The organism is Pseudomonas fluorescens (assembly GCF_002837185.1).
GTDB classification, from domain to species: domain Bacteria; phylum Pseudomonadota; class Gammaproteobacteria; order Pseudomonadales; family Pseudomonadaceae; genus Aquipseudomonas; species Aquipseudomonas fluorescens_AM.
Map to the genome: position 1 here is coordinate 279,225 of NZ_KZ477985.1, position 96,869 is coordinate 376,093.

80 protein-coding genes and 1 pseudogene (1 of these 81 only partly in view) are annotated in these 96,869 nt (G+C 61.0%); 35 read left to right on the forward strand and 46 right to left on the reverse strand.

Features of this window, described 5'->3' with window-relative positions:
* The 4 genes in view from CIB54_RS01395 to CIB54_RS01410 are tightly spaced (at most 31 nt apart) and all read right to left on the reverse strand, a layout consistent with a single transcriptional unit that may run on beyond the window.
* Positions 1-468, reverse strand: partial view of a heavy metal sensor histidine kinase gene (locus CIB54_RS01395; RefSeq protein ID WP_101218261.1) — the start only. The gene continues 897 nt to the left of window position 1, outside the view; 468 of the gene's 1,365 nt are visible here — the first part of the coding sequence; the start codon lies at positions 466-468; its stop codon lies off the left edge, out of view.
* The gene (locus CIB54_RS01400) at positions 458-1,135 is read right to left on the reverse strand and encodes a heavy metal response regulator transcription factor (protein WP_065885833.1); all 678 of its coding nucleotides are present in this window, start codon (positions 1,133-1,135) and stop codon (positions 458-460) included. Before CIB54_RS01400 ends, CIB54_RS01395 begins: the two co-directional genes overlap by 11 nt.
* A gap of 31 nt (positions 1,136-1,166) precedes the next feature.
* Positions 1,167-4,262 (reverse strand): multidrug efflux RND transporter permease subunit, encoded by a 3,096-nt coding sequence (locus CIB54_RS01405; protein WP_101218263.1) that lies wholly within the window; start codon positions 4,260-4,262, stop codon positions 1,167-1,169.
* Positions 4,259-5,425 (reverse strand): efflux RND transporter periplasmic adaptor subunit, encoded by a 1,167-nt coding sequence (locus CIB54_RS01410; RefSeq protein ID WP_101218265.1) that lies wholly within the window; start codon positions 5,423-5,425, stop codon positions 4,259-4,261. The genes CIB54_RS01405 and CIB54_RS01410 overlap by 4 nt, the downstream gene beginning before the upstream one ends.
* Positions 5,426-5,636: 211 nt before the next feature.
* Here CIB54_RS01410 and CIB54_RS01415 point away from each other — a divergent pair, with 211 nt between their 5' ends.
* Positions 5,637-5,852, forward strand: coding sequence for a hypothetical protein (locus CIB54_RS01415; RefSeq protein ID WP_065951665.1), 216 nt, complete (start codon positions 5,637-5,639; stop codon positions 5,850-5,852).
* A 163-nt stretch (positions 5,853-6,015) separates the two neighbouring features.
* Positions 6,016-6,825, forward strand: a complete 810-nt coding sequence (locus CIB54_RS01420; RefSeq protein ID WP_101218267.1) for a transporter substrate-binding domain-containing protein — start codon at positions 6,016-6,018, stop codon at positions 6,823-6,825.
* On the opposite strand, the gene CIB54_RS01425 is transcribed toward CIB54_RS01420, so the two are convergent.
* The 6 genes from CIB54_RS01425 to CIB54_RS01450 form a co-directional block, all read right to left on the reverse strand.
* Positions 6,803-7,546 (reverse strand): YkgJ family cysteine cluster protein, encoded by a 744-nt coding sequence (locus CIB54_RS01425; RefSeq protein WP_101218269.1) that lies wholly within the window; start codon positions 7,544-7,546, stop codon positions 6,803-6,805. The two genes, CIB54_RS01420 and CIB54_RS01425, sit on opposite strands and share 23 nt — an antisense overlap.
* A 108-nt stretch (positions 7,547-7,654) precedes the next feature.
* A complete protein-coding gene (locus tag CIB54_RS01430) occupies positions 7,655-8,137 on the reverse strand; it encodes a GNAT family N-acetyltransferase (protein ID WP_101218271.1) in 483 nt (160 codons plus the stop codon).
* A 3-nt stretch (positions 8,138-8,140) separates the two neighbouring features.
* Positions 8,141-9,043 carry a chemotaxis protein CheV gene (locus CIB54_RS01435; RefSeq protein WP_065951669.1) on the reverse strand — a complete coding sequence of 301 codons (903 nt, stop codon included), beginning with the start codon at positions 9,041-9,043 and terminating at the stop codon, positions 8,141-8,143.
* A 198-nt stretch (positions 9,044-9,241) separates the two neighbouring features.
* Positions 9,242-10,216, reverse strand: a complete 975-nt coding sequence (locus tag CIB54_RS01440; RefSeq protein ID WP_065951670.1) for a 2-hydroxyacid dehydrogenase — start codon at positions 10,214-10,216, stop codon at positions 9,242-9,244.
* Positions 10,217-10,429: 213 nt separating this feature from the next.
* Entirely contained in the window at positions 10,430-11,398 is a 969-nt protein-coding gene (locus CIB54_RS01445) for a LysR family transcriptional regulator (protein WP_065885842.1), read from the reverse strand.
* A 74-nt stretch (positions 11,399-11,472) separates the two neighbouring features.
* The gene (locus CIB54_RS01450) at positions 11,473-13,668 is read right to left on the reverse strand and encodes a hypothetical protein (protein ID WP_101218272.1); all 2,196 of its coding nucleotides are present in this window, start codon (positions 13,666-13,668) and stop codon (positions 11,473-11,475) included.
* Between the two features lie 230 nt (positions 13,669-13,898).
* Between CIB54_RS01450 and CIB54_RS01455 the strand changes: the two genes are divergently transcribed.
* Genes CIB54_RS01455 through CIB54_RS01470 form a run of 4 tightly spaced genes read left to right on the forward strand, consistent with a single transcriptional unit; the run spans position 13,899 to position 18,659 of the window.
* Positions 13,899-15,410, forward strand: coding sequence for an efflux transporter outer membrane subunit (locus tag CIB54_RS01455; protein ID WP_101218274.1), 1,512 nt, complete (start codon positions 13,899-13,901; stop codon positions 15,408-15,410).
* 10 nt (positions 15,411-15,420) lie between these two features.
* Entirely contained in the window at positions 15,421-17,598 is a 2,178-nt protein-coding gene (locus CIB54_RS01460; RefSeq protein ID WP_101218276.1) for an FUSC family protein, read from the forward strand.
* Entirely contained in the window at positions 17,588-17,788 is a 201-nt protein-coding gene (locus tag CIB54_RS01465) for a DUF1656 domain-containing protein (RefSeq protein ID WP_003171907.1), read from the forward strand. The genes CIB54_RS01460 and CIB54_RS01465 overlap by 11 nt, the downstream gene beginning before the upstream one ends.
* A gap of 10 nt (positions 17,789-17,798) precedes the next feature.
* Complete coding sequence (locus tag CIB54_RS01470; protein WP_065951674.1) at positions 17,799-18,659, forward strand: efflux RND transporter periplasmic adaptor subunit; 861 nt, start codon at positions 17,799-17,801, stop codon at positions 18,657-18,659.
* A 150-nt stretch (positions 18,660-18,809) separates the two neighbouring features.
* On the opposite strand, the gene CIB54_RS01475 is transcribed toward CIB54_RS01470, so the two are convergent.
* Both CIB54_RS01475 and CIB54_RS01480 read right to left on the reverse strand, forming a co-directional pair.
* Positions 18,810-19,211, reverse strand: coding sequence for a DUF4440 domain-containing protein (locus CIB54_RS01475; RefSeq protein ID WP_065951675.1), 402 nt, complete (start codon positions 19,209-19,211; stop codon positions 18,810-18,812).
* Positions 19,208-20,392, reverse strand: a complete 1,185-nt coding sequence (locus tag CIB54_RS01480) for an MFS transporter (protein WP_101218278.1) — start codon at positions 20,390-20,392, stop codon at positions 19,208-19,210. The genes CIB54_RS01475 and CIB54_RS01480 overlap by 4 nt, the downstream gene beginning before the upstream one ends.
* A gap of 111 nt (positions 20,393-20,503) precedes the next feature.
* Here CIB54_RS01480 and CIB54_RS01485 point away from each other — a divergent pair, with 111 nt between their 5' ends.
* On the forward strand, positions 20,504-21,361 hold the full coding sequence (locus tag CIB54_RS01485; protein ID WP_101218280.1) for a LysR family transcriptional regulator: 858 nt from the start codon (positions 20,504-20,506) through the stop codon (positions 21,359-21,361).
* A gap of 2 nt (positions 21,362-21,363) precedes the next feature.
* Here the strand turns inward: CIB54_RS01485 and CIB54_RS01490 are convergent, their stop codons facing one another.
* The 17 genes from CIB54_RS01490 to yaaA form a co-directional block, all read right to left on the reverse strand.
* Positions 21,364-21,984 (reverse strand): retron system putative HNH endonuclease, encoded by a 621-nt coding sequence (locus CIB54_RS01490; protein WP_065951678.1) that lies wholly within the window; start codon positions 21,982-21,984, stop codon positions 21,364-21,366.
* Positions 21,977-23,335 (reverse strand): AAA family ATPase, encoded by a 1,359-nt coding sequence (locus CIB54_RS01495; RefSeq protein ID WP_065951679.1) that lies wholly within the window; start codon positions 23,333-23,335, stop codon positions 21,977-21,979. Before CIB54_RS01495 ends, CIB54_RS01490 begins: the two co-directional genes overlap by 8 nt.
* Positions 23,336-23,426: 91 nt before the next feature.
* A complete protein-coding gene (locus CIB54_RS01500; RefSeq protein WP_065951680.1) occupies positions 23,427-24,239 on the reverse strand; it encodes an SDR family oxidoreductase in 813 nt (270 codons plus the stop codon).
* Between the two features lie 14 nt (positions 24,240-24,253).
* The gene (locus tag CIB54_RS01505; protein WP_065951681.1) at positions 24,254-24,718 is read right to left on the reverse strand and encodes a multidrug transporter; all 465 of its coding nucleotides are present in this window, start codon (positions 24,716-24,718) and stop codon (positions 24,254-24,256) included.
* A 263-nt stretch (positions 24,719-24,981) separates the two neighbouring features.
* Positions 24,982-26,433 (reverse strand): mannose-1-phosphate guanylyltransferase/mannose-6-phosphate isomerase, encoded by a 1,452-nt coding sequence (locus tag CIB54_RS01510; protein WP_065951682.1) that lies wholly within the window; start codon positions 26,431-26,433, stop codon positions 24,982-24,984.
* Between the two features lie 99 nt (positions 26,434-26,532).
* Positions 26,533-27,189 carry an alginate O-acetyltransferase AlgF gene (locus CIB54_RS01515; protein ID WP_065951683.1) on the reverse strand — a complete coding sequence of 219 codons (657 nt, stop codon included), beginning with the start codon at positions 27,187-27,189 and terminating at the stop codon, positions 26,533-26,535.
* A gap of 16 nt (positions 27,190-27,205) precedes the next feature.
* Entirely contained in the window at positions 27,206-28,378 is a 1,173-nt protein-coding gene (locus CIB54_RS01520) for an alginate O-acetyltransferase (protein WP_065951684.1), read from the reverse strand.
* 11 nt (positions 28,379-28,389) lie between these two features.
* Positions 28,390-29,922, reverse strand: coding sequence for an MBOAT family O-acyltransferase (locus tag CIB54_RS01525; RefSeq protein ID WP_101218282.1), 1,533 nt, complete (start codon positions 29,920-29,922; stop codon positions 28,390-28,392).
* 220 nt (positions 29,923-30,142) lie between these two features.
* Complete coding sequence (locus CIB54_RS01530) at positions 30,143-31,252, reverse strand: mannuronate-specific alginate lyase (RefSeq protein WP_101218284.1); 1,110 nt, start codon at positions 31,250-31,252, stop codon at positions 30,143-30,145.
* 8 nt (positions 31,253-31,260) lie between these two features.
* Positions 31,261-32,709 carry an alginate O-acetyltransferase gene (locus CIB54_RS01535; RefSeq protein WP_101218395.1) on the reverse strand — a complete coding sequence of 483 codons (1,449 nt, stop codon included), beginning with the start codon at positions 32,707-32,709 and terminating at the stop codon, positions 31,261-31,263.
* Between the two features lie 11 nt (positions 32,710-32,720).
* Positions 32,721-34,289, reverse strand: coding sequence for a mannuronan 5-epimerase AlgG (gene algG / locus CIB54_RS01540; protein WP_101218286.1), 1,569 nt, complete (start codon positions 34,287-34,289; stop codon positions 32,721-32,723).
* Positions 34,289-35,776, reverse strand: coding sequence for an alginate export family protein (locus CIB54_RS01545; RefSeq protein ID WP_101218288.1), 1,488 nt, complete (start codon positions 35,774-35,776; stop codon positions 34,289-34,291). Before CIB54_RS01545 ends, algG begins: the two co-directional genes overlap by 1 nt.
* Positions 35,773-37,224 carry an alginate biosynthesis TPR repeat lipoprotein AlgK gene (algK, locus tag CIB54_RS01550; protein ID WP_232790513.1) on the reverse strand — a complete coding sequence of 484 codons (1,452 nt, stop codon included), beginning with the start codon at positions 37,222-37,224 and terminating at the stop codon, positions 35,773-35,775. The genes CIB54_RS01545 and algK overlap by 4 nt, the downstream gene beginning before the upstream one ends.
* Before the next feature lie 8 nt (positions 37,225-37,232).
* Complete coding sequence (locus CIB54_RS01555; RefSeq protein WP_065951689.1) at positions 37,233-38,399, reverse strand: alginate biosynthesis protein Alg44; 1,167 nt, start codon at positions 38,397-38,399, stop codon at positions 37,233-37,235.
* Between the two features lie 36 nt (positions 38,400-38,435).
* Complete coding sequence (alg8, locus tag CIB54_RS01565) at positions 38,436-39,905, reverse strand: mannuronan synthase (protein ID WP_065951690.1); 1,470 nt, start codon at positions 39,903-39,905, stop codon at positions 38,436-38,438.
* Positions 39,906-40,008: 103 nt separating this feature from the next.
* On the reverse strand, positions 40,009-41,325 hold the full coding sequence (locus CIB54_RS01570; protein ID WP_101218290.1) for a nucleotide sugar dehydrogenase: 1,317 nt from the start codon (positions 41,323-41,325) through the stop codon (positions 40,009-40,011).
* Between the two features lie 888 nt (positions 41,326-42,213).
* Positions 42,214-42,993 (reverse strand): peroxide stress protein YaaA, encoded by a 780-nt coding sequence (gene yaaA, locus CIB54_RS01575; RefSeq protein WP_101218292.1) that lies wholly within the window; start codon positions 42,991-42,993, stop codon positions 42,214-42,216.
* A gap of 121 nt (positions 42,994-43,114) precedes the next feature.
* On the opposite strand from yaaA, the gene CIB54_RS01580 reads away from it, so the two are divergent.
* The 8 genes from CIB54_RS01580 to CIB54_RS01615 all read left to right on the forward strand — a co-directional run bounded on the left by CIB54_RS01580 (position 43,115) and on the right by CIB54_RS01615 (position 58,327).
* Positions 43,115-44,239: a polysaccharide deacetylase family protein gene (locus CIB54_RS01580; RefSeq protein WP_101218294.1), complete on the forward strand. Its 1,125-nt coding sequence runs from the start codon at positions 43,115-43,117 to the stop codon at positions 44,237-44,239.
* Between the two features lie 340 nt (positions 44,240-44,579).
* Positions 44,580-45,974, forward strand: a complete 1,395-nt coding sequence (locus tag CIB54_RS01585) for a PhoH family protein (RefSeq protein ID WP_065885865.1) — start codon at positions 44,580-44,582, stop codon at positions 45,972-45,974.
* 310 nt (positions 45,975-46,284) lie between these two features.
* Positions 46,285-50,013 carry an autotransporter domain-containing protein gene (locus tag CIB54_RS01590; protein ID WP_101218296.1) on the forward strand — a complete coding sequence of 1,243 codons (3,729 nt, stop codon included), beginning with the start codon at positions 46,285-46,287 and terminating at the stop codon, positions 50,011-50,013.
* A gap of 115 nt (positions 50,014-50,128) precedes the next feature.
* On the forward strand, positions 50,129-50,602 hold the full coding sequence (gene moaC / locus CIB54_RS01595; RefSeq protein ID WP_065951695.1) for a cyclic pyranopterin monophosphate synthase MoaC: 474 nt from the start codon (positions 50,129-50,131) through the stop codon (positions 50,600-50,602).
* Positions 50,599-50,841, forward strand: coding sequence for a molybdopterin converting factor subunit 1 (gene moaD / locus CIB54_RS01600; protein WP_038448994.1), 243 nt, complete (start codon positions 50,599-50,601; stop codon positions 50,839-50,841). The genes moaC and moaD overlap by 4 nt, the downstream gene beginning before the upstream one ends.
* Positions 50,842-50,843: 2 nt before the next feature.
* Positions 50,844-51,296 (forward strand): molybdopterin synthase catalytic subunit MoaE, encoded by a 453-nt coding sequence (moaE, locus tag CIB54_RS01605; RefSeq protein WP_101218298.1) that lies wholly within the window; start codon positions 50,844-50,846, stop codon positions 51,294-51,296.
* 186 nt (positions 51,297-51,482) lie between these two features.
* Positions 51,483-53,480: a hypothetical protein gene (locus CIB54_RS01610; RefSeq protein ID WP_157829684.1), complete on the forward strand. Its 1,998-nt coding sequence runs from the start codon at positions 51,483-51,485 to the stop codon at positions 53,478-53,480.
* A gap of 95 nt (positions 53,481-53,575) precedes the next feature.
* On the forward strand, positions 53,576-58,327 hold the full coding sequence (locus CIB54_RS01615) for an RHS repeat domain-containing protein (RefSeq protein ID WP_101218302.1): 4,752 nt from the start codon (positions 53,576-53,578) through the stop codon (positions 58,325-58,327).
* 157 nt (positions 58,328-58,484) lie between these two features.
* Here CIB54_RS01615 and rhlB read toward each other — a convergent pair whose 3' ends face one another.
* Positions 58,485-59,945 (reverse strand): ATP-dependent RNA helicase RhlB, encoded by a 1,461-nt coding sequence (rhlB, locus tag CIB54_RS01620; RefSeq protein ID WP_101218304.1) that lies wholly within the window; start codon positions 59,943-59,945, stop codon positions 58,485-58,487.
* Between the two features lie 95 nt (positions 59,946-60,040).
* Positions 60,041-60,697 (reverse strand): alpha/beta hydrolase, encoded by a 657-nt coding sequence (locus tag CIB54_RS01625; RefSeq protein ID WP_065951700.1) that lies wholly within the window; start codon positions 60,695-60,697, stop codon positions 60,041-60,043.
* Positions 60,698-61,042: 345 nt separating this feature from the next.
* Here CIB54_RS01625 and CIB54_RS01630 point away from each other — a divergent pair, with 345 nt between their 5' ends.
* The 4 genes from CIB54_RS01630 to CIB54_RS01645 all read left to right on the forward strand — a co-directional run bounded on the left by CIB54_RS01630 (position 61,043) and on the right by CIB54_RS01645 (position 65,212).
* Positions 61,043-62,074: an amino acid ABC transporter substrate-binding protein gene (locus CIB54_RS01630; RefSeq protein WP_101218306.1), complete on the forward strand. Its 1,032-nt coding sequence runs from the start codon at positions 61,043-61,045 to the stop codon at positions 62,072-62,074.
* 72 nt (positions 62,075-62,146) lie between these two features.
* Positions 62,147-63,328: an amino acid ABC transporter permease gene (locus CIB54_RS01635; protein ID WP_065951701.1), complete on the forward strand. Its 1,182-nt coding sequence runs from the start codon at positions 62,147-62,149 to the stop codon at positions 63,326-63,328.
* 10 nt (positions 63,329-63,338) lie between these two features.
* On the forward strand, positions 63,339-64,436 hold the full coding sequence (locus tag CIB54_RS01640) for an amino acid ABC transporter permease (RefSeq protein WP_016978216.1): 1,098 nt from the start codon (positions 63,339-63,341) through the stop codon (positions 64,434-64,436).
* An 11-nt stretch (positions 64,437-64,447) separates the two neighbouring features.
* A complete protein-coding gene (locus CIB54_RS01645; RefSeq protein ID WP_003171943.1) occupies positions 64,448-65,212 on the forward strand; it encodes an amino acid ABC transporter ATP-binding protein in 765 nt (254 codons plus the stop codon).
* 56 nt (positions 65,213-65,268) lie between these two features.
* On the opposite strand, the pseudogene CIB54_RS01650 reads toward CIB54_RS01645, so the two are convergent.
* Positions 65,269-65,502, reverse strand: a pseudogene (locus tag CIB54_RS01650) (transcriptional regulator); the annotation flags it as partial.
* A gap of 137 nt (positions 65,503-65,639) precedes the next feature.
* Here CIB54_RS01650 and CIB54_RS01655 point away from each other — a divergent pair.
* Entirely contained in the window at positions 65,640-66,905 is a 1,266-nt protein-coding gene (locus CIB54_RS01655; RefSeq protein ID WP_065951703.1) for a CynX/NimT family MFS transporter, read from the forward strand.
* Here the strand turns inward: CIB54_RS01655 and CIB54_RS01660 are convergent.
* From CIB54_RS01660 to CIB54_RS01695, 8 genes are all read right to left on the reverse strand, one after another.
* Positions 66,902-67,546 (reverse strand): DUF1120 domain-containing protein, encoded by a 645-nt coding sequence (locus CIB54_RS01660; RefSeq protein WP_065951704.1) that lies wholly within the window; start codon positions 67,544-67,546, stop codon positions 66,902-66,904. The two genes, CIB54_RS01655 and CIB54_RS01660, sit on opposite strands and share 4 nt — an antisense overlap.
* 25 nt (positions 67,547-67,571) lie before the next feature.
* Positions 67,572-68,711 (reverse strand): DUF1120 domain-containing protein, encoded by a 1,140-nt coding sequence (locus CIB54_RS01665; protein WP_065951705.1) that lies wholly within the window; start codon positions 68,709-68,711, stop codon positions 67,572-67,574.
* Positions 68,712-68,722: 11 nt separating this feature from the next.
* Positions 68,723-71,158 (reverse strand): fimbria/pilus outer membrane usher protein, encoded by a 2,436-nt coding sequence (locus tag CIB54_RS01670; RefSeq protein ID WP_175413290.1) that lies wholly within the window; start codon positions 71,156-71,158, stop codon positions 68,723-68,725.
* Positions 71,159-71,274: 116 nt separating this feature from the next.
* The gene (locus CIB54_RS01675) at positions 71,275-71,979 is read right to left on the reverse strand and encodes a fimbria/pilus chaperone family protein (RefSeq protein ID WP_101218308.1); all 705 of its coding nucleotides are present in this window, start codon (positions 71,977-71,979) and stop codon (positions 71,275-71,277) included.
* Between the two features lie 34 nt (positions 71,980-72,013).
* Complete coding sequence (locus tag CIB54_RS01680; RefSeq protein ID WP_101218310.1) at positions 72,014-72,697, reverse strand: DUF1120 domain-containing protein; 684 nt, start codon at positions 72,695-72,697, stop codon at positions 72,014-72,016.
* Positions 72,698-72,700: 3 nt separating this feature from the next.
* Entirely contained in the window at positions 72,701-73,318 is a 618-nt protein-coding gene (locus CIB54_RS01685) for a DUF1120 domain-containing protein (RefSeq protein ID WP_101218312.1), read from the reverse strand.
* 12 nt (positions 73,319-73,330) lie between these two features.
* On the reverse strand, positions 73,331-73,951 hold the full coding sequence (locus CIB54_RS01690; protein ID WP_065951710.1) for a DUF1120 domain-containing protein: 621 nt from the start codon (positions 73,949-73,951) through the stop codon (positions 73,331-73,333).
* A 25-nt stretch (positions 73,952-73,976) separates the two neighbouring features.
* Positions 73,977-74,600, reverse strand: a complete 624-nt coding sequence (locus tag CIB54_RS01695) for a DUF1120 domain-containing protein (protein ID WP_101218314.1) — start codon at positions 74,598-74,600, stop codon at positions 73,977-73,979.
* A 406-nt stretch (positions 74,601-75,006) separates the two neighbouring features.
* Here CIB54_RS01695 and CIB54_RS01700 point away from each other — a divergent pair, with 406 nt between their 5' ends.
* The 6 genes from CIB54_RS01700 (at position 75,007) to dacB (ending at position 81,751) form a co-directional block, all read left to right on the forward strand.
* On the forward strand, positions 75,007-75,825 hold the full coding sequence (locus CIB54_RS01700; RefSeq protein ID WP_065951988.1) for a response regulator: 819 nt from the start codon (positions 75,007-75,009) through the stop codon (positions 75,823-75,825).
* 198 nt (positions 75,826-76,023) lie between these two features.
* A complete protein-coding gene (locus CIB54_RS01705; protein ID WP_065951713.1) occupies positions 76,024-76,659 on the forward strand; it encodes a response regulator in 636 nt (211 codons plus the stop codon).
* Between the two features lie 91 nt (positions 76,660-76,750).
* On the forward strand, positions 76,751-77,221 hold the full coding sequence (locus CIB54_RS01710; protein ID WP_101218316.1) for a nuclear transport factor 2 family protein: 471 nt from the start codon (positions 76,751-76,753) through the stop codon (positions 77,219-77,221).
* Positions 77,222-77,257: 36 nt separating this feature from the next.
* Positions 77,258-77,530: a GIY-YIG nuclease family protein gene (locus CIB54_RS01715; RefSeq protein ID WP_065951715.1), complete on the forward strand. Its 273-nt coding sequence runs from the start codon at positions 77,258-77,260 to the stop codon at positions 77,528-77,530.
* 119 nt (positions 77,531-77,649) lie between these two features.
* Positions 77,650-80,064: a TonB-dependent siderophore receptor gene (locus CIB54_RS01720; protein ID WP_101218317.1), complete on the forward strand. Its 2,415-nt coding sequence runs from the start codon at positions 77,650-77,652 to the stop codon at positions 80,062-80,064.
* Between the two features lie 229 nt (positions 80,065-80,293).
* Positions 80,294-81,751, forward strand: a complete 1,458-nt coding sequence (gene dacB, locus CIB54_RS01725) for a D-alanyl-D-alanine carboxypeptidase/D-alanyl-D-alanine endopeptidase (RefSeq protein ID WP_101218319.1) — start codon at positions 80,294-80,296, stop codon at positions 81,749-81,751.
* A 1-nt stretch (position 81,752) separates the two neighbouring features.
* Here the strand turns inward: dacB and CIB54_RS01730 are convergent, their stop codons facing one another.
* Entirely contained in the window at positions 81,753-82,532 is a 780-nt protein-coding gene (locus tag CIB54_RS01730) for an IclR family transcriptional regulator (protein WP_065951718.1), read from the reverse strand.
* A 118-nt stretch (positions 82,533-82,650) separates the two neighbouring features.
* Here CIB54_RS01730 and hmgA point away from each other — a divergent pair, with 118 nt between their 5' ends.
* The 4 genes from hmgA to CIB54_RS01750 all read left to right on the forward strand — a co-directional run bounded on the left by hmgA (position 82,651) and on the right by CIB54_RS01750 (position 87,356).
* Positions 82,651-83,934, forward strand: a complete 1,284-nt coding sequence (gene hmgA, locus CIB54_RS01735; RefSeq protein ID WP_065951719.1) for a homogentisate 1,2-dioxygenase — start codon at positions 82,651-82,653, stop codon at positions 83,932-83,934.
* A 3-nt stretch (positions 83,935-83,937) separates the two neighbouring features.
* Positions 83,938-85,224, forward strand: coding sequence for a fumarylacetoacetase (fahA, locus tag CIB54_RS01740; protein WP_101218321.1), 1,287 nt, complete (start codon positions 83,938-83,940; stop codon positions 85,222-85,224).
* Between the two features lie 12 nt (positions 85,225-85,236).
* A complete protein-coding gene (maiA, locus tag CIB54_RS01745; RefSeq protein ID WP_065951721.1) occupies positions 85,237-85,872 on the forward strand; it encodes a maleylacetoacetate isomerase in 636 nt (211 codons plus the stop codon).
* A 152-nt stretch (positions 85,873-86,024) separates the two neighbouring features.
* Positions 86,025-87,356, forward strand: coding sequence for an MFS transporter (locus CIB54_RS01750; protein ID WP_101218323.1), 1,332 nt, complete (start codon positions 86,025-86,027; stop codon positions 87,354-87,356).
* Here the strand turns inward: CIB54_RS01750 and CIB54_RS01755 are convergent.
* Complete coding sequence (locus CIB54_RS01755; RefSeq protein ID WP_101218325.1) at positions 87,353-88,156, reverse strand: SirB1 family protein; 804 nt, start codon at positions 88,154-88,156, stop codon at positions 87,353-87,355. The two genes, CIB54_RS01750 and CIB54_RS01755, sit on opposite strands and share 4 nt — an antisense overlap.
* Before the next feature lie 187 nt (positions 88,157-88,343).
* Here CIB54_RS01755 and CIB54_RS01760 point away from each other — a divergent pair, with 187 nt between their 5' ends.
* Positions 88,344-89,363, forward strand: a complete 1,020-nt coding sequence (locus CIB54_RS01760) for a Leu/Phe/Val dehydrogenase (protein WP_101218327.1) — start codon at positions 88,344-88,346, stop codon at positions 89,361-89,363.
* A 59-nt stretch (positions 89,364-89,422) separates the two neighbouring features.
* Here CIB54_RS01760 and CIB54_RS01765 read toward each other — a convergent pair whose 3' ends face one another.
* Complete coding sequence (locus CIB54_RS01765) at positions 89,423-89,683, reverse strand: YebG family protein (RefSeq protein WP_065951725.1); 261 nt, start codon at positions 89,681-89,683, stop codon at positions 89,423-89,425.
* Positions 89,684-89,996: 313 nt separating this feature from the next.
* Here CIB54_RS01765 and CIB54_RS01770 point away from each other — a divergent pair, with 313 nt between their 5' ends.
* Positions 89,997-90,485, forward strand: a complete 489-nt coding sequence (locus tag CIB54_RS01770) for a phosphate-starvation-inducible protein PsiE (RefSeq protein WP_057724703.1) — start codon at positions 89,997-89,999, stop codon at positions 90,483-90,485.
* Here the strand turns inward: CIB54_RS01770 and CIB54_RS01775 are convergent.
* Both CIB54_RS01775 and CIB54_RS01780 read right to left on the reverse strand, forming a co-directional pair.
* Entirely contained in the window at positions 90,482-90,799 is a 318-nt protein-coding gene (locus CIB54_RS01775) for a DUF3509 domain-containing protein (protein ID WP_065885908.1), read from the reverse strand. The two genes, CIB54_RS01770 and CIB54_RS01775, sit on opposite strands and share 4 nt — an antisense overlap.
* A 314-nt stretch (positions 90,800-91,113) precedes the next feature.
* A complete protein-coding gene (locus CIB54_RS01780) occupies positions 91,114-92,490 on the reverse strand; it encodes an L-serine ammonia-lyase (protein WP_065951726.1) in 1,377 nt (458 codons plus the stop codon).
* A 137-nt stretch (positions 92,491-92,627) separates the two neighbouring features.
* Here CIB54_RS01780 and CIB54_RS01785 point away from each other — a divergent pair, with 137 nt between their 5' ends.
* Together CIB54_RS01785 and CIB54_RS01790 are read left to right on the forward strand one after the other, a co-directional pair.
* Positions 92,628-93,575, forward strand: a complete 948-nt coding sequence (locus CIB54_RS01785) for a LysR substrate-binding domain-containing protein (protein WP_065951727.1) — start codon at positions 92,628-92,630, stop codon at positions 93,573-93,575.
* Between the two features lie 213 nt (positions 93,576-93,788).
* Entirely contained in the window at positions 93,789-94,199 is a 411-nt protein-coding gene (locus CIB54_RS01790; RefSeq protein ID WP_016978251.1) for an HPF/RaiA family ribosome-associated protein, read from the forward strand.
* Between the two features lie 52 nt (positions 94,200-94,251).
* On the opposite strand, the gene CIB54_RS01795 is transcribed toward CIB54_RS01790, so the two are convergent.
* Entirely contained in the window at positions 94,252-95,763 is a 1,512-nt protein-coding gene (locus CIB54_RS01795; RefSeq protein WP_101218329.1) for an MFS transporter, read from the reverse strand.
* 104 nt (positions 95,764-95,867) lie between these two features.
* On the opposite strand from CIB54_RS01795, the gene CIB54_RS01800 reads away from it, so the two are divergent.
* Complete coding sequence (locus CIB54_RS01800) at positions 95,868-96,740, forward strand: LysR family transcriptional regulator (RefSeq protein WP_101218331.1); 873 nt, start codon at positions 95,868-95,870, stop codon at positions 96,738-96,740.
* Positions 96,741-96,869: the final 129 nt, after the last annotated feature.

Below are 96,869 nucleotides of genomic sequence, written 5' to 3' on the forward strand. Positions count from 1 at the left end.
GTGCTGGGTGGCGCGGAAATTCTCGGTGTCGATGGCGATCATGAAACGCAGCGGCGGGCGTTGCTCCTTGGCGGCAAACTGGCTGACCAGCACCTTGAACGGGTAATCGTGGCCGGGCAGGCGCAGGTCGCGTTTCCCGGTCGGGCCCTGGGCAAACGCACGAATCTGCGCATCGGGCTCGCCGTATTCGTAACCCGGGTCGCTGCTGACCACCCAGAAGCGGATGCGCTTGTCTTCTTCGCCCAGCAGCTTGAGCTTGGCCTTTATCTTGACCCAATGCTCCGGCGTACCGAAGCGGTTCACCGAGGATTCCAGCACGCTGTAGCGCGCATCCAGCTCGGCCCCCGGCAACAGGCCCAGGCCGCGGTCCACTTGCTGGTAGAGCGCGCCGCCGATCAGCACGAAGATCAGCAGCGCCACCAGGGTGAACATGCCGCTCAGGCGCAGGGCGATGGAGTTAGCCGGCACTGCGGTTCTCCAGCACGTAGCCCATGCCGCGGATGGTGTGCAGCAGCTTGTGCTCGAAGGGCCCGTCGAGTTTGGCGCGCAGGCGCTTGATCGCCACTTCGACGACATTGGCGTCGCTGTCGAAATTGATGTCCCAGACCATCTCGGCGATGGCCGTCTTGGACAGGATTTCGCCCTGGCGCCGCGCCAATACGCTGAGCAGCGAGAACTCCTTGGCGGTCAGGTCCAGGCGCACGCCGTTGCGGCTGGCCTTGCGACTGATCAGGTCGATCCACAGGTCGGCCACCGTCACCTGCACCGGCTCATGCCCGCCGCTGCGCCGGGTCAACGCTTGCAGGCGCGCCACCAGTTCCAGGAAGGAAAACGGCTTGCCCAGATAGTCGTCGGCGCCTTCGCGCAGGCCACGAATGCGGTCTTCCACGCGCTCGCGGGCAGTGAGCATGATCACCGGGGTCTGTTTGCGCGCACGCAAGGCGCGCAACACGCCAAAGCCGTCGAGCGCCGGCAGCATCACGTCCAGCACGATCACCGCGTAATCGTTCTCCAGTGCCAGGTGCAAACCCTCGACGCCTTCGCGCGCCACGTCGACGGTGTAGCCTTGCTCCGTCAGGCCGCGGTGCAGGTAGTCCGCGGTTTTTTCTTCATCTTCGATAATCAGGACGCGCATCAGCCTTTTGTTCCAGGGCGGGGCCTTGGCCTCAGTGTGTGGTCGCCAGCGCGAGCGCCGGTTTGGGCCTGTGGAAAAAACGTTCAAGGTACAAGTATATGACTGGCGTGGTGAACAGCGTCAGCGCCTGGCTCACCAGCAAGCCACCGACCACCGCGATGCCCAGCGGTTGGCGCAGCTCCGCGCCGGGGCCGGAACCGAGCATCAACGGCACCGCGCCAAGCAAGGCGGCGAGGGTGGTCATGATGATCGGCCGGAACCGCGTGACACAGGCTTCGTAGATCGCCTCCTCAGGCGGCAGGCCGCGCACGCGCTGGGCCTCCAGGGCGAAGTCGATCATCAGGATGCCGTTTTTCTTGACGATGCCGATCAGCAGCACCAGGCCGATCAAGGCCATGATCGAGAAGTCCTGGCCCAGCAGCCACAGCATGATCAACGCGCCCAGGCCCGCCGAGGGCAGGGTGGAAATGATCGTCAGCGGGTGCACGAAACTCTCGTACAGCACGCCCAGGATAATGTAGACCGCCACCAGTGCCGCGAGGATCAACCACGGCTGGCTGGCCAATGAACTCTGGAACGCCTGGGCCGCGCCCTGGAAATTGCCGATGATCGCAGCGGGCATGCCGATATCGTTCTTGGCCTGGTTAAGCATGATCACCGCATCGCCCAGCGCCACCCCGGGCGCCAGGTTGAACGACAGGTTGGCGGCGGGGAACATGCCGTCATGGCTGATGGACAGCGGCCCCACCGTAGGCGGGTCGACCCTGGCCAGCGCCGACAGCGGCACCATCTCGTTGGTCAACGGTGAGCGCAGGTAAAAGTAGTTCAGGCTCTCGGCCTTGCCGCGCTGTTGGCGGTCCAGCTCCAGCACCACCTGGTACTGGTTGATTTCGGTCTGGTACTCGTTGATCTGGCGCTGGCCGAAGGCATCGTACAGCGCCTGATCGACATCGGTGGCGCTCAGGCCAAAACGCGCGGCGGCCTGGCGGTCGATCGTGATGTGGGTGATGCTGCCGCCCAGTTGCAGGTCGTTGGACAGGTCACGAAACGCCGGGTTGGTGCGCAGTTTTTCGGTGAGTCGCTGGGTCCAGGTGTTCAGTGTCGGACCGTCGTTGCTCTTGAGCACGTACTGGTACTGGGCGCGGCTGGGACCGGAGCTCAAGTTGATGTCCTGGCCGGCGCGCAGGTACAGGACGATGCCCGGCACCTTCGCCAGCTGCGGGCGGATGCGGTCGATGAACTGGCTGGCGGACACGTCGCGGTCGGCGCGGTCTTTCAAGGCAATCCAGAAGCGGCCGTTGGCGATGGTCTGGTTGCTGCCGGTCACGCCCACCGAGTGGGAGAAGGCCTGCACCGCCGGGTCGGCCTTGACGATCTCGGCCAGGGCCTTGTGCTTGGCGACCATGTCCGGGTACGACACATCGGCCGCCGCCTCGCTGGTGCCGAGCACAAAACCGGTGTCCTGCAACGGGAAGAATCCCTTGGGGATAAACACGTAGCCGACCACGGCCAGGGCCAGGGTTACCACGAAGATCATCGCCATGCTGCGTTGGTGGGCCAGGGCGCGGCGCAGGTTGCGCGCATAGCCGGCCAGCAGACGCTCGCTGAACGTGGGTTTGGCATGGGCAGGATGGGTCGGCGCACGCATGAACAGTGCCGCGAGGGTGGGCGCCAGGGTCAGCGAGACCACCACCGAAATCAGGATGGTCGAGGTGGCTGTCAGCGCAAACTCCTTGAACAGCCGCCCGACCACGCCGCCCATGAACAGCAGCGGAATGAATGCCGCCACCAGCGAGAAGCTGATGGACACCACGGTAAAGCCGATTTCGCCCGAGCCTTTGATCGCGGCCTCGCGCTTGTCCAGCCCGGCCTCCAGATGCCGATGGATGTTTTCCACCACCACAATCGCATCGTCCACCACAAAGCCCACGGCAATCACGATGGCGACCAGGGTCAGGTTGTTCAAGCTGAAGCCCATCACATACATCAGCGCGAAACTGGCCACCAGCGAAACACCGAGCACGGCCGACACAATCAACGTCGCCGACAGTTGGCGCAGGAACAGCGCCATCACCGCCACCACCAGCAGGATGGCGATCAGCAGGGTCATTTCCACTTCATGCAGGGAGGCGCGGATGGTCTTGGTGCGGTCGGTCAATACGCTGACCTGCACCGAGGCCGGCAGCATGGCTTCCAGGCGTGGCAGTGCTTGCTGGATGCGGTCGACCGTGTCGACGATATTCGCGCCCGGCTGGCGCGAAATCACCAGGTTGACCCCCGGTGTATCGCCGGACCAGGCTTGCACGTAGGCGTTTTCCGAACCGTTGATGACCCTGGCGATATCACGCAACTGCACCGGCGCGCCATTCTTGTAGGACACAATCAACTGGGCGTATTCGTCAGGGTGAAACAGTTGATCGTTGGTCGACAGGGTCGACACACTGTCGGCGCCGTAGATCGCGCCCTTGGCCAGGTTCAGGCTCGACTGCTGGATGGCCAGGCGAATGTCCGCGAGTGTCAGGCCGACCGCCGCGAGTTTGTCGGGGGAGGCCTGCACGCGAATCGCCGGGCGTTGCTGGCCGGTGATGTTGATCTGGCCGACACCGTCGATCTGGCTGATCTGGCGCGCCAGCAGGGTTTCCACGTAGTCGCTCAGTTCGGTGCCGGGCATGCTGGCGGAGCTGACGCTGAGGATCAGCACCGGGCTGTCGGCCGGGTTGACCTTCTTCCAGGTCGGCAGGCTCGGCATATCGCCGGGCAGCTTGCCGGAAGCGGTATTGATCGCGGCCTGGACTTCCTGGGCGGCGGTGTCGATGCTTTTGTCCAGGGTGAATTGCAGGGTCAACAGGCTTGAGCCCAAGGCGCTGCTGGACGTCATCTGGGTCATGCCGGGGATGGCGCTGAATTGCACCTCAAGCGGCGTCGCCACCGATGAGGCCATGGTGTCCGGGCTGGCGCCGGGTAGCTGGGCGGTGACCTGGATCGTCGGAAACTCCGCTTCCGGCAGTGGCGCAACGGCCAGGCGCGGGAAGGCAATGATGCCCAGCAGCACCAGGGCAAACGTCAGCAGCAGGGTGGCGACCGGATGATCAACGCACCAGGCCGAGGGCGAGCGACTGCCACTCATGGCTGCACCTTGGCATCGGCGGTCTGGATGATTGGCGGCGGCTCCTTGAGCACCTCCACCCGGGCGCCGGCCTTGAGCCGCGACTGGCCGTCGCTGACCAGCACATCCCCGGCCCGCACGCCCTCGATGATATTCACCTCGCTGTTCTGGTAGCGGACCTGCACCGGCACCACTTCGACGTGGTCAGCGTTGAGCCGGTACACGAAATGCGAATCCAGGCCACGCTGCACCACGGTCGGCGGCACCACCAGGGCGTTTCTGTCGAGCGCGGTCTGGATCTTGATGGTCACCAGTTGTCCCGGCCACAGCTTGTGCGCGCTGTTCGCGAACTCGGCCTTGGCGCGCAGGGTGCCGGTGCTGGAACTGATCTGGTTGTCGATCACGCTCAAGTGGCCTTCGCCGAGCAAGTCGCCGGTCTGGCCATCGGTGTCGGCGCCCAGGTAGGCATTCACGCTGGCTCTCTGGGGCGCGGCGATCAGGCCTTGCAGGCTCGGCAGCATCTGCTGTGGCAGGGAAAACTCGACAGCAATCGGGGCGATCTGGGTGACCGAGAACAACCCCTGGGTATCGCTCATGCGCAGGAAGTTTCCTTCATCCACCGTGCGAATGCCCACGCGGCCACTGACGGGGGAGCGAATCTGCGTGTAGGAAAGTTGTACTTGAGCCGCATCAATCGCTGCCTGGTTCCCCTGCGCGCTGGCCTTGAGCTGATTGACCAGTGCTTGTTGCTGGTCGTAGGTCTGCTTCGACACGCCGTCGTCGATACTCAGGGCCTTGTAGCGCTTGAGGTTGACCAGCGCCACTTGCAGCTGCGCCTGGCTCTCCCCCAGTTGTGCCTTGGCCTGGTCGAGGCTGGCGCGGATCGAGCGGTCATCGAGGGTTGCCAGCAAGTCGCCGGCCTTCACCGGCTGGCCTTCCTTGACCAGCAACCGAGTGAGAATGCCGTCGATCTGCGGGCGGATCACCACGCTGTGCAACGACAATACCGAGCCGATGCCGCTGACGAACCGGGGTACATCCTGTTGCGCCACGCTCACCACGCGTACTGGAATCGCACTGGGTGCCGCCAGCCTGGCCTTGGCGGGCCGAGTCATCGTCCAGGCTGTCACTGCCAGAACCAGAAGGGCGCCCACCAGCAGGGCCGTGTTTCGTTTTAGGTGCATAGGATGAACGCCGCAGGTGCAGTTGCAAGATTCAAGCTGCAAGCTGCAAGTTTGTGTCAATGGCTTATAACTCGGTAAACCGGTCAGCACGGTGACTGCAAACTGACAGCCGTGACAGCTGAGCTATTTGGCTTGCGGCTTGAAGCTTACCGCTGACAGCTCCAGCCCCGTATACTCACGCCTTTACACACATTGCTGCGCCGGAGCCCTTATGACTTCCCCGATCCAACCCCCCGTTGAAGCGGTCGACGCCGACGGCGTTGAAAAAGCCGAAATCCCGGCGTTCAAGTTTCCCTTCAAGCCGGGAGAACTGGCCGGGGCCAGGCCGGCCGGCCAGCCTTGGTACAAAGGTGGCGCCAGGAACGGCCATACCAAGACCCCTGGTATGGCGCCGCCGGGCACACGCCGTTCGATGGGTAAACGTTGAGAGTAATACCGGTGCACGCCGTATAGGCATTTGCCTACAACTCGCGTCGATATTTCTGCTTGTAGGTCCGCGACCGTTTCTTGAAAGCTTGCCCAGCATCGCCATGCCCTGATCAGCTGTCGGGATATGGCGATGCCGCCCTCTCTGGAAAAGGACGTTTCCCGTGGCCCTGATACACCTTTGTGTGGCGCTCGCTCTCCTGCTGTCGGTGGAGGCCGTGGTCGCCGTCGAGCCGCCGCGACGCGAAATCCGCTTCGCTGTCGCTGCGCATTTCCCTCCCTTTCAAAGCCGAAACCCGCAAGGGCAATTGGTGGGGCTCAATATCGAATTGGGTAACGCCTTGTGCGTGCAGCTCAACGTGCATTGCACCTGGGTCGACCAGGTCGTCATGGAAAATTTTCCCGCCCTCGACGCCAGGCAATTTGACGCGATCATGGGGATGGCGCCGACCTTGATCCGACAGCAATGGGTCAATTTCAGCGATGACCTTTACCCGATCACCACCCGCCTGGTGGCACGCAAGGATTCAGGCTTGAGACCGGACAGGCAGTCACTCAAGGGCAAGCGCGTCGGGGTTCGGTTAAGAAGCAACCGTGAAGCCTTTGCCCTGTCCCGCTGGGCGCCTTCGGGCGTGTACATCAAGAGTTTCTGGCTCAATGACCAACTGGTGGGCAGCCTCCTCGCGGGCGAGATCGATGCAACCCTGCAAGGCACCGTGGAAATCCGCGAAGCGTTGCTCGACAAGCCCGAAGGTATGGATTTCGCTTTCATGGGCCCCCCGGTGTCGTCCGAGCTGTTGGGCAGCAGTGTCGCGATTGCGTTGCGCAAGACCGATACCGTCTTGCGTACCGAACTCAACCGCGCCCTGGAGCAACTCAAGCAAAACGGCGAATACCAGCGGATTCTCCAGCCCTACCGCCTCGACACAGCGCCCACTGATCCATCAACACTCAGGCCGCCCGCAACGGGATAAACGCGTAATTGGCCGGCACCTCGGTGGCAATCTGCGCCCCGGCGTCCAGCAGTTGTTCGGCAATGTCCATGGCGGACACATGAAACACCCACTGATTGGCCGTCATCGGCTGGGCAGTCGCCGTGTCAATGGCCTGGGCGAACGCCTGCATATCCGGGAGATACGCCGTGAACCCGTCGCCCTTGAGCGCCGTGGTACGAATCCCCAGTAGGGCGCACACGGACTCCTTGGTTTGCACATCATCACGGTCGGCCTGGCGTGAACGGCGGATCAGTTCCGCCAGTTCAGCGTCCATCAACTCACCGCCAACGATCAACGCCGGCCCCTGTTCCCAGGACTCCGGTGGACAATCCTTGGCGCTCGGGTTCAACGGGATATGCGGATTGATCTCCATCGGATAGATCCGGCACACCAGCGGGCGTCGTTCGTAAATGCCGCAGCGATTGTCTTCGTCAAGATTCCGACAGCGCCCGGCGTTGTACGCGGCGAAGGTGATTGCCACAAAGGCCTCGGTATTGCCGCTGGGGACCACCACTGAACGGCGCTCGGCATGTTCACGCTGCTGCTGGGGCAACCCCAGGCCGCTGGCGAGAAAACCTTCGACCAGCACGATCACGTTGCCGCCGTCCGCCGCCCAGTGACGGGCTTCTTCGAGGGTCAGGGGCACGTGGTGATCGGAGCAGCATTTGCCGCAACCTACGCAGGAAAAGTGAGTGTTCATGGCGGATCTGTCACCAGGCAAGGTCAGAAGGCAAGCGAGAGCGGTGACGGGTTTTGACCTCTGTCCACCGCTTGGCCTATCTGGAAGCAAGTTATGCGCCAGTGAGCGTCAGTCCTCGGCCACCACGTCGCGCAGCACGAAGCCCATGCCTGCGCTTTCATACAATTGCCGCGCGCGCAGATTACGCTCCAGCACCTTGAGATCCACATAAGGTTCGCCACGTTGCTTGAACACGTGGAAGGCATGCAGCAACAACGCCCGGCCCAGCCCCTGGCCTTGCGCGCAGGGGTGTACCGAGAGGTTCCTGATAAAGGCACTGGTCCAACAGACCGCCACGCCGAGAATGCCATCAGCATTGCTGGCCACCAGGCACAGACGCGGGTCGAATTCGGCATCGGTAATGAATTGCCGGCGCCACTGTTCAAGGCTTACCACACGGCCACCGCCCTGATCCTGAGTCATGCGCACTACCGCGTGAATGGCCGGGGCCAATTCATCGCGGTAGTGATCCAGTTGCGTACCGGCCGGCCACTGCGGGGCAGGCAGGCTTGCGCTCAGGTCGCGCCGCAGCAGCTGGAAATATTCAGCCAAGGCTTACAATCCTTTTTGCGCCACGGTTTGCGCAGCGACTACCAGGCACTTGGTCAGCTCAGGGGAGGAAAACTTGGTCAGCACCGCATCGGCACCGGCCAGGCGCGCTTTCTCACTGTTCATCGCACTGTCCAGGGAGGTGTGCAGCAATATGTAGAGCTGCTGGAAGTCCGGGGTTTCGCGCAAGGTGCGGGTGAGGGCATACCCGTCCATCTCGGACATTTCGATGTCCGAGACCACCACATTGATCTGCTCGCCGGTGCCTTGCAGCTCCAGCAATACATCGATGGCTTCCTTGGCGCTGCGTGCGGTGTGACAGGTCAGGCCGAGGTTGCGCAAGGTGTGCACCGATTGCTGCAGCGCCACTTGGCTGTCGTCGACCACCAGAATGCGCGCGTTGCCGAGGACTTCGGCTTCCTCCATGGTCAGGTCGGTCGGCGCGGCTTCGATCGGCGCCGGGGCGATGCCATGGATGACTTTTTCGATATCCAGCACTTGCACCAGGCCACCTTCCACCTGGGTCACCCCGGTAATGAACGCGCGATTGCCGCCGGAGCCATAGGGCGGCGGACGGATATCGGTGGTCAGGCAATGCACGATCTTGCTCACCGCCTGCACATGCAAACCCTGCTTGGAACGGCTGACATCGGTGACGATCAGGCAGCCGCCGTTCGGGTCCAGCAACGGCATCTCACCCAGGGCGCGGCTCAGGTCGATCACGGCCAACGAGTTACCGCGCAACGTGGCAATGCCTTTGACGTGGGGGTGCGACTCCGGCAGTTTGGTCAGCGGAGGGCAGGGGATGATTTCGCTGACTTTCAGCAGGTTGATCGCCATCAGCTTGCCGCTGCGCAAGGTAAAGAGCAGAAGCGAGAGTGAGTCTGCGCGGGCTTTGGTGGTGGACATAAAAACCTTCTGTGGATCAGGGAAGACGATCTTCTATGGAAGGTTATCGACTTGGGGGGCCTGGGCTTTAACCTGATTTTGTGTCGAGTCCCAATGTGGGAGGGGGCTTGCCCCCGATGGCGGTGGGTCAGTCACAGATGCGCTGACTGACACTCCCTCATCGGCGGCAAGCCCCCTCCCACCCACCTTGGATCGCTGTCAGCCTTTCCATACTTGCGGGTTCACCAGGTCCTGCGGGCGCTGGCCGAGCAGGGCGCTGCGCAGGTTGTCCAGCGCGCGGTTGGCCATGGCTTCGCGGGTTTCACCGGTCGCCGAACCGATGTGCGGCAGGGTCACCGCATTGCTCAGTTGGAACAGTGGCGACTCGGCCAGCGGTTCCTTCTCATACACATCCAGCCCGGCGCCACGAATACGCTGGGTTTGCAGGGCTTCGATCAGTGCCGGCTCGTCCACCACCGGGCCACGGGAAATGTTGATCAGGATGGCACCGGGCTTCATCAGCGCCAGCTCCCGGCGGCTGATCAGGTGACGGGTCTTGTCGCTCAAGGGCACCACCAGGCAGACGAAATCCGCCTCGGCCAGCAACTGATCGAGGCTGCGAAACTGTGCGCCCAGTTCCTGTTCCAGCGCGCTCTTGCGGCTGTTGCCGCTGTACAGGATCGGCATATTGAAGCCCAGGCGCCCACGCCGGGCCACGGCCGCGCCGATATTGCCCATGCCGACGATGCCCAGGGTCTTGCCGTGCACATCGCAGCCGAACAATGGTGCACCAACGCTGGCTTTCCACTGGCCGGCCTTGGTCCAGGCATCCAGTTCGGCCACGCGGCGCGCGCTGCTCATCAACAGGGCGAAGGCCAGGTCGGCGGTGCTTTCGGTGAGCACGTCAGGGGTATTGGTGAGCATGATCCCGCGCTCATTGAAGTACCCGACATCGTAGTTGTCGTAGCCCACCGACACACTGGACACCACCTCCAGGTGGCGCGCGCCTTCAAGCTGTTCGCGGCCCAGCTTGCGGCCCACACCGATCAACCCATGGGCATGGGGCAGGGCTTCGTTGAATTGCGCGTTGATGTCCCCCAGCTTGGGATTGGGCGCGATCACCTCGAAATCCTGTTGCAGGCGCTCGATCATGTGCGGCGTGACACGGCTGAAGGCGAGGACAGTCTTTTTCATGGCAGGCGGGCTCATCGACGACGAAAGAATGCCAGGCACGCTAACATTCCCGCCGTTAATTGTCAGGACACCGCAGTTCTAAAGTGGGCAGGTTCTTAATGTGGGAGGGGGCTTGCCCCCGATTGCGGTGTGTCAGTCAAAGATGCTCAAACTGACCCACCGCTATCGGGGGCAAGCCCCCTCCCACAGTTGATCCGTGTTGTCAGACAGGAATCAATTCGCCATCCGCACGCCACCCAAACCACCGCTCAATTCATACGCCACCAGCTCCGCCTGGTGCGCGGCGAGGATTTCCGGCAACGAACCGCGCAGGTATTCCACCCAGGTCTTGATCTTCGCATCCAGGTATTGGCGCGACGGGTAGATGGCGTACAGGTTCAACTCCTGGGAGCGGTAGGTCGGCATCACGCGCACCAGTGTGCCGTTGCGCAGCCCTTCGATGGCGGCGTACACCGGCAGCAGGCCGACGCCCATGCCGCTGGTGATGGCGGTTTTCATCGCATCGGCCGAATTCACCAGGAACGGCGAGCTGTTGATCGCCACGCTTTCCTGGCCTTCAGGGCCGTTGAAGGTCCATTTGTCCAACTGGATCACCGGACTGACCAGGCGCAGGCAGGCATGGTTGAGCAAGTCCTGGGGCCGCTGTGCGCAGCCCTTGGCTTTGACGTACTCCGGCGAGGCGCAGGCGATGCTGTAGGTGATGCCCAGGCGTTGCGAGACGAAACCCGAATCCGGCAGTTCGCTGGCCAGTACGATGGACACGTCGTAGCCCTCATCGAGCAAGTCCGGCACGCGGTTGGCCAGGGTCAGGTCGAAGGTCACATCGGGGTGGGTGCGGCGGTAGCGAGCGATGGCGTCGATCACGAAATGCTGGCCGATACCGGTCATGGTGTGCACTTTCAGTTGCCCGGCGGGCCGCGCGTGGGCGTCGCTGGCCTCTGCTTCGGCTTCCTCGACGTAGGCGAGGATCTGCTCACAGCGCAGCAGATAGCGCTTGCCTGCCTCGGTCAGCGCAATGCGGCGGGTGGTGCGGTTGAGCAAGCGGGTTTGCAGGTGGGCCTCAAGGTTTGAGACCGCGCGCGAAACGTTGGCGGTGGTGGTGTCCAGTTGCGCGGCGGCGGCGGTAAAGCTGCCGGCCTCTGCAACGCAACTGAACGCGCGCATGTTTTGCAAGGTGTCCATGGGGTGTTCTCAAGGGAGATGGCAAATTGTGACATGAAGTTGCGCACAGGTGTGTATCCGCTCGGCCTGGCGCGTCAGGACAGGGTCCAGGCTTCACTGACTTTCGCCTCATAGTGCGGCAGGTAGGCCACCAGCACATGATTGAATGCCGCCAGCGCCTGGCTGCGGTTTTCAGCAGTGGGGGCCGCAGTAGCGGTGTGCGCCTGCCGGGTCAGTGTTTCAACCGCCGAAGCGAGCGCCGCAGTGATGCGCTTGAGCGCGTCGAGTTCGCTAGTCAGCACCGTGCCAGGGTGTTGTTCGCCGATCCTGTCGAGCAGTGCTTGAACATCATCGGCATGCTGGTGCAGGTACGCGTCCCAGGCGTGTGATTGTTCGCACGATTGCAGGCAGTTTCGGGCGATTGGCAACAGATGGTCCAGGGACTGGTTGCCCACGTGCTCCGTGCGCAAGGTCTGCCGGGTGCGCAAGGACTGCAGGTCAAGGCCGCTGTGCTGCTTGACCGGAGGCGGCAGCGTCAGGTCACGCGCTTTGCTCACCGTATGACGGGTGAGCAGCACCACCGGCTCCCCGTGCTTGATTTTAACCAGCACCTGAGTGTGCGACGGTTTGGCGGGGTCGAGCAGCGACTCGCTGATCGAGCGGATCAGGTGGTCCCACTCGAAGGTCTGCTCGCCAATCGCCGACAGCGCCTGGCGCAGGCTTTTCTTCAGCGCATCGGCAGATTTGATCGGGGCAATGTCGATCGTCAGGTAATCACCGCTCAGATGCGGGTCATCCCGTTTGCGATGGCTGATCTCAATCGTCACCCCTTTGCCGCTCCCTGCCTGTGACGACGCCGTGATGCCGGACGAGCCGCTCAGCGTCCGGGATGGGGCTGTGAGCGTGTACACCTTCAACGAATCGGGTCGAAGCAATGCGCGATGTTGATCGATCAGGGCGCGTATGGCGCTGTCCTGCTCGGGATCGATACGCGAGTTGGCCTTGAGCCGTACATAGCGTTCCAGCAGCGAGCAGGCGTGTCGGTGGTCTGTGCTCAGGCAGCGGTTCAGTTCGAAAGCCGGCAGGCACGCGCTGGCCCGCAGGGTGAACCGCCGGCTGCTGTCGGCCACGTGGGTTTTCATCGCAGTGAGCAGCGTCACTGCATCGTCGTCCCGGCGTTTGGAATCGGCCATTTGTTGCCGCGCCAGTGTCGGCGCCATGTCGTGAAGACCGAGGATATCCAGCTCTTTGCTCAAGCGGGTGCATTGCAGAGTCAGCGTCAGGGTGGAATTCACGTTCAATAGGCTGAAAAAATCCATCGCGACCTGGCTGTGTACATTCAGCGCGACGCCTTTTTCGCTGATGACCGGCGCACAGGCGTTGTGCAACACGGGTAATTCCACTCCGGCCAGGCCTGCACGGTCCAGTGCCTGTCGAACGTAGGGCTGACTCAGCGCCGAATAGGCCCGGTGTCGATGCAGGTGGCGACGGTCGCTCACCAGCTCGCGCAGTTGCCCGATCGTGCCTGCGATGCTTTCGCTCAGCGACGTGCGTATCGAGCTGCTGCGGCTGTCGGCGTAATGCTCCAGGCTGGCGTACGTGCGGGACATCACATGTCCCAGGCTGAGTTGCTGCTGAGACTGACCTTCACTCAGATCCGTCAGCGTGGACTTGAGCTTGCCTTGCAGGGCGATCACACGAGTGCTTTGCACCCGTTGGTCCGGGCCGGTGTGCAGGTGCGAGTCGATGGCCAGATGCGGCCCTGCACTGAGCTGGCGCGTTGACCCCAACGGGTAGTCAATGCCGAGATGACGATGGTTGCTGCGCTCCCCACCCTCGCGAACGTAGGCCAGTGAAGTCAGTAACCGTTGCGTCAGGCGTTGATGCCGGCCGTCGCTGATCACTGCGCGAAACTGCCATTTCAGGGCGCGGCACAGTGTGTAGTCCGCCTCGACATCCGGGTGTCGGCGGGTGCGATGTTGCTTGAGCAGGTGTTCGGCCTTTTTGAAGAAGGCGTAGAAGTCCGGTAGCTCATCGGCCGACAGTTCCAACCGCTGTTGGCTGTTGCACAGGCGGTGGTGCAGCGCCTCGATGGCGAGCCGTTGGCGTTGATCGCCGCCAAGCGGCTCCAGCTTTTCCAGTATGTAGTCGGCGATCCAGCGCACATCTCTTTGCAGAGGAAGCGTGCCGGGGCTCAAAGGCCAAGGCGTCATGTGCAGCTGCCGTTGCAGCACTGCGGTGGTGTCATACAGGGGCGGATGGGTCGACTCTGGGCTGGAGACGCGAAGCATCGGGTGTTCCTGAGACGGAGAGGGCTCACGATTGTGAAGGCTGGTAAGGCCGGGCGATGTAGGAAGAGTTCCGGGGACTCTGGAAAACTGTCTGAAGCGTGCGCGCCCCGCCTGGATTATCGTCGGAACGGTAATAAAGATTCACAGGAATGCCCGCTTATCGTTCCCGGTCGTGCCCCCTAGAATTGCGCCACTTTCCCCGCGTCAACCACCTCAGGAATTCGCAAGCCGTGCCGCGTCGCATCAGCAGAGAGCTGAAGACTCTCAGTGTTTGGGCCCTTACGCTCGCCATCAGCGGCTGCATCGGCACCGGAAGAATCGGCCCCCAGGGCCAGTCGTTGAACGTCAACCAACTGGCCACCGACGAAGCGATCCAGAGCGCCGCCAGCGATGCCCATTGGCCCAGCGTCCAATGGTGGCAGGCCTACGGCGATCATCAACTGGACCGTTGGGTCGACCTCGCCACCCAAGGCAGCCCCAGTCTGGCCATGGCCGCCGCACGGGTGCGTGAAGCGCGGGCGATGGCCGGGGAGGTCGAGTCGGCAGAGTCCCTGCAGATCAACAGCGACACCACCCTCAAGCGCCACAACTGGCCAAAGGATCAGTTCTATGGCCCCGGCGAGTTGAGCGGTGCGAACACGTGGGACAACAATGCGTCCCTGGGTTTGAGTTACGCCCTCGACCTGTGGGGGCGCGAGCGCAATGCCACCGAGCGTGCCGTCGACCTGGCCCACATGAGCGTCGCCCAGGCGCGCCAGGCCCAGCTCGAGCTGCAGAACAACGTGGTGCGCGCTTATATCCAGCTGTCCTTGCATTACGCCGAGCGCGATATCGCCGCGGCCACCCTGGCCCAGCAAGAGCAGATCCTGGACCTGGCCAACAAGCGCCTGAGCGCCGGGATCGGCACACAGCTGGACGTCAGCCAGGCCCAAACCCCGTTGCCGGAAACCCACCGGCAACTGGACGCGCTGGATGAGCAAATCGCCCTGAGCCGCAACCAACTGGCGGCGTTGGCCGGCAAAGGTCCGGGGGCAGGCGCGCAGTTGCAGCGCCCGAGCCTGTCGCTTGGCGCTGCGTTGAGGTTGCCCTCGACCTTGCCCGCGCAGTTGCTCGGCCAGCGCCCTGATGTCGTCGCCAGCCGCTGGCAGGTGGCGGCCCAGGCGCGGGGTATCGATGTCGCCCACGCGGGCTTCTATCCCAACGTCGACCTGGTCGGCAGCCTCGGTTACATGGCCACCGGTGGCGGCATGCTGGCGTTTCTCGCGGGCCAGAAATTCAACTACAACGTCGGCCCGGCAATCACCCTGCCGATCTTCGACGGCGGGCGTCTGCGTGCCGCGCTGGGTGAAGCCAGCGCCGGTTATGACGTTGCCGTGGCGCACTACAACCAGACCCTGGTGAATGCGCTCAAGGGCATCAGTGACCAGTTGATCCGCCGCGAGTCCATGGACAAGCAGGCGGCATTTGCCGCGCAATCGGTGGCGTCGGCGCAGAAAACCTACGACATCGCCACCATCGCCTACCAACGCGGCCTGACCGACTACCTCAATGTGCTGAACGCCCAGACCCTGCTGTTTCGCCAGCAGCAGGCAGCGCAACAGGTACAGGCCGCGCGCCTGAGCGCCCACGCCGAACTGGTGACCGCCCTGGGCGGCGGCCTTGGTGCCGGCGACGATGTACCGCGCGACAACCAATCCCTCCCCAGCAAGACTCCGGCGGCGCTGGCCGTGTTCGATCACTGAGTAAATGGCGATGACTCCCTTGCCTGCACCCCTGCGCTGGCTGCACTCACTTGAGTGGCGCCGTGGTTTTTTCGACTGGGCACGCAGCGATGGCGTGACCTGGGTGTATATCTTCAAGGTGCTGCTGGCCGCATTCCTCACCTTGTGGCTGGCGATGCGCCTGGAACTGCCGCAGCCGCGCACCGCCATGATCACGGTGTTTATCGTGATGCAACCGCAGAGCGGCCAAGTGTTTGCCAAGAGCTTTTACCGCTTTCTCGGCACGCTGGCCGGATCGGCGGTGATGGTGTTGCTGATCGCATTGTTTGCGCAGAACACCGAACTGTTCCTCGGCGCCCTGGCTATCTGGGTGGGCATCTGCACCGCTGGCGCCACGCGTAATCGCAACTTTCGCGCCTACGGGTTTGTGCTCGCCGGCTACACGGCGGCGATGGTCGGTTTGCCGGCGTTGGCGCACCCGGACGGCGCCTTTATGGCGGCGGTGTGGCGGGTCTTGGAAATCTCCCTGGGGATTCTCTGCTCGACGCTGGTCAGCGCCGCGATCCTGCCGCAGACCTCCAGCGCCGCGATGCGCAATGCGCTCTATCAACGTTTCGGGGTGTTCGCGCTGTTCGTCACCGACGGCCTGCGAGGTCGCAGTCAGCGTGAAGGCTTTGAAAGCGCTAACGTGCGCTTTATCGCCGAGGCTGTCGGCCTGGAGGGCCTGCGCAGCATCACCGTGTTCGAAGACCCGCATATGCGCCGGCGTAACGGTCGGCTCAGTCGCCTCAACAGCGAGTTCATGGGCATCACCACACGCTTCAACGCCTTGCATCAGTTGCTGGCACGACTGCGCGCCGACGCAGCCGATCATGTGGCGGCGGCGATCAAGCCCGGCCTGCAGGACCTGGCCGAGGTGCTCGACGGTTTCTCCGGACGTGCCCTGACCAGCCCCGACGCGGCGCGGCTGGTCAACGTGCTCAGCGCCTACCGGGACAGCTTGCCCGCCAAGGTGCGCCACCTGCGCGCGACCTTCCAGGAAGGCAACCCCACCGAAGCCGAGCAATTGGACTTTCATACCGCCTACGAGCTGCTGTACCGCTTCGTCGACGACCTGCACAACTACGCGCAAACCCACGCGTCCCTGGCCGATCACCGCCACGCCCGGGAAGACTGGAACGAGGTCTATACGCCGAAAACCAACTGGCTGGCCTGCGCTGCCGCCGGCCTGCGCGCCTCGTTCATCCTGATCGTGCTCGGCAGTTACTGGGTAGCCACTGCCTGGCCCAGTGGTGCAACCATGACCTTGATCGCAGCCGCCACCGTCGGCCTGTCCGCCGCCACGCCCAACCCCAAGCGCATGGCCTTCCAGATGGCCTGCGGCACTTTGATCGGTGCGCTGGTGGGCTTTGTCGAAATGTTCTTCGTGTTTCCCTGGATCGACGGCTTCCCATTGCTCTGCACGATGCTCGCGCCGGTGATCATTTTCGGCGCTTTCCTCGCCTCACGTCCGCAATACGCCGGGGTCGGCGTGGGCTTGTTGATCTTCTTCAGCACGGGCTCGGTGCCGGATAACCTGACGGTCTATAACCCCTACACCTTTATCAACGACTACATCGCCATGGTCATCGGCATGCTGGTGTGCGCGGCAGCCGGAGCGATCATCCTGCCGCCCAACAGCCGTTGGCTGTGGCGGCGTCTGGAGCAGGACCTGCGCGAGCAAGTGGTGTACGCAATCAGCGGCAAGCTCAAGGGCCTGGCGTCGAGCTTTGAAAGCCGCACCCGTGACCTGCTGCACCAGGCCTATGGCCTCGCCGCCGGGCAGCCGCAGGTGCAGCGCGACCTGCTGCGCTGGATGTTCGTGGTGCTGGAGGTCGGTCACGCGATCATCGAATTGCGCAAGGAACAGGCGATCCTGCCGGTGCATCCGGCGTATGCCGAATCCCAGCCGTGGCGCCAGGCCATCCGCGTCATGGGGCGCTCGCTGGTGCGGCTGTTCCTGCAACCCAGCGCCAGCAACCTGGAGCGCGGACTGATCGCCGTCGACCATGCGCTCAGCCGCGTGCAGGCCACCGACGAACCCTTCGCCCCGCACTTCGACACCTCGGCCCTGCGCCGGGTGAAAAGCTACCTGCACTTTATCCGCACCTCGTTGCTTGACCCGCAATCGCCGCTGGCGGCGCTCAAAGGATCTGCAAATGCCCCGTGAAATCGCCTTCCACGGCCTTTACATGCCGACCATGACCCTGATGTTCCTGATCGCGGCCGTCCTGGCCTGGGCCCTGGATCGATTCCTGGCCGGGTTCGACCTGTACCGGTTTTTCTGGCACCCGGCGCTGCTGCGCCTGAGCCTGTTCGTTTGCCTGTTCGGCGCCCTGGCGCTGAGCGTCTACCGTTGAGAATGCCCTGATGAAAAAGTTTTTCAGCCTGCTCGCGACCCTGCTGGTGCTGGCGTTGGCGATCTGGATTGGCCGCACCTTGTGGGTGCACTACATGCAGACGCCCTGGACCCGCGACGGCCGCGTGCGTGCCGATATCATCAACGTGGCGGCCGATGTTACGGGCGAAGTGGTGGACGTGCCGGTGCGCGACAACCAGTTGGTGAAAAAAGGCGACCTGCTGATGCAGATCGACCCCGAGCATTACCGCATCGCGGTCAAGCAGGCGCAGTCGCTGGTGGCTTCACGCAAAGCCACCTGGGAAATGCGCAAGCTCAATGCCCATCGCCGCGCCGACCTGGATGCCCTGGTGATCTCCAGGGAAAACCGCGACGACGCCAGCAACATAGCCGATTCGGCCCTGGCCGATTACCAGCATGCGCTGGCGCAACTGGAAGCGGCTGAACTGAACTTGAAACGCACCCACGTCGTGGCAGCTGTCGACGGTTATGTCACCAACCTCAATGTGCATCGCGGCGACTATGCGCGCATCGGCGAGGCGAAAATGGCCGTGGTGGACATGAACTCGTTCTGGGTCTATGGCTTCTTTGAAGAGACCAAGCTGCCCCACGTGAAGGTCGGCGACAAAGCCGATATGCAATTGATGAGCGGCGAGACGCTCAAGGGCCACGTGGAAAGCATCTCCCGTGGCATCTACGACCGCGACAACCCCGAGAGCCGCGAACTGATTGCCGATGTGAACCCGACCTTCAACTGGGTGCGCCTGGCCCAGCGCGTGCCGGTGCGGATTCACATTGATGAAGTGCCGGAGGGGGTGTTGTTGGCGGCGGGTATTACCTGCACGGTGATCGTCAACCCAACGCAAAACTAAAAATGTGCGAGGCTTGCCCTAATGCCGGTCAGTTAGCGCAGATCCCCCGTGGGAGGGGGCTTGCCCCCGATAGCGGTGGTTCAGTTAATCAATCTGGTGAATGACACACCGCTATCGGGAGCAAGCGCCCTCCCACATTTTTTGACCGCGTCAGGCCTTGATAAAGGTCTCATGTAGGTGCCGCCAAAGCAGCGCGCCACTGGCCTGCTTCTCGAACACTACCGTGGCGCGGCGATCTGTCCGGGTGCCGCTGTCGTCCACCTGATGCTCGCGATAAGTCACCGTGGCGCCCCGCGCATGGCGATCAATCCCGGCCATTTCACTCAAGGTGATTTTCAAGCCCGGCCGCATTCCGCCCAGGCGCGTGAACAGTGCATTGACCCCTGCCGCATTGACCCGCGTGCCGGTGGCGGGTGCAACCATGCTGAACTCAGGCGAGAAACGCGCCAGTAAATTCTGCAAGGTGCCCTCAGGGGCGACGCCGGAAAACCATTGCTCGATCTCGACGTGGGTCTGGATTACTTCTTCAAAAAAATCGCTGTAGTCAATCATCGGTCAGGCTCGCTGGAGGGGTGAAGCAGTGCGTGAACCCGGGACGCATCGAGGCGCAGCACTGCGAAAACGGGCAACAGGGTCAGGGCTGCGGCCATCGTGAAGGTTATGGCGAAAGAATCCAAGGCCGACAGCACTGCGCCGAGCACGGCGGCGCCTATGCAGAAGCTCAATTGCCGATTGATATTCCACAACGCACTGGCGTGCCCCATGTGCTCGGCGGGGATGTCGAGAAAGGCCAGGGTCTGCGCGGTGCTGCTGCACAGGCTGCCGCCCAGGCCCATCAACGCATAGGCGGGAATGATCAGCATCGGCTGGTTGAGTAGCAAGATGCCGACGCATTGCAAGGCCATGCCCATGAGCAGCAGAGGCTTGGGCCCACAGCGGTTGAAGAGCTTTTTGCTCAGGTAAATGGCCACTGCCGAGGCCAGTGCCCACGGCAACATGAATGCGCCGGTCCGGGTTGCGTCATAACCGAGTCCGCGCAGGTAAAGGATGGCGATCAGGCTGGTGCCGATAAAGACGCCGGGGATGCACAGGTAGACCAGCATCGCTACGCGCAGCAACGGGCTGGCGAGTTGTTTGACGATGCTGCCCAGGTCCAGGGTCGGACGCGCCGTCACGGGCACGTCAGGTTTTATCCACAGCAATGCCAGCGCCAGGGTGATCAAGGCCAGGGGCAGGTTGGCGTAGAAAATCCAGCGCCAGGACAGGCTGTCGACAATCAGCCCGCCCAACGCTGGGGATAACGCCGGCACCAGCAAGGCCACCGACATCACCCGCGCCGTCAACTGGCTACGCTCGGCGGCAGGAAAGTGCCGGTAAGCCATGGCTTGCCCAACGAGAATCAGCAAGCCGCCACCCAGCCCTTGCAGGGCACGCCAGCCGATCAGCGCATCGATCGAATCGGCCTGGCCGACCATCATCGATGCCCCGGCGAACACCAGCAGGCTGATAACAATCAACGCTCGCTCCCCCATGATCGCCGCCAGCCACACACTCAAGGGGATGATCAGGGTCAGCCCGAGCATGTAGGCGTTGCTGATCCACGCCAACTGCGTGACCGAGGCGTGCAGTTCGTGGGCGATATCCGGGTAGGCGACGGTGGCGACAAACATGTTCACCAGGTCCAGGGCAAAGCCCAGCAAAAAGATCCAGGCGACTTTCGAGCGGTAGGTCATGAAGGCGATCCTGCGAATGAAGCGGGCAGGGTAGGCGGGATAAGTGGCTTGGGCTACGTCGGTTTGCCTGCTAGTTTGTCAAAAATATTTTGACAAAGGAGGGCGCGGCCCATGGTCAGCCTGGACCGTTTTGACACCTTCAAGGCCGTGGTCGAAGCCGGCTCACTGACGGCGGCGGCCGATTTGCTCGGGCAAACACGCGCCGTAGTCAGCTTCAACCTCAAGCGCCTGGAGGCAGAGCTGGGGGTTACCCTGCTCACGCGCAGCACCCGCCAGTTGGCACTGACCGACGCGGGCGAACGCTTCTACCTGCGCTGCACGCGCATGCTTGAAGAGGCGTGTTTGGCGGTGGAAGAAGCCCGCTGCGAACACGCCCAGCTCAAAGGCACATTGCGTATTACCACCACCGTGGAATACGCCCTGGCCGTGGTCGCCCCGGCGGTTGAAGCGTTCCGTCGCCTGCACCCGGACCTCAATGTGCACTTGTCCACATCCTCCACCCATGCCGACCTGATTTCCGAGCGTTTTGACGTGGCGATCCGCTTGGGGCGCCTGCTGGACTCCAATCATCGGGCGTTACAGTTATCCACATTCGAGGTGTTCGCGGTGGCGGCGCCACAGTTTGTCGGGGTGCGCCATCTGGAAGATCTGGAACAGGTGCCCAGGTTGGGGCATGGCCGCCTTACGGAACTGACTGTAACCGATCCGTCGGGCGGCGAGCATTCCTACCGCGCCGGCCCCGCTGCGCTCATGGCAGACAGCGCGGCAGTCCTTCAGGCATTTGCCCTGCGCGGCCACGGCGTGGCGGTGTTGCCGCAATGGCTGGTGCAGGACGATCTGGAGGCCGGACGTTTGGTGCGCTTGCTGGCGGACCATCGCTTCGCCCCGCAAGGGGTCTACGCGGTGTATCCGGATACCCGGCATTTGCCGCTGAAGGTGCGGGCGTTTATGGATTTTATGAAGGGGTAATGTCAGGTGGTTAGTTGGCGGATCACATTTACGAGGACAGGCGCGAAAGGTTTCAGTCGGTTGTTGACGTCTGGAATGCTCAACTCTTCCATCAAGAGATTAAGCAACTCGACATTTTCTACTTCAAGTTCTACGCCGCCCTCATACAGGAGGGCTTCCACCAGCGTTTTCCTGGCATTAACCAGTGCTCGGTTGTTTTCATGGCTGTCGCCCAGGTTGAGCACTCTAATAGCGGCTGTTGCCCTGGCTGTCAGTCCCTCCACCCGTCCGGACATATAAAACTTAAGTTCAGTTTCGCATTCATCCATCAGCGGTGTAAGTGGCAATACCTGATGCCCGTGGGCTTTGTCGCATTGTTTGGACCTGTCGCAGCTGGCAACGATGTTGGAAAAGTCCACTGTACGGTTCGGCGCGAGCTTTTGAGCTTGGACGTGCTCGTTGCGAGCGCTATCTGCGGTGATTTGATGGCAACAGTAAGCGCACAGGCCATGTTGTTCTTCGATACATGCCTGACGAATGGATTGACTGGGTTCTTGTGTCAAGTCCGGGTAGCGACCCTTTGGGTTGGCGCGTTTCCATTGCGTCAGTGCTGCCGGCTCATCTCCTTTCGTGATCTTACGCACTGCGCAACTCCAGCTTGCGAATCAGAAGGGCGGCTTTGATGAGCTCGATATGGCCGGGAGGCAGATCGATTGAGAGCTCTTCGAACAGGGCCTTGGCTTCTTTCAGCTTTTTGTCTTGCAGTAATTCCAGCATGCGATCAAGACGGGCTTGAACCTTGCTATTGCGAACGTCGGTGTCCATAACACTGAGCAGTACTTGATTGGCATCCAGGCCATAGAGGCCGTTTCGCTCTTCCAGTTCACCGTCGTCGAGGACGTAGCACAGAATGTCCTTTGTATCGCTGATCACCAACGGAGAATGCGTTGTGAGTATGAATTGGCAGTTGGGGAAGGTATCGGTGAGTTGGTGTATGAGACGGCGCTGCCATTTTGGATGAAGGTGCAGGTCCACTTCATCAATCAGCACGACACCCGTGCCTTCGAGCGGATTTGCAAGTGCCGGGTTCATCATTGACAGCCGGCGAGCGATATCGCCAACCAGCGCCATCATTGATTTTTCGCCCTGGGAAAGCTGCGAGACGTTTAGCGTGCGTTCACCTTTATCAATGGCCATGTGCAGTCGAGGCTGGCGTTGTACACGAAGATTACTGAAGCCTGGCATAAATGCAGTGATCGCCGATCTTACAGCGGTCAGTTGCGTGTCACGGGACGCGACGTGCATATTTTTCAGTTCGGAAAGCAAAGAGTCGTTGGGCGCGGAAACTATTTTTTGCAGGTGTTCTAAAACAGCTGATGGAATTGTGGTTTCGTTTTCGGTGTCTTCTTTTTCACGAAACCATTCAAAAAAACGACCGAAATCCACACTGCCACTGAGCGCGTTGTCGTACCCATCAATCTGATCAAGAGGCAATTTTGACCTTCTTGTAGCCAGCGGTACATCAATCACCGACCGTTCCACAGCATAAGAGACGATCAGAGGTAGAGATGCGGTTTCATCCACGATATTGAAGTGGATGCGATAGTGATCAGCGAGTTTCGTGGAGCCGCCAAGCTCGCTACTCGCTCTGGAGATACGACCTTTACGCGTACGCGCCAGAGTCCAGGAGTAAGAAGCAGGCTTCGAGCTTCCAGGGTGAGTTGTGTCGACGACGTCTACTTCAATAGACGCTGTTGGGGTCGAATTGGTTATCAGGTCCTCTGGAATTGAGGTGCCACTTCCTCCTTCAGTTCTAATTCTCGCGACGAGCCAACTTAACGACGTTGTGATGGATTTCAAAATCGTTGTCTTCCCCGCCCCGTTATTCCCCACAAACACCGTCACCTTCGACGCATGTTTTTCGGTCGGCGCAAAGGCGACTTCCAAGTCGGTAAAACGACCGACGTTATTCAGTCGAATTTTTCTGATTTCCATCGCATTACCCTTGTGGGGTCAGTCAGTTTCAAGAGGAAGGCGGCGATTATGGCACTCATCCGGGGTTTTGGCAGGTAGGCTTCACGCCTGCTTACAACACACCACCCAACCCAAAGCGCTTCTTCAATACCTTCTCCAGCAATCCCTTGGGCAACAGCGCCGCCATCAACGGCAACGCCCGGCTGCCATTGCCCGAGCGCAGCAGGCGCGGTGGTTGCGCTTGTTGCACGGCCTTCAGCACATCCGCCGCAAACTCACTGGCCGGGGTTGGTTTGTCTTGAGAGGCCTGGCTGCGGGCGCGAATGCCTTCGCGCAACGGCCACCATGGCGAGTGTTCGTTGATCAGCAATTCGGCCTGGGCGCCGGCATTTTTTGCAAAGCTTGTATTGATTGCGCCGGGCTGTACTTCCATGACCCGCACACCAAACGGCGCCAGTTCCATGCGCAACGCATCGCTCAAGGCATGCACGGCGGCTTTGGAGGCGCAGTAGGCGCCCGCAAACGGCGTGACCAGTACACCGGAAACGCTGCCGATATTCACCACCAGGCCCTTGCGCTTACGCAGTGCGGGGAACAGCGCCTGGGTCACGCCGACGATGGAAAACACATTGGTTTGGAACTGACGTTGCATGGCGTCGGTGCCGCCATCGAGCAGCGGGCCCATGGCGCCGTAGCCGGCGTTGTTGACCAGCACATCCAGCTCGCCCAACTGCGCGGCCAGTTGCTGCAAGGCTGCGCTGTCGTTGACGTCCAGTTGCACGGCATTGAAACCGGCGGCGGTAAGGGCGGCGACGTCATCGGGTTGGCGGGCGCTGGCCCACACCTGGAAACCTGCAGCGTTAAAGGCATCGGCCAGGGCGCGGCCAATGCCGCTGGAGCAACCGGTGATCAGTACGTTGGGCATGGATCAATCCTTTGTCAGTCCGAGAAACTGCCTTGCAGGTGCTCGGCACGAAATTCCAGGGTTTGCGGGCGGTAGCCGGGGCGCAGCGGTGGCGTGGGCAGGCAGTCGTCCCAGGTGGCGCCGGCTTGTAGTTCACCAGGGCCACGATAGCGTGGGGCGGCGTAGACGTTGTCGGCCAGGTTGACCGTGTCGCCCGGTGCATAAGCAGCGACGCGCCAGCGCAGTTCGGCAAGGGGGACGTTGTTGCCGTTATTGAGGGTCAGCTTCAGCGGCCGGTCGGCCGGGCATTCCTGCGGGGCGTAGGTGATGCGCAGTTCCAGGCGGGCCAGTTGCGCGGCTTCACGGTTGTCCAGCCAGACTACCCACACGGCGACCAGACCCAGGCCGACGGCGGCGGCCAGCGATACCGGCAGGGCTTTGGCCGGGTAGCGCAGCAGCAGGATCAGCCAGGTGATGATCAGGAGAACGCCGAAGAACATGGAGGCCACCTCGAATAGGGAATGAGCATCCTAACTTAAGCGCAGGTGGGATTGCTTACCTTCAGAGGTGTGTTGGTTGGGCGGACGCCATCGGGGGCAAGCCCCCTCCCACCTTTGAATGTATTCACAACGCTAGTGTGGGAGGGAGCTTGCCCCCGATGAGGCCCTTACAGTCAGCGCAAGGCCCAAACAAAAAGCCCCCACCCAGCCCACTGCGGATAGGGGACGCAATGGGCTGGGTGAGGGCTTCTTGTACGACTGTTTTACTGCGCGATAGTTTTCACCGACACGCCACGTTCAATCGGCGTGGAGCGCCCGTAGATATCTTCGAAGCGCTCGATATCGTCTTCGCCCAGGTAGCTGCCCGATTGCACTTCGATGATCTCCAACGGGATCTTGCCCGGGTTGCGCAGGCGGTGCACCGAGGCGATCGGGATGTAGGTGGACTGGTTCTCGCAGAGCAGGAACACGTTGTCGTCACAGGTGACTTCAGCGGTGCCGCTGACCACGATCCAGTGCTCGGCGCGGTGATGGTGCATCTGCAGCGACAGGCACGCGCCCGGCTTGACCGAGATGTGCTTGACCTGGAACCGCCCGCCCATGTCCACCGAGTCGTAGGAGCCCCACGGACGATAGACTTCGCAGTGGTTCTGGGTCTCGCTGCGCCCCTGTTCATTGAGGGTGTTGACCATCTGCTTGACGCCCTGGACCTTGTCCTTGTGGGCAATCATCATCGCGTCTTTGGTTTCTACCACCACAATGTTGTCCAGACCGATCACCGACACCAGCTTGCCGTTGCCGTGCACCATGCAATTGCGGCTGTCCTGGATCACCACGTCGCCTTTGCTCACGTTGCCGTTGGCGTCTTTGTCATTGACCGCCCACAACGATGCCCAGCAACCCACGTCGCTCCAGCCGGCGCTCAACGGCACCACACAGGCGCGCTGGGTTTTTTCCATCACGGCGTAGTCGATGGAGTTGTCCGGGCAGCAGGCGAAGGTGGCTTCGTCGAAGGTCACGGTGTCGGCGGTCTGCTCGCTGCGTTCCAGGGTCAGCACGCAGGTGTCGTAGATGTCCGGATCGTGCTTTTTCAGCTCTTCCAGGAAACGGCTGGCGCGGAACAGGAACATGCCGCTGTTCCAGAAGTAGCCGCCGCTTTTGACGAACTCGATGGCACGTTTTTCATCGGGTTTTTCCACGAACTGCTGTACGCGGCTCACGCCTTCGGGCAGCAGCGAATCGTTGGTGGACTTGATGTAGCCGTAACCGGTTTCCGGACGGGTTGCCGGCACGCCGAACAGCACCATTTCGCCACGCTCGGCCGCCACTGTGGCCAGGGCCAGGGCGCGTTGCAGGGCTTTCTGGTCGTCGATGACGTGGTCGGCGGGCAGCACCAGCATCAGTTCGTCACGGCCTTCATTGACCAGCATCATCGCGGTCAGGGCGACCGCCGGCGCGGTGTTGCGGCCAAACGGTTCCATCAGGATGCGCTGGCACTCAAGCTTGCGCGCGCTCAGTTGCTCGTTGACGATAAAACGGTGGTCCTTGTTGCAGACCACGATAGGGGAGTCCATGCCTTCGAACACCAGGCGCTCCAGGGTTTGCTGGAACAGCGTGTGCTCGCCGGTCAGGGCCAGGAATTGCTTGGGGAACTGTTTACGCGAAAGCGGCCAAAGACGTGAGCCGCTACCACCGGAAAGGATTACTGGGATCATGGGTGTTTCTCCTAAAGATAGTTGGGAGCTGCAAGCCACAAGCTGCAAGTAACAGCTTTTCACTTGCAGCTTGAAGCTTGTCGCTCATTACTCACGCGATCAGCGGGTCGACACTGGGCGTTTCACCCAGACTGGCGACAGGCTCGAACCGGAACCGGTGACGTACAGCACCGCTGCCTCACCGCGTTCCAGGGCTACCGGCTTCACATCGCCGACCTTCTTGTCGCCGTCATACAGCGCCAGGCTCACCTTCACCGGGTTGATCTCACGCTCGCCGCGGCCCTTGGCGGCGACCGACTTGACCACGTCGGTCTTGCCGTCGGCGGTCTTCAGGGTCAGGGCCTTGTCGCTGAGGTTCTGCACGCGTACCAGGGATTTCTGCTTGTTCTTGAACGGCGGTTCTTCGATCAACTGAGGCTGGCCGCTGCCGCTGTTGACCAGGGTGTAGTAGTGATCGGCGGCGAGCTTGACCGGTACGGTCTGGCTGCCGACCTTGGCGCTGTAGTCGCCGCCCGGCATGAAGCTGAAGTCGCTGCTGGCCAGTGGCGCAACGTCGCTGAGGTTGGTGGCGCCGACTGTGGCGCTGACTTCCTGGTTGCTGGCGTTGTAGATGCGCACGAAGCTCGAACCTTTCGGCGCCGTTGGGCCGTAGAGCGCGGCGTCACCACCGGCGAAGGCGGACATGGATGCGACGCTCAGGCCGGCGGCGATAGCCAGGGTCTTGGCGAGACGACGAGGAGTTGTAGTGAAAGTCATGTGAGTTACCTCTCTTTCAGTTTTGCGCCCGGTCGGGCGTCTCGGATTTGGATGTATTGATTGCCATGTTCTGTTGGCGCGAACCGGCTTGTTTAAGCTGCGCAACCCACGCGGGGTCGGCATCACCGATTTCGTTGTTGACGGGCAGATAGCGTTCGGGAAACTCCCAGATCAGCACCTGGGGCGGGCTGTTCTTGAAGTCGTCACTTTTCAGGTAGCTGAGCATCGGCAGGATCGGGCCATGGCCATCTTCGGCGTAGCTGACCACGTCGCTGCCCAGGGCTTGCTTGAGGGCGCCGACGAAGTTCCAGTTGGGGTTGGCGCTGTAGCTGGTGCCCACCAGGGCCACCGGGGTTTCGCTGTCGCTGAACAGCGCGTCGTCACCTTTCTCTTCGGCCAGGTGGGTGACGCGTTTTTGCAGCGGCTCTTTGGGTGGCATCAGGTTTTCGAACAGCGGGTCCAGGGGCAGGAACAGGCGCAGGTCGCCTTTATGCGGTTCGGTCTTTTCTGCTTCGGTGACGAATCGCTGCGGCTCGCCGCTCAGCGGGGTCTTGTCGGCAATCGCCTTGGCCAACTGCTTGGCGGCGATTTCCGCACCGTCCGGGGTCCAGTGAGTATCGGTGCGCAGGAACACTTGCTTGCCGGCGAGCTTGGCCTGTTGCAGCGGGCCAAGCAGGTCCGGGGCAGGGATGTTGTCTGCCGCGACACGGGCGTGGAAGTCCTGGTACAGGTTGGCGTGGATGCTTGCCGGTTTCACTTCACCCAGGTGTTCCGGGTACAGGCGCACCTTGGCCGGCACAATTGCCATCACCAGCTGGATGCCCTGGGCCTTGAGCTTCTGGCGCACGCCTTCGACCAGTGCGTAGTTGCCTTGCAGGTTCTGGTCTTCGTTGACGGCGGGGTTGAATTCCTCGTCGCTGTACAGCCAGTGATCGCGGCCCAGCACCACGCCAGGGCGGCCTTCGTTGAACAGCTTGTAGTCCAGCGCCGCCCACAGGTTGGTGCCCAGGCGTTTGATCGGGAACTCGTCGTCGTAGTGAGTCTCGACGGCTTTGGTCCAGCGCCCGTTGAGCACGGTTGCATCGGCATTGGTGCTAAAGCCCAGGAAGCTGCGCAGTGACCAGGCGCCCAGTGCCAGCAACAGCACCAGGAACAGGCTTATGTAGAGGACGCGTAATGAACGGGTCATGGTCGGCTCCCTCAGAATTGGAAGTAAAGGAACGGCGAGAAACTCTGCGCCGACAGTTTCAGGATCGACGCCACGAACAGCAGCAGCACGGCCGCGCGCATGGCGTAGCGTGGCCAGTCAGCGGTCCAGTAGGCCGGTTGCACGGCGGCGTCACGGCCCACGCTGAAACCGGGCTCGTGGATGCTGCCGGGGTTGTCGCCTGGTACGGCCTTGATCAGGCTCGGATCACTCTGCTTGGATTTCTCGGCAGGGCGGTTGCGATAGAAATCGCGCAGGCCGAAGAACGCCAGCGTTGCGTAGGCCACCACCAGGGTCGCCACTTGCAGGCCGGTGAGGCTGGCGCGGTTGAGTTCCGACAGCGACCACTCGCCAAAGCTGAACATCGCACCGTACATACGCCCGGCGACGTGCAGGTTCTCGGCGCGGAAGATCACCCAACCCATCACCACCAGCAGGAAGGTGAAGGCCCAGCGCAGCACGTTGAAGCTGCGCGGCGCGGTGTTCAGGCCGATGGCTTTTTCAATCGCCAGCCACATGCCGTGCCAGGCGCCCCACACGATGTAGGTGATGTTCGCACCGTGCCACAGGCCACCGAGCAGCATGGTCAGGAACAGGTTGCGGTAGGTGGTCAGCGTGCCTTTGCGGTTGCCGCCCAGGGTGATGTACAGGTAGTCACGCAGCCAGGTCGACAGGCTGATGTGCCAGCGCCGCCAGAACTCGGTGATCGACTGGCTGATGTACGGCTGCTTGAAGTTTTCCATGAAGCGGAAACCCATCATCAAGCCCAGGCCGATGGCCATGTCGCTGTAGCCGGAGAAGTCGAAGTACAGTTGCGCGGTGTAGGCCAGCGCGCCGAGCCAGGCGTCACCCGTGGTGGGGTTTTGCAGGGCGAAGCAGTGGTCCGCCACTACGGCCAGGGTATCGGCGATGAAGACTTTCTTGATGAAACCCTGCATGAACCGCGTGCAGCCCTCGGAGAATTTGTCCAGGGTGTGGGTGCGGTTGTTGAACTGGTCGGCCAGGTCGCGAAAGCGCAATACGGGGCCGGCGATCAGGTGCGGGAAGATCGCCACGAACGCCGCAAAGTCGATGAGATTGCGGGTCGCCGGGGTATCACCCCGATACACGTCGATGATGTAGCTGATGGACTCGAAGATGTAGAACGAGATCCCGATCGGCAACAGTACGTGGGTGAGGATAAACGGCTCCAGGCCCGCCGACTTCATCATCAGGTTGATGCTGTCGACGCCGAAGTTGGCGTACTTGAAGTAGCCCAGGATGCACAGGTCGACGGCCACGCCGAGCAGCAGCCAGCGCTGCGCCGGCTGGGTGCGCACGCCGGCGGCACCGACCTTGAGGCCGATCCAGTAGTTCCACAGCGTCACGGCCGCGAACAGCGCCAGGAAGTCCACTCGCCACCAGGCGTAGAACACGTAGCTGGCAATCAGCAGCAGCAGATTGCGATAGCGTTGCCCGCTCAAATAGTACAAGCCGAGAAAGATCGGCAAGAACAGAAACAGGAACACATTGGACGAGAAAACCATCCCGATCTCTCCATGTTTAAACCAACAGTCAAGGGCCGGAGCCCCCCCAAACCCCCCACGAGATTCGGGGAGGGCGGTACAACAATTCCATCTGGCAAAACGCGGTTTAAATGTGGGAGGGGGCTTGCCCCCGATAGCGGTGTGTCATTCAACACAGATGGCGACTGTTACTCCGCCATCGGGGGCAAGCCCCCTCCCACATTTTTTTTACCGCGTCTGGTCAGGAACCTTTTTTGCCTTTTTCATGCGTCGGGTCGTAGACCTTGGTCAGGTCGCCGCCCAGGCGGAAGGTCTTGAACGGTTGCATGCCATGCTTGCGCTCGATCACATCCGGGGCACAGGTGTAGAGGGTGCAGAAAGGTTCAAGCCAGGCGAATTTCATGTCCTGCTTCAAGTCCTTCATGTCCTGCTCCTTGCCATTCTTCTGTTCGAAGATGTCCGGGTCCTTGACCCCGGCCAGCACCTTGTCGCCCAGGCGCTTGAGCGCGCTGTTGTTTTCCTGGCGCAGGTCCACGCCGTTGACCAGCGCGAAACTGGCGATCATCGACAGCGGCGGCAGGGCGTAGTTGTGGTACGACAGGGCGCGTTGCTGGCGCTTCAATTCGTTCGGCAGGAAGCCCTGGTCGTCGACCTGGTTCACGCCGACCTTGTATTCCTTGACGGCCCAATCAAACAGGTCGCGGCGGTTGGTGGCGATGGAGGTCGCCATCACCGACCAGGCGGCCCAGTAGGAGTGGTTGTTGGTTTTTTCCAGCGGCAGGTTGTCCCAGTCGCTCACTACCTGATCGGCCAGTTTGTTGAACCAGGCTTCGATCAGTTGCGATTCCTGCTGGTGATTGGCCAGCGGGTGCGACTCGGAGAACTTCAGGCGCACATAAGCCGAGGCCATGCTGCCCAGTGCCCATTTGCGCATGGACTTGCCGGTGTGGTTGAAGTCCTTGGACATCAAGGCATCGGCCTTGGCCCACGACACCAGCCAGTTCAGCGTGCATTCGAGCTGCTGTGGGCGGCCGTCGCGCATGAACTGCATCACGCGTTTGCTGGTGTCTTTTTCCAGCTTGGTGATGTCGGCGGTGCTGTCGCGAAAGGCTTGTTCCGACTGCACATTCAGTGTCGAGCGAGCCTTGTCCGAGCCTTCGTACTTGCTGCGAAATTGCAGAGGCCCGGTGTAGGGCGTCGGCATGGTGTCGCAGTTTTCCTTGAAGTCGCCGGTCTTGAACGCTTCGATCGGTGCGAAATAGCCTTGAGGCGGACGCAGTGGTGCGGCCGCATTCACGGAGCCGGCAAACATGGCCAGGCCCAGCAGGGTAGGGAGCAATAGCTTTTGCATAAGTAACCTCACTTCCCGAGTTGGGCGGTCTGCTGACCACCGCTTGGGAATACGTTGCGTGTGCAAATTTTCGCTTCGACTTTCTGCGCGGCAGCACCCTTTTCCGGGCCCTGCACTTCCACGGCCAGCAAGTTCTGCGGGGCCCAGTCTTCATCGGTGCGCAGTTCAAAGGCGAAACGCCCGTCTGTATCGGATGTCTCGGGTTTCTCGATCTTGATGTCCTCGTGGCGCCCGTTCATGTACCAGAGGGTGGCTTGCAAGGTTTTCACCGACGGATCGGCGAAGCGGATATCGACCTGATGGTTGGCGTTGCGCAGGTCTTTGTTCGCACTGTTGACCATCAGTTCGTTTTTGCCCGGTTTGAGCGTGGTGCTGGCCGACATCTGCGCGGTCTTGCCTTCGCAGCCGTTGTCGAGCAGCGCCATCATCTGGCGGTAGATGGTTTCCTGGTCGAGACGGTACAGCGGCGAGAATTCCCAGATCAGGATCTTTGGCGGGGTCTTCTGGAATTCGTCACTGCCCAGGTACTGGATCATCGAGCCTTCCAGGCCGCCGCCGGGGAAGGCGACGTTGAGAATGTCGGCACCGATCTCTTCTTCAAGGAAACCGGCGAAGTTGTAGTTCTTGCCGCTGTGGCTGGTGCCCACCAGGGTGATCTGCGGGTTGCCCGAATCGCTGAACAGGTCACCGTCACCGGCTTCGCCCTTGGGCTCGGTGGTGAACTGGTCCATGTACTGGATCGCGTAGCTGGTGCCGCACAGTTGCCCGGCCATGTTGTGCAGGGTGCCGGTCTTGCCCATGCGACCCGAGCGCTTGGTCTCGAATTCGCGCTTGGGAATTTCGGCGTACTCAGGCATCTGCTTGACCTTGGCGGCGACGATTTTTGCGGTGCGCTGGGCGCCGTACGGGGTCCAGTGCTGGTCGCCACGGAAGTAGAAATCGTGGGCCGGCAATTCATCGGGCAGTTGCTCATTGGTCAATGGCGACAGGTCCGGCACCACATAGCCCATCTTGGCGAAGCGGCCAAGCATGGTCTTGTAGTTGCCCAGGGCTTTGTCGAAATCGAACGAAGCCTTCTCTGCGGGATTGAGCTTGTTGCGGTTCACCAGGCCACGGGTCGGCTGGTAGACCACCACCAGTTCCACGCCCTTGGCCTTGAACGCATCGTGCAACTGCTGCATGCGCTTGTAGCCTGCCGGCGTGGTGTCGAATTCGGTGCGCAGGTCTTCCTGGGTACGGAACAGCCAGTCGCCCTGGGCTTGCACCAGGGTGGTGAAGTTCTGCTGGTAGCGCGTGGTGTAGTTTTTCGCGTCATGGGCGGCGGGGCACAGGCTGCAGCACGGTTCGGCAGTGAAGGTCGGCGCCTTCACCTCGTCGGCGCGCACGCCCTGGCTGGCCGCGAGCAGGCCGAGGGTCAGACCCGAGAGGCTCAGCAGTTTGATCATGTGTGGGTGCATAAGGGTCATCCTCAGTCCTGCAGTTCGGTCTGGCGTTCGACGGGGTCGATCAGCACGGCTTTCTGCTGGCGCACCAGCAGGTCGAGAATCTCTTCCTGGCGCTCGCCCAGAATGCCGGAGAAGCTGATGCCGCTGGATTTGGTCGGCGCCAGCATCGACACGCGGTACAGCTCGATACTCAACGGCGAATCGATGGACAGCGGCCCGCTGCCGTTACCCGCCAGTTCGCCGCCGACCACGATCAGCGAGACCTTGGCGTCGAACGGGTCGAGGGCGATGTCACGGTCGGTGTCGGTCAAGTCCTTGATGTGGCCGTACACGCCGGTCAGGCCGTTGGCCATGGCGGTGTTTTCGTAGAGCTTGATGTTCACGCTGTTACGCACGCGGATACCGTGGCGACGGTTGCTGATCACCTTGTTGCCCCACAGCAGGTTGTCACCGCTCTCATAGAGGGTGATGCCGTCGGTGTGGTTGCGGTAGATCTCGTTGTCGGCGATCAGGTTGTTCACGCTGTTACGGTCGATCACCAGGCCCGACAGCTTGTTGTCGTAGCTGCGGTTGTTGAAGATGAAGCTGTCGTTCACTTCCCGGGAAATGATGATGCCGTGCTTCTTCTTGGTGCCGTACACGGTGTTGTCGGCGATGATCAGGCCATGGGAACGGTCGTGGGGGTCAATGCCGTAGACGATGTTGTCTTTGTAGGTATTGCCCTTGATCACAAAGCCCGTGGTCTCGTAGCAGTAGAAGCCGTACCACATGTCCGAGAACTCGGAATCGATGATCCAGCCGGTCGGCTCGGGCCGCTTGAGCACCTTGGCCATGTTCGGCGTGTACTGGGAAATACTCACCCCGTAGGACTTACTGTTGGCATAGCCGAAGCTGGCCATTTTGGTCTTGGAGATATAGGTCTCGGTGCCGCCCCAGGCCAGCAGGAACGGGCGGAATTCCTTGGGCGACTTGAACAGCGCCGGGCCGTTGGTTTTTTCATCCCAGCCGGTGACCTTGGTGTCACGCACGAACAGTTGGCCGTCGTTGATCAAAAACGAACCGGCTTGCTGGGACAGGCGCAATTCCTGGGTCTGCTTGTCGATATCGAGGATGCCTTTACGGCCGACCACGATCGGCAGTTTGGCCAGGAACACGCCGGGTGATGTCTCGCTGAAGTACTGCTTGGGCACCTTGCCCAGCAGGTCCTTGAGGTTCATGTAGCCGTCGTCGACAAAGATCGCCTGGGGAATGCCGTGCTGGCGCACCACCCATTCGGCCATCTTGTTATCGCCGCCGATAAAGTCCTTGAGCGCGTCTTCCTGCATCATGCGGCGGATGCTGATTTTGCCCGGCTTGCTTGTGACGATTTTCTTTTCCATGGCCGCGGCGGTGTAGCCCGACAGGTCGGGCAGCGCCGGCTTGGCCATTTCCAGCGGCGCGGTGGGCGGGCTGGAAATGGTGTAGGTCTTGGCCTGTTGCAGTTCCTTGGCGATGGTCGGCGCCTTGGCCGCCGTGTCGGCAAACGCTGGGGCACTGGCCACCAGCATTGCCGCGACGAGTAGGCTTTGAGCATTCATTGCGCAGGCTCCCATCAGAATTTCCAGACCACGTCGACAAAGGCGCGGTGCATATAGGAGTCGACCTGGTTGCCATAGGCGTCACCCGGCTTGAACACGCCGGCGCGCAAACGCACCAGGGCCGATGGCTCGTCGATCGACTGGCTCAGCGCGGCGGGCAGCAGGCCTTTCTTGAAGTACTTGGTGACGACCAGGTCCATCTCCTGGCCGAGGTCCTTCTTGCCGTCTTCAAGGGGCAGCGAGGTGCTGGAGAGGATCGCGCCGGTGACGTCGTCGGCGTTGTTCTGCACCGCGTCGATGCCGTTGCTGCCCACCGGCTTGTTGCCGTCGACGCGCCAGAACTTGTGGTACACCAGGCTGGCGTCGTAGTCCTCGCGCAACTGCCAGGAACCGAACAGGCTCATGGACTGCATGTTGTTCATCTCACCGCGAAACGCTTCACCGAAGCGGTGCACGCGGGACTGGGTGCCGGTCCAGTTCGAGCGGTTGCTTTGCAGGCCGTTCTGCTCGTACTCGGCGCTCGCGCGGGAGTAGGCCGCGCCCACTTGCCACTGCGGGTCCAGGCGCAGGCGCACGCCGATATCGGTGGCCCAGCCGCTGACGTCATCATTGCGCTTGGCGTTGGTCGGACGGGTTCCATCGGCGTTCAAGGCGTTGACCGTGTCGCGGTCGCCCTTCATGCCGGTGATGCTGGCCCAGTAGTTGACCGTGTTGGTGTTGCGCCAGTTGTAGGCGTCGCTGTTGGCTTCGATGCCGAGCCAGGTCAGGTCGCCGTTCTCGCGCTTGTCCAACGGGTCGCTGGCCACGCCCGGTTCGGCGTAGTCGAGCTTGCCGTCGTCATGGGTATGGTGGCCGCGCAGGCCGATCCACTGGCCCGGCGTCCACTGGTAGGCGGCGTCGGCGTAGAAGTGCTGGCGGTCCTTGTCGACCGGCGACAGTTCCTTGAGGTCGGTGCGGTATTCGCTGAAGCGTTCGGCGGCGCCGATGTTGGCCTTGAGCAGGGTGGTGTCGAAGGTCCAGTTCAGTGCTTCGATGTTGGTGTCGCGCCATTGGCCGTCGTCATTGCGCAGACGCTGGCGACCGAACTTGAGGATCTCGCCGGGGTAGGGCGTGAAGCCGCTGTAGCCGACCCAGAACTCGCGCAGGGCCAGGTAGTTTTTCTTGGCCTTGCGGTCGTCGTTGCTCGATTGTTCGGTCGTGTCATCGGCCGACGGTTGCAGGGTGTCGGTCTCGATGATGTCGCTGGACACCACCGCCTGGCCCATGGCGTAGGCGCTCCACGCGCCGCTTTCGCCGTAGATCCACGGGCGCAGGTCGAGGCCGATACCGTTGACGTCACCGCCTTTCTGGGTGCCCAGGTCGCGGTCGTCTTCGGACTGCGCGGTGGCTTTGACTTCCAGGCCGAAGTTCTTGGCTTCGGTCAGCGCGGCCAGGGTCGGGCACGACCACAGCAGGGCGAAGGACAGGCCGATGCCGGCCTTGACGAATGGGTTGAGCTTCATAGGGATTCCTCGCCGTCTTCTTCTTGCAGGGCGTGCAGTTGCAGCGTGCTCTGGGCCAGGGTGCCGCGGGCGGCCAGCTCCTGTTGCACCAGGCGTTGGCCGTCGGCGCGTTGCTCAGGCGTCAGCGGGGCTTCGAGCTGGGTGGCCAGCTCAACGGCTTCCGGTGTGTCCTGGGCCTTGGCCAGTTGGCTGAAGACATAGGCGTTGAGCGGGTCTGGCTTGGTGCCCTTGCCTTGGGAAAACAGTTGGGCGATGGCAAAGTCGGCGCTGTTCTGGCCATTGCGCGCTGCGGTCAGCAGGTGGTCCAGGGCTTTTTGCGGATAGACCTTGCCCAGGTAGCCACGGCGGTAGATCTGGCCGAGGTAGTAATCGGCGGCCACTTCACGGCCCACCGCTTTCTCGAAATGCGCCTCGGCAGCCTTGGCGTCGGCCGGCACCCACTTGCCTTCGTAGTAGAGCTTGCCCAGCAATAGCTCGGCGCGCGGCTGGTCGGCGGCGCGGCCGTTTTCGAGGTACTTCATCATCTGCTCGACATCGCCCAGCTCGGGAAAGTCGTATAGCAGTTGCGCCAGGCTGACCCAGGACGCCGGGTAACCCGGGGCGATTTTTTCAAGCAAAGCCTGGGCGGTTTTCTCGTCCGGCGTGCCCAGGGTGGCATCGCCGAGTACGCGGGCGACGCTGTCGACGCGCTGGGCGGTAACGGTGCCACGGCTGTAGCCTGCTTCCATCTGCTTGAGCAGCTCGGCCTGTTGTTCCGGCTGGGCTTTTTTCTGATAGACCGTAGCCAGTTCGACGTAGCAGATATCCGTGGTGTTCAGCGCCGCTTTGCAGATGCGCTCCACATCATCCAGATGCTGGTCGTAGGTGTTCTGGGTGCGATACAGCAGCACCTGGGCCAGGCCGGCTTCCGGGTAACCGGCGGCCTGCCATTGGCTGATCTGCTGCTGGGCGTTCACCTCTGGGAAGCTGTGCGGGTATTGCAGGTACAGCATTGCCAACGGGATCAGGGTATTGCCTTCACCATTGGCAAAGGCTTTTTTCAGCAGGCTTTGGGCTTCATGGTGTTCGGCTTCGGTGGCGCCGGGCTTGGCCACCAGCAGGCGACCCAGGCGCGCCTGGGCGCGGGGCGAAGTGTCTGCCGCTGCGCGGTAGGTGGCTTCGGCCTGTTTGATTTGCGCCGGATCGCGGGTGCCGACCTGGATATCGGCCAGGCCCACCTGGGCCTCGCTGTAGCCCAGGTCCGCCAGTTGCTGGTAATTCTGCTGGGCGGTGACGGTGTCGCCGCGCTTGAGCGCTTCGTTGGCCAGACGCTGGTCGGGCAAGCCGGCACAACCGGCCAGGCTCACCGCAACCGCCAGCAACGCCACCGAACCCCTGCGGGAGAGGTTTTTGTGGCAAGCCCGCTCCCACAGGGATTGTGTTGTTCTTGAAATAGGGTTCACAGGCATGTCCTCGCTTACAGACCGTGAGCCATGGCTTTATCGATCAGCCAGTTCAGCGAAGGGCCGCGGTCGCTGATGACTTCCACCGGGCGTCCGGCGTAGGTGCTGTCCAGCGGGGCGTCCGGCTTGATCTGCACGCGGATGTCCGAAGACAGGTCGGCGCTGTTGAGGCTGGTGCTGCTGACGATGGTGCCGGTGCGCACCTGTTCTTCGTCGGCGACCTGGAAGCTCACCGGCGTACCTGGGCGCACGTCGCCGAACTGGCGATAGGTGAAGCGGGCTTCCACATTGGCCTGGCTGCCGCGTGGCACCAGTTGGAAGATCACATCGCCCTTGCTGGCGTATTGGCCGTCAGCGACCAGTTGCTGGGCGACCACGCAATCGCACGGCGAGGTCAGGGTGCCGGTCATTTGCTTGCCGAACAGCTCTTCGACCTTGGCCGGTTGCAACTGGTCTTCGTCCAGGTGGCCCTTGAGCACATCGAGCATGCTGGTGCTGAAGGTCGCCAGTGGCGCGCCTTTGGCCGCTACCGCGTCACCCTTGAGCAGGCTTTGCACGGTGCCGTCGCGCGGCATGGTCACGTTCATCCCCGGCACGCTCACCAGGCCCGCCTGGGCGTGGCTGACGAAGTACATGCCGTACACCGACTTGAAGACAAAACCGAACGCGGCGAGGCCGACGATGAAAATGCCTGCGCTGAACACCACGGCGCGCAGGCGACCGAATGCGGTCATGCCGCTGCCGCCGTCCTTGACCTTGCGCGCCTTGGTGAAGTTGTCGCGTTGCAGGGTGGCCAACACGTCGCCCATGGTCACGATGTCGCCGGACAAGTGCGAAGTGATCAAGTGGCGCAGGGTGGAAATATCCTGGGCATCGAGGTTCTGGAACTGGCAACCGGTGCGGCCGGTCTGGCGGTCGTAGGAGCGGATCTGCAGCTCTACGTCCATCGCCAGGCCAAGGTTGTCGATCACAAATTGCAGGCGACCCTTGTGCACTTCGCCGACGGTGAGCGGCTGGGTCGCGGTGAACGCCAGGCCGCCGGCGGACAGGTCGATCACCCGTGCTTCGGTCTGCGTGCGGTCGGTGTTGAAAAAGCGCAGCTTGGCCGGGATTTTGACCCGGGCGTGCTGGCGCTGGGCTTCGGATTCGTGGACTACGTTGGCGTTTACTTGGCTGTTCATCAGGGCATTCCTTGAGTTAATTCAGGCTTGGCAGGGTCAGACCATCATCAGCAACACGGCAACGAAGATGCTGCCGGCGGAGAAGGTCATGGTCCGAGACGACCAGGTGTTGAACCAACGTTGAAAGCTGGCCAAATCGCGGGTCAGTTTGGTGTCCTGGCGGGTCCAGGACTGTTGATCAAGGCGGAAGAACACGTAGATCTTCACCAGCGCGCCCATGATCTGGTTGTAATAGAGAATCAGCGGATAGGCCGGGCCGATCTTGTGGCCGGAGCACGACAGCAGCAGCGTGAGGATCAGACGGGTGATGCCGATCCACAGCAGGTACGCGAGGATGAAGGCGCCGCCGTATTTGAAGGTGGCGATGATTGCCACGGTCAGGCCGAGCAGGGAGGTCCACATCGATACGCGCTGGTCGAACAGCACCACGCTGGTGAACAGACCGAGGCGGCGCATACCCAGGCCCAGGGCGCGGGAGTTCTGGCGCAGGTTGTTGCCGTACCAGCGGAACATCAGTTTGCGGCTGGCCTTGATAAAGCTCTTTTCCGGCGGGTGTTCCACGGTGTTGATCGCGGCATCCGGCACGTAGAAAGTGTCGTAGCCCAGGCGCATCAGGCTGAACCAGCTGGACTTGTCATCACCGGTGAGGAACTTGAAGCGGCCCAGGCGCCAGTGTTGCAGCGAGTCGCTTTCCACGTCGGCGATAAAGCCCGGGTCAGTCACCACGCTGGCGCGGAACACCGACATGCGCCCGGTCATGGTCAGCACGCGCTTGGACAGGGCCATGGAGCACATGTTGATGTGGCGCTGGGCGAAACGCAGCTTGTGCCATTCGCTCATGATGTAGCCGCCGCGCACTTCGCAGAATTCGTTGGTGGTCAGGCCACCGACATTGCCGAACAGCTGGAACCACGGCACGGTCTTGCGCACCACGCCTTCGGCCAGCACGGTGTCGCCATCGATCACGGCCACCACGGCGCGGTCATCCGGCAGGTGGCGCGAGATGGCACGGAAACCGAAGGCCAGGCCGTCGCGCTTGCCGGTACCGGCGATGCGCACGAAGTCGAGCTTGACGTGAGCCGGCGGGTTCATTTTTTCCCAGAGGCTCTTGACCAGCAGCTCATCGGACATTTCCACCAGCGAGCAGACCACGGTGGTGGGGAAGCCGCATTCGATGGCTTCACGAATCACCGAGCTGTAGACCTGCGCGGTGGTCAGCGCATCGATCCTGAAGCTTGTGACCATCAGGAACACATGGGATGGGTCGGCGGCCTTGCCCAGCTTGCGCACTTTGCGGCGCAGGTGCGGGTAGACCACGTAGAGGAACAGCATGCCGCGAAAGAAATGCGTTGCACCCATCGAGTAGCGCCAGATACCGACGGCGCCAATCAGGAAAATAAAATTCTTCGATTGCGAATCGAAGGTGCTGGCTGGCAGAGCCAGCGCTAGAAGCGCTAAAAGCCCCAGAAATAGTAGCCAGCCAGTCGCTTGGTTTAACCGTTGCATATTCGCGTCCGTCACAGAGAAGTCGGGCGGCAAGCTACAAGCTACAAGCCGAAAACCAGCGCTTCTAACGTGCAGCTTGCCGCTTGAAACTAGCCGCTGCTCCTTACCAGCAAATACCTTCAGTACGGCCGCTGACGCTGGTGGCCTTGGACATGAAGCCCACCAGGTCGACCACTTGCTTGCCGTGCGGCGCGTTGTGCGCCAGGGCACGGAATTTCTCGTCGCGGTTACCCAGGATGATGACGTCGGAGTTGTTGATCACTTCGTCGAAGTCCGAGTTGAGCAGGGACGACACGTGCGGGATCTTGCCTTCGATGTAGTCCTTGTTCGCACCGTGCACGCGGGCGTACTCGACGTTGCTGTCGTAGATGCTCAGGTCGTAGCCCTTGCCGATCAGCATTTCCGCCAGTTCCACCAGCGGGCTTTCGCGCAGGTCATCGGTACCGGCCTTGAAGCTCAGGCCCAGCAGGGCGACTTTGCGTTTGTCGTGGCTGGAGACGATGTCGAAGGCGTTCTGCACCTGGGACTCGTTGCTGCGCATCAGCGAGTTGAGCAGCGGCGCTTCCACGTCCAGGGAGCCTGCGCGGTAGGTCAGGGCGCGCACGTCTTTGGGCAGGCACGAGCCGCCGAAGGCGAAACCCGGGCGCATGTAGTACTGGGACAGGTTGAGCGTCTTGTCCTGGCAGACCACTTCCATCACTTCACGACCATCGACGCCGACGGCCTTGGCGATGTTGCCGATCTCGTTGGCGAAGGTGACTTTGGTGGCGTGCCATACGTTGCAGGTGTACTTGATCATCTCGGCAACGGCGATGTCCTTGCGGATAATCGGCGCGTCGAGTTCTTCGTAGAGCGACTGCAGGACATCGCCGGAGGCGGTGTCGAACTCGCCGATAACGGTCATCGGTGGCAGGTCGTAGTCGGCGATGGCGGTGGATTCGCGCAGGAATTCCGGGTTGACCGCAACGCCGAAGTCGACGCCGGCTTTCTTGCCGGAGCAGTCTTCGAGGATCGGGATCACCACGTTGGCGACGGTGCCCGGCAGTACGGTGCTGCGCACCACGATGGTGTGGCGGGTGGTCTTGTCACGCAGGACAAAACCGATCTCGCGGCATACCGATTCGATGTAGTTGAGTTCCAGGTCGCCGTTCTTCTTGCTCGGCGTGCCCACGCAAATCATCGACAGGTCGGTATCGCGGATGGCTTCGGCGAAGTTGGTGGTGCCACGCAGTCGGCCGGTCTGGATACCCTGGCTCAACAGCTCGCCCAGACCCGGTTCAACGATCGGCGATTTACCCGCATTGATCAGGTCGATCTTTTCCTTGGAGATGTCTACGCCGACCACTTCATGGCCACGGGCAGACAGGCAACCGGCACATACTGCGCCAACGTAACCCAAACCGAATATGCTGATGCGCATCGCAATTACCTCTGTATTTAAATCATGCCATTAGATGGCCGGAGTTCATGTTTGCAAGCGTCACTGATGCCGCGAAAGTTAGGCGAATAGACGCCGACTTACCGCGTACAGGCATGTTGAATAACGAGTGACTAACTATTGCACTCAAGTTGTGCGCAATCAGGCCTTATTATTGGGGCTTGCCCTGAAATGCAGTCGGGCTTCCTTGGAGGAAGGCTCCGACGCCGGTGCTGCAAGGTCTTGATGCAGGCAAAATGCCTTTTTTATCAATGCCTTGGGTCATTGCACGGGCTCATTTAGGTCAGCGCTGCCTTGGCCTGTAGGGGATAGCAATGCGTATTTATCGCCACCCTTAACTCGATCAGTTGATGTTGTGACCATAGAGTCAAAGTGTTTTATGACAACTCGACTACTTCCATTGGTCGTTATGTAAGTCATCTCTTACAGAAGCAGAGAATTTCGTTACCGGTGGTATGAGCGGTGCTTCAGGACGAAGTTCCTGGCCGCTCATCCTGTTTCCGGAAATTTCTTGAAATATTAGCGAAGATGGCACTGGTATTATATTGATAGCACTTGCTATTTAGACCCGTAGTTATGGGGAGTTGGTACGCGGGGATAGTTTTGTGCCACTACTGAATAAAAAAACTGGTGCCACTACGAAAAAAAACGATGAATGTCGAGTGAATAAATCGTTAGGGTTGTGTCTGGGTTTTTTTATGGCGCCAAATAAATGACGATTCTATGATTTGAAATACAAAACTAATGTGGGAGGGGGATTGCCCCCGATAGCGGTGGATCAGTCAATACTTCACTGACTGACACTCCGTCATCGGGGGCAAGCCCCCTCCCACATTTGGAACTCATTGCCTGGATGAGTCGGGCAAGGCCTTATTCCGGTGCGTGATCGCGCAAAAACACCAGGTTGTCCGGCGTGGACTGCTCCGCATTGAAGCGATAGCCCTGCACATCGAACTGCTTGAGCTTCGCCGGATCGTTGATGCGTTCTTCAATCACAAAGCGGCTCATCATGCCCCGGGCTTTTTTCGCATAGAAGCTGATGATCTTGTACTGGCCGTTCTTCAGGTCCTTGAACTCGGTGTTGATGATCCGCGCCTTCAGGGCCGTGCGCTTGACTGCCGAGAAGTACTCGTTGGAAGCCAGATTGAGCAGCACATCGTCGCCTTGTGCAGCCAATGCTTCGTTCAACCACTCGCTGATGCGCGTGCCCCAGAACGCGTAAAGGTCCTTGCCACGGGTGTTGGCCAGCTTGGTGCCCATCTCCAGGCGGTACGGCATCATCAAATCCAGCGGGCGCAACAGGCCGTAGAGTCCCGAGAGCATGCGCAAGTGGTCCTGGGCGTAGCTGAAATCGGCATCGTTGAAAGTCTCGGCATTCAAGCCGGTATACACGTCGCCCTTGAACGCCAGCAACGCCTGCTTGGCGTTGGCCGGGGTGAAGGCCGGCGTCCAACTGCCGAAGCGGGCGGCATTGAGGCCGCCGATCTTGTCGGATACGTGCATCAGCTCGCTGATCTGCGCCGGGCTCAGTTCGCGCAGTTGCTCGATCAGTTCCTGGGAATGGTCCAGGTATTGCGGCTGGGTGAAGCGCGCAGTCACCGGCTTTGACTCGAAGTCGAGGGTTTTGGCGGGGGAAATCACCATCAGCATTTGAGTTGGCTCCTGTAATCGTGGGCGAGATTCTAGGGGTTGGGGCGTTTTGACTCCACCTATGATGGCGATAGATGCGATCCGCTATGATGGGCGGTAACTCTGGAGAGGGAGACCCCGTGTGCGATTAGCGCTTTTATTGTCGGCTTGCCTGCTGTGCCTGAATGTCCAGGCCGCGCCGGTTGACGTCGCCAGCCTCGACCGCGCCACCTGGCCGGAAAAACTCGCCAGCCCGGCGCTGTTCGACGTGGCCTCGCGGGCGGAAATCCTGATGTTTGCCCATGGTTTGATCACCAGCGAAGCCCTGGACGAAACCGCGCTCAAGCAGCGCCTGGGATTGAAGATCATCAACCTGGCCGCCATCGACGACCTGCGCCGTCAACTCTGGCAACGGCTGTTGGAGAACTACACGTTCGCCCAGCAAAGCTGCGCAGAAGACGCTTCGTTCTGTTATCTGGTGGAAAACATGGACGACCTGCGCGAGCAGGCCGGCAAGTTCGACGTCAGTGACGACTCGTTCTATATAGGCTGGGCCGCCCCCAGCCGGCACTTCCATGAACGCTATCTCGATGAACTGCTGCGCAAGGCCGCGCTGCTGCCGCAGATCAGCAGCGAAGTGGCGCGCTTTGGCGACCACGAACGCAATGGCGACGAACTCAACGATCGCATGTTCCTGCTGACGTTCGACGGCGGCCCGGCAACGGTCGGCGGCAATACCGACTGGCTCGCCGATTACCTGCGCAAGCAAAAGATCGACGCTACGTTCTTTGCCCTCGGCAGCAGCTTGCAAACCCGCGTGGAGCGCAGTTCCGCAGCGGATGTGCAGGCGCTGTACCAGGGGCAGTGCGTGGGTATCCAGGGGTGGCAGTATCGCTCTCACAGCCATTGGGTCGACTGGCAGGATTCCATCACCCGCAGTGCATCACTGGTGCAAAACCTGCTGCCGGAAAACTATGTGCCGCTGTTCCGGCCGCCTTACGGGCAACGGCGCGCGGACAGCCAGGGATTCTTCCAGGCCCAGGGCCTGCAAGTGGCGTTATGGGACATCGATTCCCAGGACGAGCCGGGCAAGCTCAAGGCCGAGGAGTCGGCGCAACGGGTGCTGACGCTGATGCTGCTGTGGCGCAAAGGGGTGATTGTGTTTCACGACACCCAGGACAAGGCGCGGGTGGCACTGCCAATGGTGTTGCAGTCGACGGCGCAGAGTGGCTTGGGTTGGCAGGACTGTCGTGAAGCATTTCGATGAAATGCCCGGCCCTGTTGGTTGAGGGGGATTTTTGGGGTGATTTGCCGCGACATTTCGATGCAGGCGGACTTCCGACTTTAACGGGGTGCATGGCACTCGGCTAGTGCTATTCGTCATCCTGAAAAATAAACTTCAAAAAAGCGTCAAAGTGCTTTTTCCTGTCATGGGTTTTGCGGTATTACGAAGTCAGACCGCCGAAACCTGCAGCACAGGTGGCGTCTTCCAAGACTCCTCATGTGGGCACTGCACTTGACGTCACACAAGGTGCAGTCGGTGGTCGAATCGAGGCGCAGCACCGCCCAGGTATTGCGTCGACTGGCTCCCACAAAGGTGACCGAGTATGGATGATCATGGACGCACCCCTTCTTCCGACCAGCCAATCCTTTATGTGCTTGATACCAACGTATTGATTCACGATCCAAACGCACTGCTTAACTTTGAAGAGCACCACGTCGCCATCCCCATGATCGTGCTGGAGGAGCTGGACAAACTCAAAAGCGGCCACCACAGCGTCGCTGCCGAATGCCGCCAGGCCATCCGCCTGATCGACAAGACCCTGGGCGAAGCTTCGCCCGAGGACGTTGAAGTCGGTGTGCCGATCCAGCGTGGCAAGAGCGGGCCCAAGGGCTTGCTGTCGATCCTGATGAACAAACGCAGCGAGCCCAGCAGCCTGCTGCCGGAAAACCTCAACGACAACAAAATCATCAACCAATTGATCGACCTGCACGCGCGCGACAAGGACCTGCGCCTGGTGCTGGTGACCAAAGACATCAATATGCGCCTCAAGGCACGAGCGTGTGGGATCGCTGCCGAGGACTACAGTACCGACCAATTGGTCGACGACGTGTCGATGTTGTCGCGTGGTTATCACATGATGACCGGCTCGTTCTGGGACCGTGTCAGCAAGGTCGAAACCCGCCAGGACCACGGCCGCACCTGGCATCAGGTGCAACTGACCGACAACCTGCCGGCGGTGCATATCAATGAATTCATTGTCGACGAGCAGGGCTTTGTAGGCTGGATCAAAGAGATTCAGGTCGACAAGCTGCTGATCCTCGACCTGCATCAGGAGCCTCTGTTGCACCAGGAAGCCTGGGGCCTGAAACCGCGTGACATCTACCAGAGCCTGGCATTGTATGCGCTGCTCGATCCGGACATTCACCTGGTCAACCTGACCGGCGCCGCAGGCTCGGGGAAAACCATCCTCGCCCTGGCCGCCGCCATCGAACAGACCATGGTGACCAAGCGCTATCGCCGCATCATCGCCACCCGCAGTGTGCAGGGCCTGGACCAGGAAATCGGTTTTCTGCCGGGTACCGAGGCGGAAAAAATGGAGCCGTGGCTGGGGGCAATCACCGACAACCTCGAAGCCTTGCACATGGATGACGAAAACACCCATGGCAGCGTCGACTACATCCTCAGCAAAGTGCCGTTGCAGTTCAAATCCCTCAACTACATCCGAGGCCGCAGCTTCCAGCAGAGCCTGATCCTGATCGACGAATGCCAGAACCTCACCCCGCACCAGATGAAAACCATCATCACCCGTGCCGGCGCCGGTTCCAAAGTGGTGTGCCTGGGCAACCTGGCACAGATCGACACCCCTTACCTGTCCGCGACCAGCTCCGGGCTGACCTACCTGACGGAGCGCTTCAAGGACTTCCCCAACGGTGTACATATTGCGCTGCAAGGGGTGCCTCGTTCGATCCTGGCTGAATACGCCGAGTCGCACCTCTAACTACTGGTAATCCAACAAGTGGCTAAATGCCACGAAACCCCCCGGATTTTTCACGAAATCCGGGGTTTTTGTTGTGTGCGACATTTGCCTGCGATAACGCGCCCTGGGTGCTTGTGGTATTTGTAATTATTTTGTTACATTTTTCCGCGGTCAACATCATAAGAACACTGCGTGACCCCGTCGGAACACCACCTCCTTGATTCGACGAATATTCAGAACACCTGCCTTAAGGTTTTCTCCGTGACCCTGCCTATTACAAAAGCCCGAAACATCGCTCATTGACGACGCACATATCCAAAGGGAAAGGAAAATGGACGTAGCAGGTAATGGCTTCACTTTGTCACAACGCACCCGCGCCACTCGTTTCAAGCAGATCCCCCTGACACCTATCGCACTCGGCCTGGCCCTATGGCTGGGGCAGGGCTCCATGGCCTGGGCCGATGACAACCCTTACACGTCACACGTATTGGAATCGGCGTTCAGGAAAGCCGTGGCGTCATTCGGGCCCAACACCGACGTTTACAAGAACCTGCGGTTTGCCTACGCGGATATCGTCGACCTGGCGGCCAAGGATTTCGCCGCCCAGTCCGGCAAGTTCGATTCGGCCCTCAAGCAAAACTACGAGCTGCAACCGGAGAACCTCACCATCGGCGCCATGCTCGGCGATACCACACGGCCGTTGGACTACGCCTCGCGCCTGGATTACTACCGCAGCCGGCTGTTCAGCAACAACGGTCGCTACACCACCAATATTCTTGATTTCTCCAAGGCCATCATCGCCAACCTGCCGGCTGCCAAGCCTTACACCTACGTAGAACCGGGCGTGAGCAGCAATCTCAATGGGCAACTGAACGCCGGCCAGTCGTGGGCGGGCGCGACCCGTGACTGGAGCGCCAACGCGCAAACCTGGAAGACCCCGGAAGCCCAGGTCAACTCCGGCCTGGACCGCACCAACGCGTACTACGCCTATGCTCTGGGCATCACCGGCAAAGGCGTGAATGTCGGTGTACTGGACTCGGGCATTCTCACCAGACACTTCGAGTTCCAGGGCAAGAATGCCCAGGGCCAGGACCGTGTGCAGGCGGTGACCTCCACCGGCGAGTATTACGCCACCCATCCACGCTACCGTCTTGAAGTGCCCAGCGGCGAGTTCAAGCAGGGTGAACATTTCAGTATCTCCGGTGAATATGACCCGGCGTTCAACGATGGCCACGGTACGGAAATGTCCGGTGTGCTCGGGGCAAGCCGCAACGGCACCGGTATGCACGGAATCGCCTTCGATACGAATATTTTTGTCGCCAACACAGGCGGCAGCGACAACGATCGGTACCAGGGCTCCAACGACCTCGACTACAACGCGTTCATGGCCAGCTATAACGCCCTGGCGGCGAAGAACGTGTCGATCGTCAACCAGAGCTGGGGGCAAAGTTCACGCGATGATGTGGAGAACCACTTCGGCAATGTCGGCGACAGCGCAGCGCAAAACCTGCGCGACATGACCGCGGCCTATCGCCCGTTCTGGGACAAGGCCCACGCCGGGCGCAAAACCTGGATGGACGCCATGGCCGACGCCGCACGGCAAAACACTTTTATCCAGATCATCTCGGCGGGCAACGACAGCCACGGTGCCAACCCGGACACCAACGCCAACCTGCCGTTTTTCAAGCCGGACATCGAAGGCAAATTCCTCGCGATCACCGGCTACGACGAGACCAGCGCCCAGGTCTACAACCGCTGTGGTACCTCGAAGTGGTGGTGCGTGATGGGCGTGTCGGGTATCCCGTCCACCGGGCCTGAGGGTGAAATCATCCCGAACGCCAACGGCACCTCCGCCGCTGCGCCGAGCGTCTCCGGCGCCTTGGCGCTGGTAATCCAGCGCTTTCCCTACATGACCGCCAGCCAGGCGCGGGACGTGTTGCTGACCACCTCCAGCTTGCAGGCGCCGGATGGCCCGGACACACCCGTCGGCGAGCTGACGGGTGGCCGCACCTACGACAACCTGCAACCGGTGCACGATGCCGCGCCGGGTACGCCGCAAGTGCCCGGCGTGGTCAGTGGCTGGGGCTTGCCCAACCTGCAAAAAGCCATGCAAGGGCCGGGGCAGTTCCTCGGTGCGGTGGCGGTGGCCTTGCCTAGCGGCACCCGTGATATCTGGGCCAACCCGATTTCCGATGAGGCCATTCGCGCTCGCCGCGTGGAAGATACTGCCGAGCAGGCGACCTGGACTGCCACCAAGCAGCAAAAGGGCTGGCTCAATGGCCTGCCCGCCAATGCCTCGGCCGACGACCAGTTTGAATACGAGATCGGCCATGCCCGGGAGCAGGCGACGCTTACCCGTGGCCAGGACTTGCTCACAGGCGCCACCTACGTCGGCAGCCTGGTCAAGTCGGGGGACGGCGAACTGGTGCTGGAAGGCCAGAACAGCTATTCAGGCAGCACCTGGGTGCGCGGTGGCAAGTTGTCGGTGGACGGCGTGTTGACCTCTGCCGTGATGGTGGATGGCAGCGCCGCGGGCACGCGCAATGCGGACAACGGCGTGGTCACCACGTTGGGCGGTACCCTGGCCGGCAACGGCACGGTAGGCGCCTTGACCGTCAACAATGGCGGACGTGTAGCGCCGGGGCATTCGATTGGCACGCTGCACACCGGCGATGTCACCTTCAACCCGGGCTCGGTGTATGCCGTTGAAGTCGGCGCCAATGGGCGCAGCGACCAGATTCAGAGCAGCGGCGTGGCGACCCTTAATGGCGGTGTGGTGAACGTGTCCCTGGAGAACAGCCCCAACCTGCTGTCCGCCAGCGAGGCGCGCAGCTTGCTGGGCCAGCAGTTCAGCATCCTCAGCGCCAGCCAGGGCATCAATGGCCAGTTTGCGGCGTTCGCGCCCAACTACCTGTTTATCGGCACGCAACTCAACTACCAACCGAACCAACTGACGCTGGCGATCGCGCGTAACCAGACCACGTTCGCCAGCGTCGCGCAAACCCGTAACGAGCGGGCGGTGGCGACGGCGGCCGAGACACTGGGCGCCGGCAGCCCGGTCTACGAAAGCCTGTTGGCTTCGGATTCCGCCGCCCAGGCACGGGACGCGTTCAAACAACTGTCGGGGCAATTGCACTCGGATGTGGCGGCGGCGCAAATGGCCGACAGCCGCTACCTGCGTGAAGCGGTCAACGGTCGCCTGCAACAGGCCCAGGCGCTGGATTCCAGCGCGCAGATCCAGGCCGGCGACAACGGCGGCTGGGTGCAACTGCTGGGTGGGCGCAACAACGTCAGCGGTGACAACAACGCCAGTGGTTATTCCTCGTCCACCAGCGGCGTGCTGCTGGGCCTGGATACCGAGGTGAGTGATGGCTGGCGGGTGGGGGCGGCGACCGGTTATACCCAGAGCCACCTCAACGGCCGGTCGGCTTCGGCGGACAGCGACAACTATCACCTGTCGATCTATGGCGGCAAACGTTTCGAAGCCATTGCCCTGTGCCTGGGGGGCGCTACCACCTGGCACCGCCTGGACACTTCGCGACGGGTGGCTTACGCCAATCAGTCGGACTATGCCAAGGCCGACTACAGCGCGCGCACCGACCAAGTGTTCGCCGAGATCGGTTACACCCAGTGGAATCTGTTCGAACCTTTCGCCAACCTCACGTACCTGAACTATCAAAGCGACTCGCTCAAGGAGAAAGGCGGCGCTGCGGCCTTGCACGCCAGCAAGCAAAGCCAGGACGCGACGCTTTCTACGTTGGGCCTGCGTGCACATACGCAATTGCCGATCAGCTCCACCTCGGCGGTGACCTTGCGCGGTGAATTGGGTTGGGAGCATCAGTTCGGTGATACCGATCGCGAAGCCTCGCTGAAGTTTGCCGGCAGCGACACGGCCTTCGCCGTCAACAGCGTGCCGGTGGCGAGGGACGGGGCGGTGATCAAGGCCAGTGCGCAAATGGCCTTGACCAAAGACACCCTGGTGTCGTTGAACTACAGCGGCTTGCTGTCCAACCGCGGTAACAACAACGGCATCAACGCCGGGTTTACCTTCCGTTTCTAACCCTGGAAGTTGTGGGTAAAGGGGTGCATTGCACCCCTTTATTTATGGGATAAACAGCCCTGCGCAAATTTGACCCACGGGTTTACAATTGCCGCTCCTGATCAGGAGTATCCCTGTGCTGACTCATCTCGATTCCCAAGGTCGCGCCCATATGGTCGACGTCACCGACAAAGCCGTGACGTTCCGTGAGGCGGTGGCCGAAGCGCGGGTGCGCATGTTGCCCGACACCTTGACAATGATTGTCGACGGCGCCCACCCCAAGGGCGACGTGTTTGCCGTGGCCCGCATCGCCGGGATCCAGGCGGCGAAAAAAACCAGTGATCTGATCCCCCTGTGTCACCCGCTGATGCTCACCGGCGTCAAGGTCGAGCTGCGTGCCGACGGTGTGGATGCCGTGCATATCCTGGCGCGCTGCAAACTCTCCGGCCAGACCGGCGTGGAAATGGAGGCCCTGACCGCCGCCAGCGTCGCGGCACTGACGATCTACGACATGTGCAAGGCGGTGGACCGTGGCATGACCATCGAAAACATTCGCCTGCTGGAGAAGCTGGGCGGTAAAAGCGGGCATTTCAAGGCGGATCAGCAATGAGCATCAACGTACTGTTTTTTGCGCGTTACGCCGAAGCGGTGGGCTTTGATTCGTTGGAGATGGAAGGTGAGTTTGCCACCGTTGATGCCGTGCGCCTGGCCCTGGCCGCTGACCCGGAGTTCGCAGTACTCAACGAGGCGAGTCTGATGTGCGCGCGCAACGAAGAGCTGTGCAATCTCGACGAGCCGGTCCAAGCCGGTGACGAAGTCGCGTTTTTCCCGCCCGTGACCGGAGGCTGAGCATGGCCATTCGTGTGCAGGTCGAAGCCTTTGATCCCGGTGCTGAAGTCAACGCGATGCACGCGGCCAATGTCGGCGTGGGCGCGGTGGTGAGTTTTGTTGGCTATGTGCGCGACTTCAATGACGGCCGCGAGGTGTCGGGGATGTTCCTGGAACACTACCCCGGCATGACCGAAAAGGCCCTGGCCAAGATCGCCGTGGAAGCCGAGCAGCGCTGGCCGTTGCTCAAGCTTGAAGTGCTGCATCGCATTGGCGCGCTGGAGCCGGGGGAGCCGATAGTGTTTGTTGGAGTGGCCAGTGCGCATCGCCAGGCGGCGTTTGATGCCTGTGCGTTTGTGATGGATTACCTGAAAACGCGGGCGCCGTTCTGGAAGAAAGAAAACACGCCTGAAGGGCCGCGATGGGTGGAAGGGCGGTGCAGCGATCACAACGCTGCCGACCGCTGGAAAAAGTAAGTCCAAACCGCGCTTCAGTTGCGGATGTTATTTCGAATATGTCTATAAAACTGTCAATTGTGACAGTGGCTCCATGTGTCCTGACTCTGTTCTTATTACATCGGAAAGTACGACGGTAGACGCATGTATGCGCGCCGACGACTCGCTGATACTAATCGCGACAGGAATTTTACAGGCGGACGGAATATGGATAGGCATGAGTCGCGCATCAGATTGAGCAACTTCAGTATCAGCGGTGTCGATGGCTCAAATGCCACGAATGGGCTCTATGCCAACGGCCGCCATCAATGTCTTGTGGTCGTTGATATTCTCAAAGAGGTGCTCGATAGCAACGGCATATGGGCCAGCGCGGTACTGACTGAAGAAGAACGCGCCAGCATTACTGTTGTCGAGTGGAGTGCGCAAGAGAGCTCCACGCTTCCCCCGGGATGGAGTTGTGATGAGCAGAAAAATATTTACAGTTTTGGGCTTTGGGAAAAACAGGCTACTGGAAACAGAATTCCAACCCCTGATGTTGCACACTCCAATGATTCCGCTCTCACCGAACGCGTTCGCCGTTATTTGCGTTGCGATCCGGATGCGGCTGTAGGCCCCAGGATATTTATGGCGAAAGCTATTGTAGATGGGTGTTTGTATACTACCAATTACTCTTATGATGGTGTGTCATTTAAATCGTGCGTTTTTGTCGAGCCTGTACGACCTTTTGATCTGGGGGTGCGTGATTTAGTTGCATATATAGATGATAAGGCATTCACTTATTCGGGTTCTCCTGGCTTTGCTGATGTGGATGTTTTCTATTGGGTGCCTCCCTCCGGGGTGCGCTTTCTTGTCAATAAAGGGCTTGATAAACCGGCGAATCTAACCGGTGGGGGTAAAGATTTTCACGGTGTGAAATCTTATGTAGTCGCGGAAACGATCTGGTGGGCGATGATGGGTGTACCTACTAATAAAAATACCGTGGATGCCCCGCTTGATGTGCGTGAGATTTATCCGCTTGTCGTGCTGCCTGTAAAGAATCATCCGGTGGCATTTGATAAGTATCCAACTATTATGCGTGCAGTGAAATTAGATGCCTTGGAAGAATTACCCACTGGAGAATCACAAGGGTATTGGCGTCTGCTGGATAATTTTGGAAATGAGCATAAGTTCATATTGGAAAAACAACCAAATAAAGCGGGGTTTTTACTAAAGGACGCGCTGGGCGAGCGTGAATTCAGGCTGAGACATTTCGAGATAAAGCTGCCCGGTGGTCAGCCCTCTACGAATGCGCTTTACGCGAATGGTCGCCACCAGTGCAAGGTCTTGGTTGAGGTTGCTGTTGATCGGCAGACAAGCGCGGGCGGATGGGAAAGTGTCATGTTGACGCCTGAGGAACGTGACAGTTTGAGCGTGACGCTCTATTCGAGCGACATGAACCCACCGCTGCCTAATGGCTGGCATTGTGATAACGGAAAGAATCAATATGATGGCGGGATTTTGGGGCAACTCATCAATGAAGGGGATACACGTGACGAAAACGAGCACGAAAAAAACGCAGGAATAGAAGTCGTTGAGCGATACATGCGTTGTGGCACCGGCGGGAGCGGTGACCCCGTCAGGCTGATGGCGAGAATTGTCGTAGGGGGCGTGGTTTACACAACTAACTCCGTTGTTAACGGTAGGCCTTATGATTCGTCGGTCTCTATTACACCCACAAAACCCTATGTGCTGCGAGTCGCTGATCTTAATTCCTATATTGATCGGGACGCTTTTAGCGACGTCTATGGGAAGGTATATGTGTACTATTGGTACCCTAAGGGTAATCTCCGTTTTGTCGAGACTTTAGGGCTTGACAATCCGTTAAGTGTCCCGGGTGAGGGGGATGGATTTCAAACAAGTCATTCCAAAAGTTGGGATTCTTCCAGCAAACGTGGGTACAAGTTTGGCGTGAATAAAAACCATAATCTTATCGCTAAACTATTTATATCGAGTATTTATAGATGGCACGCCTATGGCGATAATAATATAGTCGAATTCTCTCGGATAGCTACGCCCATGCGTGCTGTCTGGCTGGAAACTAAAGCCGATCTCGTCGTCAGCGAGAACTCGAAGAGCCGGTGGCGCTTGTGGGATAACTTTGGGTGTGAGCATGTTTTTTGGCTGGACACCGAGGGGCTGTATTATCCTAAGTTAATGGACGGCTAAGGCGTGTGTGAAGATTGTTAATCGTCGCTGACCGGCGTCAGTATCAGCGTACGAGTCGGTATCTTTACTGAAGTTTCGCCAGTCAGGGGGCGCTTATGAACCTCTATTCCAATGCCTTTAATTTTGATTCTTACCTCAGCGGTTCCGTAGATCGGCGCACAGGCCAGTATGGCGTTCGCCTGCGTTTGGCTACCTTGTTTTCGCAAGGGCCATTGGCGGACGGCAGGGATATCGCGTTGTCGTTCTCCATGTTTACGCAGGATGAAAAAAGCGGCGCTGGAATTGGTTGGCGTTTGAGTAATACTGAATTTGATGCGAGCAACTTCAAGCTTAAATTATTGAGTGGAGAGGAATACCAGACTGACGGTTTGCCGCCCGTCGGCGGCACGATGGTGATAAAAGATCGTAAGTTGAAAGATGTGGTGGTCAAACACCCGGATGTCAGTACATTGCACGTGATTTATCAGGATGGCACTGTCGAGATCCTGCAGAATAGTGGTTCGACCCGGTTGTATCGGATTGACGCCATACTGTTTGAAAATGGTGAACGTTTGACGTTCCACTACAATACGGCAGATTTCCTGGAGCGCATCCTCAGTCATGAACAAGAGGAACTGCTTGCGCTGAGTTACTCTGACGGACGGTTGTCGGCGGCAGACACGCGGGTGGAGGACGGGCGTTATGCCCGTATTCTTTTCACCTATACAAACAAACGACTGACATCGGTCACGGCTCCTTATGACCGTCGTGAGCCGCCAAGCGTCGCGTCCTATATGTTTGTTTACAGAGCGGCGTTTCGCAATGGCTTGGTACCGTTGCTGCAGGTGTGCACCCCGATGGGCGGTGAAGAACTGATTACCTATACTGAACAGGGTCATCAGTATGCAAATAATCTCTATATTCCGCGCGTTGTCAGTTGGGAACGTACCCCTGGAAGTCATCAGCCCGCCCTGTTGCAGACCTATATCTATAGCCCAAGCCGGAATTTTACGGGGTACCCGTTTTCTGGTGGCTTTCGCGAAGGTGAAGATAATCTGTATAAAATTTCTGGGGATTACGAATACTGGACTGAAGAGCTATCGATCGACCCCGTGAGCCACACCCAGTTGAGTGCTATCCAGACCACCTACAACAAGTTTCACTTGCTGACCGAAGAGCGAGTCGTGCGTGAGGGCACGCGGACCACGACAAGCATTATTTATAATACAAAGCCTGGCGACTTTTCCGACCAGCCCGCCAATTTGAATCTTCCAAAAACGATCATCAAGTCCTATGAGTTGGTTGCCGGTGGAGACCCTCGCAAAGAGACCCAGCATATCGAAACCGACGACTACGGCAACGAGCTAAGTCGCACCGAACCTTCCGGCGTACGCACCGAATACAGCTACTACCCGATTAAAGGCGAGCCCGGAAAGTGCCCCGCCGACCCACATGAATTGTTCCAGCGCTACCTGAAACAAGAGCGCCTCATCCCGGCCGGGGGCACGCCGACAGCTCGACTTACCGAGTACACCCACACAGCTGTGCCGTCCACTGACGGCCGTTATTTTGTGCTTCAGCAATCGATTAGCCAGGCCGGCATCGTCAGCTTGCAGCAAACGTATTACGAAGCACCTGTCGAGCTGGCCGGCCGTTTGAGGAGTACCACCAGCATCATTGACGGGCTGTCGTTGGCCAGCCATTTCAGTTACACCATCAACGGCGATACGTTAAGCGAAACCCGACGTTTACAGGCACGGGAGGGGCAATGGCTGGAGTCGGTACGCACCCTCTCACTGGTCAACCGTCGCCTGTTGTCGATGACGCGAGACGCAGGCATCACCTTGGCGCTGTCATACGACGTCAGTGGCAGATTGATTGCGGAAACGGCGTCGCCCGGCGAGCCGCAACAAGCGGTACGGCGCTACGCCTACCATTTCGCGACGCAAGGTCAGCGTGCTCACCTGATCACTACCGATGCGCAGGGTAACCGGGTAATCACTTATTACGATGGCCTGGGACGCCAGGTTGCCGAAGCCCAGATGATGAGCGATGACCAGGAGCGTCCCACCCGAAACTGGCGTTATGACGCGCAGGGGCGGACGGTGGAGGTGGTGAGTATCGACTATCTGCCCGACGGGCCGCGGTTTTTGAAGACTACCCACACCTACAATCGTTGGGGCAATGCCAGTCGTGTGGTCCGTGCCGATGGCAGCGTGGAGGTCGATGAGTACGATCCGTATCTGAATCTGAAAATAGAGGGCGTTGAAGGCGGGGAGCGGCTGAAAACCTGTTTTAACGAACACAATCAGCCGATAGAGACGGAGCGCCTCGACGCTGATGACAATCGCGTTGAAGTGGAGTCGCGCACCTACGATGGCCTGGGTCGCTGCCTGTCTGTACTGGATATCGATAAAAACCTCACCCAATTTACCTATGACCCGCACAACCGGCTGCTCACTACCCTGCAGACTCCGGCAGACGGCACGCCGCAGCGGTTGCGTACGAACGAGTATGCGCCTGGCACAAGCAGCGAGGAGGTCAGCGCACTCCTTGTCGATGGCAAGCGGTTAGGGGCTCGTACGTTCGACAGCTTGGGCCGGATGACCAGCCAGGCACGTGGCACAGGGCAGGCTGTCACTTGGGAGTATGAAGCGGACTGGATGGAACCGGTCGCCATGGTTTCTGCGCAGGGCGCGCGTCAAGAGCTGACTTACGATAAACACCTGGACGTGCTCTGCCGTAGTGAAGTGGCAGCGCTTGCCGTGCGCAATTACCAATATGACTTGACCTCCGGCGCGTTGACCCGCTCCGAGACCGGTGGCCTGATTCATGAGGTGTTTCACGACGCGTACGGCTATCCGGAGAAGGAAGTCCAAACGGCCAATGGTTCGGTCGCCACCTCAGTGTACGGCCATTCCCCTGGCGGACGCTTGCTGCATCAAACCAGCGCCGATGGCCAGCGCAGCCAGCTCTGTTACGACGCGCAGGGACGCTTTCAGCGGATGACCACCGGTAACCTGGTGATCGAGCAGGACTACGATGCGTTTGGCCGGCCCCGTACACTGACCACCACCCATGAAAATATGCAGGTGATCACTCGAGTTTCCTATGATTCTCAGGGTCGAGAAGCCGAGCGCCGTTTCGAGCAAAACGGCGCATCGTTGCAAGTAATGACCAGCACGTATCACCCCAACAGCATGCTGGCCACGCGATTTCTTCGTGATGCCAATGCACAGCTGGTGATCGGCGAGACGTTTACCTACGACGCCTACTTGCGGCTGACCGCCTATCGCTGCGAGGGCCTTGAACATCCTAAGGATCACCGGGGGCGCGGCATTGTCGGGCAGGATTTCAGCTTTGACAGCCTGAACAACATCACGCAAGTGGTGACGTCCTTTGCCGATGGCACGCAAGATACCTGCGAGCGTTTTTTCACCGGTACGGATCCGACCCAGCTTACCCGTGTCACCCACACCCATCCGGTGCAGGACTTCGCCCTGGCCTATGATGCGGCGGGTAACCTGTTGACAGGGCCTTCGGGGCAGGTCTACAGGTTCAATGCGTTGGAGCAACTGGTCGAGGTGCAGGCCGGTCCTTTTACCTACAGCTATCAATACGATGCGGATGCTCGGCAAGTGCTCGCGCGCCGCGCCGAAGAGCGGCCAGTGATGCTGGCATATTCCGGCGAGCGTCTGGAGACCCTGGTTGAAGGCGACAGAAAGGTCCGTTATCACGTCGCTGAAGATCAGGTCGTTGCGCGCAGTGGGGGCGTGGATGGGCCGCAACTGCATGTCACCGATGCCAGCGGCAGTGTGCGCGGCGTGTCGGCACCCGGGCAGGTGCATGTTCGGCGGCACTACACACCTTACGGCGATGCTCATATAAACCTGAATGACGGCAAGGCCCGAACCATGGCCGACCTGCAACTACTGGCGTTCAATGGTCAGCGGCTGGATGCGGCGGTTAACCTCTATTTCCTGGGCAATGGCCAGCGGGCCTACGATCCTGACCTGATGATTTTTCTGCAGGCCGATCCGTTGAGTCCCTTTGATGAGGGGGGAATCAACGGTTATGCCTACTGTGCGGGTAACCCGGTCAATATGATGGACCCCAGCGGGCTGTTCCCGAACTGGTTGCAATGGGCTCTGACGGGGGCAGCATTGGCCCTGGCGGTTGTGTCGCTAGGAAGTAGCCTGGTGGGCATTGCGGCGGTTGGTTGGGCTGCGGCCAGCGCACTGCAAGTAGCGACGGCGGCCACCGCCGCATTGGGTATCGTTGGTGGTGCATTTGGTACCGCCGGGTTGGCTGTGGCGGCGGTGGATCACGCGAACGGATGGGACCGCTCCAGCCTTGTTAAAAAACTGCAGTGGGCGTCTTTCGGCTTCTTGATAGCTTCCTGGGCGACGACCGGTGTCAGCGCTTTGAAGGCGGCGACCGATGCGTATAAAGCGGCAAAAATAGCATCGGCCGCTGGAAAACTTGCGATGCGTCCGATGAACTATGGTACTCCCGCCATGAGTGCGGCCCTTAGAAGTGGAACCAGGCTCGCCTTGGGCAGAACCTTTAAATTTGGTACCGCTAAAGCTCCAACCTCTTTCAGCAAGGCATTTGGTACTACTCGAAGTCTTCTCAGGCTGACTAATTTAGTGCGCTCATCAAAGGGACGTTATGACGCCGTGGACGCACTCTTGAATGAGCCTGATGACGGCGCGTCGCCAAGACGGCATCAGGAACAGCCGCAACCACAACCGGTGCTGGCGACACTCATCGACATGCCGGCCAGCGCCAGCAATTATTACCAGTCGTCCAGGGAGGAGGGTAGGCGAGTCCGTCAGTCAATCTTGAGTGAGGTGTACCGAGGGTAGGAGCGGGCGCTGCAAGAGGCTGATGCTCAGCCAACAACATCAGCAATGTGGGAGGGTGCTTGCTCCCGATTGCAGTGTGTCAGTCTATGAAGATATCGACTGATGCTCCGCTATCGGGAGCAAGCACCCTCCCACATGTTTGACCGCGTTTCAGCTTTTAAGGGCGTTTGCGTTCTACAGCGCGCAGCAGATGCGTGGGCGGCGTCTCGCAACTGATCTTGCGCCCCAGCAGCGTCTCGATCGACGGCAACTGATACGAGTCATCTTCCCCGGCAAAGCTGATCGACACGCCCGCAGCCCCGGCACGCCCGGTACGGCCAATGCGGTGTACGTAGTCGTCCGGCACTTCCGGCAGGGTGAAGTTGATCACGTGGCTGATGCCGTCGATGTGAATGCCGCGCCCGGCCACGTCGGTGGCCACCAGCACGCGGATCTTGCCTTCGCGGAAACCTTCCAGGGTCTTGATGCGCTTGTGCTGCGGCACATCGCCCGACAGTTGCGCGGCGTTGACGCCATCGCGCACCAGGCGTTCTTCGATGCGGCGCACTTCGTCCTTGCGGTTGGCGAAGACCATCACGCGTTCCCAACCGTTGTCGTTGATCAGGTTGTAGAGCAGCTTGTACTTGTCGGCACCGGCCACGGCATAGATGTGCTGCTCGACGTTTTCGCTGGCGACGTTCAGTGCCTCGATCTCGACGATGGACGGCTCGGTGGTCCATTGCTTGGCGAGGTTCATCACGTCTTCGGTGAAGGTCGCGGAGAACAGCAGCGTCTGGCGTTCGTTTTTCGGTGGGGTCTGGCGGATGATCTGGCGCACTTGCGGGATAAAGCCCATGTCGAGCATGCGGTCGGCTTCGTCCAGCACCATCACTTCGACCATGTCCAGGTGCACGTCGCCGCGCTGGTTGAAGTCCAGCAGGCGGCCCGGCGTGGCGACGAGGATGTCGCAGTGGCGGGCTTCGAGGTGCTTGAGCTGTTTGTCGAAGTCCATGCCGCCGACGAACGTCATCACGTTGAGGCCGGTGTACTTGGTCAGGTCGGCGGCGTCCTTGGCGATCTGCACCACCAGTTCGCGGGTGGGGGCGATGATCAGCGCGCGCGGTTCGCCCATGTAGCGTTCTTTGGGCGGCGGCGTTTGCAGCAGCTGGGTGATGATCGAGATCAGGAACGCGGCGGTCTTGCCGGTGCCGGTCTGGGCGCGGCCAATGGCGTCTTTGCCGGCCAGGGTGAAGCCCAGCACTTGCGCCTGGATCGGTGTGCAGTACGGGAAGCCCAGGTCCTGGATGGCGTGCATCAGTTCCGGGGCCAGGTTGAAGTCGTGGAAGCGGGTCTTGCCTTCCTGGGGCTCGACGACGAAGTCTTCAAGTTTCCACGGGATGACGACCGGCTTCGGGGCGTGCTCGCGGCGAGGCTTTGGCGCGGTTGGCGCGGCAGCGACTTCGACCGGTTTTGTCTGTTCAGGCGCGGTCACTTTCGGCTGGGCAGCAGGTGCCGTCCGGGCGGGCTGCTTACCGTCGTTGCGGCTGCCGGTTGGCGGGACGGGAGCACTGGGAACAGGCGCGAGCGGCTCAGCCTCGCTTTTGCCGAACATCTTCTTGAGTGCTTTGAGCACGGTCATCTCATTAATTGGTTAAGGAATGTACGCCGGCCAGTGTAATGCAAGAATCGGGCGCGGCGTAGTGCGTCTGTCATACAACTACATAAACGCGCAGGTCAGCGCAGGCGCTCGGCCAGCCAAGTGCCGATATCGCGTATCTCTTCGGGTAACACTTCGTGGCCCATTGGGTATTCCTGCCATGTCACGGTGACACTACGGGTCTGCAAATGCTCATAGGCGCTGCGGCCCATGGCGTTCTGTACCACTTCGTCGTACTGGCCGTGCAGGCACAGGGCAGGGATGCGTTGCTGGCTGGCGGATAATTCCAGGTCATCGTCGAAGGTCGGCGCGTAAGTGGAGAGGGCGATCACGCCACCCAGCGGGCCTTGCCACTTTTTAAACGCTGTGTGGAAAACCACTGCGCCACCCTGGGAAAAACCTGCCAGGAAAACACGCGAAGCGTCTATCCCGGTTCTCTTCTGCGCCTCGATCAAATCCGTGACCCTGTCGGTCGACGCTTCCAGTTCCTCCAGGCTGATCGAACGGGCCGGGCTCATGGCCTTGATGTCGTACCAGCTCGGCATCTCGTAGCCACCGTTGATCGTCACCGGGCGGCTGGGCGCCTGGGGCAAAACGAAGCGGGTGGTCAGCAACGTTTGCTGCAGCATTTCGGCCACCGGCAGGAAATCGTAGCGATCGGCGCCCAGGCCATGCAGCCAGATAACGCAGGCATCTGCAGGCTTGGCGGGCTCTAGAATCAAGGGTTCGGTCATGTTTGCTCCATAGATGTGCAGGCGCTCCGATTGGGTGCGTCGCAACGGTGCGCGACAGGTTGATCTGTTAAGAGAATGTCGCAAGGCTGAATCTTTTGCCATTGAACAGGGCACTCAACGACTCAGCCAGTACTCTGGTACGAGCCTTGCTATGTGTAGGTCGATGTCAGAACTCTCCTAGGGCGGTAACACTATCAGTGACTGCCGCTTGTAGGAAAGCACCTGGAATTACCGCAAAGATCTCATGCTGCTCGACCCCAAAAAAAGCCAACACGGGTCGATATCGCCTCATAAGGGTGCGCTGAGGTTGGAGCTCCGACACAACAAGAGCAACTGGAGGTTTGAATGAAGGTATTGAAATCCACCCTGGCCATCGTGACCACGGCCGCTGTATTGGGTGTCAGTGGTTTTGCCCAGGCTGGCGCCACCCTGGACGCCGTGCAGAAGAAAGGCTTTGTACAGTGTGGCGTGAGTGACGGCCTGCCGGGTTTCTCGGTGCCGGATGCCAGCGGCAAGATCCTCGGGATCGACGCTGACGTGTGCCGCGCCGTAGCCGCCGCCGTTTTCGGTGACGCGACCAAGGTCAAGTTCAGCCAGTTGAACGCCAAGGAGCGTTTCACCGCGCTGCAGTCCGGCGAAGTCGACATCCTGTCGCGCAACACCACCATGACCAGCTCCCGCGATGCGGGCATGGGCCTGAAATTCCCGGGCTTCATCACCTACTATGACGGCATCGGCTTTCTGGTAAACAACAAGCTGGGCGTGAAAAGTGCCAAGGAGCTGGACGGTGCAACCATCTGCATCCAGGCCGGTACCACCACCGAGCTGAACGTTTCCGACTACTTCCGTGGCAACAACCTCAAGTACACCCCGATCACCTTCGACACCTCCGATGAAAGCGCCAAGTCGCTGGAATCCGGGCGTTGCGACGTGCTGACCTCCGACAAGTCCCAACTGTTCGCCCAGCGCAGCAAGTTGGCCGCGCCGAAGGACTACGTGGTGTTGCCGGAAACCATTTCCAAGGAGCCCCTGGGCCCGGTCGTGCGTAACGGCGACGACGAGTGGCTGGCCATCGTACGCTGGGTGGGCTACGCCATGCTCAACGCTGAAGAAGCCGGTATCACCTCCAAAAACGTCGAAGCTGAAGCCAAGTCCACCAAGAACCCGGACGTCGCTCGTCTGCTCGGTGCTGACGGCGAATACGGCAAAGACCTGAAAGTGAAGAAAGACTGGGTCGTGCAGATCGTCAAGCAAGTCGGTAACTACGGCGAAGTGTTCGAGCGCAACCTGGGCAAGAGCACCCCGCTGGAAATCGACCGTGGCCTGAACGCGCTGTGGAACAACGGCGGCATTCAATACGCACCGCCTGTGCGCTGATCGCTGATGGTTCTGTCACCCGGTGGGCCAACCGCCGGGTGATGTTCTGTTCCATTCTTTTCGGGGCACTTCATGCAAAATCAAATCGGCGCACCCAAGCAGAAGCTCAGCTTCAGCGATCCCAAAGTGCGTGCGTGGCTCTTCCAGATCATCACGATTGTGGCGGTGGTCTCGCTGGGCTGGTACCTCTTCAACAATACCCAGACCAACCTGCAGCACCGGGGCATTACCTCGGGTTTCGACTTTCTTGAGCGCAGTGCCGGCTTCGGCATCGCGCAGCACCTGATCGATTACACCGAGTCGGACAGTTATGCCCGGGTGTTTGTGATCGGTTTGCTCAACACCTTGCTGGTGACCGTGATCGGTGTGGTCCTGGCGACCCTGCTCGGCTTCATCATCGGCGTGGCGCGACTGTCGCCGAACTGGATGATCAACAAGCTGGCAACCGTGTATGTGGAAGTGTTCCGCAACATTCCGCCGCTGCTGCAAATCCTGTTCTGGTATTTCGCGGTGTTCCTGACCATGCCGGGGCCGCGTAACAGCCACAATTTCGGCGACACCTTCTTTGTCAGCAGCCGTGGCCTGAACATGCCGGCAGCGCTTGCAGCCGACGGTTTCTGGCCGTTTGTGGTCAGTGGGGTGGTGGCGATTGTCGCAATCGTGCTGATGGCTCGCTGGGCCAACAAGCGCTTTGAAGCGACCGGCGTACCGTTCCACAAATTCTGGGCGGGCCTGGCGCTGATCATCGTGATCCCGGCGTTGTGCGCCTTGATCTTCGGTGCACCGCTGCACTGGGAAATGCCTAAGCTGCAGGGCTTCAACTTTGTCGGCGGCTGGGTACTCATCCCCGAACTGCTGGCACTGACCCTGGCGCTGACCGTTTATACGGCAGCGTTTATCGCCGAGATCGTGCGTTCGGGCATCAAGTCCGTCAGCCACGGCCAGACCGAAGCCGCGCGGTCCCTGGGCCTGCGCCCTGGGCCAACGCTGCGCAAGGTCATCATCCCGCAGGCCCTGCGGGTGATCATTCCGCCGCTGACCAGCCAATACCTGAACCTGGCGAAAAACTCCTCGCTGGCGGCCGGTATCGGTTACCCGGAAATGGTTTCGCTGTTTGCCGGCACGGTACTCAACCAGACCGGTCAGGCCATCGAAGTCATTGCCATCACCATGAGCGTGTACCTGGCGATCAGCATCAGCATTTCCCTGCTGATGAACTGGTACAACAAGCGCATTGCGCTGATCGAGCGGTGAGGAAACGCCCATGAGTTCACATACGTTCAAACCTGATATGCCGCCGCCGAACAAAGTCTTCGGGCCGATGGCATGGATGCGCGCCAACCTGTTCTCCAGCTGGCTCAACACGCTGCTGACGTTGCTGGCGTTCTACCTGATCTACCTGGTAGTGCCGCCGATTCTCAGCTGGGCGATCATCGATGCCAACTGGGTTGGCACCACGCGTGCCGATTGCACCAAGGAAGGCGCCTGCTGGGTATTCATCCAACAGCGCTTCGGCCAGTTCATGTACGGCTACTACCCTGGCGACCTGCGCTGGCGCGTAGACCTCACCGTATGGCTGGCCATCGTTGGCGTGGCACCCTTGTTCATCTCGCGTTTTCAACGCAAGGCGGTCTATGGCCTGAGCTTTCTGGTGCTGTACCCGATCATCGCGTTCTTCCTGCTGCACGGCGGCGCGTTCGGGCTGACCAACGTGGCCACCAGCCAATGGGGCGGCTTGATGCTGACCCTGGTCATTGCCACCGTGGGCATTGCCGGCGCGTTGCCGCTGGGCATCATGCTGGCGTTGGGGCGGCGTTCGAACATGCCGGCGATTCGAGTGGTCTGCGTGACCTTCATCGAGTTCTGGCGCGGCGTGCCGTTGATCACCGTGCTGTTCATGTCCTCGGTGATGCTGCCGCTGTTCCTGCCTGAAGGCATGGGCATCGACAAGCTGCTGCGCGCATTGATCGGCGTGATCCTGTTCCAGTCGGCCTATGTGGCGGAAGTGGTGCGCGGCGGGTTGCAGGCGATTCCCAAAGGTCAGTACGAAGCGGCCGCAGCAATGGGGCTAGGTTACTGGCGCAGCATGGGCCTGGTGATTTTGCCGCAAGCCCTGAAGATGGTGATCCCCGGCATCGTTAACACCTTTATCGCGTTGTTCAAGGACACCAGCCTGGTGATCATCATCGGCCTGTTCGACCTGCTCAACAGCGTCAAGCAAGCCGCCGCCGACCCGAAATGGTTGGGCATGGCCACCGAAGGCTACGTGTTCGCCGCCCTGGTGTTCTGGATTTTCTGTTTTGGTATGTCGCGCTATTCCATTCATTTGGAACACAAGCTCGACACAGGCCACAAGCGTTAGGAGTTGTTGTTATGAGCGAAGCGATCAAACAGCCTGTGAGCCCTGAAGGCATTATCCAGATGCAGGGCGTCAACAAGTGGTACGGCCAGTTCCACGTGTTGAAAGACATCAACCTCAACGTCAAGCAGGGCGAGCGTATTGTGCTGTGCGGCCCGTCGGGTTCGGGCAAGTCCACCACCATCCGCTGTCTCAACCGCCTGGAAGAGCACCAACAGGGCCGCATCGTTGTCGACGGTGTCGAGCTGACCAACGACCTCAAGCAGATCGAAGCGATCCGCCGCGAAGTCGGCATGGTGTTCCAGCACTTCAACCTGTTCCCGCACCTGACCATTCTGCAGAACTGCACGCTGGCGCCGATGTGGGTGCGCAAGATGCCCAAGCGCAAGGCCGAGGAAATTGCCATGCACTATCTGGAACGCGTGCGCATTCCGGAGCAGGCCCACAAGTTTCCGGGGCAACTGTCCGGCGGCCAGCAACAGCGCGTGGCGATTGCCCGCGCGCTGTGCATGAAGCCCAAAATCATGCTGTTCGACGAGCCGACCTCGGCACTCGACCCGGAAATGGTCAAGGAAGTACTGGACACCATGATCGGCCTGGCCGAAGACGGTATGACCATGTTGTGCGTCACCCATGAAATGGGTTTTGCGCGCACCGTGGCCAACCGCGTGATCTTCATGGACAAGGGCGAGATCGTGGAGCAGGCGGCGCCGAATGACTTCTTCGACAATCCGCAGAATGATCGGACCAAGTTGTTCCTGAGTCAGATCTTGCATTGATCGATGGGTGAAAAATAAACCCGGCCTGGTGCCGGGTTTATTTTTGCCTGTTGGTTTTATGCGCAGGATTGAGCCGCAAATGGTTGTTCGTCTTTTGCCATGCGCAATCGATTCAGGTCTTCGCCTGTATCAAGGACCCGTATCTCGGCCAGCAGGTGCAGCTTTCGGCGGATTCTTTTCATTTTTGCGGCGATGATTGCCCTGGCATCAATTAACAATTGGTCGCTGGCATCGGCATAACGTTCTGCGCTGTCATCGTCGTAATCGAATTCCACCTCCTTGCACACCTGACGCGTTGCCTTTGTAGGCAGCTGCGAATAGCCTGTGGGGAAATTCATCCCATGATTGGCCGTACTGCAGGCGATTTGCAGGCACTGCGCTCGGCAAGATCCGCAACGCGCCAAATCCCTCTGCCGGCAGTTGATCAATGAACCCTGAAACTCAACGCAAGACTGAACTTGAAGAGCTGCTGATTGACGCCGAGGCCGACGACGAGGTTGTGCAACACGCGCAACCGAGCGTGGCTCGACCCTGGTTGCTGTTGCTCGGCCTGGTCCTGGTGGCGCTGAACCTGCGCCCGGCGTTGTCGAGCCTGTCGCCGCTGCTGGCTGAAGTCTCCAGCAGCCTGGGCTTGTCGGCCGCCAAGGCCGGCTTGTTGACCACCTTGCCGGTGCTGTGCCTGGGCCTCTTCGCGCCGACCGCGCCGATGCTGGCGCGACGTTTTGGCGCCGAGCGCGTGGTGTTGGGCATTCTGTTGACCCTGGCCGCCGGGATCATTTTGCGCAGTTCGTTCGGCGAAGTGGGCCTGTTCGTCGGCAGCCTGATTGCCGGTGCGAGCATCGGCATTATCGGCGTGCTGTTGCCGGGCATCGTCAAGCGTGATTTCGCCAGGCAGGCCGGGACCATGACCGGGGTCTACACCATGGCGTTGTGCCTGGGCGCCGCGATGGCAGCGGGCGCTACTGTGCCGTTAAGCCACTATTTTGGTGACAATTGGAACATGGGCCTGGGCTTCTGGATGCTGCCGGCGCTGGCGGCGGCGTTGGTCTGGTTGCCGCAGGTCGGCCAACAGCATGGCACCCACCGCGTTGCCTATCGCGTAAAGGGTTTGCTGCGCGACCCATTGGCCTGGCAGGTCACGCTCTACATGGGCCTGCAATCGTCGCTGGCCTACATTGTGTTCGGCTGGTTGCCGTCGATCCTGATCGGTCGCGGCTTGAGTGCCACGGAGGCCGGGCTGGCATTATCCGGCTCGATTATCGTGCAACTGCTCAGCTCGCTTGCCGCCCCCTGGCTCGCCACCCGCGGCAAGGATCAGCGCCTGGCAATCGTGGTGGTGATGCTGCTGACCCTGGGCGGTTTGTTCGGTTGTCTCTACGCCCCGCTGGATGGCTTATGGGGTTGGGCGATTGTGCTGGGCCTGGGGCAGGGCGGTACCTTCAGCCTGGCGCTGACCTTGATCGTGTTGCGTTCGCGCGATTCCCACGTTGCAGCCAACCTGTCGAGCATGGCCCAGGGCATCGGTTACACCCTGGCGTCTCTCGGCCCTTTCGCGGTCGGCCTGGTGCATGACTGGACCGGCGGCTGGACGGCCATCGGCTGGATCTTCGCCGTGATCGGCCTGGGCGCCATCGTCGCCGGCCTCGGGGCCGGGCGTGCGCGCTACGTGCACGTCACCAGCGAGCAAGTCTAGAGGTACACCACTTCCAGCGTGGCCGATCCATCGAGCGCGGTCTCCACGCTCAAGTCCAGGTTCTGCCGGGCATTGATCACGGTCTGCACCGTGACGATGCCGGCCAGGCTATCGATGGCCGTAGGCCCGCTGACGCTGCCCTCGATGGCGGTAAAGCCCAGGTAGCTCCTGGAGCCGATATCAATGGGGTTGAGATTGGAGGTGCGCCACGCCAGGCCACCGGTGGTGGATTCGGTGCCATAGACCTGCGCAGTGTTGCCGGCCTGGGTTTGCCTTGGGTCGAAGGTCATGGAGTAAACCCCCAGGCGATTGCCGCTGTTATCGAACCCCAGCCCGTAATAAATCTCGCTGTTGACCATGGCTGAACCGTCACGGTTGTCGCGCATGCGCAAGGCATAGCGGACGGGGCCATTGCAGGCGATGCCCATATGCAGCGTCTTGAGTGGCAGGCGCGTGCCAGTTTCCAGGTTCAGGTCCTGCTGGGCGATCTTGCCGTAGTCGATCAGGCCACCGCTGGAAAGCTGCGGTACGCAGGCGGCGGGAGTGATCAGGCCGTGCACGCTCAGGTCCACAGTCGAGGCGGCCAGCACCGAGGGGGCGCTGACCAGTAGCAACAGGCTGGAAAAGAGGCGGGTTTTCATGGGACGAACTCCTCACAGTGAAGGCTCAGGGATAGACGATTTCGAGCGTGCCGGAACCGTTGATACGCACGACATCGCTCAGGTCCAAGGTTTGCATGGGCGCCAGGTAAGTCTTGATGCGCATCGTGCCGGTCAGGGTTTGCAGGGCCACTGGCCCGGTGATGACGCCGGTTTTATCGGTAAAACCCATGATGCTGTTGGCGGCCATGGGGATTTGCCGCGCGGTGGAACTGCTCCACGCCACGCCATTGCTGGTGGAGTCGGTGCGGTACAACGTGGGGAAGGTATCGGCGCTGAACTCCGCCGGATCGAGGGTGAGGTAAAAGCGCCCGATCTTGCCACGGCTCGCATCCAGGTCCAGGCCATAGGCGGTTTCATCGGTGCCGCCGGTGGCCGAACCTTCGCGGTTGTCCTTCATGCGCAGGGCGAAGCGGATCGGCGCGTCGCACGTCACGTTCAGGCGCAGGGTGCGGGTGGGCAAGGGGGTTTCAGTGCTGGTGTTGAGGTCTTTGGCATACAAAGTGCCGTAGTCCACCACACCCTGGTCGGATAACGTTGGCAGGCAGGCGATGGGGGCGAAGTGCGCCCGCAGTGTCAGTTCCCGGTAGCGGCCGTGGCGTGCGCCGTACAGCAGGCCGGAGACTTCCCAGGTGGTGGCATCGCGCACTTGAGTGGCGGCAGGGTCAGCCCAGGCGCGCAGGGTCAATTGCAGCGCCAGGGTTTTTCCCATGAGCACAGCACCCTGTTCGACCGGCGCGATGCCATGACCGGGTCGCCATTGCACGACGCTGCCATTGGCGGCGGGTGCCTGACCCACGGCGGGCAGCAAACCCAGCTCCACCGCCCTGCCATCGAGCAGGGCGTTACCGACCTCAATGGCATAGCTGCCGTGCTCGGTAAACTGCAGGCGCTGTGGGCTGGCGGCCTGCGCACGGTAGAACAGGCTGAGGTCCTCGGCCTGCGGGCAGTTGACGGTCACACTCAGGCGGCGTTCGCCGAGCAGGCGCAGCGGTGCGCTGTCTTTTTGTGCCAGGCGGCTCATCAGGCCGAAGTCCAGCACCGGTTCGCTGACGTTCAGTTGGCATTCGTCCACGGCCTGGGCAGTGCCGGCGACGCCGATCAACAGCCACAGGCACAGTTGACGCAAGCAGGTTGCAAAGGGCATGGCGGGAATCCTCAAGGTGCGTGACAGCGTGCGGGGGCCGTTTCGAAGTACACCGAGGGGTCGGCTTTTTCCGGCAGTGAATAGCGCAATTGGCAACGGCGCCCTTGGGGCGTGGTTATCCACAGTGTCGATGGGGCGAGCACATTGGGCAGGAACACTTGGCTGCTTTCCTGCACCAGGGTGATGAACTCGCCGTTAGCGTTGCTGACGGAGGCGCCTGCGGGCAGCGGTGTGCCCTGCTCTGTGCTGACGGTGAGCAACAGGCGGCGGGTCAGGCCGACGCCAAATTCGACGCGTTCCACGGCACCGCGTCCGGCCGAGATCATTGCCAGGCCGTTATTGATATCGGCGTTGCGTGGCAATGAACGCGTCTGCACCTCCACCGGGCTGCGACCGTAGGCAGCCACTTGCGGCACCACGGCCTGGCCTTGCCAGTCGGTCCACACCGGGCCGCTGGGGGTGCTGAGCTTGATGCCGCTCATGGCGTCCACCGACACCAGGGCGAAGGTGTCACGCACCGGGTAGGGGGAGAAGGTCACGCCGCCGCCGTGCAGCACCACGCCGCCGCGTGCACTGCCCTGGTAGCTGGAACGCTCGGCATCGGAGCGGCTGTAGCTCACGTCGAGCTGGCTGTAGCGCGGCAATGCCGACACGCCCAGGGTGGTTTCCACTTGATGGTCGCTGCTGTCGTGTTCGGCGCTGACGCGATAGCTGAGTTGGTCGTCGATCTGTTCCGTGACGCCCAGGCCGGTGCGGTTCTCGCCGCCGGAATTACGCACCCAGCTGCGTAGCCGGCGACTCTCGCCCAACGGCACGCCGATAGTCAGGTAAACCGTGTTGTCCTGCTGCTGGCGACCGCCCATTTGCCACTCGGCACTGGCTGACAACGACACTGCGCCGAGGCTTGTGCCCCAGGAGGCCAGTGCACGGCTGCTGCTGTCGCCGGCAAAATTGGCCGAGCGCGACACCCCGGCGCTGAATGCACCCAATTGTGGATGGGACCAGCCCAGGTTGAGGCTTTGCTGGTCGCGGTAGCGCGAATCGCGGTTGCTGTCGTCGCGCGCGTAAGTGCTTTCCTCGAGTTCGCGGTAGCCGATGCTGCGCCACGAATTGGCCACGCTGATCGACCATTGCTCACCCAGGCGCTGGGACCAGGAAAGGTCAGTCTGCAGGCCGGACACCTTTTCCCGTGCCTGGGTGTTGGACAGTTGAGTGGACAACTGAATCTGGCTGTCCACCCAGGGCAACCAGCCCAGGCTCGCGCCCACCGAACGGTATTCACTGGCCGCCAGCATGCCCGTGCCCAGGGTCAACTGCGGATGCAGGGCGCCGGTCCAGCCGCCACTGATTACCCACGGATCGTCGCCTTTGGCATCGCCCACATTGCGCACCCGGCCCGCCGCCACGGAGTAACCCGGCGCTGGCAGCCCGAGCCCGAGCATCGCCGCTGGCACGGTAAAACGCCGCTCGCCGCCGACGCTCTCCTTGACCGTGACTTCGACGTCCGAGCGCGTGTTCAAGCGACGTACATCGGTGAGGGTAAAGGGCCCGGCAGGCACGACGGTGGAATGAATCAACGCGCCGTTCTGGCGCACCTCCACCTGGGCCGGGCTGTTGGCGATGCCCTGGATCAGCGCGCCCTGGCCCTGTTCTTGAAGGGCGTGCTCGGTGAGCACCTGCACCCCGGTGATCTGCGCGCCGGACAGCACCGGGTTGTACAGGTTGATTTGCCCGGCCTGGAGCACCGCCTGGTGGCTGGCAAAGGTGCGCTGGGCATAGGCTTGCACGTGGGTGCTGCGTGACAGGCCATCCTGCCAGGTCTGCACCTGGCGACTGCGCACAATCCAGTCGCCGGCATTGAACCCCACCTCGGTATTGGCCGAGCCAAAGCGACTGGCGTCATCGCCGAAGCGGTTGTAGAAGCCGCTGAGGTCGTAGTTGAGCAGTCCGGCAAACCCACCGGTTTCGTAGCCGGAGATATCCTGTTGCATGGGACGCAGGGCTTCGGTGGGTACCACCAGCGACACCGTCAGCGTTGCCGGGTCCGGCTCCACCAGGGTTTGCGGATAGTGGGCAAGGAAATCCTCGCACCCGGCCGCGTCATCGGCACTCATCAGGTGGGCGGCGTCCAACAAGGTGCGGTCGAAGCACAGATTGCCCTGCTGATCGAAATTCACCGCCAACCGGCCACGGCGCTGGCCGTTGACGCGCAGATTGACGGTATGTTGCCCGGCCGCGTAGCGCGGTGCGGCCAGCAACAGTCTGGCCAACTGCGGATCGATGCCACGTTGATGCAAGGTCTGTGCATCGAAGCCGGACGGGCTCGAATCCTCGGCGCACACCTTGGCGGGCAGGAGCGCACACAGCAGCAGCACCAGCGGCAGGGCCGCGCTGGCAGAGGGATCGGGCACGGCTTCGCCGTCACGGTAACTCAATACTGTTTTCACGCAAGGTACTCGAGTGGTGAACGCCCGGGGCTTGTGGTCCAGGCGTTCTGGTGACGCTCAATGAGCTGTCACTGCGTTACTCAGGCGGCGGTGGGTTATGCCGCCTGGGTGTTCCGTCAGAAACTGATCGGTGCGTCGTAGGCCTTGACCGCAAAGCCGTACACGGTGGCCGGTTGCAGCCTTACCGTCCGGGCCTGGCTACCGCTGGCCGGGACGCTCAAGGCTTCGCCCGGCAGTACGTAAGTGCGCGGCAGTATGGCTTTGCCGTCGCCCGGCAGCAGTTGCAGCTCCTGCGCCAGCCGCACCACATACGGCGTGTCGTTGCGCACCTGCAACTGGCCGTCGCGCAGTGTCCAGGTCAGGTCGGTCCAGGGCGTGCGATTGGGTGCCAGGCCCTTGGGGTGCACGATCACCGGCAGGTTCTGGCGCACGGTCACGCCCACGCGGGCATGCCCGGCGGCGGTGGCTGCGCGGCCCTGGGGCATGCCTTCGAACACCGCGCGTTTAAGCCGTTGGGTGAGCAGTGGCTGCTGGTTTTGCAAAATGAAACGCACCAGTTGGGATTTGGACGCTTCGACCCGTGACAGCGGCGGCGTCACCACCAGCAGCGGTTCGGTGTCCTCCGGAATATCCTGCAAGGTGACATGCAGCAGGGCGAGCTGGCTGTCGGTGTTGGTCACCGACACGGACGCTTCGCCGTCTTCTTCATGCACGATCACCACGGAGGTGTCCGGGACCATGCCGTCGGCCTTTACCTGATTGCCGAGCACGAGTAACAAGGCAATGAGGCCCACAGCGGTGTTTGAGAATGTCGTCGTCATGACGGGTTTCCATTAGGCCGAAAAGGAGGATCGATCAGAGGTAGCGCAGGTCCAGAACGATGGCTCCGTCGAGCGGGACTTCCTGGTCCAGGGTCAGGTAACGCGAGAAGTTGATGGCGGTGCTCACTTGAAGCTGGACGATCAACTGGCTGATGAAGTCGGGTTGACGGTCACCTGTCGGTGCAAAGGCCATATGGGTACGCGGGTAGGCATTGGGCTCTTGCGACCAGGTTTCGCCGTTGTCGGTGGAGGCCAATACCTGCATGGGCTGCGCATCGCCCACCGCATTGCGATAGGCCAGCGCCACCGAGCCCAGGCGCTCTTCGGGGACGTGGATGTTCCTGCCGAGCCCGTAGAAATAATCGGGAGCCGACGAAGAGTCGGCGCGATTATCGATGCCCACCAGCGCAAACAGCATGGGCCTGGCGCACTGCACGCGCAGTTCGAGCGTCTGGATCGGCAGCACGGTGAATTCGTCGGCATTGAGGCTGTGGGAAGCAATCTTGCCGTGATCGACGGTGCCGTCATGGCTCAGCACGATATTGCAGGCATCCGGGGTTACCCGGCCGGTGACCGTCAGATCGACGACCGAAGCCCCGTGGGCACCGGTCATCGTGGCCAGGCAAAGCCCGGTGATGAAGATGCGCATCCATCTACAGTGCACGGGCAACGTAAGGCGCAGCCCATGCCTGCAGGTGGTCAAAGGATGGGCGGCCATGGGTTAGAGGTACTTCACTTCAAGGGTGGCCGAGCCATCGATGGTTACCTCATTGCTGAGGTCCAAGCCGTCTGCGGGGTTGATGATAGTGAGCACTTCCAGATCGACGCTCAGGTCTTTGATCGGCAGCGGCTGGGTGTCGTCGCTCATCGATGCCGCCGCCATGTACATGCTCGGCTCCCAGAATTTCTCGGCGTACCAGGTTTTACCCTGGTCCGTCGATGCGATGGGTTGAGCGGTCACGCCGTCGGCAACCATGCCGCGCCAGGTAAGGGAGAAGTGGCCCAGCTTCTGGGTTTCGTTGATAAAGCCCAGGCCGAAGTCCGTGGTCAGACCCGAGGCAGCGCGGTTATCGATGGGGTGCAGAGCGAACTGGATCGGCGCGTCACAGTTGACGCTCATCGACAGGGTATGCAAGCCGATCGCCGTTGCCCTGTCCGGGTGCAAATCCTTGGCGGAAATCTTGCCATGGTCGATCACGCCACCGCCAGACAGGCTCGGCGTACAGGCGCTGGGCACGATCAGGCCCTTGACGGTCAGGTCCACGCTGGACGCGGCGAAGGTGGTGGCCGAGTTAAGCAGCAGCACGCTGGCGGCCAGGGTGGTCAATCGGGTTTTCATCGGGGGAGCTCCTTAGAGGTAATTGACTTGCACAGTGGCGTGGCCGTCGATGGGCACTTCGTCGGTCAGCGTAAGGTTGCTGGCGGGGGCAATGTGGGTGATCAGGCGTATTTCGGCGTCCAGCGCCTGCACCGCAATCGGCGCCAGGCCGTCGTTGTCGGCGACCGCCGTCAACAGGGTATGGCTGAGCATCACCGAGGGCATCCAGGTCACGCCGCCATCCCTGGAGGTGATGGTGCGTACCGGCACGCCATCGGCCACTGGCAGATACAGGCCGAGCCCGGCATCGCCGACTTTTTCATCGTTGGGTGTCACGCCCAGGCCATGCCAGGTGAAGTGGCTGGCGGCGGTGCCCGCGCGGTTGTCGATGGTGTTCAGGGTAAAAATGGTCGGCCCTTCACAACGCACGCTCAACAGCATGGTTTCTCTGGGCAGATCGGTGTAGGTGTCGGTATTGAGGTCCTTGACCGATACCTTGCCAAAATCGATGGTGCCGCCACCTGAGACTACGGGTGCGCAGGCGCTGGGGGTAATGCTCCCCTTGACGCTCAGGTCCTGGCTGCTGGCGGCCAAGACCGGGCCGGCGCCAATCAGCAACAATGTCGCGGTAAGGGCAGTGAGGGGGCTAACCATGAGTCACATCCTGTGGGGTTGGGGGTTACAGGTACTTCACTTCAAAGGTCGCGGAGCCGTCGATGGCCACTTCGCTGGTCAAGGTCAGGTCTTTTGCAGGCGCAATGGAGCCGTACAGGGTGATGTCCATCGTTGCGTCTTTGACCGGGTGCGGCGCCCAACCGTTATCGCCACGACTGCCCAGTGCGACAAACTCACCTGGCCCAATACCATCGTCCGGATAAATGTTTATCCACTTACCGTCGTTGTTGTACATCGCCAGCAGGGTGGACGGTGTTTCGGCGATGGGGTTGTTGAACGTGAAACTGTACTGGCCAAGTTTCTGGTTGTCGTTGATCAAACCCAGGCCGAAGGCGTAGCTATAGATGGAAGAGCCTGCTCGGTTGTCGATAAGGTCGATGGCGAACAGCGTTGCCGCGTCGCAATTCACACTCAGTTGCAGCGTCTTGCGTTCAAGCTGTGTGGGGGTGTCGAGATTCAGATCTTTTGCCGCGATCTTTCCAAAATCGACATCGCCCGGCAGGCTGGCTGCACAGGCGCTGGGGGTGATCAAACCCGTGACGCTCAGGTCGACGCTGCTGGCGGCGAACACCGAGGAGGTCATGGCGAGCAGAAGGGCACTGCCCAACAGGGATACAGGGGTTTTCATTTCAAATCATTCCATTGCAGTCCGGCAGATTGAAACGCGTGCAGGTCAACGCCCGGTCTTGAATGAGCGAGGGGTTGGCTTGGCGGCGGTCTCGATGTTTTTTGCGGTTGCCGGGGAGTGGCAAACCTTCCCTCTTTTTGGGGTGGGCACAATTTAGCGAGGGGGCTGCGAGGGGGAAATACAACTAATACGACATTGGCGAGACGAGGCCGGCACGCTATTCGGAGGGCTGTTTCGCGGTGCTTTTCGTAGTTGTTGTATCGGCTTGAATGTACTTGAAAGGTTATAGGTTTTGTGTCGATAACCTTCGAAAGAGTATGTCTGGCGCTGCTGCATGACAGGCCGCCCTGGCGACTGCGTCAATGCCGCAAAGGGCTGCCCAATTAACCACCACGAAGAGGTACTGATGGGTTCGCCAGGAGGTTCAACCGCAGGAGCGAACCGCACAGTCAAACCGCCTTTTGCCCCCCCGCCTCATTGGCAGCACCTGAATGTCCTGGTCGTGGAGGATCATTCAGCTTATCGCCTGTTGTTGGGTTGGCTGCTGCAAAAGCTGAGACTCGGCCATCAGTTGGCCGCCGATGGTCTCATGGGGTTGGACGCCTTTACCCATAGGCCCTTCGACCTGGTCATCAGCGATTGCCGGATGCCCCTCATGGACGGTTACAGCATGGCCAGCGCCATTCGCCGGCACGAGCGCAAAAACGGGTTGAAGCGAGTGCCGATCATCGCCTTGACCGCCAATCTGCAAAACGACAGCCCGCAACGTTGCCGCAAGGCCGGTATGGATGCCTGGCTGGTCAAGCCACTGACGCTTGAACAATTGCACGCCGTACTGGTGCGCTGGTTGCCGGGCGATGACGGCCCTCGCACCGGAAAAGAAGCCGCAGTGCCGGTTATGAATTGGCCGACCCGTGCCTCGCTTGTCGCCACGTTTGGCAGCGACGTTATTGTCGACCAATTGCTGGAAAGCCTGCTGGTGGAGGCTTGGGAAGACCTGCGTGTGTTACGTCATGCGCGTGCGACGTTGAACGCATCACTGACCGCCGAGCATTTGCATCGGTTGATCGGCAGCCTGGTGTTCTTGGGGGGTACGGGCCTGGAAACCAGCGCCGTGAGCGTGATCAGGCAGGTCCAGTCCGATGGCGTTGCTGCACATAAGGCGCAGTTGGAAGGGTTCGAGGCACAGCTGTGCACCTATCTCGACTACTTGTCCGACGTTTGAAGAATGCTGATGCAGAGCACTTCATCTATGCACAGATCTTGTTTTGACTGTAGGTGCTTTCCTATTGTGTTGTAGTCCAAAAAGCAGCCGCTACTGAACATTGGGTTCGGCCTCAAGCAGCTCTTTGTTAGCAGTTGTTGATGACCGCAGGCAGAGGTATTTTGCGCGGATTCAAGTTGCCATCATTCGTGGGTGCCTATGCTTCGAGTAATTATTGCTGACGATCACCCCATTGTCCGAGTCGGGCAAAAAGTCGTGATCGAGGCGAATGGCAAGTGCAAGGTGGTCGGTGAAGCTGACGGCCCCGATCAGCTGTTAGGCGTGCTGAGTCATACACCGTGCGACGTGCTGGTCACAGACTTCGCCATGCCCGGCGGCCAGCAGGCCGATGGTTATTGCCTGTTGGGCCTGCTGCACCGCCAGTATCCGCACTTGCCGGTGATTCTGGTGACGATGTTCGCCAATGTCGCCACCTTGCGCGCCGCCTTTGCCCATGGTGCGAGAGCGGTGGTCGCCAAAAGCGCGTCGGCCAAGGAGTTGCCCCTGGCGATCAAGGCGATACAGGCCGGACAGACCTTCGTCAGCGAATGCCTGCGCATGCAGCTGGTGGAGGCCGGCACCGGTGACCAGTCCCAGGAACCTCAGCTGTCGGGCAAGGAGCGCGAGGTGGTGCGCATGTTGGCCAGCGGCATGACCGTCAGCCAGATCGCAGCCCAGGTCAACCGCAGCGTCTCCACGATCAGCAAGCAGAAGAGCACGGCCATGCAGCGCTTGAGTATTTCCACCGACGTTGACTTGTTCGCCTACGCCCGCAGTACAGGCATAGCGCCGTAGCCCGCCCATTTGCCTGGCGAATGACAGTAGCCATGGCGGCGTGGGCAGCTTATCGTGCGCCTACTCTTTTGACCCCTGCGGAAGCCTGCCCATGAGTGATGCCCACAACACCTTGATCAGCCGGTTCTACAGCGCCTTCCAGCGTCTGGATGCCGAAGCCATGGTCGCCTGCTACAGCGATGACGTGGTGTTCAGCGATCCGGCCTTTGGTGAACTGCGAGGCCGTGACGCGGGGGATATGTGGCGGATGCTCACCACACGGGCCAAGGATTTTTCCTTGACCTTCAACCAGGTAAGCAGTGACGAACGCACCGGCAGTGCACACTGGGTGGCCACCTATGTGTTCAGCGCGACCGGCAATACGGTGGTCAACGATATTCAAGCGCGCTTCGTCTTTCGCGATGGCAAGATCTGCGAGCACCACGATCAGTTCGACCTGTGGCGCTGGTCGCGCCAGGCGTTGGGCACCAAGGGCCTGCTGCTGGGGTGGACACCGCTGGTGCGAAACGCCGTGCGCGCCCAGGCGAACAAAGGCTTGAAGGCATTCCAGGCCAGTCGTTGATAAACTGCGCGCCCCTTTGCCTTGCCGAATCCGTCCGTGAGCACGCCTGAACCCAAGCCCTGGTACGTCTACCTGGTGCGCGCCGCCAATGGCGCGCTGTATTGCGGCGTCAGCAACGACCCGGTGCGCCGATTCGCTTCGCACCAAAGCGGCAAGGGTGCGCGGTTTTTCCTGTCCAGCCCGGCCATAGCGCTGGTGTACACCGAGCAATGCGCGAGCAAAGCTGAAGCGTTGCGCCAGGAGCGCTTGATCAAGAAATTGAAGAAGAGCGCCAAGGAGTGCCTGGCGGCGAGTGGCTTATCGGTTTAACGGCGGATACTCGACATTATTTTTCGATTTCGGTGAGGTAAACCCGCGGCTCATCCGTGTAGTGCATGAAACTGCGATCTATTCGCATTAACAGCGCTTTCTACACAGGTTCTCACAGCATGAAGTCTACGGCGGGCGGTTGGGTCAAACAGTGGCTGGGAGCCTCGGTACTGATGGTGTCGGGGTTGGCATTGCTGCCCCTGGCGGTGGCGCAGGCGCAGGAGCAGCAAAGCGCCCAGTTCAATTTTGACCTGGCAGCCAAACCGCTGCCCCAGGCCCTGAGCGATTTCAGCCGGGTGACCGGCATCAGCGTGATCTATACCGATGACGCACCCTATGGGCTCAATGCCCCGGCACTGAGCGGGCCGATGAGTGCGACCCAAGCCCTGCAACGCCTGTTGAGCCACTCCGGCTTCACCTTCCGCCAGATCGACGCCCGCACCCTGGCCCTGGAGCCTGTGCCAACCGACGGCGCGGTCAATCTCGGCGCCACCACCATCAGCGGCGCCAACCTCGCCCAGGACAGCACCAGCTACCAGCCGCCGCCGACCAGCTCAGTGATGCGCTCCCGTGGCCTGCTGCTGGAAACCCCGCAGACCGTCAACGTGGTCCCGGCTCAAGTACTGCGCGATCAACAACCGCGCAATCTGGATGACGCGCTGGGCAATATCAGCGGTATCACCCAGTCCAACACCCTCGGCAGTACCCAGGACGCAGTGATGTTGCGCGGTTTTGGCGACAACCGTAACGGCTCGATCATGAAGGACGGCATGCCGGTGGTGCAGGGCCGTGCGTTGAACGCGACGGCCGAGCGTGTCGAAGTGCTCAAGGGCCCGTCGTCGTTGCTGTATGGCATCCAGGACCCTGGCGGCGTGGTCAATATCGTCAGTAAAAAGCCCGAACTGGTGCAGTCCACCTCCCTGACCGCGCGCGGCTCGACGTTCGGCAGCGGCAAGAACGGCAGCGGCGGTAACCTGGACACCACCGGCCCGCTGGGTGACAGCGGCCTGGCCTATCGCCTGATCGTCGACCATGAAGATGAAGACTACTGGCGCAACTATGGCACCCACCGCGAGACGTTGGTGGCGCCCTCGCTGGCATGGTACGGCGACACCACCCAAGTGGTGTTGGCCTATGAGCACCGCGAATTTCTTTCGCCGTTCGACCGTGGCACCGCCATCGATCCCAAGACCAACCACCCGCTGAACATCCCCGCCACCCGCCGTCTGGATGAGCCGTTCAACAACATGGAGGGCCGCTCCGATCTGTACCGCCTCACCGTCGATCACGATCTGAACGACGACTGGAAAGCTCACGTCGGCTACAGCTGGAACCGCGAAACCTACGATGCCAGCCAGGTACGCGTGGTCAAGGTCAACACCAACGGCACCCTGACCCGCAGCATGGATGGCACCCAGGGCGCGCTGACCACCGACCGCTTCGCCACCGCCAGCCTTGAAGGCAAGGTGGATGTGGCGGGTATGCAGCACGACCTGGTGTTCGGCCTGGACGACGAATACCGCAAAATCTACCGCGCCGACCTGATCCGCCAGACGCCGCGTGGCGCGTTCGACTACAACAACCCGGTGTACGGCAACGAAGTGGCGGGTTCCAAAGTCAGCGCCCCGGACAGCAACCAGACCGACCTGCTGCGCAGCGACTCGCTGTTCTTCCAGGACGCGATCCACCTCAATGACCAGTGGATCCTGGTCGGCGGCGCGCGCTACCAGATGTACGACCAATACGCCGGCAAAGGCGTGCCGTTCACCGCCAACACCGATGGCAACGGCCAGAAATGGGTGCCGCGTGCCGGGCTGGTGTATCGCTACACCGATGAGCTGTCGTTCTATGGCAGTTATACCGAGTCGTTCAAACCCAACTCCACCATCGCGCCGTTGGCCAACAAGACCGTACTGGATGGCAGCCTGGAGCCTGAAGAATCCAAGGCGTGGGAGGTGGGCGCCAAGTTCGACCTGCCGGGGCGCATCACCGCGAGCGCGGCGCTGTTCAACATTGATAAACGCAATGTGCTGGTGCAGGTTGGCGACGGTTTGACCTCGGTCTACAGTGTGGCGGGCAAGGTGCGATCCCGTGGGCTGGAAGTGGATGCCAGCGGTCAGTTGACCGACAAGTGGAGCCTGATCGGCAGTTACGCCTACACCGATGCCGAGGTCACCGAAGACCCGAGCCTCAAAGGCAATCGCCTGCAGAACGTGGCGAAAAGCACCGGCTCGCTGTCGGCGGTGTATGACTTCGGCAGTATCCTGGGCGGTGATCAACTGCGCGTTGGCGCCGGCGCGCGTTATGTCGGTGAGCGGGCAGGGGATGCGGCCAACAGTTTCGAACTGCCGAGTTATACCGTGGCCGATGTGTTCGCCAGTTATGACACACGGCTTGACGGACAGAAGGTCAAGTTCCAGCTCAATGTGAAGAACCTGTTTGACCGCACCTACTACACCTCTTCGGTGAACACGCAGTTCGTGTCCATGGGCGATGCACGGCAGGTATCGGTGTCCAGCACCCTGACGTTCTGACGCGGTTCGCTTTGTGTGGGAGGGGGCTTGCCCTGATGCCAGTCAGTTAAGCGAACGAAATGCTTGAAGCAGCGAAGATCAAATGTGGGAGGGGGCTTGCCCCCGATGACGGTGTGTCAGCAAACACTGATGTTGGTTCACACACCGCTATCGGGGGCCAGCCCCCTCCCACAATGACACCTGAGCTGTTAGCGTTGCGGGCATTGGATGCTTACGGAAAACGCGACTGATGTATTTTGGAAAATGGTTACACACCCGCACCCTGCTGGTCGGCTTGAGCCTTTTACTGGGCGGCTGCGCCGGCGTTTCACAGACCTCCACGCCCGCAACGCTCGACAAGCTGCTGGCCGACCCGGCGCTGCAGGGCGCCACCGTCTCGCTGATGGTGCGCGACGCCCGCACTGGCGCCACGCTTTACCAGCACAACCCCCGTACACGGTTGGTGCCCGCCTCCAACCTCAAACTGCTGACCACCGCCGCAGCGATGGATGTGCTGGGCCCGCAATACCGCTTCGCCACGCAACTGTTGAGCGATGGCATCCGCCAGGGCGATCGTCTTACCGGCAATCTCTACCTGCGCGGCCTGGGGGATCCGACCCTTCAATACGCCGACTATCAGGCACTGGCGGCGCAATTGGCCAGTCAGGGCGTGCGCCAGGTGCAGGGCGACCTGGTATTCGACGACACCTGGTTCGATGCCGAGCGGCTGGGGGTCGATTGGTCCCATGATGATGAAACCACCTACTACGGCGCGCAGATTTCAGCGCTGACGGTGTCGCCCAATAGCGATTTTGATGCCGGCAGCGTGTTGGTCACCGCCAAGGCGCCGGTGCAAGTTGGTCAGCCTGTCAGCGTCGACATCTTTCCGCCCACCGACTACCTGCAACTGAGCAACCGCGCCGTCAGTGGGCCGGGCAACAGCTATGGGATCAATCGCCGGCATGGCACCAACCTGTTGCAGCTCAGCGGCGCGGTGGCACCGGGACGGCAGAGCCAGCAACTGATCAGCGTGTGGGAGCCGACGCAACTGGTAGCCAATCTGTTTGAACACGCCTTGGCGCAACAGGGCATTACGGTGCAGGGGCGTCGCGTGATGGGCGGGGCCAGCCCGGCGGCGGTGACGGTGCTGGCCGAGCACCAATCGGCGCCGTTGCAGGCGTTGATCACGCCACTGCTCAAACTCTCGAACAACAACATGTCCGAAGCCTTGCTCAAGGCCATGGGGCGCCAGACGGCCAACAGCGGCACAGCCGCGGCGGGCGCGGTGGCCGTGGCCGGGTTTCTCAAACGCCAGGGGCTGGACACCACCACGTTCAGCCAGGTCGACGGCTCCGGCCTGTCGCGGCGCAACCTGGTGTCGTCGCAAACCCTCACCGAGCTGCTGCTGGTCGCCAGCAAACAGCCGTGGTTCAACGCCTGGTACAACGCCCTGCCGATTGCCGGCAACACCGACCGCATGACCGGTGGCAGCCTCGGCTATCGCCTGCGCGGCACCCCGGCCGAAAACAATCTGCACGCCAAGACCGGCTCCATGACCGGTGTTTCGTCATTGAGCGGCTACGTGACCGACGCCCAAGGGCGCAAGTTGGTGTTCTCGATGCTGAGCAACCACTACGTGGTGGCCGGCGCACAGGTCAAGACGCTGGAAGATCGCGTGGCAGTGGCGCTGTCGCGCGGGGCCCCATGATTCAGGGCTGATAGCCCATGCGCCAACTCACGGCCCGGGTCGCCGCCAGCAAATGCTGCGCCGCCGGGCCGTCCTCGTCGGCGTGAAACAGCGAGGTGGGGCCGACCACGGTCATGACCGCCGCCACGTGCCCGGTTGCGTTGAACACGGGCGCTGATAACGCATCCACGCCGGGCATCAGCAAGCCATGCACAAAGTGCAGGCCACGGCTGCGGATCTGTTCGCAGAGGGTGGCGTAGGCCGCATCGTCTGCCAGGGCGTGGGCGATACCGGCCTGGATTTCGCGCTCGCGCAATTCCACGGTCTCCCGCGACGGCAGGTAGGCGCTGAATACCAGCCCGGTGGACGAACTCAATAGCGGCAATACCGACCCCAACTGCGTCACCACCGTGACGGCGCGCACCGCCGGCTCGATCTGCACCACGGTCGCCCCCTGGTTGCCCCACACCGCCAGAAAGCAGGTTTCATTCAACTCATCGCGCAGCTCCGCCAGCGGCAGTGCGCCGACCTTCAACACATCCATGCTGCCCAGCGCTGCCAGGCCCACGCGCAACGCTTCGCGGCCCAGGCCATAGTGGTTGGTGGCCGTGTTCTGTTCGGCAAAGCCCGACGCGATCAGCGCCTGCAAGTAGCGGTGTACCTTGCTCGCCGGCATCTGCACATGGTCGGCCAGGCGCGACAATGACGTGGAGGGCGACAGTTGCGCCAGGGCCTTGAGGATATCGGTGCCCACCTCAGCCGAGCGGACTTTCTGTTTACCGGTGTCGCGGGGCTTTTCCATGGGAGAGCGAGAATCCGAGAGATGAGTGGGCGTCTTTATAGCTTGACGCTCCCTGGCGATCAAATTACGTTATGCGTAACTGGATTACGATAAAAACAACTGACCCAGAGGACGCTCCATGAACCTCGAATACCTGTCGGGCTTTGGCAATGAATTTGCCAGCGAAGCCTTGCCTGGCGCACTGCCCGTTGGCCAGAATTCGCCGCAGAAAGCGCCCTACGGGCTGTACACCGAACTGTTCTCCGGCACCGCGTTCACCATGGCGCGCAGCGAAGCGCGGCGTACCTGGCTGTACCGCATCCAGCCGTCGGCCAATCACCCGGCGTTTATCAAGCTGGAGCGGCAATTGGCCGGTGGGCCACTGGGCGCGGTGACGCCCAATCGGTTGCGTTGGAACCCGTTGGACGTTCCAGGTGAGCCGACCGACTTTATCGACGGGCTCGCAGCAATGGTGGCCAATTCCGGGTCGGAAAAACCCTCAGGGATCAGCATCTACCACTACCGCGCCAATCGGTCGATGGAGCGGGTGTTTTTCAATGCCGACGGCGAATGGTTGATCGTGCCCGAACAGGGCCGTTTGCGTATCACCACTGAGCTTGGCGTGCTGGAAGTCGAGCCGCTGGACATTGTGGTATTGCCACGCGGGCTCAAATTTCGCGTCGAACTGCTCGACGCCCAGGCACGCGGTTACGTCGCCGAGAACCATGGCGCGCCGCTGCGCCTGCCGGAGCTTGGCCCGATTGGCAGCAACGGCCTGGCCAACCCGCGCGACTTCCTGACGCCGGTCGCCCACTACGAAGACCTCAAGCAACCGACCACCCTGGTGCAGAAGTTCCTCGGCGAGCTGTGGGCGTGCGAACTCGACCATTCGCCGCTCAATGTGGTCGCCTGGCACGGCAACAACGTGCCGTACAAATACGACCTGCGCCGCTTCAACACCCTCGGCACGGTGAGCTTCGATCACCCGGATCCGTCGATCTTCACCGTCCTGACCTCGCCCACCAGCGTGCATGGCCTGGCCAACCTCGACTTCGTGATCTTCCCGCCGCGCTGGATGGTGGCCGAGAACACCTTCCGGCCGCCGTGGTTCCACCGCAACCTGATGAACGAATACATGGGCCTGATCCAGGGCGCCTACGATGCCAAGGCCGAGGGTTTCCTGCCCGGCGGCGCGTCGCTGCACAGCTGCATGAGCGCCCATGGACCGGATGGCGAGACCTGCACCAGGGCGATCAATGCCGAGCTGGCACCGCACAAGATCGACAACACCATGGCCTTCATGTTCGAGACCAGCCAAGTGCTGCGGCCCACACAGTTCGCCTTGCAATGCCCGCAACTGCAGCCCTCTTACGACGCGTGCTGGGCCGCACTGCCCGCCACCTTCAACCCGAATCGGAGATAGCCCATGACTCAACCAACGCAGACCCGCAGCTGGGTGGCCTCGGCCAACGGTCACGCGGACTTCCCCCTGCAAAATCTGCCGCTGGGGGTGTTCAGCCTCAATGGCTCGGCGCCGCGCAGTGGCGTGGCGATTGGCGACGCGGTTTTCGACCTGCACGCGGCGCTGGACCAGTTTGACGGTGAAGCCCGGCGAGCAGTGGAAGCGACCGCCGGTGGCCAATTGAATGCCTTTTTCGAACTTGGCCGCGGCCCCCGCGTGGCGTTACGCGAGCGCCTGCTGCAATTGCTGGCCGAAGGCAGCCCGCTGCAAACCCGTGAGGCGCAGGTGTTGCACCGTGCCGCCGATTGCCGGATGCACCTGCCGGCCAGGATCAATGACTACACCGACTTCTATGTTGGCATCGAACACGCGCAGAACGTCGGCAAACTGTTCCGTCCCGACAACCCGCTGTTGCCCAACTACAAGTACGTGCCGATTGGTTACCACGGCCGTGCCTCAACCATTCGCCCCTCGGGCACCGAGGTCCGTCGCCCCAAAGGCCAGACCTTGCCCGCCGGCCAAGCCGAACCGACGTTCGGCCCCTGCGCACGCCTGGACTATGAGTTGGAACTGGGTATCTGGATCGGCCAGGGCAATGCCATGGGCGATGCGATTGCCATAGGCGACGCGGCCGAACATATCGCCGGCTTCTGCCTGCTCAACGACTGGTCGGCGCGGGATATCCAGGCCTGGGAGTACCAGCCGCTCGGCCCGTTCCTGTCCAAAAGCTTCATCACCAGCATCTCGCCATGGGTGGTGACGGCCGAGGCGCTGGAGCCATTTCGCAAGGCGCAACCGCCGCGCCCCGAAGGCGATCCGCAGCCATTGCCGTACCTGCTGGACCCTCGCGATCAGAAGGCGGGCGCTTTCGATATCGAACTGGAAGTGCTGCTGACCACGGCGTCGATGCGTGAACAGAACCTGCCGGCCCATCGCCTGACCTTGAGCAACACCCAACATATGTACTGGACCGTGGCGCAAATGGTGGCGCACCACAGCGTCAACGGCTGCCAGTTGCAAGCCGGTGACCTGTTTGGTTCGGGCACCTTGTCCGGCCCGCAGCCGGGGCAGTTCGGCAGCCTGCTGGAAATCACCGAAGGCGGCAAAAAGCCGATTGAGTTGGCTTCTGGTGAGGTGCGCAAATTTCTTGAAGACGGCGATGAAATCATCCTGCGTGCCCGCTGCAATCGTGAAGGCTACGCCTCCATCGGTTTCGGTGAATGCCGCGGTACCGTAGTCGCCGCACGCTGAGAGGGCAGGGTCATGGAACTGTATACGTATTACCGTTCTACCGCGTCGTACCGGGTGCGCATCGCCCTGGCCCTCAAGGGCCTGGATTTCACCGCGATACCGGTCAATCTGCTGGTGCCGGCGGGCGGCGCCAATCGCCAGCCCGAGTTCCTGGCGATCAATCCGCAAGGGCGCGTGCCGGCCTTGCGCAGCGATGAGGGGCAATTGTTGCTTCAATCCCAGGCGATCATCGAATACCTGGAGGAACGTTATCCACAGGTACCGCTGCTCTCGAAGGACCTGACCGCCCGTGCCCATCAACGCGCGGTGGCCTCGATCATCGCCTGCGATATCCACCCGTTGCATAACTCCAGTACTCAGAACCTGCTGCGCCAGTGGGGCCACGATGAGGGGCAATTGCTGGAGTGGATCGGGCATTGGATCAGCCAGGGCCTGGGCACGGTGGAGCAGTTGATTGGCGACACAGGGTTTTGCTTTGGCGAGCAGCCGGGCTTGGCGGACACGTTTCTGATTCCCCAGCTGTATGCCGCCGAACGTTTCAAGGTGCCGTTGGGTGCGTACCCGCGCATCGGCCGAGTGGCGGCGTTGGCGGCGCAGCATCCGGCGTTCGTGCAGGCTCACCCGGCCCACCAACCTGACACCCCATAGCGCTCAAAACTGCAGGGCTCCAAATGTGGGAGGGGGCTTGCCCCCGATAGCGGTGTGTCAGTTGATAAATGTATTGCTGATGCAGAGCAATCGGGGGCAAGCCCCCTCCCACAGTGAGCGTGCCAACCTAATAAAAATAAAGGTCCCTTGCGATGCACAATCAGCTTGCCAGCTTCCGCGCGGCACTCGACGCCCGTCCGGTGTCGCGCTACCAGTGGTTGATTCTTCTGTTGCTGGCATTGCTGCTGGTGACCGACGGCTACGACGCCCAGGTGCTGGGCTATGTAGTCCCGGCCTTGGCCAAGGACTGGGGCCTGGAAAAAGCCGCGTTCGGGCCGGTGTTCAGCGCCAACCTGCTCGGCCTGACACTGGGCTCGCTGCTGGTGACACCGCTGGCGGACCGGTTCGGCGTGCGGCGTATCCTGTTGGGCTGTGTGCTGATCTACGCCAGCCTCACCGTATTGATGGTGTTTGCCGATTCGTTGACCACATTGATGGCCGCACGCTTCATCTGCGGCATCGGCATGGGCGGCGCGATGCCCAGCGCCATGGCCCTGATGTCGGAATATTCACCGCCCCGCATGCGCACGTTGATGGTCACTCTGGCAGCCTGTGGTTTCTCGTTCGGCGGTGCGGCGGGTGGTTTCGTGGCGGCCGGGTTTATTGATGGCTTTGGTTGGCAGGCGGTGTTTCTGGCGGGTGGGGTGACGCCGTTGCTGCTGTTCCCGTTCCTGCTGTGGTTGCTGCCCGAATCCCTGCCGCGTTTGCTGCGGGATGCGCCGCCTTATCTGCGTCTACGCAAAGTCACCGCGCGCATGTTGCCCGACTGGCAACCGCCGCCTGCCAGCGAAGCCGAAAATCTCCAGGAGCAGGGCAGCCAACTGACGGTGCTGGAGCTGTTTCGCAATGGCTACGCACGCCCGACGTTGCTGATCTGGGCGACTTTTTTCGTCAGCCTGATCCTGCTGTACTTCATGATCAGTTGGTTGCCTTCGCTGCTGCTCGAAAGCGGGCTGGCGCTGAACCAGGCCAATCTGGTGACCTCGATGTTCCTGTTCGCCGGCACCTTGGGCGCGATTGGCATGGCCTGGTTGGCCGATCGGTTGAAAAGCAAGGTGCGTCTGCTCTCCGGCGTGCTGGCAGCGGCCGCGGTGTGCACGGTGTTGCTGGGCCTGAATCATGACAACCCTGGCTACCTGGTGGCCTGCGTGTTTGCCGCCGGGTTCTGCATCATCGGCGGGCAACTGACCCTGAATGCGTTCGCCAGCAATTTCTACCCGGCGCACGTGCGCGCCACCGGCACGGGCTGGGCGCTGGGCGTGGGGCGTTTCGGGTCGATTCTGGGGCCGTTGTTCGGCAGCATGTTGCTGGCGATGCATATCCCGGTGCAGCAGATTTTCTTTTTCTGTGGGATTCCAGCGGTGATTGCCGCGTTGTTGATTATTCAGGTGCGCTCGCCGGTGGCCCGCTTGAAGGTGCGTTAATGCACGATGGCGTTGGGCGGCAGATGGCCGAGTCGCTCGGTCAGGCGCAGGCGCTGGATCGGGTCTTCGCTGAGCATCAGCGCGTGTTCCAGGTCAAAGCGCTCGGCGCTCGGGCAGTCCAGGCGCTGATACAGGCTGGCGCGTGCCAGGTAATCGGCAGCGCTGGCATTGCCCAGTTCCAGTACGCGCTCGGCATCCACCAGGGCGGCCAGCGGTTCGTCGTTGGCCAGGTAAAGTTGGCGCAGATTACGTGACAGCCGCTGCAGGATCGAGCGAGGCTCGGCGGTGTGCAGGTGCTCGGCCTGCAATTTGAGGTTCGGGCCATATTGGCGATGCAGCAGTTCGCGACAGTCGTTGGGATACAGGCGTCGGCCACCACAGGGGTCCAGCAGGTGATCGGCACCGGGCACCCGCAGCAGGAAGTGGCCAGGGAAATTCACCCCCACCATGGGGATGTCCAGGCGCCGCGCCAGTTCCAGGGCGATCAGGCCCATGGCCAGGGGTTGCCCGCGCTTGCGCTGCAACACCTTGTCCAACAAGGCGGCGGCGGGGCGCAACGGGGTGAAATCATCCTGGGCAAACCCCAAGTCGTTCATGCGCCGCAGCAACGGTTGACCCAGCTCATCGCACGGCAGCACCGGCATGCCCAGGCTGACCTGCTGTTGCAACAGGCTGAATGCCTGCAGGATCAGCAACGGCTGTACGGTGGCGTCGTGTTCGGCAGCAATCCACAGCGCGGCTTCGAACAGCGCGGGGGGTGAACGCTCCAGGCAGGCGAAAAAAGCGGTGCGGGGATTCATTGCATTCTCCGGCGGATGCTCTCGTTTTAGCCTTGCTGTGAATTTTCGTCCAGCACCATAAGAAATATCCCACTCGCTTATGTCACAGAACTCACGAAATTGGGCGGCTTATTCCAGTGCAATCCAGCACTTTTCTGCCGCCAGCCTATACTTGGGCCACTACCAGAAGTGATTCGGGAGCACGACGATGTTTGCGCTCATGCACAGCACCCGCCTGGAATCGCTGCACCTGAGCGTCGACCCGGTGACCGGGCTGAAGGCGATCATCGCCATCCATAACAGCCGCCTGGGGCCTGCCTTGGGCGGCTGCCGCTACCTGGCTTATCCCGACGATGAAACGGCCATGGCCGACGCCGCACGCCTGGCCCAAGGCATGAGCTACAAAGCCGCCCTGGCCGGCCTGCCGGTGGGGGGCGGCACGGCGGTCATCCTGCGCCCGGGCCATGTGGAGAGCCGTGCCGCGCTGTTTGAAGCCTTCGGCCGCTGTGTCGAGCAGCTTGGCGGGCGCTACATTACCGCCATCGACAGCGGCACTTCGGTCGCCGACATGGATTGCATCGCCCAACACACTCGCTTCGTCACCAGCACCAGCGCCGCCGGCGACCCGGCGCCCCATGCGGCCATGGGTGTGTTTGCCGGCATTCGCACCACCGCCATGGCCCGCCTGGGCAGTGATAACCTCGAAGGCCTGCGCGTGGCGGTGCAGGGCTTGGGCAATGTCGGTTACGCCCTGGCCGAACAACTGCATGCGGCGGGCGCCGAACTGCTCGTCAGCGACATCGACCACGGCAAGGTGCAACTGGCCATGGAACAATTGGGCGCCCACCCCATCGCCAACGACGCCTTGCTCAGCACCCCCTGCGACATCCTCGCCCCGTGCGGCCTGGGCGCGGTGCTCAATCGCCAAAGCGTCGGCCAACTGCGCTGCGCCGCCGTTGCCGGTTCTGCCAGTGCACAACTGACCCGCCTGGACATTGCCGATCAGTTGGAAGGCCGCGGCATCCTCTACGCTCCCGACTACGTGATCAATTCCGGCGGCCTGATCTACGTGGCCCTCAAACACAACGGCGCCGAGCTGCCCAGCATCACCGCGCACCTGTCCAACATCGGCAGGCGCCTGACCGAAATCTACGCCCATGCCCAGGCTGAAAAACGCTCCCCGGCACGTGTCGCGGACGAACTCGCCGAGCGCCTGCTCTACCCATGACCCGGCCTTAAATTAAAAAGGCCCTGAGTCGATGATTCAGGGCCTGTTCAATTCGGGCTTTATTCCGCCACCGCGTTCAACAACTCGGACAGCGCGTCCGGTTGGCTCTTGAACGCCTTGGCAAACACATCGCGGTTCTTCGCCATATAGATCCCGGCTTCTTCCACCTGCTGCTCGCTCAAGGACGGCACGGCTTTTTGCAACACTTCTGCCAGCAACTCAGCGAGTTCAAGCATCTTGTCATGAGCGTCAGCTTCGGCTTTATTCATGAACAAACGCTCCTGATCTCGGCTGCTGCGGTATACCACTTCGACGGCCATTCACCACCTCACATGCCTTCACGATAGTTGTCTTTTCGACTACTGTATTTATATACAGCTAAAAGCATAAGCCAAACGCCGGGGTTTGGATAGCAGGTTTTTAATGTAGTTGGGAAATGGGGGGTTGCTACACCGGAAATTTAACCGGTTCGATCATTACCGCGCGGAGGGTGGGAACGAGCTGGGTGAAATAAGTGCCTCGTGTCAGACGGCCACCATCTTATTCCCCAGCGCTGGCCTTTTTCCTGCAAGCAGAACAACCGTCACCTCCACCCCGCATTATCCGGTCGCACCGACCTAAGGAAGCAACATCGTGAAAATCAACTGGGCCGAAAAGCTGCGCCAGCAAGTCCATGGGCTGGCCGAGTCGCTGGGCAATCTGTTTGTGGAGTCGTTCCATTACCTGGCGCTGTTCGCCATTGGTGCAGTGACCGCCTGGGCGGCAGTGATGGAATTTCTGGGGATGCTGGAGAACGGGCACATCAAGATCGATGACATCTTGCTGCTGTTCATCTACCTGGAATTGGGCGCCATGGTCGGGATTTACTTCAAGACCAACCACATGCCCGTGCGCTTCCTGATCTACGTGGCCATCACCGCGCTGACGCGGCTGCTGATTTCCAACGTGTCCCATCACAACCCGCCTGACGTAGGCATTATCTACTTGTGCGGCGGGATTCTGCTGTTGGCCTTCGCGATTCTGGTGGTGCGCTACGCGTCGTCGGCGTTCCCTTCGGTGAAAGTCGAAGGCCCGCGTCGCAAGGGCGAGGCGAGCCTGGAAACCGAGAAGGGCGAGCTTTAAAGCCCGACGCTGAACGGCAGATGACGGGTGGGCGGCCGCTGCAACAGCTTGTGATTGTCCCCATCCGTCATCACCGCCAGGATTTCCATGGCGCTGTGACCCTGCTCGATGGCAATACCGAACTGGATGCTTTGCACCAGGCGCTTGAGCCGTTGCGGGTCGTTGCGTTGTTCGGCGCTGATCATGCGCTTGGCCACTACGCCGCCGTCATCGGAGAGGGTGAGCATGATGCTGCCGTCCAGCCGCTGGATGCTCAGGTTGACGCGGTATTGTGGGCTGAAAGTGTCGGTGATGATCTGAAAAGGGTTGTCCATGGTGCGTTACCGCCTGATAAGAACATGCAGTCATTGACGACCGGTGTCGGGAATAGTTCGCGTTGCCTGACCACCGGCCAAAGTCCGTTTTCCTCAAAAGCTCTACAGCAAGGGGCGTGCCGTACAGTCGCGGGGTTCGAAATGTGGGAGGGGGCTTGCCCCCGATGGCGGTGCATCGGCCAATGAATACTTGGCTGAAAGACCGCTATCGGGGGCAAGCCCCCTCCCACATTTGAACTGCGTTGTGCTTGGGGGAAGTGACCTGTTTCAGGGCAGCACGGAGAAAACGATCGCAGACAGCGCAATCAGCCCGATCAGCACTCCACCCAGCTGACCGCCAGGCCGCCCCGCGACGTTTCTTTGTACTTGTCATGCATATCGGCGCCGGTATCGCGCATGGTGCGGATCACCCGGTCGAGGGAAATGAAGTGCTTGCCGTCGCCGCGCAGGGCCATTTGCGTGGCGTTGATCGCTTTGACGGCCGCGATGGCGTTGCGCTCGATGCACGGCACCTGCACCAGGCCGCCGACGGGGTCGCAGGTCAGGCCGAGGTTGTGTTCCAGGCCGATTTCGGCGGCGTTTTCCAACTGTTCGGGGGTGGCGCCAAGGATATCCGCCAGCCCTGCAGCGGCCATGGCGCAAGCCGAGCCCACTTCGCCCTGGCAGCCGACTTCGGCGCCGGAGATCGAGGCGTTCTTTTTACAGAGGATGCCGACGGCGGCGGCGGCCAGGAAGAAATTGACCACGTCGTCGTCAGACGCGTCGGCATTGAATTTCATGTAGTAATGCAGCACGGCAGGGATGATCCCCGCCGCGCCATTGGTCGGTGCGGTGACCATACGCCCGCCGGCGGCGTTTTCTTCGTTGACGGCGAGGGCGAACAGGTTGACCCACTCCATGGCCGACAAGGTTGACGTGATGACATTGGGCTTGCCGATTTCCAGCAGGCTGCGGTGCAATTTCGCAGCGCGACGCGGCACGTCCAAACCACCGGGCAGAATGCCCTCATCGCGCAGGCCCTGTTCCACGCACTCGCGCATTACCGACCAGATATGCAGAAGGCCGCTGCGGATGGCTTCGTCGCTGCGCCAGGCGCGTTCGTTGGCCATCATCAATTCCGAAACCCGCAGGCCGTGCTTGTTGCACAAGGCCAGTAGTTCAACGGCGCTGGAAAAGTCGTAGGGCAATTGCACATCGCTGGTCGGCGCTATGCCCGATGCGGCTTCGGCCGCTTCGATGATGAAACCACCGCCCACCGAATAGTAGGTTTGCTCGCTCAACAGACCGCCGTCGCCGTAGGCGTGCAGGGACATGGCGTTGGGGTGGTAGGGCAGGCTTTCATCGAGCAGCAGCAGGTCGGTGTGCCAGTCGAAGGCAATGGCCTGTCGGCCGGCGAGTAACAACTGGCCGGACTCGCGCAGTTGCTGGATGCGCGCGTTGATCGAGGTGGGGTCGACCTGATCCGGCCATTCGCCCATCAAACCCATCACACAGGCGCGGTCAGTGGCGTGGCCGACACCGGTCGCGGACAGCGAACCGTATAAGCGCACTTCGACGCGCCGGGTCTGGCTGAGTAACTGCTGGTCGGCCAGTGCCTGGGCAAAGGTCGCGGCAGCCCGCATCGGGCCGACGGTATGAGAGCTGGACGGGCCGATGCCCACCTTGAATAGATCGAAAACGCTGATAGCCATGCTAAAGCCTTACAAGCAATGGAGTGGACATCGCTGCCATGTTTTGTAGAGCAGGCGGAGTTGGCGCGATACTGAGCCTCTGGATCAGCGCTGACCAACGAATTATCCTAAGACACCCTTTAGCAGGACTAAACGCTATGACCCGGCCCCTTCATGGCCAGACCTATGTCTGGCTGCATGTTTTTTCTTGCGCTGCGCGGCACCTTTCGTTCACCCGCTGCGCCGAGGAATTGCACATCACGCCGGGCGCGGTGAGTCAGCAGATCCGTCAGTTGGAAGAGCGCCTGGGCTTCAGACTGTTTCACCGCCGCGCACGGGGTGTAGAGCTCAGCGCCGAAGGGCAGCGCCTGGCGACAGTGGTAGGGGAGGCCTATGGCAGCATCGACGCCGAATTGCAGCGTCTGGACGCGGGGATGATCAGTGGCACCTTGCGCCTGCGCTCGATCCCGTCGTTTCTCGGCAAGTGGCTGACCCCGCGCCTGCCACGCTTGCAGCAACGCTTTCCGGACATTCAGTTGCGCATGGTTGCCGAAGACAGCAGCGTCGCGCTGCATGAGGGCGACTTCGACCTGGCCATCGACTTGAACGATGGCAGCTATCCCGGCTTGTTATCCACAGCCCTGTTGGATGAGCAGATATTTCCGGTGTGCGCCCCCAGCCTGTTGCGTGGCCGGCCGCCATTGCATGGCCCCGCCGACCTTGCCCACTTTCCGTTGCTGCACGACATCACCGCCTGGCGTGGGAGTTTTGAGTATGCCGAGTGGGAGTTCTACCTGAATGCCATCGGTTACCCCGATGCCGATGTGCGTCGCGGGCACACCTTCAACCGCAACCACCTGACCATCGAAGCCGCCATTGCCGGCATGGGTGTGGCCATTGCACGGCGCACCTTGCTCAATGATGAGCTGGAACGCGGCACGCTGATCGTGCCGTTTGGCCTGGCCGTGCCCAACCATAAACGCTACGTGCTGCTGTATGCGCCGGGTGCATTGAGTCACCCCGGCGTGCGGGCGGTGCACGACTGGCTGGTGGAAGAAGCGGGGATTTTTCGCGCCCTGCACCCGTTGGGAGCGGGGCAATCTTGAGGAAAACTGGACGTAAGAAGTTGTAACTAACTCCCCACCCTACCAGCGTTTTTGCCCGTCGTCAGGGTTAATTTGTAATGTGGGATTTATCTTTGCAAAGGGGTTGAAATGTTTCAGCAGGTGCTCAATTGTGTAATCAAGAGGTCATGGTTTCACCACCCCGGTGTTGCAGTTTGTGATCTCTGGCGAGCTAGCTGAAATAAGGGAAGAACTATGCAAATCCAAGTCAATAGCGATAACCATATTGAAAGCAGCATCCGACTGGAGGAGTGGGTACGTACCACCATTGAGAGCACGCTCGAACGTTATGAAGAAGACCTGACCCGTGTGGAGGTCTACCTGCGGGATGAGAACGGCGACAAGCCCGGTCCCCACGATTTAAGTTGCCGTCTGGAGGCTCGGCCAAAAGGCCACCAACCGCTTTCGGTGCTACACAAGGCCGATACGCTGGAACAAGCGATCGATGGCGCAGCCACCAAGCTCGATCACGCGCTGGAACATCTGTTCGGCAAACTGCAAGGCAAGCCCCGCGCTGCCGGTAAAAACCAGCCGACCACCAAAGTCAATGAAGATGAGCTTGAACAGGAGTTTCTGGAAAAAGAACGTGCCGTATTCAACGGCTGACGGTTTTTGACTTTCATTGAAGACGGGCCTGCGCGAGCAGGCCCGTTTTCGTTTACCTGCGCTGGCGAAAGAAAAACCCGCTAAGCATCGCCAGCCCGCAAGCACCCAACCCTGCAAAGAGCATGGCCCAGCCGGCGCCGTTGCGCAGAGCTGCCTGGGCATCGCTGAACGCCAACCCCCGTGCGTCCAGCTTGCCCGCCGCGAGGTGCTGGCTGAGGGCCGGCCAATCCATTGCCGTGCCTGGCGGCAGTACCTCGGCCAGGTAATGGCCGATCCCCAGTAACAGCACCAGGCCCATCAGCGCGATATTGAGCGCCAGGGTGATCAGCCGGGCGCTGAAGTCGATGCCCGAGGCCATGCCCGCGCGATCAGCCGAGACGGCGCCGGTGGTGGTGTTGGTGGTGGGCGAGTTGGTCAGCGCCAGGCCAGTGCCTGCCATCACGCAACTGAGCAGTACCAGCAGCGTGAGTGGCTGGGCGGCGACATTGGCCGCGGCCATCGCCAGAAACCCTGCGCCCATGGTCGCCAGGCCCACCGGGATAATGCGTTCGGCGCCGTAGCGCAGGGCCAGGCGTTCTGCCAGCGGTGGCACCAGCAAGGTCGGCAAGGTGTAGGCGAGCAGGGCGCCGCCGGTGGTCAGGGTGTCGTAGCCCAGGCCCGCTTGGAAATACAGCGGCAGGTAGATCATGAATGGCCAGAAGCTGAAGTTCATGCCGATCGAGCCCATCAGTGCACCGTTGAAGCGCTGGATGCGAAACACCGAGAAATCGAACATCGGATGGGCACTGCGCTTTTCAACCACGATAAACAGCAGCAATGCCACCAGCGCCAGGCCCGCCCAGCCGAGCATGGCCGGTGTGGCGAAGCCGTGCTCGGTGCCCTGGGTGATGAAGTAGACCAGGGCGAACACCGACAGCGTCAAGGTCAACATGCCGGCTATGTCGAGGCGATGGCCGGCCGGGTCGCGGGATTCCTGCACGCTGATGCGCAACAGCACCAGGGTGAACAGGGTGAGCGGCACGTGCGCAAGAAACACCCAGCGCCAATCCGCGACTGCCAGGATCAGCGCGCCGACCATCGGCCCGAATCCCAGGCCTACGCCGGCAATCACGCCCCAGATTGCGAAGGCCCGGGCGCGTGCCGCCGGTTCACGAAACAAGTGCGACAGAATCGCGAACTGGCAGATCATCATCGCGCCGGCACCGATGCCCTGGACGAAGCGCGCCACGATCAGCATTGACGCGTCGTTGGCCAGCCCGCAGGCCAGCGAGGCCAGGCCAAACACCCACAGGCACAGCACCAGCACGCGTCGGCGGCCAAAGCGATCGGCCAGGGTGCCCGCTGCCATCAGTACACTGGTGCAGGCCAGGGTGTAGGCATTCATGATCCACTGGGCATCTTGAAACCCGGTGCCCAATTCGCGTTCGAGGGTGGGCAGGATGACCGGTACGCTGGAAATTTCCAGGCCGAACATCAGGGCCACCAGACACACGGCGGTGAGCGCCAGGCCGTTTCTGGCGGCATGCGCTGGGCTGAGGGCCGATAGAGCGGCGACAGGTGGCATACGCAGTTCCTTAAGAGAGGGGGAGGAGTTATTCTCTCGGGAATAGGGTTCTTTATTTGCGATAACTTTTCCCTTGATAGGGGATTAAAAGGCGACAATCTACCATGTCCACCCCACGTTTCGACGGCGTCGAACTGTTTCTGCACATCGTCGAAAGCGGCAACCTGAGCGCCGCCGCCGAGCGGCTGAACCTCACGCGCTCGGCGGTGGGCAAGGGCCTGGCACGGCTTGAAGCGCGCCTGGGCACCTGCCTGTTGCAACGCTCCACGCGCCGCCAGCGTCTGACCGAGGATGGGCAGGCGTACTACGAGCACTGTCTGCGTGCGCTGGCGGAGCTGGAGGCGGCCGAGTCCGTGCTGGAAAGCGGCCGTCAGCAGCCACGCGGGCGCTTGCGCGCCAGTTTGCCGCTGGCGTTTGGTCACCACTATGCCGCGCCTGCCCTGTGGGGCTTGATGGATCGTTATCCGCAACTCGAGATCGACATTTGCTTCTCCGACCGCATGACCGATCTGACGCAGGAAGGCTTCGACATTGCCGTGCGTATCGGCCCGTTGCCGGATACTGACCGTCTGAGTGCGCGGCGTCTGGGGGAGCAGGTCATGGGTTTGACGGCGTCACCGGCGTATTTGCAGCGCAGGGGGCCAATTGAACGTATCGAGGACTTGGCGGCTCATCGCGGCATTGCTTACCGCAGCAACAACGCCCAGCGCTCGCGCCTGGTCACGCCCCTGGTGCTGGACGACCTCCAGGCTGTGGCCGATGCGGCGATTGCAGGCGTGGGCCTGGCCTGGTTGCCGAGTTGGTTGATTGCCCACTATGCGCTGCGCGGGCAGCTGGAGGCGGTGCTGCCTGGCTGTCGCGAGCAGCCGGCCCCCATCCACGTGATCTGGCCGACGGCGCCGCACATGCCGGCCAAGACACGGTGCGCCATCGATGCGCTGGTCGCGGCCACCCCCAGTTGCCTGGCGGGCAGTTAGAACCCGAATCCTGGACACACTGAGGATCAAATGTGGGAGGGGGCTTGCCCCCGATGGTGGAGTGTCAGTCAGTATATTTTTAGCTGACCCACCGCAATCGGGGGCAAGCCCCCTCCCACATTTGGATGG

Excerpts from the sequence above, each read along its gene's own strand:
- CIB54_RS01785 (WP_065951727.1), top strand. The coding sequence starts at position 92,628 with ATGACCCGGCCCCTTCATGGCCAGACCTATGTCTGGCTGCATGTTTTT.
- CIB54_RS01570 (WP_101218290.1), bottom strand. The coding sequence starts at position 41,325 with ATGCGCATCAGCATATTCGGTTTGGGTTACGTTGGCGCAGTATGTGCC.
- CIB54_RS01505 (WP_065951681.1), bottom strand. The coding sequence starts at position 24,718 with ATGTTCTTCGGCGTTCTCCTGATCATCACCTGGCTGATCCTGCTGCTG.
- CIB54_RS01475 (WP_065951675.1), bottom strand. The coding sequence starts at position 19,211 with ATGATTGACTACAGCGATTTTTTTGAAGAAGTAATCCAGACCCACGTC.
- CIB54_RS01720 (WP_101218317.1), top strand. The coding sequence starts at position 77,650 with ATGAAGTCTACGGCGGGCGGTTGGGTCAAACAGTGGCTGGGAGCCTCG.
- CIB54_RS01655 (WP_065951703.1), top strand. The coding sequence starts at position 65,640 with ATGAACCCTGAAACTCAACGCAAGACTGAACTTGAAGAGCTGCTGATT.
- CIB54_RS01545 (WP_101218288.1), bottom strand. The coding sequence starts at position 35,776 with ATGAAGCTCAACCCATTCGTCAAGGCCGGCATCGGCCTGTCCTTCGCC.
- CIB54_RS01685 (WP_101218312.1), bottom strand. The coding sequence starts at position 73,318 with ATGAAAACCCGATTGACCACCCTGGCCGCCAGCGTGCTGCTGCTTAAC.
- CIB54_RS01480 (WP_101218278.1), bottom strand. The coding sequence starts at position 20,392 with ATGACCTACCGCTCGAAAGTCGCCTGGATCTTTTTGCTGGGCTTTGCC.
- CIB54_RS01445 (WP_065885842.1), bottom strand. The coding sequence starts at position 11,398 with ATGGACACCTTGCAAAACATGCGCGCGTTCAGTTGCGTTGCAGAGGCC.
- CIB54_RS01640 (WP_016978216.1), top strand. The coding sequence starts at position 63,339 with ATGAGTTCACATACGTTCAAACCTGATATGCCGCCGCCGAACAAAGTC.
- CIB54_RS01800 (WP_101218331.1), top strand. The coding sequence starts at position 95,868 with ATGTCCACCCCACGTTTCGACGGCGTCGAACTGTTTCTGCACATCGTC.
- CIB54_RS01405 (WP_101218263.1), bottom strand. The coding sequence starts at position 4,262 with ATGAGTGGCAGTCGCTCGCCCTCGGCCTGGTGCGTTGATCATCCGGTC.
- CIB54_RS01675 (WP_101218308.1), bottom strand. The coding sequence starts at position 71,979 with ATGACGACGACATTCTCAAACACCGCTGTGGGCCTCATTGCCTTGTTA.
- moaE (WP_101218298.1), top strand. The coding sequence starts at position 50,844 with ATGGCCATTCGTGTGCAGGTCGAAGCCTTTGATCCCGGTGCTGAAGTC.
- CIB54_RS01485 (WP_101218280.1), top strand. The coding sequence starts at position 20,504 with ATGGTCAGCCTGGACCGTTTTGACACCTTCAAGGCCGTGGTCGAAGCC.
- CIB54_RS01780 (WP_065951726.1), bottom strand. The coding sequence starts at position 92,490 with ATGGCTATCAGCGTTTTCGATCTATTCAAGGTGGGCATCGGCCCGTCC.
- CIB54_RS01555 (WP_065951689.1), bottom strand. The coding sequence starts at position 38,399 with ATGAACAGCCAAGTAAACGCCAACGTAGTCCACGAATCCGAAGCCCAG.
- CIB54_RS01415 (WP_065951665.1), top strand. The coding sequence starts at position 5,637 with ATGACTTCCCCGATCCAACCCCCCGTTGAAGCGGTCGACGCCGACGGC.
- CIB54_RS01515 (WP_065951683.1), bottom strand. The coding sequence starts at position 27,189 with ATGACTTTCACTACAACTCCTCGTCGTCTCGCCAAGACCCTGGCTATC.
- dacB (WP_101218319.1), top strand. The coding sequence starts at position 80,294 with ATGTATTTTGGAAAATGGTTACACACCCGCACCCTGCTGGTCGGCTTG.
- CIB54_RS01630 (WP_101218306.1), top strand. The coding sequence starts at position 61,043 with ATGAAGGTATTGAAATCCACCCTGGCCATCGTGACCACGGCCGCTGTA.
- CIB54_RS01690 (WP_065951710.1), bottom strand. The coding sequence starts at position 73,951 with ATGGTTAGCCCCCTCACTGCCCTTACCGCGACATTGTTGCTGATTGGC.
- CIB54_RS01440 (WP_065951670.1), bottom strand. The coding sequence starts at position 10,216 with ATGAAAAAGACTGTCCTCGCCTTCAGCCGTGTCACGCCGCACATGATC.
- algG (WP_101218286.1), bottom strand. The coding sequence starts at position 34,289 with ATGGGAGCCTGCGCAATGAATGCTCAAAGCCTACTCGTCGCGGCAATG.
- moaD (WP_038448994.1), top strand. The coding sequence starts at position 50,599 with ATGAGCATCAACGTACTGTTTTTTGCGCGTTACGCCGAAGCGGTGGGC.
- CIB54_RS01470 (WP_065951674.1), top strand. The coding sequence starts at position 17,799 with ATGAAAAAGTTTTTCAGCCTGCTCGCGACCCTGCTGGTGCTGGCGTTG.
- CIB54_RS01660 (WP_065951704.1), bottom strand. The coding sequence starts at position 67,546 with ATGAAAACCCGCCTCTTTTCCAGCCTGTTGCTACTGGTCAGCGCCCCC.
- CIB54_RS01615 (WP_101218302.1), top strand. The coding sequence starts at position 53,576 with ATGAACCTCTATTCCAATGCCTTTAATTTTGATTCTTACCTCAGCGGT.
- CIB54_RS01400 (WP_065885833.1), bottom strand. The coding sequence starts at position 1,135 with ATGCGCGTCCTGATTATCGAAGATGAAGAAAAAACCGCGGACTACCTG.
- CIB54_RS01625 (WP_065951700.1), bottom strand. The coding sequence starts at position 60,697 with ATGACCGAACCCTTGATTCTAGAGCCCGCCAAGCCTGCAGATGCCTGC.
- CIB54_RS01460 (WP_101218276.1), top strand. The coding sequence starts at position 15,421 with ATGACTCCCTTGCCTGCACCCCTGCGCTGGCTGCACTCACTTGAGTGG.
- CIB54_RS01790 (WP_016978251.1), top strand. The coding sequence starts at position 93,789 with ATGCAAATCCAAGTCAATAGCGATAACCATATTGAAAGCAGCATCCGA.
- fahA (WP_101218321.1), top strand. The coding sequence starts at position 83,938 with ATGACTCAACCAACGCAGACCCGCAGCTGGGTGGCCTCGGCCAACGGT.
- rhlB (WP_101218304.1), bottom strand. The coding sequence starts at position 59,945 with ATGACCGTGCTCAAAGCACTCAAGAAGATGTTCGGCAAAAGCGAGGCT.
- maiA (WP_065951721.1), top strand. The coding sequence starts at position 85,237 with ATGGAACTGTATACGTATTACCGTTCTACCGCGTCGTACCGGGTGCGC.
- CIB54_RS01535 (WP_101218395.1), bottom strand. The coding sequence starts at position 32,709 with ATGCACCCACACATGATCAAACTGCTGAGCCTCTCGGGTCTGACCCTC.
- CIB54_RS01695 (WP_101218314.1), bottom strand. The coding sequence starts at position 74,600 with ATGAAAACCCCTGTATCCCTGTTGGGCAGTGCCCTTCTGCTCGCCATG.
- CIB54_RS01525 (WP_101218282.1), bottom strand. The coding sequence starts at position 29,922 with ATGGTTTTCTCGTCCAATGTGTTCCTGTTTCTGTTCTTGCCGATCTTT.
- alg8 (WP_065951690.1), bottom strand. The coding sequence starts at position 39,905 with ATGCAACGGTTAAACCAAGCGACTGGCTGGCTACTATTTCTGGGGCTT.
- CIB54_RS01500 (WP_065951680.1), bottom strand. The coding sequence starts at position 24,239 with ATGCCCAACGTACTGATCACCGGTTGCTCCAGCGGCATTGGCCGCGCC.
- hmgA (WP_065951719.1), top strand. The coding sequence starts at position 82,651 with ATGAACCTCGAATACCTGTCGGGCTTTGGCAATGAATTTGCCAGCGAA.
- CIB54_RS01465 (WP_003171907.1), top strand. The coding sequence starts at position 17,588 with ATGCCCCGTGAAATCGCCTTCCACGGCCTTTACATGCCGACCATGACC.
- algK (WP_232790513.1), bottom strand. The coding sequence starts at position 37,224 with ATGCCTGTGAACCCTATTTCAAGAACAACACAATCCCTGTGGGAGCGG.
- CIB54_RS01610 (WP_157829684.1), top strand. The coding sequence starts at position 51,483 with ATGGATAGGCATGAGTCGCGCATCAGATTGAGCAACTTCAGTATCAGC.
- CIB54_RS01425 (WP_101218269.1), bottom strand. The coding sequence starts at position 7,546 with ATGAACACTCACTTTTCCTGCGTAGGTTGCGGCAAATGCTGCTCCGAT.
- CIB54_RS01495 (WP_065951679.1), bottom strand. The coding sequence starts at position 23,335 with ATGGAAATCAGAAAAATTCGACTGAATAACGTCGGTCGTTTTACCGAC.
- CIB54_RS01530 (WP_101218284.1), bottom strand. The coding sequence starts at position 31,252 with ATGCAAAAGCTATTGCTCCCTACCCTGCTGGGCCTGGCCATGTTTGCC.
- CIB54_RS01700 (WP_065951988.1), top strand. The coding sequence starts at position 75,007 with ATGGGTTCGCCAGGAGGTTCAACCGCAGGAGCGAACCGCACAGTCAAA.
- CIB54_RS01775 (WP_065885908.1), bottom strand. The coding sequence starts at position 90,799 with ATGGACAACCCTTTTCAGATCATCACCGACACTTTCAGCCCACAATAC.
- yaaA (WP_101218292.1), bottom strand. The coding sequence starts at position 42,993 with ATGCTGATGGTGATTTCCCCCGCCAAAACCCTCGACTTCGAGTCAAAG.
- CIB54_RS01755 (WP_101218325.1), bottom strand. The coding sequence starts at position 88,156 with ATGAATCCCCGCACCGCTTTTTTCGCCTGCCTGGAGCGTTCACCCCCC.
- CIB54_RS01645 (WP_003171943.1), top strand. The coding sequence starts at position 64,448 with ATGAGCGAAGCGATCAAACAGCCTGTGAGCCCTGAAGGCATTATCCAG.
- CIB54_RS01730 (WP_065951718.1), bottom strand. The coding sequence starts at position 82,532 with ATGGAAAAGCCCCGCGACACCGGTAAACAGAAAGTCCGCTCGGCTGAG.
- CIB54_RS01450 (WP_101218272.1), bottom strand. The coding sequence starts at position 13,668 with ATGCTTCGCGTCTCCAGCCCAGAGTCGACCCATCCGCCCCTGTATGAC.
- CIB54_RS01585 (WP_065885865.1), top strand. The coding sequence starts at position 44,580 with ATGGATGATCATGGACGCACCCCTTCTTCCGACCAGCCAATCCTTTAT.
- CIB54_RS01665 (WP_065951705.1), bottom strand. The coding sequence starts at position 68,711 with ATGCCCTTTGCAACCTGCTTGCGTCAACTGTGCCTGTGGCTGTTGATC.
- CIB54_RS01510 (WP_065951682.1), bottom strand. The coding sequence starts at position 26,433 with ATGATCCCAGTAATCCTTTCCGGTGGTAGCGGCTCACGTCTTTGGCCG.
- CIB54_RS01795 (WP_101218329.1), bottom strand. The coding sequence starts at position 95,763 with ATGCCACCTGTCGCCGCTCTATCGGCCCTCAGCCCAGCGCATGCCGCC.
- CIB54_RS01710 (WP_101218316.1), top strand. The coding sequence starts at position 76,751 with ATGAGTGATGCCCACAACACCTTGATCAGCCGGTTCTACAGCGCCTTC.
- CIB54_RS01760 (WP_101218327.1), top strand. The coding sequence starts at position 88,344 with ATGTTTGCGCTCATGCACAGCACCCGCCTGGAATCGCTGCACCTGAGC.
- CIB54_RS01750 (WP_101218323.1), top strand. The coding sequence starts at position 86,025 with ATGCACAATCAGCTTGCCAGCTTCCGCGCGGCACTCGACGCCCGTCCG.
- CIB54_RS01680 (WP_101218310.1), bottom strand. The coding sequence starts at position 72,697 with ATGGCCGCCCATCCTTTGACCACCTGCAGGCATGGGCTGCGCCTTACG.
- CIB54_RS01410 (WP_101218265.1), bottom strand. The coding sequence starts at position 5,425 with ATGCACCTAAAACGAAACACGGCCCTGCTGGTGGGCGCCCTTCTGGTT.
- CIB54_RS01635 (WP_065951701.1), top strand. The coding sequence starts at position 62,147 with ATGCAAAATCAAATCGGCGCACCCAAGCAGAAGCTCAGCTTCAGCGAT.
- CIB54_RS01520 (WP_065951684.1), bottom strand. The coding sequence starts at position 28,378 with ATGACCCGTTCATTACGCGTCCTCTACATAAGCCTGTTCCTGGTGCTG.
- CIB54_RS01705 (WP_065951713.1), top strand. The coding sequence starts at position 76,024 with ATGCTTCGAGTAATTATTGCTGACGATCACCCCATTGTCCGAGTCGGG.
- CIB54_RS01590 (WP_101218296.1), top strand. The coding sequence starts at position 46,285 with ATGGACGTAGCAGGTAATGGCTTCACTTTGTCACAACGCACCCGCGCC.
- CIB54_RS01765 (WP_065951725.1), bottom strand. The coding sequence starts at position 89,683 with ATGGCCGTCGAAGTGGTATACCGCAGCAGCCGAGATCAGGAGCGTTTG.
- CIB54_RS01435 (WP_065951669.1), bottom strand. The coding sequence starts at position 9,043 with ATGTCCACCACCAAAGCCCGCGCAGACTCACTCTCGCTTCTGCTCTTT.